The sequence below is a fragment of the Methylobacterium sp. TK26 genome (assembly GCF_055361565.1).
In genome coordinates, this window is sequence record NZ_CM143965.1 from 1,415,594 (window position 1) to 1,527,821 (window position 112,228).

104 protein-coding genes, 1 tRNA gene, 1 pseudogene and 2 riboswitches (2 of these 108 cut by a window edge) are annotated in these 112,228 nt (G+C 68.8%); of the genes and pseudogenes, 56 read left to right on the forward strand and 50 right to left on the reverse strand.

What is annotated here, in order from left to right; genetic code table 11:
• The 3 genes in view from ACXJ1Y_RS06950 to ACXJ1Y_RS06960 are tightly spaced (at most 21 nt apart) and all read right to left on the reverse strand, a layout consistent with a single transcriptional unit that may run on beyond the window.
• Positions 1-499: the 5' portion of an ATP-binding protein gene (locus ACXJ1Y_RS06950; protein WP_463849373.1), read on the reverse strand. It extends 851 nt beyond the left edge of the window; only the first 499 of its 1,350 coding nucleotides appear in the window; the start codon lies at positions 497-499; its stop codon lies beyond the left edge, outside the window.
• Entirely contained in the window at positions 496-1,176 is a 681-nt protein-coding gene (locus tag ACXJ1Y_RS06955) for a response regulator transcription factor (RefSeq protein ID WP_463849374.1), read from the reverse strand. The genes ACXJ1Y_RS06950 and ACXJ1Y_RS06955 overlap by 4 nt, the downstream gene beginning before the upstream one ends.
• A gap of 21 nt (positions 1,177-1,197) precedes the next feature.
• On the reverse strand, positions 1,198-1,506 hold the full coding sequence (locus ACXJ1Y_RS06960; protein WP_463849375.1) for a PepSY domain-containing protein: 309 nt from the start codon (positions 1,504-1,506) through the stop codon (positions 1,198-1,200).
• A gap of 118 nt (positions 1,507-1,624) precedes the next feature.
• On the opposite strand from ACXJ1Y_RS06960, the gene ACXJ1Y_RS06965 reads away from it, so the two are divergent.
• Together ACXJ1Y_RS06965 and ACXJ1Y_RS06970 are read left to right on the forward strand one after the other, a co-directional pair.
• On the forward strand, positions 1,625-2,203 hold the full coding sequence (locus tag ACXJ1Y_RS06965) for a thermonuclease family protein (protein ID WP_463849376.1): 579 nt from the start codon (positions 1,625-1,627) through the stop codon (positions 2,201-2,203).
• A 199-nt stretch (positions 2,204-2,402) separates the two neighbouring features.
• The gene (locus tag ACXJ1Y_RS06970) at positions 2,403-4,082 is read left to right on the forward strand and encodes a methyl-accepting chemotaxis protein (protein WP_463849377.1); all 1,680 of its coding nucleotides are present in this window, start codon (positions 2,403-2,405) and stop codon (positions 4,080-4,082) included.
• An 81-nt stretch (positions 4,083-4,163) separates the two neighbouring features.
• Here ACXJ1Y_RS06970 and ACXJ1Y_RS06975 read toward each other — a convergent pair whose 3' ends face one another.
• Positions 4,164-4,367 carry a CsbD family protein gene (locus ACXJ1Y_RS06975; RefSeq protein WP_463849378.1) on the reverse strand — a complete coding sequence of 68 codons (204 nt, stop codon included), beginning with the start codon at positions 4,365-4,367 and terminating at the stop codon, positions 4,164-4,166.
• A 112-nt stretch (positions 4,368-4,479) separates the two neighbouring features.
• On the reverse strand, positions 4,480-5,064 hold the full coding sequence (locus ACXJ1Y_RS06980; protein WP_463849379.1) for a phospholipase A2 family protein: 585 nt from the start codon (positions 5,062-5,064) through the stop codon (positions 4,480-4,482).
• Positions 5,065-5,991: 927 nt separating this feature from the next.
• Between ACXJ1Y_RS06980 and ACXJ1Y_RS06985 the strand changes: the two genes are divergently transcribed.
• Complete coding sequence (locus tag ACXJ1Y_RS06985) at positions 5,992-6,243, forward strand: hypothetical protein (RefSeq protein WP_463849380.1); 252 nt, start codon at positions 5,992-5,994, stop codon at positions 6,241-6,243.
• A gap of 3 nt (positions 6,244-6,246) precedes the next feature.
• On the opposite strand, the pseudogene ACXJ1Y_RS06990 reads toward ACXJ1Y_RS06985, so the two are convergent.
• A pseudogene (locus ACXJ1Y_RS06990) lies at positions 6,247-6,432 on the reverse strand (VIT1/CCC1 transporter family protein); the annotation flags it as partial.
• Positions 6,433-6,574: 142 nt separating this feature from the next.
• On the opposite strand from ACXJ1Y_RS06990, the gene ACXJ1Y_RS06995 reads away from it, so the two are divergent.
• The 3 genes from ACXJ1Y_RS06995 to ACXJ1Y_RS07005 all read left to right on the forward strand — a co-directional run bounded on the left by ACXJ1Y_RS06995 (position 6,575) and on the right by ACXJ1Y_RS07005 (position 8,435).
• Positions 6,575-6,853 (forward strand): metal/formaldehyde-sensitive transcriptional repressor, encoded by a 279-nt coding sequence (locus ACXJ1Y_RS06995; protein ID WP_243953542.1) that lies wholly within the window; start codon positions 6,575-6,577, stop codon positions 6,851-6,853.
• Positions 6,854-6,867: 14 nt separating this feature from the next.
• Complete coding sequence (locus ACXJ1Y_RS07000) at positions 6,868-7,992, forward strand: nickel/cobalt efflux transporter (RefSeq protein WP_463849381.1); 1,125 nt, start codon at positions 6,868-6,870, stop codon at positions 7,990-7,992.
• A 164-nt stretch (positions 7,993-8,156) separates the two neighbouring features.
• Positions 8,157-8,435, forward strand: a complete 279-nt coding sequence (locus ACXJ1Y_RS07005; protein ID WP_463849382.1) for a hypothetical protein — start codon at positions 8,157-8,159, stop codon at positions 8,433-8,435.
• Between the two features lie 80 nt (positions 8,436-8,515).
• Here the strand turns inward: ACXJ1Y_RS07005 and ACXJ1Y_RS07010 are convergent, their stop codons facing one another.
• The 7 genes from ACXJ1Y_RS07010 to ACXJ1Y_RS07040 all read right to left on the reverse strand — a co-directional run bounded on the left by ACXJ1Y_RS07010 (position 8,516) and on the right by ACXJ1Y_RS07040 (position 21,219).
• Complete coding sequence (locus tag ACXJ1Y_RS07010) at positions 8,516-8,800, reverse strand: hypothetical protein (RefSeq protein WP_463849383.1); 285 nt, start codon at positions 8,798-8,800, stop codon at positions 8,516-8,518.
• Positions 8,801-8,862: 62 nt separating this feature from the next.
• Complete coding sequence (locus ACXJ1Y_RS07015) at positions 8,863-9,204, reverse strand: hypothetical protein (RefSeq protein WP_463849384.1); 342 nt, start codon at positions 9,202-9,204, stop codon at positions 8,863-8,865.
• A gap of 304 nt (positions 9,205-9,508) precedes the next feature.
• Positions 9,509-10,464, reverse strand: a protein-coding gene (locus ACXJ1Y_RS07020) for an IS630 family transposase (RefSeq protein WP_463846574.1) whose coding sequence is annotated in 2 segments (ribosomal slippage) — positions 9,509-10,113 and positions 10,113-10,464 — 957 coding nt in all. Because the reading frame shifts where the segments join, the coding sequence is not laid out codon by codon here.
• 937 nt (positions 10,465-11,401) lie between these two features.
• The gene (locus ACXJ1Y_RS07025) at positions 11,402-13,702 is read right to left on the reverse strand and encodes an nSTAND3 domain-containing NTPase (protein ID WP_463849385.1); all 2,301 of its coding nucleotides are present in this window, start codon (positions 13,700-13,702) and stop codon (positions 11,402-11,404) included.
• 14 nt (positions 13,703-13,716) lie between these two features.
• Positions 13,717-15,744 carry an ATP-dependent nuclease gene (locus ACXJ1Y_RS07030; protein ID WP_463849386.1) on the reverse strand — a complete coding sequence of 676 codons (2,028 nt, stop codon included), beginning with the start codon at positions 15,742-15,744 and terminating at the stop codon, positions 13,717-13,719.
• Between the two features lie 266 nt (positions 15,745-16,010).
• Positions 16,011-19,721, reverse strand: coding sequence for a DEAD/DEAH box helicase (locus tag ACXJ1Y_RS07035; RefSeq protein WP_463849387.1), 3,711 nt, complete (start codon positions 19,719-19,721; stop codon positions 16,011-16,013).
• A 391-nt stretch (positions 19,722-20,112) separates the two neighbouring features.
• Positions 20,113-21,219 (reverse strand): hypothetical protein, encoded by a 1,107-nt coding sequence (locus tag ACXJ1Y_RS07040; RefSeq protein ID WP_463849388.1) that lies wholly within the window; start codon positions 21,217-21,219, stop codon positions 20,113-20,115.
• Between the two features lie 772 nt (positions 21,220-21,991).
• On the opposite strand from ACXJ1Y_RS07040, the gene ACXJ1Y_RS07045 reads away from it, so the two are divergent.
• From ACXJ1Y_RS07045 to ACXJ1Y_RS07055, 3 genes are all read left to right on the forward strand, one after another.
• On the forward strand, positions 21,992-25,093 hold the full coding sequence (locus ACXJ1Y_RS07045) for a MobA/MobL family protein (RefSeq protein WP_463849389.1): 3,102 nt from the start codon (positions 21,992-21,994) through the stop codon (positions 25,091-25,093).
• A 273-nt stretch (positions 25,094-25,366) separates the two neighbouring features.
• On the forward strand, positions 25,367-26,011 hold the full coding sequence (locus ACXJ1Y_RS07050) for an AAA family ATPase (RefSeq protein WP_463849390.1): 645 nt from the start codon (positions 25,367-25,369) through the stop codon (positions 26,009-26,011).
• Positions 26,008-26,358 carry a hypothetical protein gene (locus ACXJ1Y_RS07055; RefSeq protein WP_463849391.1) on the forward strand — a complete coding sequence of 117 codons (351 nt, stop codon included), beginning with the start codon at positions 26,008-26,010 and terminating at the stop codon, positions 26,356-26,358. Before ACXJ1Y_RS07050 ends, ACXJ1Y_RS07055 begins: the two co-directional genes overlap by 4 nt.
• A 272-nt stretch (positions 26,359-26,630) precedes the next feature.
• On the opposite strand, the gene ACXJ1Y_RS07060 is transcribed toward ACXJ1Y_RS07055, so the two are convergent.
• On the reverse strand, positions 26,631-26,774 hold the full coding sequence (locus ACXJ1Y_RS07060; RefSeq protein WP_463849392.1) for a hypothetical protein: 144 nt from the start codon (positions 26,772-26,774) through the stop codon (positions 26,631-26,633).
• Positions 26,775-27,149: 375 nt separating this feature from the next.
• Between ACXJ1Y_RS07060 and ACXJ1Y_RS07065 the strand changes: the two genes are divergently transcribed.
• From ACXJ1Y_RS07065 to ACXJ1Y_RS07075, 3 genes are all read left to right on the forward strand, one after another.
• On the forward strand, positions 27,150-28,088 hold the full coding sequence (locus tag ACXJ1Y_RS07065; protein WP_463849393.1) for a hypothetical protein: 939 nt from the start codon (positions 27,150-27,152) through the stop codon (positions 28,086-28,088).
• Between the two features lie 162 nt (positions 28,089-28,250).
• Positions 28,251-29,582, forward strand: coding sequence for an exodeoxyribonuclease VII large subunit (locus ACXJ1Y_RS07070; RefSeq protein ID WP_463849394.1), 1,332 nt, complete (start codon positions 28,251-28,253; stop codon positions 29,580-29,582).
• Positions 29,583-29,604: 22 nt separating this feature from the next.
• On the forward strand, positions 29,605-29,796 hold the full coding sequence (locus ACXJ1Y_RS07075) for a hypothetical protein (RefSeq protein ID WP_463849395.1): 192 nt from the start codon (positions 29,605-29,607) through the stop codon (positions 29,794-29,796).
• 584 nt (positions 29,797-30,380) lie between these two features.
• Here the strand turns inward: ACXJ1Y_RS07075 and ACXJ1Y_RS07080 are convergent.
• The 4 genes from ACXJ1Y_RS07080 to copM form a co-directional block, all read right to left on the reverse strand.
• The gene (locus ACXJ1Y_RS07080; RefSeq protein WP_463849396.1) at positions 30,381-32,399 is read right to left on the reverse strand and encodes a TonB-dependent receptor; all 2,019 of its coding nucleotides are present in this window, start codon (positions 32,397-32,399) and stop codon (positions 30,381-30,383) included.
• Between the two features lie 246 nt (positions 32,400-32,645).
• The gene (nikR, locus tag ACXJ1Y_RS07085; protein ID WP_463849397.1) at positions 32,646-33,092 is read right to left on the reverse strand and encodes a nickel-responsive transcriptional regulator NikR; all 447 of its coding nucleotides are present in this window, start codon (positions 33,090-33,092) and stop codon (positions 32,646-32,648) included.
• A 351-nt stretch (positions 33,093-33,443) separates the two neighbouring features.
• Positions 33,444-34,880 carry a YncE family protein gene (locus ACXJ1Y_RS07090; RefSeq protein ID WP_007557737.1) on the reverse strand — a complete coding sequence of 479 codons (1,437 nt, stop codon included), beginning with the start codon at positions 34,878-34,880 and terminating at the stop codon, positions 33,444-33,446.
• Positions 34,877-35,329 carry a CopM family metallochaperone gene (copM, locus tag ACXJ1Y_RS07095; RefSeq protein WP_007557739.1) on the reverse strand — a complete coding sequence of 151 codons (453 nt, stop codon included), beginning with the start codon at positions 35,327-35,329 and terminating at the stop codon, positions 34,877-34,879. Before copM ends, ACXJ1Y_RS07090 begins: the two co-directional genes overlap by 4 nt.
• Before the next feature lie 181 nt (positions 35,330-35,510).
• Here copM and ACXJ1Y_RS07100 point away from each other — a divergent pair, with 181 nt between their 5' ends.
• Genes ACXJ1Y_RS07100 through ACXJ1Y_RS07120 form a run of 5 tightly spaced genes read left to right on the forward strand, consistent with a single transcriptional unit; the run spans position 35,511 to position 38,508 of the window.
• Positions 35,511-35,894 carry a COG4315 family predicted lipoprotein gene (locus tag ACXJ1Y_RS07100; RefSeq protein WP_007557741.1) on the forward strand — a complete coding sequence of 128 codons (384 nt, stop codon included), beginning with the start codon at positions 35,511-35,513 and terminating at the stop codon, positions 35,892-35,894.
• Between the two features lie 43 nt (positions 35,895-35,937).
• Complete coding sequence (locus tag ACXJ1Y_RS07105) at positions 35,938-36,447, forward strand: RNA polymerase sigma factor (RefSeq protein WP_007557743.1); 510 nt, start codon at positions 35,938-35,940, stop codon at positions 36,445-36,447.
• On the forward strand, positions 36,444-37,253 hold the full coding sequence (locus ACXJ1Y_RS07110) for an anti-sigma factor family protein (protein WP_007557745.1): 810 nt from the start codon (positions 36,444-36,446) through the stop codon (positions 37,251-37,253). The genes ACXJ1Y_RS07105 and ACXJ1Y_RS07110 overlap by 4 nt, the downstream gene beginning before the upstream one ends.
• Positions 37,250-38,140 (forward strand): LysR family transcriptional regulator, encoded by an 891-nt coding sequence (locus ACXJ1Y_RS07115; RefSeq protein WP_007557747.1) that lies wholly within the window; start codon positions 37,250-37,252, stop codon positions 38,138-38,140. Before ACXJ1Y_RS07110 ends, ACXJ1Y_RS07115 begins: the two co-directional genes overlap by 4 nt.
• The gene (locus tag ACXJ1Y_RS07120) at positions 38,137-38,508 is read left to right on the forward strand and encodes a YidH family protein (protein WP_007557749.1); all 372 of its coding nucleotides are present in this window, start codon (positions 38,137-38,139) and stop codon (positions 38,506-38,508) included. Before ACXJ1Y_RS07115 ends, ACXJ1Y_RS07120 begins: the two co-directional genes overlap by 4 nt.
• Positions 38,509-38,511: 3 nt before the next feature.
• On the opposite strand, the gene ACXJ1Y_RS07125 is transcribed toward ACXJ1Y_RS07120, so the two are convergent.
• From ACXJ1Y_RS07125 to ACXJ1Y_RS07155, 7 genes are all read right to left on the reverse strand, one after another.
• Positions 38,512-39,597, reverse strand: a complete 1,086-nt coding sequence (locus tag ACXJ1Y_RS07125) for a sulfite oxidase (RefSeq protein WP_007557751.1) — start codon at positions 39,595-39,597, stop codon at positions 38,512-38,514.
• 78 nt (positions 39,598-39,675) lie between these two features.
• Positions 39,676-40,659 carry a beta-propeller fold lactonase family protein gene (locus ACXJ1Y_RS07130; protein ID WP_210033460.1) on the reverse strand — a complete coding sequence of 328 codons (984 nt, stop codon included), beginning with the start codon at positions 40,657-40,659 and terminating at the stop codon, positions 39,676-39,678.
• A 183-nt stretch (positions 40,660-40,842) separates the two neighbouring features.
• Positions 40,843-41,181 (reverse strand): c-type cytochrome, encoded by a 339-nt coding sequence (locus ACXJ1Y_RS07135; RefSeq protein WP_007557755.1) that lies wholly within the window; start codon positions 41,179-41,181, stop codon positions 40,843-40,845.
• Between the two features lie 11 nt (positions 41,182-41,192).
• A complete protein-coding gene (locus ACXJ1Y_RS07140) occupies positions 41,193-42,416 on the reverse strand; it encodes a molybdopterin-dependent oxidoreductase (protein ID WP_007557757.1) in 1,224 nt (407 codons plus the stop codon).
• 196 nt (positions 42,417-42,612) lie between these two features.
• On the reverse strand, positions 42,613-43,809 hold the full coding sequence (locus ACXJ1Y_RS07145) for an adenylate/guanylate cyclase domain-containing protein (protein ID WP_243925885.1): 1,197 nt from the start codon (positions 43,807-43,809) through the stop codon (positions 42,613-42,615).
• 44 nt (positions 43,810-43,853) lie between these two features.
• Complete coding sequence (locus ACXJ1Y_RS07150; RefSeq protein WP_047170696.1) at positions 43,854-44,915, reverse strand: YeiH family protein; 1,062 nt, start codon at positions 44,913-44,915, stop codon at positions 43,854-43,856.
• A gap of 183 nt (positions 44,916-45,098) precedes the next feature.
• Positions 45,099-45,713, reverse strand: a complete 615-nt coding sequence (locus ACXJ1Y_RS07155; protein ID WP_193375331.1) for a 2,3-bisphosphoglycerate-dependent phosphoglycerate mutase — start codon at positions 45,711-45,713, stop codon at positions 45,099-45,101.
• Positions 45,714-46,099: 386 nt separating this feature from the next.
• Positions 46,100-46,162: riboswitch (Fluoride riboswitch) on the forward strand.
• A 97-nt stretch (positions 46,163-46,259) separates the two neighbouring features.
• On the opposite strand from ACXJ1Y_RS07155, the gene crcB reads away from it, so the two are divergent.
• The 8 genes from crcB (at position 46,260) to ilvD (ending at position 54,519) form a co-directional block, all read left to right on the forward strand.
• Positions 46,260-46,652: a fluoride efflux transporter CrcB gene (crcB, locus tag ACXJ1Y_RS07160; RefSeq protein ID WP_210033462.1), complete on the forward strand. Its 393-nt coding sequence runs from the start codon at positions 46,260-46,262 to the stop codon at positions 46,650-46,652.
• Positions 46,653-46,727: 75 nt separating this feature from the next.
• A complete protein-coding gene (locus ACXJ1Y_RS07165; RefSeq protein WP_210033464.1) occupies positions 46,728-46,919 on the forward strand; it encodes a hypothetical protein in 192 nt (63 codons plus the stop codon).
• A gap of 24 nt (positions 46,920-46,943) precedes the next feature.
• Positions 46,944-47,495 (forward strand): inorganic diphosphatase, encoded by a 552-nt coding sequence (gene ppa, locus ACXJ1Y_RS07170; RefSeq protein ID WP_210033466.1) that lies wholly within the window; start codon positions 46,944-46,946, stop codon positions 47,493-47,495.
• Entirely contained in the window at positions 47,492-47,929 is a 438-nt protein-coding gene (locus tag ACXJ1Y_RS07175; RefSeq protein WP_210033468.1) for an EamA family transporter, read from the forward strand. The genes ppa and ACXJ1Y_RS07175 overlap by 4 nt, the downstream gene beginning before the upstream one ends.
• A gap of 4 nt (positions 47,930-47,933) precedes the next feature.
• Entirely contained in the window at positions 47,934-48,545 is a 612-nt protein-coding gene (locus ACXJ1Y_RS07180) for a hypothetical protein (RefSeq protein WP_210033473.1), read from the forward strand.
• 90 nt (positions 48,546-48,635) lie between these two features.
• Positions 48,636-48,705: riboswitch (Fluoride riboswitch) on the forward strand.
• A gap of 615 nt (positions 48,706-49,320) precedes the next feature.
• Positions 49,321-51,123, forward strand: a complete 1,803-nt coding sequence (gene xoxF5 / locus ACXJ1Y_RS07185; RefSeq protein WP_210033476.1) for a lanthanide-dependent methanol dehydrogenase XoxF5 — start codon at positions 49,321-49,323, stop codon at positions 51,121-51,123.
• A 67-nt stretch (positions 51,124-51,190) separates the two neighbouring features.
• The gene (gene eno / locus ACXJ1Y_RS07190) at positions 51,191-52,531 is read left to right on the forward strand and encodes a phosphopyruvate hydratase (protein WP_463849398.1); all 1,341 of its coding nucleotides are present in this window, start codon (positions 51,191-51,193) and stop codon (positions 52,529-52,531) included.
• A 158-nt stretch (positions 52,532-52,689) separates the two neighbouring features.
• Positions 52,690-54,519 carry a dihydroxy-acid dehydratase gene (gene ilvD / locus ACXJ1Y_RS07195; RefSeq protein WP_463849399.1) on the forward strand — a complete coding sequence of 610 codons (1,830 nt, stop codon included), beginning with the start codon at positions 52,690-52,692 and terminating at the stop codon, positions 54,517-54,519.
• Between the two features lie 208 nt (positions 54,520-54,727).
• Here the strand turns inward: ilvD and ACXJ1Y_RS07200 are convergent, their stop codons facing one another.
• The 3 genes from ACXJ1Y_RS07200 to ACXJ1Y_RS07210 form a co-directional block, all read right to left on the reverse strand.
• Positions 54,728-56,944, reverse strand: coding sequence for a hypothetical protein (locus tag ACXJ1Y_RS07200; RefSeq protein ID WP_463849400.1), 2,217 nt, complete (start codon positions 56,942-56,944; stop codon positions 54,728-54,730).
• Between the two features lie 321 nt (positions 56,945-57,265).
• Positions 57,266-57,340, reverse strand: a tRNA-Gln gene (locus tag ACXJ1Y_RS07205).
• Between the two features lie 49 nt (positions 57,341-57,389).
• Positions 57,390-58,103, reverse strand: a complete 714-nt coding sequence (locus tag ACXJ1Y_RS07210; protein WP_463849401.1) for an SDR family NAD(P)-dependent oxidoreductase — start codon at positions 58,101-58,103, stop codon at positions 57,390-57,392.
• 75 nt (positions 58,104-58,178) lie between these two features.
• On the opposite strand from ACXJ1Y_RS07210, the gene ACXJ1Y_RS07215 reads away from it, so the two are divergent.
• Positions 58,179-58,400, forward strand: coding sequence for a hypothetical protein (locus ACXJ1Y_RS07215; RefSeq protein WP_463849402.1), 222 nt, complete (start codon positions 58,179-58,181; stop codon positions 58,398-58,400).
• A 10-nt stretch (positions 58,401-58,410) separates the two neighbouring features.
• Here the strand turns inward: ACXJ1Y_RS07215 and ACXJ1Y_RS07220 are convergent, their stop codons facing one another.
• The 3 genes from ACXJ1Y_RS07220 to ACXJ1Y_RS07230 form a co-directional block, all read right to left on the reverse strand.
• The gene (locus ACXJ1Y_RS07220) at positions 58,411-58,839 is read right to left on the reverse strand and encodes a phage holin family protein (RefSeq protein WP_463849403.1); all 429 of its coding nucleotides are present in this window, start codon (positions 58,837-58,839) and stop codon (positions 58,411-58,413) included.
• 51 nt (positions 58,840-58,890) lie between these two features.
• A complete protein-coding gene (locus tag ACXJ1Y_RS07225) occupies positions 58,891-59,694 on the reverse strand; it encodes an ABC transporter permease (RefSeq protein ID WP_463849404.1) in 804 nt (267 codons plus the stop codon).
• A gap of 119 nt (positions 59,695-59,813) precedes the next feature.
• Positions 59,814-59,948, reverse strand: coding sequence for a hypothetical protein (locus tag ACXJ1Y_RS07230; RefSeq protein WP_463849405.1), 135 nt, complete (start codon positions 59,946-59,948; stop codon positions 59,814-59,816).
• Positions 59,949-60,347: 399 nt separating this feature from the next.
• Here ACXJ1Y_RS07230 and ACXJ1Y_RS07235 point away from each other — a divergent pair, with 399 nt between their 5' ends.
• The gene (locus ACXJ1Y_RS07235; protein ID WP_463850055.1) at positions 60,348-61,808 is read left to right on the forward strand and encodes a methyl-accepting chemotaxis protein; all 1,461 of its coding nucleotides are present in this window, start codon (positions 60,348-60,350) and stop codon (positions 61,806-61,808) included.
• A gap of 11 nt (positions 61,809-61,819) precedes the next feature.
• Here ACXJ1Y_RS07235 and ACXJ1Y_RS07240 read toward each other — a convergent pair whose 3' ends face one another.
• Positions 61,820-62,773: a GlxA family transcriptional regulator gene (locus ACXJ1Y_RS07240; protein WP_463849406.1), complete on the reverse strand. Its 954-nt coding sequence runs from the start codon at positions 62,771-62,773 to the stop codon at positions 61,820-61,822.
• 88 nt (positions 62,774-62,861) lie between these two features.
• Here ACXJ1Y_RS07240 and ACXJ1Y_RS07245 point away from each other — a divergent pair, with 88 nt between their 5' ends.
• Entirely contained in the window at positions 62,862-63,365 is a 504-nt protein-coding gene (locus ACXJ1Y_RS07245; RefSeq protein ID WP_463849407.1) for an isochorismatase family protein, read from the forward strand.
• Between the two features lie 70 nt (positions 63,366-63,435).
• Here the strand turns inward: ACXJ1Y_RS07245 and thpR are convergent, their stop codons facing one another.
• Positions 63,436-63,975, reverse strand: coding sequence for an RNA 2',3'-cyclic phosphodiesterase (thpR, locus tag ACXJ1Y_RS07250; RefSeq protein ID WP_463849408.1), 540 nt, complete (start codon positions 63,973-63,975; stop codon positions 63,436-63,438).
• Positions 63,975-64,589, reverse strand: a complete 615-nt coding sequence (locus ACXJ1Y_RS07255; protein ID WP_463849409.1) for an arylesterase — start codon at positions 64,587-64,589, stop codon at positions 63,975-63,977. The genes thpR and ACXJ1Y_RS07255 overlap by 1 nt, the downstream gene beginning before the upstream one ends.
• Positions 64,590-64,733: 144 nt before the next feature.
• Between ACXJ1Y_RS07255 and ACXJ1Y_RS07260 the strand changes: the two genes are divergently transcribed.
• The 4 genes from ACXJ1Y_RS07260 to ACXJ1Y_RS07275 all read left to right on the forward strand — a co-directional run bounded on the left by ACXJ1Y_RS07260 (position 64,734) and on the right by ACXJ1Y_RS07275 (position 70,182).
• Positions 64,734-65,435 (forward strand): ABC transporter ATP-binding protein, encoded by a 702-nt coding sequence (locus ACXJ1Y_RS07260; protein ID WP_463849410.1) that lies wholly within the window; start codon positions 64,734-64,736, stop codon positions 65,433-65,435.
• Between the two features lie 175 nt (positions 65,436-65,610).
• Positions 65,611-68,178: an ABC transporter permease gene (locus ACXJ1Y_RS07265; RefSeq protein WP_463849411.1), complete on the forward strand. Its 2,568-nt coding sequence runs from the start codon at positions 65,611-65,613 to the stop codon at positions 68,176-68,178.
• A 247-nt stretch (positions 68,179-68,425) separates the two neighbouring features.
• Positions 68,426-69,199: a Bax inhibitor-1/YccA family protein gene (locus tag ACXJ1Y_RS07270; protein ID WP_463849412.1), complete on the forward strand. Its 774-nt coding sequence runs from the start codon at positions 68,426-68,428 to the stop codon at positions 69,197-69,199.
• A 92-nt stretch (positions 69,200-69,291) separates the two neighbouring features.
• On the forward strand, positions 69,292-70,182 hold the full coding sequence (locus tag ACXJ1Y_RS07275) for a dihydrodipicolinate synthase family protein (protein ID WP_463849413.1): 891 nt from the start codon (positions 69,292-69,294) through the stop codon (positions 70,180-70,182).
• Here the strand turns inward: ACXJ1Y_RS07275 and ACXJ1Y_RS07280 are convergent.
• Positions 70,145-70,519: a DUF2794 domain-containing protein gene (locus tag ACXJ1Y_RS07280; protein ID WP_463849414.1), complete on the reverse strand. Its 375-nt coding sequence runs from the start codon at positions 70,517-70,519 to the stop codon at positions 70,145-70,147. The two genes, ACXJ1Y_RS07275 and ACXJ1Y_RS07280, sit on opposite strands and share 38 nt — an antisense overlap.
• Positions 70,520-70,886: 367 nt before the next feature.
• Here ACXJ1Y_RS07280 and bluB point away from each other — a divergent pair, with 367 nt between their 5' ends.
• Both bluB and ACXJ1Y_RS07290 read left to right on the forward strand, forming a co-directional pair.
• Positions 70,887-71,531 carry a 5,6-dimethylbenzimidazole synthase gene (bluB, locus tag ACXJ1Y_RS07285; RefSeq protein ID WP_463849415.1) on the forward strand — a complete coding sequence of 215 codons (645 nt, stop codon included), beginning with the start codon at positions 70,887-70,889 and terminating at the stop codon, positions 71,529-71,531.
• A gap of 177 nt (positions 71,532-71,708) precedes the next feature.
• The gene (locus ACXJ1Y_RS07290; RefSeq protein ID WP_243953231.1) at positions 71,709-72,206 is read left to right on the forward strand and encodes a L,D-transpeptidase; all 498 of its coding nucleotides are present in this window, start codon (positions 71,709-71,711) and stop codon (positions 72,204-72,206) included.
• A gap of 144 nt (positions 72,207-72,350) precedes the next feature.
• Here ACXJ1Y_RS07290 and ACXJ1Y_RS07295 read toward each other — a convergent pair whose 3' ends face one another.
• A complete protein-coding gene (locus ACXJ1Y_RS07295; protein WP_463849416.1) occupies positions 72,351-72,659 on the reverse strand; it encodes a cupin domain-containing protein in 309 nt (102 codons plus the stop codon).
• Positions 72,660-72,726: 67 nt separating this feature from the next.
• Positions 72,727-72,945, reverse strand: coding sequence for a DUF1674 domain-containing protein (locus ACXJ1Y_RS07300; RefSeq protein WP_463849417.1), 219 nt, complete (start codon positions 72,943-72,945; stop codon positions 72,727-72,729).
• 56 nt (positions 72,946-73,001) lie between these two features.
• Between ACXJ1Y_RS07300 and ACXJ1Y_RS07305 the strand changes: the two genes are divergently transcribed.
• From ACXJ1Y_RS07305 to ACXJ1Y_RS07330, 6 genes are all read left to right on the forward strand, one after another.
• On the forward strand, positions 73,002-74,345 hold the full coding sequence (locus tag ACXJ1Y_RS07305) for an RsmB/NOP family class I SAM-dependent RNA methyltransferase (RefSeq protein ID WP_463849418.1): 1,344 nt from the start codon (positions 73,002-73,004) through the stop codon (positions 74,343-74,345).
• Between the two features lie 106 nt (positions 74,346-74,451).
• Entirely contained in the window at positions 74,452-76,479 is a 2,028-nt protein-coding gene (thrS, locus tag ACXJ1Y_RS07310; RefSeq protein WP_463849419.1) for a threonine--tRNA ligase, read from the forward strand.
• A 55-nt stretch (positions 76,480-76,534) separates the two neighbouring features.
• Positions 76,535-77,035 carry a pantetheine-phosphate adenylyltransferase gene (gene coaD / locus ACXJ1Y_RS07315; RefSeq protein WP_463849420.1) on the forward strand — a complete coding sequence of 167 codons (501 nt, stop codon included), beginning with the start codon at positions 76,535-76,537 and terminating at the stop codon, positions 77,033-77,035.
• Between the two features lie 33 nt (positions 77,036-77,068).
• Complete coding sequence (locus tag ACXJ1Y_RS07320; RefSeq protein ID WP_463849421.1) at positions 77,069-77,614, forward strand: peptidylprolyl isomerase; 546 nt, start codon at positions 77,069-77,071, stop codon at positions 77,612-77,614.
• Positions 77,611-78,111: a UCP034077 family protein gene (locus tag ACXJ1Y_RS07325; protein ID WP_463849422.1), complete on the forward strand. Its 501-nt coding sequence runs from the start codon at positions 77,611-77,613 to the stop codon at positions 78,109-78,111. The genes ACXJ1Y_RS07320 and ACXJ1Y_RS07325 overlap by 4 nt, the downstream gene beginning before the upstream one ends.
• A 46-nt stretch (positions 78,112-78,157) precedes the next feature.
• Positions 78,158-78,619: a peptidylprolyl isomerase gene (locus ACXJ1Y_RS07330; RefSeq protein ID WP_342165504.1), complete on the forward strand. Its 462-nt coding sequence runs from the start codon at positions 78,158-78,160 to the stop codon at positions 78,617-78,619.
• Positions 78,620-78,661: 42 nt separating this feature from the next.
• Here the strand turns inward: ACXJ1Y_RS07330 and mobA are convergent, their stop codons facing one another.
• Positions 78,662-79,264 (reverse strand): molybdenum cofactor guanylyltransferase MobA, encoded by a 603-nt coding sequence (gene mobA / locus ACXJ1Y_RS07335; RefSeq protein ID WP_463849423.1) that lies wholly within the window; start codon positions 79,262-79,264, stop codon positions 78,662-78,664.
• A 75-nt stretch (positions 79,265-79,339) separates the two neighbouring features.
• Positions 79,340-80,488, reverse strand: coding sequence for an iron-sulfur cluster carrier protein ApbC (gene apbC, locus ACXJ1Y_RS07340; RefSeq protein ID WP_463849424.1), 1,149 nt, complete (start codon positions 80,486-80,488; stop codon positions 79,340-79,342).
• Positions 80,489-80,645: 157 nt separating this feature from the next.
• On the opposite strand from apbC, the gene ACXJ1Y_RS07345 reads away from it, so the two are divergent.
• The 10 genes from ACXJ1Y_RS07345 (at position 80,646) to ACXJ1Y_RS07390 (ending at position 91,631) form a co-directional block, all read left to right on the forward strand.
• Positions 80,646-81,146, forward strand: coding sequence for a pyridoxamine 5'-phosphate oxidase family protein (locus ACXJ1Y_RS07345; protein WP_463849425.1), 501 nt, complete (start codon positions 80,646-80,648; stop codon positions 81,144-81,146).
• Positions 81,147-81,266: 120 nt separating this feature from the next.
• Entirely contained in the window at positions 81,267-82,562 is a 1,296-nt protein-coding gene (locus ACXJ1Y_RS07350; RefSeq protein ID WP_463849426.1) for a nicotinate phosphoribosyltransferase, read from the forward strand.
• 66 nt (positions 82,563-82,628) lie between these two features.
• Complete coding sequence (locus ACXJ1Y_RS07355) at positions 82,629-84,101, forward strand: MmgE/PrpD family protein (protein WP_463849427.1); 1,473 nt, start codon at positions 82,629-82,631, stop codon at positions 84,099-84,101.
• Between the two features lie 56 nt (positions 84,102-84,157).
• Positions 84,158-84,457 (forward strand): hypothetical protein, encoded by a 300-nt coding sequence (locus ACXJ1Y_RS07360; protein WP_463849428.1) that lies wholly within the window; start codon positions 84,158-84,160, stop codon positions 84,455-84,457.
• Positions 84,458-84,512: 55 nt separating this feature from the next.
• The gene (locus ACXJ1Y_RS07365; RefSeq protein WP_463849429.1) at positions 84,513-84,938 is read left to right on the forward strand and encodes a hypothetical protein; all 426 of its coding nucleotides are present in this window, start codon (positions 84,513-84,515) and stop codon (positions 84,936-84,938) included.
• Positions 84,939-85,050: 112 nt separating this feature from the next.
• Positions 85,051-87,081 (forward strand): AI-2E family transporter, encoded by a 2,031-nt coding sequence (locus ACXJ1Y_RS07370; protein WP_463849430.1) that lies wholly within the window; start codon positions 85,051-85,053, stop codon positions 87,079-87,081.
• A gap of 68 nt (positions 87,082-87,149) precedes the next feature.
• Entirely contained in the window at positions 87,150-87,938 is a 789-nt protein-coding gene (gene hisN, locus ACXJ1Y_RS07375) for a histidinol-phosphatase (protein WP_463849431.1), read from the forward strand.
• 19 nt (positions 87,939-87,957) lie between these two features.
• Positions 87,958-89,058, forward strand: coding sequence for a hypothetical protein (locus ACXJ1Y_RS07380; RefSeq protein ID WP_463849432.1), 1,101 nt, complete (start codon positions 87,958-87,960; stop codon positions 89,056-89,058).
• Positions 89,059-89,134: 76 nt separating this feature from the next.
• Entirely contained in the window at positions 89,135-90,586 is a 1,452-nt protein-coding gene (locus ACXJ1Y_RS07385; protein WP_463849433.1) for a YcjX family GTP-binding protein, read from the forward strand.
• Between the two features lie 19 nt (positions 90,587-90,605).
• The gene (locus tag ACXJ1Y_RS07390; RefSeq protein ID WP_463849434.1) at positions 90,606-91,631 is read left to right on the forward strand and encodes a YcjF family protein; all 1,026 of its coding nucleotides are present in this window, start codon (positions 90,606-90,608) and stop codon (positions 91,629-91,631) included.
• 127 nt (positions 91,632-91,758) lie between these two features.
• Here ACXJ1Y_RS07390 and ACXJ1Y_RS07395 read toward each other — a convergent pair whose 3' ends face one another.
• Together ACXJ1Y_RS07395 and ACXJ1Y_RS07400 are read right to left on the reverse strand one after the other, a co-directional pair.
• Complete coding sequence (locus ACXJ1Y_RS07395) at positions 91,759-92,163, reverse strand: PRC-barrel domain-containing protein (RefSeq protein WP_463849435.1); 405 nt, start codon at positions 92,161-92,163, stop codon at positions 91,759-91,761.
• 133 nt (positions 92,164-92,296) lie between these two features.
• Entirely contained in the window at positions 92,297-93,265 is a 969-nt protein-coding gene (locus ACXJ1Y_RS07400; RefSeq protein ID WP_463849436.1) for an RgsD C-terminal domain-containing protein, read from the reverse strand.
• Between the two features lie 131 nt (positions 93,266-93,396).
• Here ACXJ1Y_RS07400 and ACXJ1Y_RS07405 point away from each other — a divergent pair, with 131 nt between their 5' ends.
• From ACXJ1Y_RS07405 to ACXJ1Y_RS07420, 4 genes are all read left to right on the forward strand, one after another.
• Positions 93,397-93,960, forward strand: coding sequence for a nitroreductase family protein (locus tag ACXJ1Y_RS07405; protein ID WP_463849437.1), 564 nt, complete (start codon positions 93,397-93,399; stop codon positions 93,958-93,960).
• Positions 93,961-93,967: 7 nt separating this feature from the next.
• Entirely contained in the window at positions 93,968-94,597 is a 630-nt protein-coding gene (locus tag ACXJ1Y_RS07410) for a flavin reductase family protein (protein WP_463849438.1), read from the forward strand.
• 96 nt (positions 94,598-94,693) lie between these two features.
• Positions 94,694-95,800 carry a lytic transglycosylase domain-containing protein gene (locus ACXJ1Y_RS07415; RefSeq protein WP_463849439.1) on the forward strand — a complete coding sequence of 369 codons (1,107 nt, stop codon included), beginning with the start codon at positions 94,694-94,696 and terminating at the stop codon, positions 95,798-95,800.
• On the forward strand, positions 95,797-97,290 hold the full coding sequence (locus tag ACXJ1Y_RS07420; RefSeq protein WP_463849440.1) for a DUF2336 domain-containing protein: 1,494 nt from the start codon (positions 95,797-95,799) through the stop codon (positions 97,288-97,290). Before ACXJ1Y_RS07415 ends, ACXJ1Y_RS07420 begins: the two co-directional genes overlap by 4 nt.
• A gap of 66 nt (positions 97,291-97,356) precedes the next feature.
• Here ACXJ1Y_RS07420 and ACXJ1Y_RS07425 read toward each other — a convergent pair whose 3' ends face one another.
• The 3 genes from ACXJ1Y_RS07425 to ACXJ1Y_RS07435 all read right to left on the reverse strand — a co-directional run bounded on the left by ACXJ1Y_RS07425 (position 97,357) and on the right by ACXJ1Y_RS07435 (position 102,386).
• Positions 97,357-99,048: a methyl-accepting chemotaxis protein gene (locus ACXJ1Y_RS07425; protein ID WP_463849441.1), complete on the reverse strand. Its 1,692-nt coding sequence runs from the start codon at positions 99,046-99,048 to the stop codon at positions 97,357-97,359.
• Positions 99,049-99,182: 134 nt separating this feature from the next.
• Positions 99,183-101,051, reverse strand: coding sequence for a glycoside hydrolase family 15 protein (locus tag ACXJ1Y_RS07430; protein ID WP_463849442.1), 1,869 nt, complete (start codon positions 101,049-101,051; stop codon positions 99,183-99,185).
• A 108-nt stretch (positions 101,052-101,159) separates the two neighbouring features.
• Positions 101,160-102,386, reverse strand: a complete 1,227-nt coding sequence (locus ACXJ1Y_RS07435; protein WP_463849443.1) for an acyl-CoA dehydrogenase family protein — start codon at positions 102,384-102,386, stop codon at positions 101,160-101,162.
• A gap of 137 nt (positions 102,387-102,523) precedes the next feature.
• Here ACXJ1Y_RS07435 and ACXJ1Y_RS07440 point away from each other — a divergent pair, with 137 nt between their 5' ends.
• Positions 102,524-103,243 (forward strand): response regulator, encoded by a 720-nt coding sequence (locus ACXJ1Y_RS07440; RefSeq protein ID WP_463849444.1) that lies wholly within the window; start codon positions 102,524-102,526, stop codon positions 103,241-103,243.
• Positions 103,240-104,640 (forward strand): ATP-binding protein, encoded by a 1,401-nt coding sequence (locus ACXJ1Y_RS07445; protein ID WP_463849445.1) that lies wholly within the window; start codon positions 103,240-103,242, stop codon positions 104,638-104,640. Before ACXJ1Y_RS07440 ends, ACXJ1Y_RS07445 begins: the two co-directional genes overlap by 4 nt.
• A gap of 237 nt (positions 104,641-104,877) precedes the next feature.
• On the opposite strand, the gene ACXJ1Y_RS07450 is transcribed toward ACXJ1Y_RS07445, so the two are convergent.
• The 6 genes from ACXJ1Y_RS07450 to urtA all read right to left on the reverse strand — a co-directional run.
• Positions 104,878-107,034, reverse strand: a complete 2,157-nt coding sequence (locus ACXJ1Y_RS07450; RefSeq protein WP_463849446.1) for a methyl-accepting chemotaxis protein — start codon at positions 107,032-107,034, stop codon at positions 104,878-104,880.
• A 103-nt stretch (positions 107,035-107,137) separates the two neighbouring features.
• Complete coding sequence (gene urtE, locus ACXJ1Y_RS07455; RefSeq protein WP_463849447.1) at positions 107,138-107,833, reverse strand: urea ABC transporter ATP-binding subunit UrtE; 696 nt, start codon at positions 107,831-107,833, stop codon at positions 107,138-107,140.
• Between the two features lie 184 nt (positions 107,834-108,017).
• Positions 108,018-108,797 carry an urea ABC transporter ATP-binding protein UrtD gene (gene urtD, locus ACXJ1Y_RS07460; protein ID WP_463850056.1) on the reverse strand — a complete coding sequence of 260 codons (780 nt, stop codon included), beginning with the start codon at positions 108,795-108,797 and terminating at the stop codon, positions 108,018-108,020.
• 14 nt (positions 108,798-108,811) lie between these two features.
• On the reverse strand, positions 108,812-109,966 hold the full coding sequence (gene urtC / locus ACXJ1Y_RS07465) for an urea ABC transporter permease subunit UrtC (protein WP_463850057.1): 1,155 nt from the start codon (positions 109,964-109,966) through the stop codon (positions 108,812-108,814).
• Between the two features lie 5 nt (positions 109,967-109,971).
• Positions 109,972-111,546 (reverse strand): urea ABC transporter permease subunit UrtB, encoded by a 1,575-nt coding sequence (urtB, locus tag ACXJ1Y_RS07470; RefSeq protein ID WP_463849448.1) that lies wholly within the window; start codon positions 111,544-111,546, stop codon positions 109,972-109,974.
• A 232-nt stretch (positions 111,547-111,778) separates the two neighbouring features.
• Positions 111,779-112,228, reverse strand: the final stretch of a protein-coding gene (gene urtA, locus ACXJ1Y_RS07475) for an urea ABC transporter substrate-binding protein (protein WP_463849449.1). 852 nt of this gene lie beyond the right edge of the window; only the last 450 of its 1,302 coding nucleotides appear in the window; its start codon lies beyond the right edge, outside the window — the gene reads right to left on this strand; it ends in the stop codon at positions 111,779-111,781.

Sequence of the window (112,228 nt, forward strand, 5' to 3'; positions counted from 1 at the left end):
GCAGGAACGTCGCCCGGCTCGCGGCCAGGCCACGCCGATCCTCGGCCACGGCGACCCGCAGGCGCGTCGCCGTCCCGCCGGCTCCGCCGATCTCGATGGACCGCGAGAGGGCGATCAGCCGCCCTCCGTCCGGACCCGTCGCGTCCGAGACCGTCGGTGCATCCCCGCCGCGATCGTCGGGCAAGTCGAGCTGCTTGTCCCAGAGGGAGCGCGAGCGGAGCAGCTTCCGGTCCGGGGCCTCGATCTGCCAGTAGAGACCGCCATAGGGCGTCGCGAACCGGGGATCGGGGGGCTCGCGCGACAGGGTGGGGGCGCCGTCCGGTGCCAGCCCGACACGCCCTATAAGGAGCTTGGCCGCGCGGTCGAGTTCGTCGGCGGTGCGCGCATCCAGCACGCGGTCGAAGATGATCGTCAGGCCGAAACCCGCCAGCACCAGGGCGAGGCCGATCAACGCGGCGGCGGCGAGCCCGAGCCGCAGGCGCAGGGAATTCCCCCTCACGGTGCCGGCGCCTTCGGGTGATCCGCAGGCACGAGGTACCCCTGGCTGCGCCGGGTTTCGACCACCCCGGAACCGAGCTTGCGCCGCAGGCGCGTCAGCAGGGCTTCGAGGGCGTTGGCTTCGCGGTCGCTGCCCACCCCGTGCAGGTGGTCGAGGAGTTCGCCGGCCGGCACCACCTGTCCCTGGCGGTGCATTAGGAAGCTGAGCAGGCGGTACTCCAGGGCGGTCAGGTCGATCTCGCGGCCGGCGACGCTGACGGCGCGGGTCCGGGTATCGAGTTCGACGGCATGGGCGCGGAGGACCGGCGAGGCATGGCCTGCGGTGCGCCGCAGGATGGCGCGCAGGCGCGCCGTCAGCTCCTCCATCCGGAAGGGCTTGGCGAGGTAATCGTCCGCGCCCGCATCGATACCCTCGACGCGCTCGCGCCAGCCGTCGCGGGCCGTGAGGATCAGGACGGGGATCGCCACGTCGGCCGCGCGCAGGCGGCGCAGGACGCCCAGGCCGTCGAGCCGGGGCAGGCCGAGATCGAGCACCATCGCATCGTAGATCTCCGTGTCGGCGCGGAACCACGCGGCCTCGCCGTCGGCGACCACGTCGGCGACATACCCGGCCCGTTCCAGGCCGTCCTTCACGTCCGCAGCGATGCGGGGCTCGTCCTCGACGATCAGCACCCGCACCGGACGGACTCCCCTGTGAAGTCAGGCATCGTCGTCCTCGTCGAGGATCTTGAGGGTGCGGGCATCGACCTTGACGGTGCGGCGTTTGCCGTCCGCGTCCAGGATGCGCAGCTTGTAAAGCCAGCGCCCGTCGTGGCGCTTCAGGTCCACGGAAACGACATCGCCGGGCACGGCTGTCCGGGCGGCCCGCAGAACCTCTTCGAGGGGCCGGATCTCGCCGCGTTCGAGGGCCCCCCGGGCCCGGTCGGCATCGTCGTCCGCGCGCGTCGGAGCGGCCCCGGCGAAGCCGGAGCACAGGATGGCGACAAGGAGGCTTCGGCGGTTGGTCATGGGTCCAGGCGCTTTGGGACACTGAACCTGACGGGAGGCTGACAGGATCCGTCAGGGTGGTGGGGGCAGCATCCGGCAGAACGCTCCGCAGAAACCTCGCTTGCGGAACTGACCGGCCATGTCCCTCATCCTCGGTATCCTCCTCACCGCCGCCGCCGCGGTCGCCGGCACCCTCCTGTGCCCGTCGCCGCCGCCTTCCTCCTCGAACCGCAACCGGGTTCCCGGCCTCGCGCTGGCCCTGGCCGCCACCCTCGCCCTCGCCGGCAGGCCGGCGGAAGCCGGGGATCTGCTTCAGGGACGCGCCACGGTCGTCGATGGATCGACCCTCGTGGTCGGGGGCGTTTCCGTGACGCTACGCGGGATCGTCGCGCCGGCAACGGAGACGACCTGTTGGGATGCCCACGAGGCCCCCTACACCTGCGGACGCCGAGCCGCCGCCGAACTGACCGCGCATATCGGAACGGAAGGGCTGACCTGCGAGCGGTCGGGGCACCCGGACGATCGATCGGCCGTGGCGGTCTGCCGGATGGGGGCCGAAGACCTCGGCGATTGGATGATCGCCCGTGGCTACGCGATCCCCACCAGCGACGCGCCCGCGTCTTACAGGAAGGCGGCCGATCGCGCCTGGGGACAGCGTGTCGGCCTGTGGGCCGGAATCTTCGAGGATCCGACGAACTGGCGGCAGGCTGCCCGATAGGACCGTACAGCCCTTCCGCCGATGTCAAGTCGAGCCGCAATGGACGCTGGGGCGGATCAAGCAAGGTCGCGTGAATGATCCGCATCGAGAAAGTATAATTCACAGATTCAGCGATATGTGCTCGGCTACACTTAACCCGTCGGCAACGCGTGGTTGTGCTCTTAGGCGCTATCATCTCTCAGTTGCTTACGGACACCCCATGCGCCTCACCCTTGGCCACAAGCTGACCGGCGTCGTGGGCCTGCTCGGCCTCGTCGCCATCGGCATCTCGGCCTTCGCCCTCCGCCAGGCCGAGGGCGAGAGGCGGCAGGCCGTCGCCACCGAGGCCACCTGGAACGCCAGCCTTCAGGCCAAGACGCTGGCGCAGGCGATCGAGCACGCCGTCGTCCAGGCCACCGCCATCTACATCGCCACCGACATCGACGAGGCCAAGACACGGCTCTCCGCGCTTCAGGAGGCCCTGACCGCGGTCGAGCAGGCCCGTGGGCCCTTCCTCGCGGCCATGAACGAGCAAGTGTCGGCCGAGCGGAAGCGCAAGCTCGACCTCGCCGTGAAGGAGTTCATCGCCTACCAGACCGACACCGCCGAGATGGGGCTCACCCTGTCGCCCAAAGCCGCCCTGATCCAGGCCACGGACGAGGCCACGGTGAAGAATCGCGAGCGCATGGTGGCCGAGATCGGCACGCTCGGGCGCGAGACCCTGGCCCGTCTGGACGCCCAGCGCGCCGCAGCCGAGGAGGCCCGCCGCTGGACGACCCTGATGCTGCTCGCCGTGCCGGCCGTGGCGCTGATCCTCGGCCTCCTCGCCGCATTCTGGATCATCTCCACGCAGGTTCGGCGCCCCCTCCATCGCCTCCGGGCGACGATGCTGGCGCTGGGCGCCGGCAGGCTCGATGAGTGCGTGCCGTTCACCGGGCGGCGCGACGAGATCGGCGAGATGGCCCGGGCCATCGAAGGGTTCCGCGCCTCCCTGATCGAGAAGCAAGTGCTCGATGCCGACGCCGTGGCCCGCTCCGGCCGGGACGCGTTCAGGGCGGATGCCCTGGCCCAGGCGACGCGTGCCTTCGAGGTCGAGACCGGACGGACCCTTGCCGACCTCGCCGGCGCGGCCGAGACGATGCAGGGCGCGGCCGACACGGTGTCCGCCACCGCGCGGCGGACGACCGAGGAAGCCGGCAGGGCCACCCTCGCCTCCGGTCAATCCGTCGAGGTCGTCAACAGCATCGCCGGAGCCGCCGAGGAACTGTCCAGCGCGGCCCGGGCGATCGAGGAGCAGGTCCGCTATACCAGCGACATCGCGGGCACCGCCCTCTCGGATGCACAGGCCCTCGAAGGGACGGTGGCCGGACTGGCGAGGGCGGCCATGGAGATCGAGGCCGTGGTCTCCCTCATCCGCAGCGTCGCGGAGCAGACCAACCTCCTCGCCCTGAACGCGACGATCGAGGCGGCGCGGGCCGGATCGGCCGGCAAGGGGTTCGCCGTCGTCGCCGCCGAGGTCAAGGCGCTCGCGGGGCAGACCGCCTCGGCGACGGATCGCATCACCGCGCAGGTGGCGGCGATCCAGGCCGCCGCCGACGGGACGGTCGAGGGCATCGGGGCGATCGGGCAGACCATCGCGAAGATGAGCGACGCCGCCTCCACCGTGGCCGCCGCCGCCGAGCAGCAGGGCCAAGCCAGCCAGGAAATCGCCCAGGCGATCGCGAACGCGGCGGTCGAGGCCCGCACAATCTCGGGCAGCATCGCCAGCGTTCGCGAGGCGGCAGCCTCGAACGAGACGCAGGCCGGGACGGTGTGGGATGGGGCCAATCACGTCGCGGCCAGCGCAAACACCATGCAGGCCGCGATCGAGACTTTTCTCCACCGCGTCCATGCGGCGTGAGGCGGTGCGGGGGGGCGTCGGCGGCGCGGCGCCCCTGCCGGATCGGGGCGAGACGGTCAGATCATCTCACCCCGACGCGGATCAGGCCTTGCCGGTGATCTTGTCGGCGACGTGCTTGGCGCCGTCCTTGACGTCGCCGGTCGTCTTCTGGGCGTCGCCCTTGAGTTCCTGGGCCTTGCCTTCGGCCTTGAGCTTGTCGTTGCTGGTCGCGTTGCCGATGCCCTGCTTCACGTTGCCGACGGCCTCGTTGGCGAGGCCCTTGATCTTGTCGGTGGTGCTGCTCATGGCGGTTCTCCATACCTGGGACCGGGACCGGTCGAGGTGCGCAGGAACGGCGGGGGGATCGCTCTCGTTCCGGCGGCGGCATCACGGGCTCGCGAGATGCCGCGACTGACCGTCAGGGCGTTCGGCACTCCATCGCATCGGACGCCTCGATCACGCTCAGTGCCCTGCGACGGACCTCCAGGGACACGCGCGGACTATCCGAGACCACGGAGGCTTCCCGCTTGAGCGTGGCGTCACAGGCGCATGAACTGTACCCGGCCGCGTCGTAGCAGGCATCGTGGTGCATGCAGGCGGCGTCGAGGTCGTCCGTCGGCGGCAATCCCTCGCCCCGCTGGCCCTTCCCGCAATAATTGCCGTGGAACAGTTCCTTCCCGGCGATGACCCGACCGAGGTCGCCCTTCGGCGGCGTGGGCGCCTCCGCGCTGCCGCCGGGGTTGAGTTCGTTCGCCGGCCCGCCGGCCCTGGAGCCGGAGGCGCGCAGGGCCTTCGGGATGCCGGAGTCTTCGCCGGGTTCGTTGAGGGCCTCGCCCGCCCGTCCGTTCGGGTCCGAGATGTCGGGCAGCGGGGGCGGGGGGCCCGGGCGGGGCTCCTCCACCTCGACGGTCGCGGCGGGCGCCTCCTGGATGGCCTGCGCCAGGGAAGGATGCGGACAGGCCAGGACCAGCATACCCAGCGTTGCGAGAGCGAACGGTCTCAAGGGCAGCCCCCGATTCAGAGGCCCCTAAACTCGAAGCTGGGCTTTCGCGTTCCTGATCCCTCCCGCCACGGTTACCGGGAACCTGGGGCCGAGGGGCGCCGTCGGAAAAGCCCCCGCAGGATTCGGAACGGCAGTAACACGAGCTTCAGAACGGCCCGGACGAGCAGGACCGCCAGCACTGCGAGGATGGCCAGCGCCGTGTTGAGCATCGGGGCGTTCCCTGCCGGGGTTGATCGCCCGAGGTGGACCTGGACCGACGGCAACGCCCTCTACGCCACGAACACGGCGATACGGAGGACGATCGGTCGACCTTCTCGACGCGGCCGCCATCGGCATGCGGGGGATGCCATCGCCCGATGACCCATCGACAGAGCGAAGGAACGGTCAAGCATGCGACAGGTGAAGGTCAGGCTGATCGAGCCGGGATTGCGAACCCGGCGGACGCGCCTGGAAATCCCCGGCTGGGCCGGCCGTCCCGAGCCACGCGTGGACGGCTTGAGCAGGTCGGCGTAGCTCCCTGCGTGCACGGCCGCCTCCAGCCCGGTCGGGGCGGGCATCGCGGCCTGCGCCGGATCGGCGACTGCGAGCAGGCTGACGGCCCCAATCAGGCCAGCGACTGTCTTGCTCCATCGACGGGATCTATCCTTGAACGGCGCATCCCGTCCCCGAAAAAGCGCGGACGGAAGCGCCGCCGGAAACACTACCCGCCGGAAAGCCGTTCCGGTTCAAGCGTGGCTGGTCAATCTCATCTCCGGTATGATCTGCGGAGTGCTTCGCGATATTTAGGACGGCGGGTGCGATATCCAGAATGAAACGGATTTTAGTTGAATTCCAGGCATCCGCGTTCCTTGCATGAGGCGGAAGAGTCAGCGGCTCCGATGCAACGGTGTCATGCCGGGCATGGCGCTGACGGCCGAGGAGTGGGACGTGGCCGGTCGATGGCGCTGGGCTGTGCTGATCCAACTGGCGGCCATGCCCGCAGCCGGGGCCCAGCAACCCGCCGCATCGCCGGACGCACCGCCGACCTTCATCGAGCCGACCGACGCCGCCCACCTGCACTGCTCCGGCGCCTGCCTGAAGTCCGGTGCCCTGCAATGGTTCTGCCGACCGGACCAGACCTGCTCGCTGGATTGCGGGACGGCCCCGCCGAAGATGCACTGCCACGACCCGAGGCGGTGATCGCACGGCCTTGCCGACCAAGCTCCCGGTGCCGGCCGTGACGGCCATGGCCAGCACGCCCCAGAAGGTCACGCGCGCCGTGGCCCACGCGATGGGCGCGCCGCCCACCTTGGCGCTGAGCGCCCCGAGCACGGCCAGGAAGACCAGAGAGGCCCCGGACACCGTGTTGACGGCGAGGTTTCCCGGCGACCTGCAGGGCGAGGGTGCCCCGATCATCGGTCGATCCGTCCCGCCTTCATGATAGGGGGCCTCCCTGGCCCGGAACGCAACCGAGGGCTCGACAGCAGATAGGGTACCCCCCTATACATTCAGCGGAAGGATGAACCGTCCGATGGCCCATACGATCAAGGACAAGACCAAGCTCCTGGCGCGGGTGCGCCGGATCAAGGGACAGGCGGAAGCCGTCGAGCGCGCCTTGGAGGCGGAGATCGGCTGCTCCGACGTCCTGATGCTGGTCGCCTCGATGCGCGGGGCCATCAACGGCCTGACCGCCGAACTGATGGAAGACCACATCCGCCACCACGTCGTGAACCCGGACGCCGAACCGGACGCCGAGCGCGCCCGGGGAGCCGCCGAGTTGATCGAGGTGGTGCGGACCTACCTCAAATAACGCAGGCCGCACCCATGACCTCACTGCCCGACCTGCTCCGGGAGGGGACCGCGCACGCGTGGCTTTTCGTGCCGACCGCCATCCTCCTCGGTGCCCTCCACGGCATGGAGCCCGGCCACTCCAAGACGATGATGGCCGCCTTCATCATCGCCGTGCGGGGGACCGTGAAACAGGCGGTCCTGCTCGGGCTCGCGGCCACGCTCTCGCACACGGCGGTGGTGTGGGTCGTCGCCCTGGGCGGCCAGTACCTCGGGCAGGAATGGGGGACGGAGGCGACGGAACCGTACTTCCAGCTCGCCTCCGCAGTGATCATCGTCGGCATCGCCCTCTGGATGGCATGGCGGACGTGGCGCGAGCAGCACCACAAGCACGATCATGACCACCATCAGCACGACGAGGCGCGCCGCATCGCGACGCGGGACGGGACCCTAACGCTGGACGTGTTCGAGGACGGCGTTCCGCCCCGTTGGCGCGTGCGCGGCGAGCGCGGACCGCTGCCGGCCGCCTCGGCGCTGACCGTGGAGACCCTGCGCCCGGACGGCGCCCGGCAGACCTTCGGGTTCGCGCGCAACGGCGACCATCTGGAAAGCCTCGACGAGATCCCGGAGCCGCATGCCTTCACGGCGAGGCTTTGCATCGACGCCCCGGGCGGGACGGAATCGCACGAGATCGCGTTCGAGGAGCACGACCACGCTCATATGAACCTTGGCGATGAGGACGACGCGCATGCCCGCGCCCATGCCGCCGATATCCGGCGACGCTTCGCAGGCCGCAGCGTCACCACGGGCCAGATCGTCATGTTCGGCCTGACCGGCGGGCTCATCCCGTGCCCGGCCGCGATCACCGTGCTGCTGCTCTGCATCCAGCTGAAGCAGCTGAGCCTCGGCTTCGCACTGGTGGTGTGCTTCAGCATCGGCCTCGCGCTGACGATGGTCTCGGCGGGCGTGCTGGCGGCCCTTAGCGTCAAGCACGTCGCCTCCCGCTGGTCTGGGTTCGGCGCCTTCGCCCGGCGGGCCCCCTATGCCTCGGCCGCGCTGATCGTGGTGGTCGGCGTCTATACCGGCTGGCTGGGCTGGCAGGGCATCGACCGGCAACGGGCCGATCATGCCGCCGGTGCGGCCCCGTTTCGGCAAGGCTGAGCGCCGGCCCCCGGCGATGGGTCCGACACTGGGGTCGCGGCACCGGACGGACTGGTGAGGAGGACAACGGACCCCACGGAACGGGCATCGAAGCTGAGCCGTTCCCCGATCCCGGCCGAGATCAAATCCAATTTCCCGCCGGCCATAACGATGTGAGGACGCTCTTGAGGAAGTCTCTGTTCGCCGCCGCCATCCTGGCGACCCTGGGTGCCGCCTCGGTCGCCCCCGCATCTGCCGCCCCGGGCATGGTCGGCGCGGTCGAGGCACCGACCGCCGTGACCGAGGTTCGGATGGACGGCATGCACGGCCATCGCGGCCATCACATGATGGGCCACCGTCACAGGCGCGGTCACATGATGCGCCACCATCGCGGCCACCACATGATGGGCCGTCACCACATGCGCGGCCACATGATGGGCCACCACCGCGGTCATCGCATGTGATCTTCGTACCGCCGGGACGCACGAACCCGGCGGCGAGGTCCGGAAAGGGTGGGACGCCCATGCGTCCCACCCTGAGAAGGCTAGCGGCGCGCTTCGAGGGAGGCCACGGCGTCGCCGTTCCAGACGATGCCGAACCCGGCCTGTTCGACGGCCTCCGTCACGACGGCCTTCCAGTCCTCGAGCGGGCGGTCCGCGGCCCTGGCGAAGACGAGCTCGCAGATCCGGGTGACGCTCCCGACCGAGGCGGCGCCCCGCTCTTCCCAATGCCGGTTCAGGGGCACCAGGGCGGCATCGTAGAGATGCGCCCGTTCGTCCATGGCCAGGAGGTCGAGGCGCATGTCCTCAATTTCGGCGGGACCGATCATCTCACGCTTCCTTCGTGCTTGTGCTAGCCGGTCCGCGCGCGAGCCGCCCGGCGAACGAGACGCTACGGGAGGGCGCCGATCATGCCCTTGGCCACGGTCATGGTGTTCTCGCAGGCCCTTTGGTCGCCCCGGCTATCCTCCGCGACCGCCCGGGCGATCAGGGTCCGTGCGGCAGCGACGTGGACGGCAGTGGAGACCGTATCGGGGTCGCTCGGCGCGTCCAGGCGGACCGTGGTCACGCCGCGGGGCGAGCCCGTCCGCAGGGTATGCCCCGCCTGCAGGCCTGTGACCTGGACGGCGCCCGCGCTGTCGAGGCGGCGTTCGATGGTTCCGATCTGCTCGGCGCAGGAGGATGCCATGGCGGGGATCGGAAGGGCGGCGAGCCCCAGGGCGGCCAGACTCATTGCGAGGCGCATCGTGTCGCTTTCGGAGGATGGCAGCGCCGCGGCCCCGTCCGACGAACGGGCGACCCGGTGCCGTCCCTCACGCGGCGATGCGAGGGTAGCAATCAGACAACAGCTGGCTGCCGCGAATGTTGCATTGCAACAAATCATGGGTTGGGGAGTGACCGGGCGAGGATTTTGGCCACGGCGCGAGCCAGTGTCTGCTGCTTCACTGCAGTTGGGGTTCGAGGCAAAGAGTGAGCCGCTGAAGCACTCAACGCTTCTTCATGGGATAGGACCAACCGCCGATTAGGGCTGTTGTCGTTTAGGTTGGGTCATAAGCGTCGTATCCGGCGGCGGCGATGTAGTTGCGGCATTCCGCTGGGGTGAAGGCTGCGAAGGCCCGGGCGATGGCTGCCCAAAGGTCTGGGACGGTTCGGGCAGCGGCGGTGCGCAGCAGCGCCTTGAGCTTTGAGAAGGCCTGCTCGATCGGGTTGAAGTCGGGCGAGTAGGCCGGGAGGTAGAGGAGCCGCGCGCCGGCCGCCTCGATGGCTTCGCGCACGCCGACGACCTTGTGGGATTGCAGGTTGTCGAGGATGACGGTGTCACCCGGCTTCAGCACCGGGACCAGGGTGTCGGTGACGTAGGCGCGGAAGCGCGCGCCGTTGGTGGCCCCGTCGAACAGGGTGGTGGCGACCAAGCCGCTGGTGCGCAGGGCGGCGGTGACGGTGGTGGTCTTGTAATGGCCCTGGGGCACGAGGAGCCGGCAACGCTCGCCGCGTGGAGCCCGACCATAGGTGCGGGCCATGTTCGTGGCGGTCGCCGTCTCATCGATGAAGACGAGGGTGTCGGGATCGAAGTCGAGTTGGCCCTCGAACCACGCCTCCCGTGCGGCTCTCACGTCCGGACGCTCCTGCTCGGCCGCGTAGACAGCCCCTTTTTACGGGTGATCCGATGCCGGGCGAAGAACCGCCACAGCCCGCTGACGCTCGTGCGGACACCCTGCTCGGCCAGGATATCACGCACCTCGTGCAGGAAGGCCTGCGGCTGCTCCCGATCGACCTGAAGGATCCGCTCAGCGTGCGCTTCGAGGGCCGGTGCGGGTCGCTGCCCGCACGAGGGCCGGGGCGCGATCGCGCCCTCCGCCTGGAAGCGTTCATGCCAGCGGATCGCGCTGGATGGGCCGACCCCGAAGCGCTTGGCCGCCTGTCGGCGCGAAGCTCCCGCCTCGATCGCCGCGATCACGCGTTCTCGCAGATCCATCGATAGCGCTGACGGCATCCCGACCTCCTCGGAAAGCCCAACATCGAATCAGATCCGCAGACTGCCCGCTACCCCCAACGATTCAACCCAGCCGGACACGGCTCTAGGGGATCGCGCGCTCCGCTCCCGGTCGACCTAAGCGCGGAGGTGATTGCGGATTTGAGGCATCGTTCGCGGGGCGGGGGCATCCCAGACGCGGAGGCTTTCCGCGTTAAGCCCCCAGCCGAGTGCGCGCGCCTGCTGGGTCGGTGGCGACCAGGCCCGAAGCGACCGTAGTGGACGTTCCCCGCACAGTAGCAGTGGGCAGTCGAATCCGCTCATCGCAACGGAATCGTCTTCGCTACCAGTATGCCGCTCGACGAGGGTAGACGTTAACACAAGTCATCAACGGCCTGCCCCTGTGGGTAAGTACGCGCAACCAACCCCACCGTTCAAGCAGCCCCGGGACAGGTTGAATAAATCAATGACTTAGTAAGGGTTTGGCTGGGGCGCCAGGATTCTCACCCAGGTCCAACTCAGCAAAGCGTTTGACTTAAGTCATTGTTTTTACACGCGCCTCAGCTTCGTGCGTACAAGCAGTTGATACGATCCCGCGCTCAATGCCAATGCTGAATTTTGGTGCTCCACAAGGGATTGCCGCAGGCAGAATACCAGGGTTTTAGACTGGCACTCCGAGCCCCACGAAATCACGAAAGTGTCGTCGGCAAAGCGCCATAAGCAGACCTTGCCAACCGCACGTCTGGACTTCCGGTATGGGCGCGATTGCGGACTGGCAGTGCCAGGAAGATACTAGCGACGCGGACTTCCAACGATGCATTGCCGGGCGCAAACGAGCCGTTATACAGCCAATGCAATCTGGCCGATTGCGTTTTGTTGGGTTCAGAAGTCCGGAAGTAGATTGCGGACGCTTACTCAGAGGGCCGTGCGTCAACTGGGCATTTAGAATCAGTCGATTTCATTTGTCGATGTCGTCGAATATCGATCGCGTCGCCGTGGGCGCAAGCGCCACTGACGCCTCTTCCTTCTTCTGCGTCACAATGTGAGTCCAGTCCGTGGCGCTTTCGTCCTCTTTATCCCGCTCGCGTTTGCGCTCTTCAATCGCCTCGACCGAGTGCCGGACCTGATCACGTGCTTCGTCGATCAAAGCAGCGGCGTCGGCGTCGACGCCAATCGCCTCTATCCGATCCAGAACGTCGAGCAGTTTTTCAAAATGGCTTTCGGGCTCCTCGTCGAGATCGGCATCCGCCGCAATCTCTTCGATCCGATCTCCGAGGGAAGGCAAGACTGTGGTCCGCAATCCCATGCCCATGCCAACCAAGCGTAACGGCGATAATATCCCGAGCATGTCCTCTTGCTCGAAGAAAGAAGCGTCGAGCGCATTGTGCGCCGCCGATTCAAGCCTGTCCGCTGCTTCCAGGCGCAGATCGTCGCGCAGGAGGCCAAGGCGATTTGCCCGACCGTAGGTAGCAAGCTGCGGGTCATTCCTAACGGGATCCGTCCGCCAACATGATCGCCGCAATAAATCCGGGTGTTGCCGAACCACCTTCGAGAAGACTACCTCGCTGGCGCGATAGGATAGAAACTGGAATAGCATCCAATTGCGATGGCTTTCGTCAGGCGTACGGCCGAGACGGGCGACCAAAGCGTCATCCAGTGTGTCCGGTATGACCAGCGCGTCCCGGATGAGCGGAGATCCCTCACACGTGAAGCTTCCGAGAATCGTATCGATAGGCGCGCCGCGGATCAACGCTGCCATCATATGCGGCTTTTGCCTCATGATTTCTGTCAGAGCGTCCGAGATCGTCGGATGTGCGAAGGTCCACCTTGGTCCAGAGAGCTTCAAGAACGAGCCCTTCAACTCAGCAAAGCAGTCCTGAATTTTGGCAATGGAATAGCCGGTCAGTTCTGCAACCGCCTGCGCTGCCAACGGATCGTGGTCGCTTGGATCGAAGCCGACTTGATGGACATAGACCAGCATGAGCGCCGCCTGTAGCTGATCGTCCAATGCATTGACGGTATCGATAAGGTGCTCGGTTGGCTCTTCCATAAAGCGGACGAGCGAGGGTTTGCGCGGCGCCAGCCCTTTGGTGAAGTTAGGATCCCCAAGCCGTTCGGCGATACCGGGAAGAAACTCCTCTACGGCGGCTACGGCCGCAAGGTGAGGCTTCACGCTCGACCGCCAACTCTGACTCTGCTCGCCGAAATTGACGTGGTTGTAGAGTATCTGGGCTTTCTCCTCGAAGGTCAGATCGCCCACGTCAACCACGGCGCTTCCGTCCGTGAATTGCGTGAGATTGCGCTGGCCGAGCCGCCGCCGCGCTCCCTCATAGATGTGCTTGCGCGACGTCAGCAGGAAGCGATTACCGTGATTGATCGCTGCACGCAGCTTTGAAAAGGCAGAGGCCCAGTCCTGGACATAGTCATCGCGTAGCACGTTCGAACCGAAGGCGTCGTCGATCCAGAAAAACCGCCCGGGATCGTTTGGATTCCATCCCGCCTCGAAATCGCGTGGGCTTGTAAGAGCAAGGACGGTGTTATCCGGGTTCTCCGATGCGATCGTCGAGACGATGGCGCCGATCGCTGATTTGCCACTCGACGGATTGCCGAGCAGAAGCACAACACCATGATCCGAGATCGCGTTAACGGCGTCTCGATGGGCCTTGGTAGGAACATAAGTCCGCAGCTTCGGAATCCAGCTGTCGAGGAGCGCCCGGCTCTGTTCGCTGAGCCGCTCGTCGACAATCGAGGTCAAGTCACCGAGACCATAGACCTGTGGCACGAGTGCGCGCAGGCGGGCGCTACTCCTGATCACCCGAACGATGTACTGGCGACCTAATATATGCGGTTTACGCACGCCGAGCGCCCGCAATCGCGCGCGCATCGCGGCAGCGACAAGCGCATCGACGCTCATGTTAGTCATGAAGACATAACTGTCAGCCAGACCGGCCTTAACCAGTTCCCCAACGTTTTGGATCTCGCCCGATAGGTCGCCCGCCTTCAGCGCCTTACCCGCCTCCGAGGTATGCTTGCACTGGATTGTGCCAATGGAAGGCGCATCCGATCCCGACGGAACGAGAAAGACAGCGTCTTGCCCGCCATCCTGCGCTTCGCGGAAAATCTCGACCGGACGGCCAAGCACGACCTCGCAAACCTGCGAACAGAGATCCTGGAATGCACGCCAACCGATCGTATGAAGTGCTAGGTCGCTCCACGGACCGTGCGCGCGGCGCTCTCGGACCGGCACAATCTCACTCAAGTCATGACCGACCTTCACGGGATGGCCACTGGCGCTTGCGCCTGTGGCGGGTCAGGCAGATCCTCGTCGCGAAAAAAGCGCCACACTGCGCGGATCACATTCTTCAACATATCGCTCTCGCGACCGTGCTCCTTGGCGCGCAGCAAGGTCTGATAAACGACCTCGGGGATTTTTTGAGTGTCGTTGCTTGGGTGCGCGCCGAATAGTTCGCAAGCAGAAGCAAGGCACGCGGCGTGAATGTCCGGGGTGACATCCTCTTTGAGACGATGTTCCAATGTTTTTCCGAAATGCGCGTAACAATCGCAGACAAGGTCATCAGTCGGGGCGCCATTGAACACCTCGTTTGGCTTAGCGAGTCTGCTCAAGGCAAGATCTGTTGTGGGCGAACGCTTAGAGTCGGGCAGATGTTGATCACAATCCCAGAGCAGGAAGGTCGGAATGCCCAGTTCACGGAAAATAACATAGGGACGGTCGAGGTTAGCCTTGCCCTCGGCCGAAAGGATAGCGATCCCGGCCGCCTCAAAATTAACGCCGAGCATCCGTCCGGCCGCCGCGAGCGCTGCTTTGTCGCTGCGCCCCTCGACTAGGATCACCCCCTTCGCGAAGAAGCCCTCGGCCAGTTCTGCTCCAAGGATATGGAGCCGCGGCGTCAAGGTCTGGGCGCTGTAGGAGCCGGGGGGCTTATCCCAGCCGCGCTCAAGCTTCTGCGCCACGATACCTAGATCGAGGGCTTGCAAGCTGCACTGCTTGAACGGGCTGTCGGGGCAGGTTGAGCGGCGGGTGAGCCGGATCTCATCGGCTTTGCCCATCGAAATAAACATCGGCGAATGCGAGCCGAAGATGATCTGAGTGTGCCCCTCGACGCCCGGAAGCGTGCCACTGCTCAGCCCGCGGAGCACCTCGGCGAAATGTCGCTGCTTGGTGGGATGCTGGTAAAGCTCGGGCTCCTCGATCGCGAGGATCAGTGTTGGTGCCTGGGCGACCACCGCCGAACCGTCTGGAGCGCCGCCACCCGCATCCCCGGCACCTGTATTATCAGGTTCCGGGACCACTGTGCGCGCCAGATGTTGGAGCAGTGTGAAGATGAACGCTCGTTGCAGGCCGTGTCCCTGTCTATCGACCGGGCCGCCGAAACCGTCGTCCTTGAGATACACGTCCGCCATCGGCAACGGGACCGGCATTTCTCCGATCTCACGCCAGTTCAGGGCTACCTCCGCATCCTGGTACAGGCCGCGCAGGTCGGCGGTGAGTGTTCCCGCCAATGTGCCAAGCTCGGGCATGTTTTCCGCCGACACCAGTGCCTGATAGGCTTCCGTCATCTGCGCCTTGAAGGCCTGGACGTCTGGTCGCTGCAAGATCTGGCTACGCACCAGCAACTCGAGCAGCTTGCCGATAACGCTCGTCTTGCCATCGGCCGCATCGGCCGAGGCCTCGCGCACGGCCGGGATGAAGACGAAGCTTGTATGCCTTTGTAACTTGCCGCGGCTATTGTTCTGAAAACCGAAGAACTGCCCGTCGTCGGGCAACAGGACCAGTTGCGCCGGATGGGCTGCCTCCCAGTCCAGCAGCGCCTGATCAACCGCAGCGGCGCTGCCGGCGTTGGGTAGATCCGCGTAGAGTGGATTGTTTTCGCGCAGGGCATTGTAGGCCGCGCGTTTCGGCGTCGCGGCGGATTGCGATCGAATCGCAGCGAAATCGGGGATCTGTGGAACGACACCGTGATAGCGACCGCTTGAAGGGCCTCCATCGAAGACTCGGGTGACAACAAGCTTTCCGTCGCGAATGCGGTCCTCGAAAGATGCCGCTTCCTGATCGCTCAGCTGATGAAAAGTGAGTTCTATCTCGATCGGTTGCTCTTGTTCGCGCGCGAAGAAATCGTCGGCGTCGCAGTTTTTCGATGCCGAATAAAATTTCTCGAGCGCTTTCAATATCGACGACTTGCCTGCGCCGTTGCCACCGATGAACGCCGTATGCGAGCCAAAACTGACTTCGATATCTCGAAGCGATCTGAAATTTTTGATCCTCGCGCGCTCGAGCTGCATTGCCCCCCCCCCGTTACCCCTACGTTTCTGTTTCGATCTGTCCGAATACAAGGGCAATCACAACCATTCGGACAGGTATTTCGCAATGCGGCGTGAACGAACGTCAGCCTCCAGTTTCAATGCAGAGGCACGATAACGACGACAATAGGGCGCGAAGCTGACTTTCGTAACGGTCTGTCCGGAAGTCCGCTTCGGGTGAGAAGCCAACATGCAGTGCCTAACCGGGATTGAGCCATCGAGGCTGGCTCACTCACGCCCGCTTCCAACTACAAAGTCATATCATCTGCCGACCAGCCGGTAGTACCCCGCTTTCCCATCGCTACACGACCCAGGATCTGGTTGGTGGACGGCTCGTAGACGAACCCTGCTTGGCGCGACTTCAGGCCTAATAGCGTGCGGACCTCCGACGCCATGGCAACGCGTAGACCGTTCGGTGACGCGACACCGGCTTCGACCCGGCATTTTCCTTTGCGAAGGACCGCTGCTTGCTGAGCTGCTGCCAAGGTCCAGGCATCTTGCCGATCAGTGGCACGGTTGACGCCGTCGAGCAGGGCAACAAGTGGGGCGAGGCGCGGCGGAGCAGCATTCGTTGCGAACGTGTAGTGGATCCCGATTCCGGTAAGCGCGCAGATTCTGAAATCCTCTGGGTGTACGGATTGTCCACTCCAGCCGCACGGTTGGGCTTCGGCAGGTAGACAATACACGCCATGGGCAGCGCGCACGGCTTTTTCCTCAAGCATCAGGGCCCCGGAAACGCTGCTCGGCACGAGGAGGCGCTTCAACACCCGGCTTCCGGTAACGACGCAGCGGCCAAGCTCCGATGGGAGGGAGCGAGTTCCCGTGGCTGCGCAGGGCTCTAGGATACCGGAGCGAACCAGATGTCCCGTCACGCTGCACCGTTCGCCCTCGCTCGGGGCGAGGAGGCCTCGCGTCTCGTGGCAGGCCACGAATTCGTCCTGATGGCCAATGCGCCCGGATACGGCCGACGTCGCGGCCCGATCCTCCCGGAACAGCTTGCCTGACAGATCACTCGTCCGCAGCTCACTTCGCAACGCTTCGTCGCCCGAGAAGACGCAGCGCCCAAAATAGTTGGCCTCTGCATGCTTGCCGCTGACTGCTGATGTTTTGAGCTGGTCCCGTCCTACGAGTTTGCCGGACATGGCCGACCGCTCGACCTCATCGGTCAGGAGACAACGATTTGTCAGCGCACACCGGACCACGTACTCGGGCAGCGCTCGACGGCCATTAAGTTCCGACGCCACTAAGCGATGCCGCAGTTCCCGCTGCCCGCTGATCGCGCATGCATCAAGGCAGGTCTCTGGTACGGTCCGCTGATTAGTGCCGCATGATACCAGTGCCGGCGCCGCTAAAACGTGGCTAGAGGAGGGGACGATCGTCAGCTCATCCGCGTAGCCGCCGTCGCCGACCCGATAGCTGACCCGCAGCTGCACGTCCCGGCGAACAGAGCCTTCCGCGCCTGCCAGCACGAACGACAGACGCGGTGTGAAGTCCTCCTCCATCTTGGCACGCTTCCGGGCGTCCTGGCCCGCCGAGGCCATCTCCTGTCCGCGCCGTTCCAGGTAGAAGCGCGTGAACTCCGCGATGCCCGGGTCCTGACGGGCCGCATCCATGACTTGGTCGACGCTAAGCCCCAACGCATCCGAGGCTGCATCGAGAACCAGAGGGAGCGGAGCTAAAGCATCACGGATGAAAGGAAACTCTGCCCGATTACGCGGGGCACAACGCACCTCGATAAGCCGCTCGTAGGCGTCGTGCGCAACGATCGCCCGTACGCGAACCAGGATAACCCCTTCGAACCAGCGGCGCGCGGCAGCGCTTTCCGTGCCGACCAGAGTCCCCCCGAAGCTTTCGACCCATTGCCTCGCCGCTGAATCTGCCCCACGCCGTGGATCCTCGTCGAGGTCACGGACCGCATAGCGGCCGCTGATCACCATCCGCTGTACCATCCGGCTGAAAGCAGGCGACCCCGGCTGGTAAAGCGAGGACCGCAGCCCGCTCATCGCCTCGCGCTCGAAGCGGATCACTTCTTGGCCGCCATCATCCTCAATCGCGAACAGACGGTTGGCCAATGGCGTTACCCGCGCGCCGAGCTGAGCCAGAGCGCCAAGAGCAAAGGGCTGGTACTCCATCGAACGCGTCTGCGGCGGCAGACTCGGTGCCCGCGGCCCGACATAGCCCTGGCCGTCCGTGTCCCCTAGCATCGCATCGATGCGCTTTTCTTCCTCAAGGAGCGCTTGCTTGGCCGCCGCGATGCTTTGCTCGGCCATCGCCACGCTTGCTTTGACGTCCGCACCCTTGAGCGCTGCCACCACAAGTTCGCGGATCCGTTCTTCGAAGCCCGCGGCGCCATCCTCGCCCCCCACGGAGCCTTCCAGCAGAGATTCGATGTCGCCTATGGCGCTCGTCGACATTTGCAGCTTCTCCATGAGCCGCCCGACGATGTACTCCTCGAAAGTTCCCTGCAGCGTGACATTCAGAATGCTGACATGGGCGTGCTGGGACGCGAGACGTTGGACCCGGCCGATGCGTTGTTCCACGATCATCGGATTCCAGGGTAGGTCGTAGTTCACCAGCACGTTGGCGACTTGCAGATTCACGCCCTCTGACCCAGCCTCGGTCGAGACGATGACGCGATAGCCGGGCGGATTGGCGCGGAAACGTCCGATTGTCTCCTGGTTGCGCGCACCAGACGTGCCGTTGATAATCCCCACCGTCAGGCCGTGCCCCTCCAAAAACTCCTGAATGGTGGTCTGAGTCTCCCGCCGCCCCGTAAAGACGACGAGCCGCCAGCTGTCCGGATTCTCGTGCTTCAGTTGGGTGATCAATCGTCCGAGGCCATCCAGCTTTGCGCTCGTCGTCATGCCCCGCACGACTGCCCGCACCGCGCCCGCGAAATCGGGCGCAATCGTGCCGTTGCGCTCCATGTTATCGAGTTGGGCGCTGAGCGCGTGCGGGCTACTTGTCAGCGCCTGGAGGATGCCGATCTGCGCCAGACGATTAAGCTTCTCGATACCCTTGGCGACGATTGCGATCAGTTCGAGCTCGGCTGGTGTCGGCTGCACCCGGTGCAGCTGCACCTTGCGGTCGGGGAAATGGAGCTTGGCGTCGCCGCGACGCACCCGAGACATGTAACCATAGACGATCGACCGGAACGCCTCGGCCGCCTCCGGCTTCAGCTGGCGTGCCTGCTCTCGGTCACCTGCGATGAAGCGCCGGGCAAACTGGCCTTCGTTGCCGAACGGGTTCTCGTGTCCCCTCGCCACGGTGAGCAGATCGACTAGCGAATAGAGGTCCCAAAGCCGATTCTGGATCGGCGTGGCCGTCAGCATCAGCACGAACCGGAACCGCCGCGCCGCTAAGGCACTCCGAATGACCTGCGCCACTTTGGGCGGCTCCAGTGTACCGTAGAGATTTCGTAGCTTGTGCGCCTCGTCGAGGATCAGCATCTCGAAGCGATCGGCAGGAAGTTTCTCCAGGTAGAGCCGCGCTGAATTGTACGTTGTGATGATCGCGCCGACGCCGTCTGGGTTCGCGTTCAGAAGGTCGCGACCCGTTGCGACCTCGGCCGCAATATCGAACTTCGTCTCCAGCTCTTCCTTCCACTGTGGTCCAAGAAGTTTGGGGCAGACGATCAGGGCCCGCGACAGCCGTGAACGCGTGATGAGCTCGCTCATCACTAGGCCCGCACTGATCGTCTTGCCGAGCCCAACATCGTCCGCGAGCAGCGTTACAGGCAAGCGGCGGCAAAAAGTAATCAGATTGCTGACTTGATGGTGGAACGGCTCGACCCGGTCACGCCACTGCGCTTCCGATTTAACGTCCTTGCGTGACTCAATCACGATCGGATCGGTCAGGTCCCATTCGAGGGCTGCCTTGTAGATCCGGTATTCCTCAGGCGAGCGCACCGCGCGAAGAAGCTTCGTCTGCCATTCAGAATCAGCGGTTATGTGCTGCAAGGGATTTTCCTTTTCGAAGCTCCTAATGCCGGGACCAGGGGCGCTCACTCAAGATTGCAGGGAGCTTGTTTCTCGTCCGATGGCAGTCATCAACATACTCGCGCGCCGGGGCAGCGCAGGGTGCGATGTCATTATAAATTTAGCTCGCCTCAACCCTCGACTTCGTCGTCATCCTGTTGGACAGTGTAGCCATTGCTAGCGTCTCCGGGCATGTCGTAGAGGTCGGCCTCAGGGATCTCCACTCGTACGGCTAAATGCCGGACGTCGAATTATCACCTCTCGTCGGGGTCGGACCGGCCAGAGGTATGTATCCAGTGGACCGATGGTCGACTCGGCTCCGTTGCTGGCTTTGCAACGGAGCCGCCACAGATGCTCGACGAGCTCATCGGCCTCAGGTCGACCCCGCGTCCCTGGGATCGTCGTCCTCGTAGGCGGAGGCGTCGCTGCCGTCGCCTTCGGGCACCGCTTGCAGCCCGGCGCCCGACGTGAGCCAAGGACGCCTCGGAAGGAGCATCACGAGTTCGTCCCAGACCGGATGCAAAACGGGGTCAATGGGAATGCAACACCAGTCTTTGTAGTAAGCAAATTTCTCCTCAGCCTCCTCAAGCGTCTTAATTCCGCCGGGGCCGCCCGGCGCGATTGCCAGAATCAACCCATACAATTCGAGGAGATCGGGCCAGACGTGGCGTCGCGCCTGCTCGCGCCAGATCGCCTGCTGGACCGGCTCTCGGTAGCCAGCTCCCTCACCGGACAAGAGCCAAGTCAGCACCTCATCCTCAGCGGCTGGCAGCGCAGACGAAGGGATGTCGCCGATCTCCGGGAGCAGCGGTAAGAGCTCACCAATATTGAGAGGGCTTAGCTTCCATTGGTTACCAAGGCGCATCCCGCAGAGCGGGAACCGCGCCCTGACGCAGGGCGGCGGCGCGTCGACATCCAGCCAACCGGGCGTCGATGCCGCGACCAGCGCGTACAGCCCCTGCAGATCCAAGCGAGGTTCCTCCTCGTCCAGCTCGTCGGCGCGATCCATGATGGCAGCAAGACTGGGAACGTCGTCGGGGCTGTCATAGTCGTCCTGTTCCCAAGGGTCCTCCTCAGGGTCCGGATCGTCCCAGGCTCCCCATTCGGAATGGCATCCGGATAGCGAAAGATGCTCCGCCGAACCTGCGGATTGCGCCGATCGCATCCTGCGACCCCCGCGGCGAGCACGCTCCCCGTTCATGATTGATGTGAAGGTCTCGACCTCGGCGAGTTTGACCGCGTAGGAGATCTGCTTGTGCATCAGGGCCTGAGAACGCTCGAGGAACTCCCGTTTAAGAGCCTCGACCTTCGCGTTCGTCTCCGCGATGCCTTTCTTCAGTGTGGCCCGGCGAGCGCCGACCTTCTGCTGGCCCCACGGGTGAGGGTCGTCGGGCTGAAGCGTGCGTGATTTCAAGCCAAGTTCGATCCGAACGGCCGCAAACGCCGTCCCGATCATCTGGGTGTACGACAGGGGTTCCACGGGTCTCCAACCTCATCGATCGCCTCATGCGTGAAGGCGACAAGAGGACGAGCGAACGGTCAAGCCTCATGCCGGACCGCGCGTGCTCCGGTTCGGCCCGCTGACCAGCCACGGCGGGTAGCCTGAACAGCCGTTAAAACCCCGGAAGGGAACCCCGGAAGACGGCCGCCCCGACGGGCGGCGGCCGGGTTTTGCCGTTCGCTCGGGCGCGCGAACCAAAGCCCGGCCAGGACCCCGGAAGGACAGCGATCCCGGGAAGGACGATCCCAAAAAGACGTTCCGGTTCGCCTCGCGTGTCCGAGCCGAACCGGAACAGGGCTCAGCTCCCCTAATCCGGAGCAGCCCGGTGGCGGCTCCGGATTAAGCGGCTCCTGCAAGCCGGCTTCGAGTTCCCAAACGGAGATAGTGTGACTGGGCCGTCATCCCGAACAATGAGGCACGGCCGGCGGCTCGGCAGCGGGCCGATTTGGACTGTCCGACGAGGATCCACGACCTTCCGCAGAAGACCTGCCGCCGGGCGGTCCGCGCGCGTCCGGCGGCTCGCAAAAACGGTGGGTGCGGCAGAACTACGCAGGTAGTTTGAACCCCGTCTAAACCGGACTTCCAGGTTACGACGGTTAGCAATTCGTTACGTTTGTCTTGTCATTTGTTAAGATGATGGCCTCGATTCGCTCTTGCGAGCCGCGATACTGGACGTCTGTTGCTCGAATCGAACACACCTGCCTAAGCTTGGCTTCCATCACGAGGCGTTGCTTCCCGGTAGCCACCAAACATGTTCGATCACGCCCACACGCACCCGTTCGTGCGGCGAACCCTCGCGTCCGTTTGCGGCGTCGCGACCGATCGCGGAGCACCCGACCTCCGTCTCGACCGCCCTCGCGCGCTCGAGACGGCTCTGGGCTTCCATAAGCAGCCGGGCATCCGGTTCGCCGCGCGCGAGAACCGCGAGCGCCCGCTGTCGCGCGACGGGGCCGTGACGTGCCACTTTGCTCAAACCTCGATCTCCAAGACCTCGCCGATCCTGGCGATGATCCGGGCCGCCAGTACGGGCCGGCGCTACAGCGGATCTGGGGCGTGTGCGTACGAGGGCTACATCGAGCGGCCGGGCGCTGCCGAGCGGCTTGCCCTGCCACAGGGCCGGCCTGTTAGCGGGCGCGACGGACTTCAGCAGCAGGCCTATCTTGAGCGGGACGGGGCGGTCGAGGCGGACCCAGGCGACAGCCTCGCGCTGGCCTCGTTCGGCACCATCGGTGACACGTTCGAGGCACGCACGCACTTCTGGGATCTCGTCGAAGCAACCGAACGCTCGCCACAGGGCGATCGCATCACGATCGAACCGGCGCAGAATCCGGACTGGTGGGCGAAAGCCCGGGGCGCGATCGACGAAGCACCGGAGACGGCCCGGACCCAGCTGCGGGCGGCGGCCGCGGGGGCTTCAGCTCTCCTGGAGCTGACGTTGTCGACGGAGGACGCGTTGGCGCTGTGGCGCTGGGCGGAGGGCGTAGGTACCGGGGCGCCGATCAAGATCGTGCCGGGACGCGGCGGCCGCACGCAGACCCGGATCATCGCCGAACTGCCGCACGAGGTCGACGGCCACGCACGCCTGGCCATCGTGAAAGCGTTCACGGGCAAACTTGCAGCCCGGGGCTTTCCCTACTGGGCCGTGGTGCACGCGCCCGACGCCAACAACGACCGGCGCAACTTCCACCTCCACGTCGTGTACTACGACCGCCCCGCCCGGCGCATGCTGCACCCGGAGACCGGCGTCGCCACTTGGGACTTCGCGATCACGCAGGAAAAGCGGCGCGCGAACCGCACCAAGGTTTTGAAGCGGCCCTACCGGCAACCCAAGGACCGGGCGAGCCATGATCGCGCCTGGATCAAGGAACTGCGCACGCACTGGGGCAGGTGCTGCAACGCGGTGCTGTCGGAAGCCGGGATCGGCAAGCGCTACGATCTGCGCAGTTACGCCACGATCGGCATCGATCAGGCTCCGGGCGTCCACATCCCGGCACGCCAGTACAACAAGGAGCGCAAGGGCAGCCTGACAAAGGCGGGATCCGATCTCGCTCGGCGCCAGTGGCAGGCCGAGGCGGACCGGATCCTCGACGACCGGGCACGGATAACCGGGGAAAAGCTCAGCCTGCTGCTGGTGCAAGGCCGGCATGCCGAGCTTACCGCGTTCGATCGCGGAGGGACGGCGGACCGCAAGGGGGACACCTTGGTCGGGCCTGTGCGCGGCTTGATCCGGCGTGGCCTCGCCCTCGTCGAGGAGATCGGCCGGGTGGAACTCGCACGGGATCTGGCGGCACTGGTTCTCACGCGGACCCTCTCCCGGCCCCGCCTGCTCCTCGCAGCCGGAGCGGCGCTCGTGCGCGGTCCCCATGCGACCATCGATTCCGGCCATCCCGCACCGGAGGATCCTGCGGTACCGGGGGGCGGGCTCTCCGGTGACGCTGACCGCAGCGACCTCGTTCGGTTCTGCGACGACCTCGAGAAGGGTGCCGCTCAGCTCGCAACGGCCTACGACGCGCTGATCGCCGAGCAGCGCGGGCGACTGAAACGCATTCGGACCGACCTCGCCGGGCCAGAGCCAACGACCGGCTCGGTTCGGGGCTCGGCTTCGAGCTTTGATCGGACCGCTCCGGCTCTGACGGCGGACGGCGATCCTGCTTCGGGTGCCGATCCTGCGACGTCACGTGTTTCGATCGATCCGGTCCCAGAGACATTGTTCGCCGCTCGCGTGCGGGCGAGCCTCGATCCCGGCACCGCCGCGCTCTGGGCGCGGTTCGCCGCGGTCGAGCCGGAGGTGACCGAAACGGTCGCCGTGACGCCGTCGCCGTCGACCATCTTTCGCCCGCCAACGCCCATGTTCGCCCCCGCGGCAGGTCTTCCGCCCAACCGTTTTCCGGTCGAACGCGCCGCCTCGCACGCCCCATCCTGGTCCAATGCCGTCGACCGCGCGGCCGAACGGAACGCCGCGCGTTCGAAGCCCGCAGGACCGGGTGCCGGCGAACCGGCCTTGCGCAAGCGTCCACAGCCACCGTTCGATTTCACTCTCGGGCTCGGGCAGGCTGGCCGTTCCAACGGTGCGCCGCTGATCCCGCCCGGCCGTCCCGCCACCGCTGGTGTCGCGCCCCGCCCTGCTGGGAATGCCCGAGGCGACCTGCCGATCGCTCCACAGACCGAGGCTCCTCGTCCAGCTTCGCTCCCGGCATTAGACGTAAATCCAGCCGCCGCAGCGGCTGCGACGGAGAGCACGGCGAGGATGGCCTCGGCCTCGATGCCCGCAAGCGCAACCCGACGGATGACCGCTGCATCGACGGACGCGGCGATCGCGCCACCGCCGATCGTGCATGCACTGCCACGGCAGACGGTCGAAATCGCGTCCGTCGAGCCGGCTCCGGTCGCCGCCGCCGTCGAGCAGGTCGCATCGGAACTGCCGACTGCGCGGAACATCGCTGACCGAATGCCCGCGCCCGCAATGTCCGATCCGGTCTCGCTCCCGCCGACCCATAAACCAGTGATCGAGATCGAGCTGCATCTCTCGACCTCCACGTCGGAAGGCGGATTGGACTCTCAAATGGAGACGCCGATGGCACCTCGCGAACCTATCGCGGTCCAGGTGCCCATCGAGATGGTGGAGCGCAACGACGAAGGCGATGCCCCCTGGCCATTTCCGCCGCGGGTCGAGGCGGCCCCTCCTGCCGTTCGGGTGACGCCTCCGACCCCACCGCCGACTGAGGCTTTGCGACGGTGCGTGCCGTTCTCGGCCGTCCACCAAACGGAACAGTCTGCCTCACGGACCAAGAACCGTACGGGCGTCCGGCGGCGCTCGACACGATCACGAAACGGACGCGAGATCGGAGATTGAGATGAACACACCTCATCCCCTTCGAGCCGAATCTCGCCTTCGCGCAGTGCGCGCGGCGAGCGGCAGGTGCTGGTCGTTGACGCCAAGCAGAAAAGCGCTGCCGCGTTACGGCATCATGGCGCAACGGCGTCGTGACGCTCCGATGCCATGGCGCCTTGATGCCGTGAGGCCAAGGCGTCGGAGCGCAAGGGTGGCATGGAATGGTGATGCCGCAGCGCTGAACTGCCGTGAGGTGGCATCTTGGAGCTGTCTCTCGCGCGAGGGGATCGCGTGATGGACGTGCTCGCGATTGCGACCCAAAAGGGCGGTACCGGCAAGACCACAGTCAGCGTCAACCTTGCGGTCGCCGCCGCCGAGGTAGGACGGCGCGTCGCCGCCCTCGATCTCGACCCGCAGGCCTCGCTCGCCGGCTGGGCCGCCCGACGCGAGGCCGACGATCCGGCCGTCGACCATCTCGGGTTGGAGCGGATCGGGCAGTTGCCCAAGATTTTCGCCGCACTCGAGCGGCAGGGTTACGACCTAGTCGTCCTCGACAGCGCCGGTGCCTTGAACCCCACAGCGTACTTCGCCCTGCGCGCGGCCAGCCTCGTCCTGATCCCCGCCCGGCCCACCCTGCTCGATCTGCTCGCGACCGAGCCGACACTTCGCGCGCTCGCTGAGATCGGCCTCGCCGACCGCGTGGCCCTGCTGCTGAACCAGTGCCCGACGCAAGGTCAGGCACGCGCGGCGACCTATGCCGAGCGACTTCGCCGCTGGGGGCATCTCGCCGAGCCACCGCTGACCCAGCGCGTGGATTACCAGGACGCGCTGCTCGGCGGGCAGGGCGTCACCGAGTTCGCTCCAGCCGGCAAGGCGGCCGGGGAGATCCGCGCCCTGTGGGCTTGGATAGAGCAGCGCCTAAAGGAATCCTGCCCATGAGCGAGACGACCCGCCGCCCCCTGAAGCGCCTCGGCCTGCTCAGCGGCCTCGATCTGTCTGAGCCGCAACCCGACCTAGGCGTGGCAGACACTCTGGCCGATCACTCCACCACTACGGATGACCGTGCTACGGCAGAGCCTCCTCGCGAGGTCCGGACCCCGAGCGGCCGCCCCTCGGACACGATGCGGCGAACCTCGGTTTATCTGTCTGCCGCGATGCTGCGACGGCTGAAGGAACTCGCGATCGCTCGCGACTGCAAAGTGAACGACCTCCTGGTCGAAGGGGCAGCGTCCGTAATTCGGGAGAGCGGTCACACGCCGACTACGACCTCTCGCGACGTGCGCTGAACCCGTCGATGCCTTCGCGCTGGCGCCACGGCGCCAGGGCATCACCGGCCTCCGACGTCGTGATGCTCCGGGATCATAGCGCTCCAGCATCACGGCGTTCCAGCGCGGGAGCGCTGCGGATGCTCGATCCCCATCCCGGGAGCTCTGCATCCGGCACGGCGGGGATGCATTCGTTGCACCGAACAGGCGCGCGGCCTGATCAAGCAGATTGTCGAATGCCATGACAGGACCGGCGGCGTCGAGACACGCCAGAACTGCCTGAGATGACGCTCCTAGTAGGCGGTGAGCACAGCCTCGAACAGCTTCGCCTTCGATCCGAACGCCGCAATCAGGCTCTGGGGATGTGGAACGGCCATTGTCGACAGCAGCGCCTTATACGAGGCGCCGCCGTAGCCGCACTCCCAGAACAGCAGCATCGCCTGTTCCAGGGCCCGCTCCCGATCGAAGCGCCAAGAGCGTCCGCGCGCTATCGCAACCTCAATATCCTGAGTGGTCGCTCATTAGATGGATAGAGGGCGACGCCGGTCCAGGCAACGGAGGGTGATCGAGCACTCAGATGAGCGGTCACTCAGACAGCCAACAGACATGACGAAAGAATGGAAGACGACGCGCTCCCGGGCCTCTGCGGCCGCGGGAGCGGAGGGATGAGGTCAAGCGACACGGATTTGGCGAAGGCCCTGCGCCCCAAAAGCCCATGGAGGACGGGGACGGCAGAACGCGGCGCTCGGACAGCGCTCGCGGGACGGTCGGTGAGGCGCCTTCGCCCCTTCCCCTGATGATGGACACCACAAATGACGGATACAGATCATGACGCGCCCGCCGGCGCGAACGAGCCCGGTCGCCCGCACGAGCCGTCGGGCTTGCAGGTGCGCGCACGGGTCGAGCGCCCGCGCCGGAACAAGGACGGCCTCGTCCTCGAACTCCAGCCCGTCGATCCCGACCGCGCCGGGCGGCTTCACGCCTTCCTCTCCGGCGACCTCATCCGCCAGATCCAGGACGCGACCGGGATCCTGCTCGATGCCGGTGCCATCGTCGGCGACCACGATGTGACACTGACCTTCGTGGCCGAGCTGCCGGGCAACCTCACTGCAGGGGTCGCCGGCTTCGTGCGCGACGCCTTCCTGACGGGATGGGCCGAGCAGGACGCTGCGGTCCGAGATGGCCTGGAAGCCGATTATCTCTGGGTTCGGCAGCACGACCTGCCAATCCCGCGCCGGCTCCGGCGGGTGTTCCTGATCGAGCCAGATGACGGCGCACCGCATCCGCTCGTCGATGCCCTCGCCCATTGGTGGGATCAGGGCGCCATCGAGCTGATCCGACATCCGATCGCGTTCGAGCAGCTGGGCTCGGTTACTGCGCTCCGCCACGCGTTCGATTGCGCCATCGATCAGTACGAGTGGGGCTCGCTCGACGTGGTGGTCGTGGATCCTGGCTCCGGGTTCGCGTTCCGCGAACTCTCGGAGGAAGGGCTGATGCGTCAGGTCGCCGTGCTGCCGGTGCCGGTGATCACGCGCCGCGCTTCGTCGCCGACGCTGCTCGACGGCTTGGCCCACCGGTGCTTCGATCACCCGGACGAGATCTTGGCCTTCCTCGCCGGCATCCTTCGGCAGGAGCTGCGGCTGGCCGACCGGGCGCGGCTCGATGCGATCGCCGAGCTGATCGAGGCGATCCCCAAGCCCAAGCGCAAGGCGAAGACGCCGCGCGGCAAGCAGGGGCCGCTGTTCGACTGACGCCACCCTCGACGATCCGGCCGCCGGCACGCTGGCCGGCGGATCACCTCCAGCTTGAATTATGCGAATGACACTATGCGACACCACAAATTCTTCCATACGACCCATGGGGGGGCTGTACCCTCGGCTCGCCCGGGCAATGTCCGTCCTCCTCCCGTCCTGATGGACAACAGGGAGCCGGACCGGCCCGCCGAAGAGATCCGCGAGTTGCGCGATCTGCTCGGCTGGCTGCGCCAGCGCCTGCGCGGCGAGCACACGGTGCGGGCAAGCGTCCTGACCGTCGAGCCCCTCGGGTCCGACGGCTCTCTGCTGCTGCTCGGCGAAGCCGATCCAAGCAGTAGCCTCGAGCCGCCCCGGCTCAAGGTTCGGCTCGCCGCCGCCGACCTCGCCGCCTTCCGGGATGCGATCGGCGAAGCCCTCGATCCAGTAGCCTTGGTAAACAGGCGGATCGTGGTCAGGCTGCAGACCAGCTTGCGCCAGCGCTTCGGGCGCGGGGCCGGGGTGCAGGCCCGGGTCACCGCCGTCATCTCGGTCGACGCGGTGTCGATCGAGGGCGAGATCGAGCGGGAGCAGACGCTGCAGCGCCTACGGCGCGAGGGGCGCTGCTTCGGCCCCGGGACTTGGGTGGAGCCGGAGGATCCGCGCCACATCGCGCTGATCGCTGCCGAGTTCGGCGATGCCCTTCGAGACGTCGAGCACGTCCTGTGTCCGTTAGAGGACAGCGGCCTGATCCGGCTCCACCGGATCTACGCGATGTTCGAGGGACCGTCGGCGGAGCGTTCGTTGCGCGAGGCGTTCGCCCGAGCGGGCGAGCTGCACCGCGAGCATGGCCTGTCGGCGACCCTGGTGTGCCGGGGCGGCGGTCCGGTCGGGGGGTTCCAGGCCCTCAACGCCTACGCGACGGTGCGCGCGGCCACCGAGGCTCCGAACATCATCGCCGGGCTCGGCCATGCCGGGACGCCGCTCACCGCCCTGGATGCGGTCGCGGCGCGATCGGAACCGACACCAACGGCCGCGGCGATGCTGGTGCGCCAGCTTCTCGAAAACACCGGCGTCCGGGCCGAGCGCGCGCTCATGGCCTACGACGCCGCCGTCGCGGAGGATCTAGAGGCGGCCGGGCGCATCGCCCTGGCCTGGGCCTCGCATGGCTTCGACCAGGGCCTGCGCGATCTCGCAGACCTCGCCGAACGGCGGCTGCGCCAGCTGGATCGGGGCGTCGAGCGCAGCCTGCTGACCGGCCTCGCTGCGGCGTCGGGCATGGCGACCGGCGCGACGATCGAGATTGAGCCTCACGCCGCACCTGTCGAGGTGCTCGACTTCGGCGACGGCGATGACCCGGCTTGGGAACCGGGTTGGGCGCTGGTGACGTCGGCCGACACTGGCCTTGTCATCGAGCGCTACGACGAACTCACGTCGAACATGCCGCTGTTCCTGCACTTCCGCGACGGGACGATCTTCGTCCGGATCATTCCGACCTTCGTCACTTACAACTGATTACACAACCAGGAGATTGACCATGACTCAAACCCGCACACCCGAGACCCCGACTTTCCTGACCGCAGTTCGGCGCATTGAGGCGCTGACCCAGGAAATTCAGAAGGGCGGTTTGGCCGCCTTCGAGAAGGCCGAGGCCGCTTATGTCGAGGTGCAGGAGCTGCGCGCCGTGCTGAACGCACGGATATCGGATCTGCGCCGCCGGGCAGCATAAGACGGCAATTCACATCACCGCCAATGCCAAAGCGTCGGCGGTGATCACTGCAGGAATGCGCCCGCGACACTCGTTGCAGAAGCAGCCTCAGCAGAGGCGTGCGTACTGATCCAAACCCCAAAAGGGCCGATTTACCTCTACCGTGGACAAAGCCGTAGCTGTGGTCGGATCGGGCGCCTGAAGTCGCCATTCCGTACATGCTCTCTCTGGAGCAGATTACGACGGTCGAACGCCGCCGTTCGGCTTGGAAACGATCTGTTGCAGAAGCGGACGGTCTGCTTGCGACCCAACTTGGACGCATAGGCAGCTGTCTGCGCTACCGGAAAGCAGACAGTTTCCACTTCGGCCGCCGACCTTGCTCAGGCGGCCCGACGACCAAGCGGCTTGCCACGACGGGATACGCCGAGCCCCTTGCGGGCATCGCATTTCAATCCGTGACTATGCCAGCCGTCAGACTGACCATGCTGCCAGCCGCGATGACATCCGTGGGCGGAGGCGGAGCCTACCCACGAGGCGGCCAACAGTCCGACCACGATAGCGAGTGCACGCATCAGGATGTCCCTTCCGATCCAAGAAACACAGCGTCAGAAGCGGCCCGCCAGCGTCAGGCGAACGGCGGTCGGTTCGACAGGATGGAAATGGCGGTCGGCCACCCCATCAGCGCCCTCACCCAGCAGGCGGGACACGTAGTAGTAGGTGATCTGATCGGCCTTGGCGTTTGTCAGGTTCAGTACGTCGAGCGAGAGGCTTATCCCGTTGTCGAAGTTGTAGCCGATCCGCCCATTCAGGAGTGCGGTGGGCTTGGAACGCACGGAGTTGTCCTCGATCAACGGGCGCGGACCGAAGTAACGGAACCGCAGACTGCCAAACCAGCCTAGACCTTCGCCAAAGGTGATGCCCGCCGATGCAATGGTAGTAGGGGCCTCCGGCACGCGTTGGCCAACCGGGTCGCGGTCAGAGAAGCGGGCATTGGTGACAGTCAGGTCGCCTTCCAGCGCCAGCCATGGCGTCACCGCGTAGTGGTTGCTCCACTCGATGCCGAAGCGGCGGGTTGGCCGGCTCGGCTCCGTGGTGCCGGTGTCGCCCTGGAACAGGTTCTCGGAGGCGAAATCCAGCCGGAACAAGGCCAGTGAGGTTTCCAGTCCGGCGATGCTGCGGTTGCGGATGCCGACCTCGTAGCCGGTCGACGGGACGAGGAACGGCGAGCGCGCGACGTTGAACAACGGGCTGACTGGATCGACCGTCGCGGTCACACCCCTGGCATCGTTCGAATGGAAGCCGCCGCCGTAGTTCAAGTACAGCTCGGTATCAAGCCACGGCCCGAACACGGCGCCGAGCTTCGGGTTGACGATCCCGTCCCGGGCCTTGCCCGAGTTGGCCGGCGTGTCTGAACGGACATCGGCGTAGTAGCCGTCCGCCCGGAAGCCGACGCTGGTGCGGAACCAGTCGGTCCAGCGCATCCGGTTCTCGTAGTAGACCGCCGCGCTCGCCTCAAGCACCCGGTCATCCAGCACCGTTGAGCGAAACTGCCGGTTCGTCGTGTTGAACAGCCCGACGCGGATGGCATCGGTGCGCGTCTGGAACCCGATCTCGTTTTCCATCGGCAACCCGAACAGATCGCCGAGGAACACCCGTGAGACCTCGCCGCCGCCGAGCACGCGGCTGTCGCGCTGGCGGAACTGATCGCCGTTGACGGGGTCGTTCAGGAAATAGGTGAAGTTGTTCCAGAGGTTCATCTGGTAGCGGATCAGGTAGGCCGAGGCCCTCGTGACACCTCCCGCGTCCGATTGGCTCCACCGCCCCGATAGTGAGAAGCGGCCTGTGTCACCACCATCGGTCGGGTCGAGAGTGCCATAGCGGCCGATGATCCCCTCACTGACCCCTCGTTCCGCGATCTGGTTGGTCGCGTTCCACTTGGCCCAGTAGGCCATGCCGGTGACGGCGAAGCCGTCGAGGGATGTTCCCTGGCTGTATCGGACCACGCCATTGAGCTTGCGCAGGGCGTCGGGCACCACCCAGGGGCCGTCATAGGTCTGCGCCTCGCCGGCCACGAGCAGATTGCCCTCTCCGAGAGGCACCGACGCGGCGGAGAGCGCTCGCTTGAGGCCGAAGCTGCCAAAGGTGGTAAGCGCGATGTTGCGGTTGAGCTTGTCCAGATAGTCGATCTGCACCGAACCGGCCGAGGCGAAGTCGCCGTCGCGTACGAAGTAGGGACCCTTGTGAAATTCGACCGCGCTGACAAGCTCGGGGATCAGGAAGTTGAGGTCGGCATAGCCCTGACCGTGGGCATGGGTGCGCATGTTCACCGGCATGCCATCGACATGGATCGCGATGTCGGTGCCGTGGTCGAGGTTGAAGCCCCGCAGGAAATACTGGTTGGCTTTGCCTTCGCCGGAGTGCTGCGTGATGATCAGCCCCGGCACCTCTTCCAGCACCTCGCCGGGGCGGGTGACCGGGCGGCTGTTGATCTGGGCTCCGGTGATGATGCCCGCACTCGCGGCATCGACCGGGCGTAGGCCGCCGCCAATACCCGTGACCCCGCCGACATAGGCGGCGCTGGCATTGGGGGTCGCTGTGAACGTAGCGGCCGGCGCTTCCGCCACCACTGAAATCTCTGAGAGGGCAATGGTGCCAGCGGCCTCGGTCGCCGCTGGGGCAGCCCAGGCTTGGGACACCACCGCTAGAGCGCAGGCGGAACTGAGCAGGATCCGTTGATGCGCACGGAGAGAGGGCGACGGGGTAGAGCGGGACAACGGCGTTCCAGAAGCAGGACCAGGACGCACTCCTCGCACGTCCTGCGTATGCAAAACATACGCAAAGTTCACACCGTGGGCTGTGGCCGGCAGTCCTCAGGGCTCTGCGTTTTCGCCGTGGCCATGGGTGGGAACGACCGAACTGCCGTTCTCGGGGAGGAGATGCAGGTGACCGTAGCGCACCCCGCGCTGGGTAATGACGCTATCGGCATAGGCCCGCATCGCAGTGACCGGCCCGCGGAGTACAGCGACTTCGAGGCAATCGTCGCCATTCAAATGCACATGCATGCTGGCGATGGAAACTCTGTGATGGTGACCCTCGTCGGTCAGGCGGCGTGCCAAGTCGCGGATGCTGTGGTTGTAGACGTAGCTCAACGCCCCGTAGCAAGGAGCCGACCCGGCAGCCTCTGCCCGCTGGGGAGCAACTGCATCACGGACAAGGTCCCGGACAGCCTCGGACCGACTGCCATAGCCGCGTTGAACGCAGAGGCGATCAATGGCGAGCAGCAACTCGTCGTCAATCGTGATCGTGATGCGCTGCATGCCGGTCTCGTTGGCTGATCGCTGCCTTTGGTAAGGGCACGAAGAAGCGGTGGAAAGCCAAAGGGCCTACATCGTGACGTCCGGTGGTGTGCCCACACCGTTTGGAAGCAGACCAGCCGAAAACCACGCATCTGAGACGCCCTGAGGGTTATCGGCGCCGACGGCACATGGCCGAAAACGGAATGACCGCTTTGGAGTAGGCCCGCTGGAAAAGCGGACAGCCTCCTATCGACCCAACTGCGCCGTAGAAGCAGTCCGACGTCGTTCTCGAAAGCAGACATCGAAACTGGGCTCGCGCCGCCAAGGTACTCTTATGAGTGTTCGCCTTCCGAACTAGCGCCCCCCACTCGATCAATCCACAGTCTGCATCTGGACGACACTGCCGAGTTCACCGGGCTTGCCCGAGACCACCACGAGGTAGCGCCGGCTAGCGCCGGCATCCGTGCGGGTGACCTGTCGGATCGGGCCGATCGCGTTGACGATGGCCGCGCCGGCCGGGTTGGTCATGAAGGCGGCGAGCGGCTCCAGGCCGGTCGCTCCCTTCGGATTGGCGGCGAGCGCCAGCACGAAGGGCATTTTCGCGGGCAGTCCTGTGACCGCGGCCTGTAGCGTTTGCAGCACGCCTTGGTCGAACAGGGTGACCTGCGTCGCCGGCTTGTCATCGGAACCGGTGAGCGTCAGCGCGCTGGTCTTGCCGGCAGCACCCAGCGGCTGGAGGTTCTGCTTTCCGTCGCCCTCCGGCACGGCGTTCGGGACGTAGGCGACGCCCTGCGGACCCTGCCCGATCGGCACCTCAGCGATCACCGTGTTCGACGCCGTGTCGATCACCGCCGCCATGTCGGCGTTCTCCAGGCCGACATAGACGCGGCTGCCGTCGCCCGAGGGCCAGAGCCCGTGCGGCAGGGCGCCGGTCGCGATGGTGGCGACCTGAGAGAAGTCGTCGGTGCGGAACACCTTGAGCTGGTTCAGGCCGCCGATCGTCACGTAGGCGAACTGGCCGGCCTTGGTCGAGACGATGTTGACGTGGTTGGTGATCGGCCCGGTCTCGATCGTCTTCAGCGGCGCGAAGGGCGGACGCGCCGAAAACACTTGGGTGCGGCCGACATCCTTAAGGGTGAACCACACCTGCTTGCCGTCCGGCGTCGCGGCGATGTCGGGGCAGAACGGGCTCTCTTGCTTCACGCGGCCGACGATGGTGTGGGTCTTGGTGTCGATGACGACGGTCTCGGGGCTGAAGCTGGAGCAGACGTAGCCGTAGGCGCCGTCCGGCGAGAAGATCGTCATGCCGGGCCCGTTCGGTACGGTGATCCGGCGGGTCTCCTTGGCGGTGGCGGCATCGAGCACCGCGATATGGTCCTCGCCGCGCACGCTCACCCAAACCTCTCGGCCGTCCGGCGTGAAGAAGGCTTCGTGCGGCGAGCGGCCGACATAGGCGGTGTGGCGGACCGCGTTGGTCGCCGTGTCTATGAAGCTCACGGAGTTCGAACCGATCGAGACCGCGAGCAGGGTCCTGTGGTCCGGCGAGAAGCCCATGCCGTGAACCAGAAGCTGCCCGCGATAGAGCGGGCTCAGGTTCATCGGCGTCGGGTCGCCGAGCCGGATCACCCCGAGCAGGGTGTTGGCGGCGGGATCGACCACCGAGACCGTGTTGGAGAACTGGTCGGAGGTGTAGAACCGATCCTTGCCGCTAACCGGCACGTCCGGGGCGGAAGCTGCGCCCGGGGCCTGCCCGGCGAGCGCCGGGCCGGAGAGCAGCGCGAGGGCGAGGATAGTCAGGGCGGTCTTCATCGGCGGGTCTCCGAGGGCATGGCGGCGGGGGCTGCACTGTGGTCGTGGGAATGGGCCGCACCAGTCGATGGCTGCGGCGCTTTAGGAAGACTGGCGAGCGCACGGCGCATCACATCGATCTCCTGGCCCTGCTCGACGACGATTCCTTGCGCGAGGCGACGCAGGACCGGATCCTTGCCGTAGAGCAGCTCCGCCTTGGCCATCGCGATCGCGCCCTCGTGGTGGGGGATCATCATCGCGGCGAAATCGCGGTCGGGATCGCCCGAGGGCGGGACCATCATGTCGGCGTGCATCCGCGTCATCGACTGCGCCATCATCGCGTCGAACGACGTTGACGACGCGGCCGGAGGCTCGCTGGCGGCCAGCGTCGGGCGCATCATCATCCGGCCGCCGACGAGGCCGCTCGCCATCAGCGCCGACGTCACGGCAAATCCCAGTGCTCCGCGCATGCGGCCTCCTCGCGATCCGGTATCAATGGAAGGGATGCCAGAGGACCGCCTTTATTCCGCGGCGGGGCCGAAAAAGCGTTCGCGCCGATGGGATCGCCTTTTTTCGTGTGTCAGCGGAATAAAGGCGCCCGTTTCGCATCCCTCCCGATGCGGTCATGCTCGACCGCGGGAGACTTCACCCATGCGCAATCTGCTGATCCGCACCGCCTTCGCGGCTATCGCCTTCTCCGCCGTGGCCGCCCAGGCCGCCGCGCCCGCCATGACGGCCGAGACCGCCAAGGGGCCGGCGCTCGTGGATGCCAAGAGCATGACCCTCTACACCTTTGACAAGGACATGGGCGGCAAGTCGATGTGCAACGGCCCCTGCGCCGCCAACTGGCCGGCCCTGACGGCTGCCTCCGGATCGGCGGCCTCCGGCGATTGGACGACGGTGACCCGGGACGACGGCACGATGCAGTGGGCCTACAAGGGCAAGCCGCTCTACACCTTCGCCAAGGACACCAAGCCGGGCGACACCACCGGTGACGGCTTCCTCAACGGTGCGTGGCACATCGCAAAGCCCTGATCGGTGAATGCCCGGATCGGCTCCCTCTGATTGGGACACGTCGTTGGACGAGATCGCCCCCCTGATCGAACCGCAGATCCCGGCCCTGCGGCGCTACGCGGTCGCGCTTCTTCGGGATCGCGAAGCGGCGGACGACCTCGTCCAGGACACCCTGGAGCGGGCATTGTCCGCCTGGTCCGGGCGTCGCCGCGACGGCGACCTGCGGGCGTGGTTGTTCACGATCGAGCGCAACCTGTTCCTCGCCGCCGTCCGACGCCGGGGCCGGCGCGGCGCCGATCTCGGCGCGGAAGCGTTGGAGCAGGTGCCCGATCCGAGCGCCGACCCGGGGGCAGCTTTGGGAGCCCGTGACGTACTCGCAGGGCTCGACACCCTGCCCGAGGAGCAGCGCTCGGTGTTGCTCCTCGTGGCGGTGGAGGACCTGTCCTATGCCGAAGCGGCACAGGTGCTCGGGGTGCCGCTCGGCACGGTGATGTCACGATTGAGCCGGGCGCGCACGCGGATGCGCGGATTTGTGGAGACGGGCCGGACAGGCCTGCTGAGGAGGGTTAAATGAGCGGGGATCCGCGCCCGGTCGGCGAGGACGATCTGCACGGCCTGATCGACGGCCGCCTTGAACCGGAGCGGCAGGCGCTGGTCGAGGCGTGGCTCGTGGGGAACCCCGCGCGTGCGGCTGAAGTCTCGACGGACCGAGTTCTGCGCGAGCGCCTGCGCGCCCGCCTCGCGCCGATCGCCGAGGAGGCGATCCCGGCGCGACTGCGGGTGGCCAACATCCGCTCGCGACACCTGTACCCTGGCGCACGCTGGTTCCCCATGGCGGCTGCGGCCGTGCTCTGCCTCGCGCTCGGCAGTGCCGGCGGCTGGGTTGGCCATGCCCTGCACGGTGTGCCCGCGGCGGCGGCGGTGGCGGAGGCACCGGCGACGCAGGACGCGGTCGCAGCCTTCCGCACCTTCGTGGTCGAGGCGGTGCATCCGGTGGAGGTGCGCGCCGACGAGAAGCCCCACCTCGTGACGTGGCTCTCGAAGCGTCTCGGTCACGCGGTCGCGGCCCCCGACCTCTCGGCGCAGGGCTTCCGGCTGATGGGCGGGCGCCTGTTGCCGGCCGGCACCGAGCCCGCGGCGATGTTGATGTACGACGACGACCGCGGCACCCGGCTGACGCTCTACAGCCGCGTCGGTGACGGCGACGGCCGCACGCTCTTCCGCTTCGCCCGCGAGGGCGACATCGCTGCCTTCTCCTGGGTCGATGGTGGCATGTCATACGTCGTCACCGGCCGCACCGACGAGGCCCGGCTGCTCTCCGTCGCGCAGGCGGTCGATGCGCACGTCCGCGGCCTCGCGCCGGATCGTCGGCAGCCATGACCCTCGATCAGCTTCGCATCTTCGTGGCGGTGGCCGAGCGACAGCACGTGACGCGGGCCGCCGAGGCGCTGAACCTCGTCCAGTCGGCGGTCAGCACGGCGATCGCCAACATCGAGGGGCGGCACGCGACGAAGCTGTTTCACCGGGTTGGCCGCGGGATCGAGCTGACCGAAGCAGGGCGCGTGTTCCTCGTCGAGGCCCGCGCCGTGCTCGCCCGGGCCGAGGCCGCCGAACTTGTGCTCGCCGACCTCAGCGGCCTACGACGCGGGACGCTGGCGCTTTTTGCCAGCCAGACCATCGCCAGCGACTGGCTGCCTCGCCACCTCGTCGCCTTCCGCCGGGCCTACCCTGAGATCGCTATCCGGTTGGCGGTGGGCAACACCACCGACGCCGCCGACGCGGTGCGCGCGGGGCAGGCCGAACTCGGCTTCGTCGAGGGGGCGCTGGACGACCCGACGCTCGCAAGCACGACCATCGCCCAGGACAAACTCGTCCTCGTGGTCGCCCCAAACCATCCCTTCGCCGGGGCGGCTGCACTCGCACCCGAAGACCTCGCCGGGGCCGACTGGGTGCTGCGCGAAGCGGGATCGGGAACCCGCTCGGCCTTCGAGGCGACCCTGGGTGCGGCCGGCCTTGCCGCGGCCCAGCTCCGGGTCATGCTCGAACTGCCCTCGAACGAGGCAGTGCGCGCCGCCGTCGAGGCCGGGGGCGGGGCCGCCGTCCTGTCCGAGACCGTGGTCGCCGCAGCGCTTCGAACCGGGACCCTGGTGCGGGCGGCGTTCGACTTACCGAGCCGGCCGTTCCGGGTGCTGCGCCACAAGGAGCGCTACCGCAGCCGGGCCGCCGACGCGCTTCTCGACCTGATCGCGACGGCGAACATCAAATGAGCGAGCCCGCGAAACCAGTGCCCCCCGACGACCCGCGGGTGAGGCTCGCCGAGGACCGGACGGTGCTGGCAGCCGAGCGTACGTTCGTGGCGTGGCTTCGAACCGGGCTCGCCTTTCTGGGCGTCGGCTTGGCCGCGCAGCGCTTCCTGCGGGAGGTGCTGGCGGTCTGGCCGCTGAAGGTGCTGTCGCTCACGTTGATCGGCTGCGCGCTTGCCTCGTTCGCCGGCGCCGCATGGCGGGACCGGGCGATCCGGGCGCGTCTCGCCCATGCCGAGATCCCGATGATGCCGCGCATCCTCACCATCGGGATCGCGGCCTTGCTGATCGCGATCTCGGGCCTCGCGGCCACCGCCTTGCTCTGGGCGTGATGATCAGGCCACGGTGACCCGCACCCGGTGCCATGCGGCGCTAAGGTAGCCCTTGTAGTTCCAGGTGTCGTCGGGGGCGGCCGGCTGGGTCTGGCCGGCGGAGTCCCAGGCCCGCACCGCAAGTTCGTGCTCGCCGGCCGTCAGCTCGCGCTCGATCTCCCAGAATGTCCACGCGTAGGGCGCGTCGGCATCGCGGTCGATCCGGGCCTGCGCCCAGCTGCGGCCGCCATCCGTCGAGACGTCGACGCGGGCGACCGCGCGGTCGCTGGCGATGGCATAGCCGCGGATCGCGTGCCGGCCGGCCTTCAACGCCGCGCCGCGGGCGGGCTCGCAGATCGCGCTGTTGAGCGGCATCGCCTCGATGGTGATGCCGTGGGCGGGGTCCGCGGTCTCGGCCGTCACGTCGGGCGGAAACAGCTTGTAGTCGTCGGCCTGCATCGGGTTGTCGGAGGGCCGGTCCTGCACCGTGATCCGGGCGAGCCATTTCGGGCTGCGGATGCCGGCAAATCCCGGCACCACCACGCGCAACGGATGGCCGTGCTCGGGGGCGAGAGGCTCGCCGTTCATCGCGAAGGCAAGCAGCGTCTCGGGCGCCAGCGCCTTGGCGAGCGGGATCGAGGCGCCGAAGCGCGTGTCCGTGTCCGCGATCCGGTCGTGGCTCTCGAAGGCGACGTAGCGCTCTTCATCTGCATCGATGCCGGCCGCGCGCAGCACCTCGGCGAGCCGCACGCCGGTCCATTCCGCGTTGCCGATGGCACCGGGCGCCCACGGGTCACCGGAGACCGGCGCCACCGCCAGCATGTCGGCCCGTCTGTTGCCGGCGCATTGCATCACCGCCGTGACGGTGGCGTGCGCAAAGCGCGCCTTGAGTTCCGCGAGGGAGAGTTCGAGCGGCATGGTGACCATGCCATCTACCGTCAGGCGGTAGCTGTCGGCGTCGAGGTCCGGGATGTCGCCGTGGCTGCGGACGTAGAAGTCGGCCTGTTCGGTGAGGAACGCCGCCCGCAGGCGATCGAGCGGCGGCTCGGCGTTGTAGGGCGCCTTTCCGTGGACGATGAGGCGGTCCTTGCGCTGGAACAGGCGGAGCATGGGGTCTTTGTCCTGCGTACTTGACATGTCGACGACGAGAACGCGCCGGGGGCGATAAGGCCCCCGGCGCGCGTCGCCTCAGGGCTTCATTGTCGAGACCACCGCATTCTTCGCGCGATCGACCACGGCGACGCTGAGATCGCGGTTGAGGACGTAGGCGCGGGCGTTGTCGGCCGAGAACGCGATCGCCTGGCGCGGCTCGTTCAGGCCGGTCACCGTGGCGACAACCTTGAGGGTGCCGGTGTCGATCACTGAGAGTGAGTTGTCCTTGAGGTTGCCGGAATAGACGAAGCGACCGTCCGGTGTCAGTGCGGCTCCGTAGGGGTCCTTGCCCACCTCCACCTCGGAGGTGACTTTGCGGGCGGCGATATCGACCACTCCGATGGTATTGCGGCCGCTGTTGGCGGCAAACAGCGTCTTGCCGTCCTTGGTGATCGAGATGGCGCGCAGCTTGTCGAACCCAGCGATCTCGCCGGTGATCTTGTTGGTGGCGGTATCGACCAACGTGATTTTGTCGCCGAGGAAGTTCGTCACGAACACGGTCTTGCCGTCGGGCGACAGCTTCACGCCCTGGCGCGGCTGCGCGAAGCCGGGAATCACGGCATCTGCCAGCATAGTCTTGGTGTCGAACACGGTCAGCGTGCTCGCGGCCTCGTTGTTGACGTAGAGCTTGCCCCCGTCGGCCGAGAGCACGGTGCCGAAGACCCCGGGCCCGGCGGCGAGAACGCCGGCTTCCTTGCCGGTGCCGGTCTCGTAGACCGTGATCCGGCCGGTGCCGCTGTCGGAGACGTAGAAGCGGGCGCCGTCCGGCGCGAACACGATGTTGCGCGGCGTGACGAAGCCGTCGAGGCGGCGCAGCACCGTGCCCTTGGCGACGTCGTAGACGACGACGGCGCTCTCCTCGCTGTTCGATACAGCGGCGACGGTCCCGGCAGCGTTCAGCGCCAAGGCGTTGTTCTTGATCGCGCCGTCGAAACCAGCGGCGGACCCGGGCTGGCCCTGGGCGAGAAGCAAGGCAGCTCCGGCGAGGAAGGCGCGGAGACTGGTGCGGATATGGGTCATGAAGCGGGTCTCTTGGGCATGCGCGCTCGTTCGGCGGCCGGGGCCAGCCGTGCGGGCGGGTTCGAAATCGGATTGCGTCGTGCGGGACCGGTCCGGCCATGCATCGCCTTAAGGAGATGCCAGCGAGGGCGGTCTATTCCCCGAGGCCGGCGAAAAAACGCGGCGGCCTCGGGATTCGGGAGTTCAGGGGGTCGGCTTCAACGCCGTGAGGTAGTCGACGATGGTCTGCACGTCGGCCTGATCGACCGGAGCCTTGTAGATGTGGACCATCTTGTTCACGGTCTCGGTCCACTGCGCCTTCGTGAGCTTGGGCTGGGTCAACACCATCCCGGCCGAATGGCAGGCGAGGCAGTTGTTGTTGACCGCCTCGGCCCCGGGCCCGTCGGGGAAGATCCGGTCGGAGGTCGGCATCTCGATCGATTGCGAGGTGAAGCGCATCGGCTCGGGAGCCGGGGCGGCGAGCGCCACCAGGGGAGACAGTATGAGCGCGACGCTGAGGGCTGCAGAGCGGATCGGGGTCATGGCTGTTCTCCTCAAGCGGCCTGGAAGGACACGGTTTCTATACCGTTCTGCATGAAGCCGGCCCCGTTCCAGACCCGGTCCGTGGGCTGCGCGACGCCGTTGGTGTTGGTGCAGCGGACCTTCACCGTGTGGGTGCCGGCGGCCAACGCCGGCAGGCTGCCCTCGAAGCGGCGGAAGCTGTAGGGGCCCTCGTCCGCGCCGAGCTGTGCTGGAAACCACGTCGCGCCGCCGTCGCCGGAGAAGTCGACCGCCTTCACCCCGCAATCGCCGCCGAAAGCGATGCCGCGCAACGCCACCGGCGCGCCGGCCGTCACCTTGGCGCCATCCTGCAGGTTGGTGACGAACGAGCGCGGTACCATCTTGTTGATCGGCACCGTCTTGAAGCCGGTCTGGCCGGGCTTGATGTTGGCGCCCGGCACGTCCGGGATGCGGTAGGCGGTCTTCATCCAGTACTGGTCGTCGGGCTTGTCCAGCACCTCGATCTCCGACAACATCTTGACCCAGTAGGTCGAGTACCAGCCCGGCACCACGAGGCGAAGCGGGAAGCCGTTGAGAAGCGGCAATTGCTCGCCGTTCATCGCGTAGGCGATCATCACCTCACCGTCGTTGGCGTGGTCGAGATCGAGCGACTTCTTGAAGTCCGGCGCGTCGTCCACGACCGGCTCATCGAGGCCGCTGAAGCGCACCTGCACGGCACCGGCCTTCACCCCGGCCTTTTCGAGCACGTCCTTGAGGCGCACCCCGGTCCAGCGGGCGTTTCCCATCGAGCCGTTGGCCCATTGCGCGCCGGGAACCCGCGGCTCGAACAGCCCGCGGGAGTTGCCCGAGCACTGGTTGACCGCGGCGATCTCGAAGCGCGGCAGGCCGGCGATGGCATCGAGGGAGAGCGAGAGCTCCTTCTCGACATGACCGTGGACCTTGAGACGGAAGGTGCCGGCATCAACCTCGGTTGGGATCGAGGCCCAGTGCCAGCGCACGTAGAAGCGGTCGTTGGGGGTGAACACGCCCTCATCGAACACCGCAAACGGCGTCTCCAGCAGCGGCGGATGGGTACGCTGGAGGATCATCTCGCCCTTGCCGGGAAAGGCCGTCGTGAGATCCCGCACATCCGGGCCGCCGGGTAGCGGCAGCTTCACCGAGCCCGCGGCCCAGGCCGGCATCGCGGCGGCAAGGCTGCCGAGCCCGAGCCCGCCCAACAGGAGGCGGCGGTTCGTCGGTCTTTCCAATCCGTGCATGGTCTCTCCCTTCAAAGTTCGTCGGCGTCGATGCGTTCGAGGGCACCGGACCCGTGGCGATTCCTTGCGACTAGGGAGATGCTACGGGATGCGTTTAATTCCCACCAACGGTCTTTCGCGATGCGAACGATCTCCCAATGCGATGATTTGAGAATTTTGGATCTCCGCGCCGGTGGTGCCAGATATCGTCTCGACGTCAGACCGCCGGTGCTTCGACAGGCGCGGTCCTGCGACACCCGAACAAGGCGTGACGCTCGGCGAAACCGCGAAGGGCGACAATGCCGAGCGGTTCGAGGGCATGCGCCAGGCCGTGGAGGAAGGTGTCGGTGGCGATCAGCGGCGTGTCGTAGGTCTTGCACAGGCGCTCGACGCGAGCGAGCACGTTGAGATCGCGGCCGATCGCCGTGAAGTCGACCCGGTCGCCGCCGCCGATATTGCCGTAGGCGACCTCCCCAACATGAAGTGCGACGCCGACCTCAAAGGCAGCCCTGTCACCGTCGCGCAGGGTCGCAAGCGCATCGAGTGCGGCCTCGGCGGCACGCAAGGCGGCACGGCGCGCCTCGGCCTCGTCGCGATCGGCATCGAACACGGCCAGCAGCCCGTCACCAATATACTTTAGCACCTCGCCGCCTTCCGCCTCGACGGCCGGCACGATGGCATCGAACATCCGGTTGAGGGCGGCCACGACATGGTCGGGGCTTTGCCGGTCGGACAGTTCACCGAACCCGCGCAGATCGGTCAGCATCATCGCGGCCCGCATGAGGCGTACGTCGCCGCGCCGCACTGTGCCGGCCAGGATTTGCCGCGCCGGGTCGCGCCCGACATAGGCGCTCAGGACCGCGCCAAGCATGTCGTCGAGCGCCTTGATTTCGAACAGCAGCGAGAACGGCTCGACCAGCGCTAGCAACGTCTCGATCTCGATCGGCGTGAAGCCGCCCGGTCTCGCCGTGGCCCAGGAGGCGGCACCCATGCGTCCACGCGCGGCATGCAGCGGCGCGATGAGGTAGTCGGTCAGACCCTCGTTGCGAAGCTCGCCAAGCACGGGAAACGGCAGCGGCCCATCCCCGTCGAGACGGCATTGGAGTGGGGTCCGCGTCTCGACCACGTGCTCGACGGTGTTGCCGTGGAAGGTCGGCGTGCCCTCGATGCCGTGGCGGCGACGCAGGGCTAGGCTCGACGTTCCTGGATGCCAGACGCGCATCACCCACCGGAACGACGGATGCAGGGTCGGCGCGTGGGTGGTGGCGCGGGCCAGCGGCAGGCCAAGCCCCGAGAGGCACGCACTGAACCCATCGAGAAGGGCTGCCGCGTCCACCGCTTCGCGACCCGGCCCCATCAACCATCCCGTCGCCTGCGCGACTGCCTCGGATGAAGATTGGGACGAACGTGTCACGGCAATTCTTCCATCAAGGGGTCGGATCGATGCCATAGCGTGGATCAGACGAGGCCGAGCACATGGATCAGGCCGAGGCTGACGGCGCCGAGGGCAAGGAGCGAGGCGACCACAGCGAGGGTCACCCGCGCCCCGGCCTTGGCGACGCTGCGCACGTCGACCCCGAGGCCGAGTGCCGCCATCGAGACTACGGTCAGCACGTTGGCGGTCTCCGACATCGGCGCGAGCGCGACTTGCGGGATCAGCCCGGCCGAGCGGAGTCCCGCGAGCGCCAGGAAGGCGAGGATGAACCACGGCACCAGGCGGTGGATCGCGAGGCCGCCGGGGGCCGGGCGGTCGCCGGTTGTGACGCCGGGGGCGGCCTCGTCGGTCTCCTCGCGCAGCCGGCTCGCGCCGAGGGAGAGCATCAGAACGACCGGCCCGAGCATCAGCACCCGGACGAGCTTCACCAGGGTTCCGACCTGGACGCTGAGCGCCGCGACCGGCGCGGTGGCGGCGAGGACCTGCGGCACGGCGTAGACGGTGAGGCCGGCGAGCACGCCGTACTGCATCGGCGACAGGCCGAGCAGCGGCACCAGCAGCGGCAGGCCGAGCACCACCAGCACGCCCAGCACCGCGGTGAAGGCGATGGAGGCGGCGACGTCCTCGCCGTCGGCGCCGATCACCGGGGCGGTGGCGGCGATCGCCGAGTTGCCGCAGATCGAGTTGCCGCAGGCGACGAGGATCGCCATGCGCGAATGCAGTCCGAGCGCCCGGCCGATGCCGTAGCTCGACAGGATCGCGACCACGACGACGCCCGCGATGCCGAAGAGCAGGCCCGGGCCGGCGGCGAGGATCGTCGCGAGGCTGAGCGACGCGCCTAGCATTACGACCGCGATCTCCAGCACGGTCTTGGCCCCGAAGGCGATGCCGGGAAAGAAACGCTGCGACGGGGTCCAGGCGGTGCGGATCGCGCTCCCGAGGAGGATCGCCAGCACCAGGGCTTCGAGCCAAGCGCGACCGAACAGGTGCGTCTCGACGGCTTCGAAGCCGACCGCTGCGGCGGTAACTGCCACGCAGAGGCCCAGTCCTGGAAGGATGGCTCTCGTGCCGGCCAGGGCACGCATCGATCGAGGGTGGGAGACAAGTCTGGGGGCGGACATGGGTGGCTCCGATGTGATGCCGGAGAATCCCACTTCCCTTTCATTCACTCCAACGGAATGATTAGATAATTCCAATCACTTAATTAGATCAAATGGGGATCCCCTCGAAGCGTGAGGCGACCCATTCTTGGGGGCCTACAGGCGGATTCAACCGTCGATCCAGCGGGCCTCGATCGTCGTGTCCGCAGCAAACTCATAGATCCTGACGGAGCCCGTCGCGAGTTCGAGTTGCTCGACCTCCGCCGGGCTGAGGTCGTCGAGCGCCATAACGAGCGCCCGCAGGCAATTACCGTGGGCGACGACGAGCACGTCCCCGCCCATGACCGCCGGTAGGATGGATCGGAGGTAGCATGGCACGATGCGGGCGACGGTATCGCGCAGGCTCTCACCGTTCGGCGGCGCCTCGGCGTAGGAGCGCCGCCAGGTCTCGATCCGCTCCGCCCCCCAGCGCGCATCGGCGGCGGTCTTGTCGAGCCCGCTGAGGTCGCCGTAGTCTCGCTCGTCGAGCGCGGCGAAGCGTTGAGGGATTAATCCGGGTTGCCCGAGCGTATCGAGGATAAGCCGGCCGCTCACGACGGCCCGCGTCAGCGTCGAGGTGAAGGCATCGGAAAAGCGCCAGCTGCGCTCGGCCAAACGCCGCCCGGCTGCCACGGCTTCTATCCGACCCTGCTCGGTCAAGGGCGAGTCCAGCAATCCCGTGAACAGACCGGATCGGTTGGCTACGCTCTGGCCATGCCGGACCAGCACGAGACGTCGCGTGATTGGGGCTTTGCGATCGTGAATCACTCTGTCTCCCAAGGCAACGCACTTTCGCGTCGGTCGCATCGCCTCTGATGAAAACGGCATCCGGCTTTAACGAACTTCGACCCTGAGATGGGTTGGACCGTCCATCCGGAGACGGCGATTCATCCTAGGTCCGCTTTAGAACGTCTTGCGACCGAAAGCAGCCAAGCTGCTTCCCACCCACCCCAGTCATCCCGATCGCCTAACGGCGAGGCCGAAGCTGGCCGAAAGCCGCTTGTCCGTTTGAGCAGAGGCAGGGGGAAAGCGGCCGCTCGTGCGGACTGGATGAGCAGTGTTGGATGCTGGGATTTCGAACCGCGACCGAAAGTCATTGACCCTTCGCATCGCCCGCTGTTAAAGGGCTAGCGTGTGATGGGAATGGAGCTTCCCGACAACCGCCCGTGAGGGCTGATGGCTCCTGCTGCGAGGGCACCGCGTGCCCGCTCGCGGCGGGAGCGTTTCCGACGCAACCCGCCGCAAGGCGGGTTTTTTGTTGCCCTCGCTCGATGTGACGAGAGGCGACCTGTGAACTTCTTGATCGTATTCCTGGGTGCGGGTGTCGGCGGAGCCATCCGCCACGGAATCAACCTCGCCACGTCGCGCCTCTTGCCCGGCGTCACGTTCCCCGTCGCCACGCTGTTCATCAACGTCCTTGGCTCGTTCCTGATGGGCATCATCGCCGAGAGCTTCGTGCTCCGCGGCTCCGGCGGGCATCCCCTGCGCCTGCTGCTGACCACCGGGGTGCTCGGCGGCTTCACGACCTTTTCGACCTTCTCGCTCGACGCGATCACGCTTTACGAGCGGGGCCAGACCGGGGCGGCCTTCGCCTACGTCCTCGCTTCCGTGATCGCGGCACTGCTCGGCCTCCTGGCGGCCCTGGCGCTGGTGCGCGGCCTCCTGGGCATGGGGCCGACGTGAGCCCGGCCGGTACGCCGGCAACACCCCGTCCGCCGCCTCCGGCGAGGCGTGGACAATCCGGCAAGGGAGGCCGCGATGACCAATCGACCCGAGAGCAACGACCCAGACCCCGAACTGAGCGACGTCGACGCGCTGCGGCGCGCCGAGCGGGAGCGCAAGCGATCGAGCGCACGCGTGCGTCACGGCAGCACCGCCCTGATCGTGTTCGCGGTCGCCGTCCTGCTGATCCTGGCGCTCGCCTCCGTCTGGATCGTCACCCAACCCTGAACCGGCCCAGAAGGAGTTTTTAACGTGAAGCTTGAAGCCATCGCAGTCGGCGATCCGACCTTCCACGAGGTCAACGTACTGGTCGAGGTGCCGGTCGGCGGAGAGCCGGTCAAATACGAGCTCGACAAAGCCGCCGGCGCGCTCGTGGTCGACCGATTCCTGCACACGCCGATGCGCTACCCGGGCAATTACGGCTTCATTCCGAACACCCTTTCGGAGGACGGCGATCCCTGCGACGTGCTGGTGGCTAACACCCGCGGGGTTCTGCCCGGTGCGGTATTGCGGGTCCGGCCCGTCGGCGTGCTGCTGATGGAAGACGAGCACGGTCCGGATGAGAAGATCGTCGCGGTCCCGGCGCAACGCCTGACGCGCCGCTACGACGCCATCCACGAGCATACCGACCTGCCGGAAATTACCCGCAGCCAGATCCACCACTTCTTTGAGCACTACAAGGACTTGGAGCCCGGCAAGTGGGTCCGAATCACCGGCTGGGACACGGCGGCCGCGGCGCGGGCGATGATCGCGGCGGCCGTGGAACGCCACCGGGCGGCCGGCCCCGAGCCGATAACGCCGTGAGGGGCCTGCTGCAGTCCTGGCAGGCCTGGGCCCTGCTCTCGGCCGGCTTCGCGGCGCTGACGGCGATCTTCGCCAAGGTCGGCATCGAGGCGGTGGGCTCGGACTTCGCCACCTTCGTCCGTACCGCCGTGATCCTGCTCGTCCTCGGCGGCATCTTGATTGCGACCGGCCAGTGGGAGCCGCTCTCGTCGGTCTCCCGCCGGACCTACCTGTTCCTAGTCCTGTCCGGCTTGGCCACCGGGGGCTCCTGGCTGTGCTACTTCCGGGCGCTCAAGCTAGGCGATGCGGCGCGGGTCGCACCCATCGACAAGCTCAGCGTCGTGCTCGTCGCCGTGTTCGGGGTCGTGTTCCTGGGGGAGCGGCTGTCCGGACCCAATTGGCTCGGCGTCGGCCTGATCGCAGCCGGCGCGATCCTCGTCGCTTTCCGGGGGTGAGCGCATGGGCGACGTCTCCTGGTTCGGCGTGGTCATCACCTTCCAGGTCACCTTCACCGAACTGTTCATCGCGGCCACGGTCCTGATCGCGGGAGCCTACCGCTTCGGTTGGCGGAGCCTCCTATTGGGCGGCGTCCTCGGCGGAACCGCCGTCGCCGTGCTGGCTTGGGTGTTACAGGCTGCGGCCTACCGGTTCGCGCTGCATCTCCTCGACGCCATCGCCGCCGCGCTGCTGCTGGCGTTCGGGATCTACCTGCTCTGGGAGTTCCTCCAGGGTCTTAGTCAGTGGGACGGGACCAGCCCGAAACCGCCTGTATTCTCCGGCAACTGGCCGCGTCCACTCAACTTGGCCGGCATCGGCGTCGGGTTCTGGGCGCTGGTCACGGAAGGGCTGGAAGTCCTGGTCGTCTGGCTTGGCGTCGCACTGCGTGAGGGGGCCGCGACCGCGACGCTCGGGGTCGCGCTCGGCGTCGCGATCATCGGCGCGTTGGCGGCGACGTTGGGCCGAACGGGGGTTTTCCGAAGCGTACCGCCATTCCTTTTGGATGGCGCCGCTGCCTTCATGGTCGTCGCCTACGGCTCCTATTTCCTCGCGTCGGCGCTCACGGACGGCTGACCGGGCGGCGCGAAAGGCGGACTGGCGCCGTCACGGCCTTGTCACCTGCGTCAGAATTGACGGCCGCCGTGGATTAAGCCACTCTCCCGGACGTGGGATGGGGATGGAGCTCCCCGACAACTGCCGGGCCCTACGCCCGGACGATAGCTCCTACCGTGCGCTTCCGGGCGCGGGTAGGGCTGTGCCTGTCCCCACATCCGGCCGCGCACCTCCCGTAACCCGATCCCTTCACCGGGATCCTGCGTGAGCCGTGTGCCGATGCGATCCCACCAACCGCCGCTCTGAGCCTGACCCACGCGCGCGATTTCGCGCGCGTTTCGTCGTGCTCGAACGAAAAAAAACGGCGAGGTCCGAAGACCCCGCCGCACCCAGCGAACTTCCCGAGCGGTAACTTAAGTCGTTCGCTAGATCTCAGTCTTACTTGTCGGAGAGGTCAGGATAGCTAGAACAAGCTTCGAGTCAACGGTAACAGGCCGATAATCGAAGAAAATTGGCATCTTAGATCTTTTTAAAAGCCGGTTTTACTTGGTCCTGGAAAGCGCATCGCTTGCCGGGTAGATTATCCATGCCTTAACAAGTAAATGTGCTGACGGCACAAGAAAAACTGTCGCACTTAGAAGAATCTTATTGTAATCTCTAATGGTCTTGATAGACCTGCATTGCTCGCTTTCGACCTGAACGGAGGAAATTCAGGGATAGAAAAGTGGCGATAACGCGTGACATGACGCGTGGCCACGCCGAATTCTGGCCGCGGCGTCTGAACGGAGGAACGCTCATGAAAAAGATCGCCCTCGCGGCGTCAGTTGCCTATGCCGCCACCCTGCTGCCGGCCTCGGCCAACGACGACCTGATGAAGATGATGGAGAACCCCAACGACTGGGCGTTCCCGGGGCTGAACTATTCGAACACCCGCTTCTCGAAGCTCGACCAGATCAACACGAAGAACGTCAAGGATCTCCAGGTCGCCTGGACCTTCTCGACCGGCGTCCTGCGCGGCCACGAAGGCGCGCCGCTCGTCATCGGCTCGGTGATGTACGTGCACACGCCGTTCCCGAACATCGTCTACGCGCTCGACCTTGAGCATGAGCAGAAGATCCTGTGGAAGTACGAGCCGAAGCAGGATCCGTCCGTGATCCCGGTCATGTGCTGTGACACGGTCAACCGCGGCCTTGCCTACGCCGACGGCGCCCTCATCCTGCACCAGGCCGACACCACCGTCGTGTCGCTAGACGCCAAGACCGGCAAGGTGAACTGGTCGGTGAAGAACGGCGACCCGGGCAAGGGCGCGACCAACACCGCCACCGTCCTCCCCGTGAAGGACAAGGTCCTCGTCGGCATCTCCGGCGGCGAGTTCGGCGTGCAGTGCTCCATCACCGCCTACGACCTGAAGACCGGCAAGCGCGTGTGGCGCGGCTACTCGGAAGGCCCGGACGACCAGCTCCTGGTCGACCCGGAGAAGACCACCTCGCTCGGAAAGCCCATCGGCAAGGACTCCTCGCTGAAGACCTGGGAAGGCGATCAGTGGAAGACCGGCGGCGGCTGCACCTGGGGCTGGTACTCCTACGACCCCAAGCTGAACCTCGTGTACTACGGCTCGGGCAACCCCTCGACCTGGAACCCGAAGCAGCGTCCGGGCGACAACAAGTGGTCGATGACCATTTGGGCGCGTAACCCGGACACCGGCATGGCCAAGTGGGTCTACCAGATGACCCCGCACGATGAGTGGGACTACGACGGCATCAACGAGATGATCCTCACGGATCAAAAGGTCGACGGCAAGGAGACCCCGCTCCTGACCCACTTCGACCGTAACGGCTTCGGCTACACGCTGAACCGCGACACGGGCGAGCTGCTGGTGGCCGAAAAGTTCGACCCGGCCGTCAATTGGGCGTCCAAGGTCGACATGGACAAGGGCTCCAAGAACTATGGCCGCCCGCTCGTCCAGGCGAAATACTCGACCGAGCAGAACGGCGAGGACGTGAACTCCAAGGGCATCTGCCCGGCGGCCCTCGGGTCGAAGGACGAGCAGCCCGCGGCCTTCTCCCCGAAGACCAACCTGTTCTACGTCCCCACCAACCACGTCTGCATGGACTACGAGCCGTTCCGGGTGACCTACACCCCGGGCCAGCCCTACGTCGGTGCGACTCTGTCGATGTACCCGGCCCCGAACTCGCACGGCGGCATGGGCAACTTCATCGCCTGGGACGGCGTGAAGGGTAAGATCGTCTGGTCCGACCCGGAGCAGTTCTCGGTGTGGTCGGGCGCGCTCGCCACCGCCGGCGACGTAGTGTTCTACGGAACCCTGGAAGGCTACATCAAGGCTGTCGACGACAAGACGGGCAAGGAACTCTGGAAGTTCAAGACCCCGTCGGGCATCATCGGCAACGTGATGACCTACTCGATCAAGGGCAAGCAGCACATCGCCGTCCTCTCGGGCGTCGGCGGCTGGGCGGGCATCGGCCTTGCGGCCGGCCTGACCGACCCGAACGCCGGCCTCGGCGCGGTGGGTGGCTACGCGGCCCTGTCGCAGTACACCAACCTCGGTGGCACGCTGACCGACTTCGCCCTGCCGAACTAAGCAGCGGCACGTCGCTGACGACATGAGGGTGCCGGTGCGGGTTCCGCGCCGGCACCCTTCTCCATGCTTGGCCACCGCCAAGAACCTTCATCAACCGATGGAATACCCGATGCGTACGGACACGAAGATCCGCGCCCTCGAAGCCCTGGAAATCCTGGACTCCCGCGGCCGCCCGACCCTGGAGGTCCGCGTCACGCTGGAGGGCGGCGTCAGTGCCAAGGCCGGCGTCCCCTCGGGCGCCTCGACCGGCGTAAACGAGGCGGTCGAGAGGCGCGACAATGACCCGGCACGTTACGGGGGCAAGGGCGTGCTGAGGGCCGCTGAGGCCGTTCGAGGCGAGATCGCCGAGGCGCTCCGGGGATGGGACGCATCCGACCAGCAAGGCGTCGACCGGACGCTCGTCGAGCTCGACGGATCGCCGAATAAGTCCAGGCTTGGCGCGAACGCGATGCTTGGTGTCTCAATGGCGGCGGCGCGTGCGGCCGCGCGCGCGACGGGCCATCCCCTCTACGCCCATCTCGGCGGCGAGGCCGCCATCCTTCTCCCAATGCCGTGCCTCAACGTCCTCAACGGAGGCCAGCACGCCGACAGCTCGCTCGACGTCCAGGAATTCATGCTCGTGCCCGTCGGCGCGTCGAGCCTGGCCGAGGCGATGCACGTCGCGGCCGAGACCTACGCGGCTATCCGGGAGATTCTTCACGAACGGGGGCTAGCCACGGCCGTAGGGGACGAGGGCGGCTTCGCACCCAACCTGCCCGACAACGAGGCGGCCTTGGCGTTGATCGTGGAGGCAACGGAGAGGGCCGGCTACACGCCGGGCGCCGACGTCGCCATCGCCCTGGACCCCGCGGCCTCTTCGTTCGCGGCGGCGGACGGTTACGATCTCGCCCGTTCGCGGACCGGCCTCCTGAACAGCGCGCAGCTCCTGGAGCTCTACGGCCGTTGGGTCGAGCGCTGGCCCATCGTCTCCATTGAGGACGGGTTCGGGGAGGAGGACTGGGCCGGGTTCGTGGCCCAGACGGCCGCGCAGGGCGAGCGGATACAGGTCGTCGGCGACGACCTGCTGGTGACCAATCCTCGCTTCATCGCGAAGGCCATCGACGAAAGGGCCTGTACCGCCGCGCTGATCAAGCTCAACCAGATCGGCACCGTGTCCGAGACGGTCGAGGCCATCACCCTGTGCCGGAAGGCGGGGTGGGCGACGATGGTTTCCCATCGCTCCGGGGAGACCACGGACACGTTCATCGCCGACTTCGCGGTCGCCATGGGCAGCGGGCAGATCAAGGCGGGTGCGCCCTGCCGGGGCGAGCGGCTAGCCAAGTACAACCGCCTGCTGGCCATCGAGGCCGAACTCGGCGCCCGCGCGCGCTTCGAGAACCCGTTCGCGCGCTACGGACGCACTCGGTAGCGCCGAGCCAAGGTCGGCGCCCGCTCGGTTCCCGTCACCGATGCCGGCGGGAGCGTGGACGGGACGCCAACAGCCAAGGTGCATGACAGCACCGAGCCGAACCCGCTTGTTCGCCGACGCCTATCCGGCAGAACGCGCATGACACCAACGAGACGCACATGCCCGCCTATCGCTCCCGCACCACCACCCACGGCCGCAACATGGCCGGTGCCCGCGGCCTGTGGCGCGCCACCGGCATGAAGGATGCCGATTTCGGCAAGCCGATCATCGCGGTGGTGAATTCCTTCACGCAGTTCGTGCCGGGCCACGTCCACCTGAAGGACCTCGGCCAGCTCGTCGCGCGTGAGATCGAGGCGGCCGGCGGCGTCGCCAAGGAGTTTAACACGATCGCCGTGGATGACGGCATCGCCATGGGCCACGACGGGATGCTGTACTCGCTCCCGTCCCGCGAGCTGATCGCCGATTCCGTCGAGTACATGGTCAACGCCCACTGCGCCGACGCGATGGTGTGCATCTCGAATTGCGACAAGATCACCCCCGGCATGCTGATGGCAACGCTCCGCCTCAACATCCCGACCGTCTTCGTGTCAGGTGGCCCGATGGAGGCCGGCAAGGTCCAGCTGCCGGGCATCGCTAAAAAGGTCGATCTCGTCGACGCGATGATCGCGGCCGCCGACGACCGCATCTCCGACGAGGACGTCGCCGTCATCGAGCGCTCAGCCTGCCCGACCTGCGGCTCGTGCTCGGGCATGTTCACGGCAAACTCGATGAACTGCCTCACCGAGGCGCTGGGGCTGGCGCTGCCGGGCAACGGCTCGGTGCTCGCCACGCACGCCGACCGCAAGCGGCTGTTCGTCGAGGCCGGCCACCTGATCGTGGATCTCGCCCGCCGCCACTACGAGCAGGACGACGCCAGCGTGCTGCCCCGCGCGGTCGCGAGCTTCAAAGCCTTCGAGAACGCCATGACGCTCGACATCGCCATGGGCGGCTCAACCAATACAGTGCTGCACCTGCTGGCAGCCGCCCACGAGGGCGAGGTGCCCTTCACCATGGCCGACATCGACCGGCTGTCCCGGCGGGTGCCGGTGCTGTGCAAGGTCGCTCCGGCAGTGGCCAACGTCCACATGGAGGACGTCCACCGGGCCGGCGGCATCATGGGCATCCTTGGCGAGCTCGACCGGGCCGGCCTGATCGACACCGGCGTCGGCAACGTCTCGGCCGGGACGCTCAGCGCGGCGCTCGCCCGCTGGGACGTGCGCGGCGAACCGTCCACCTCGGTCCAGGACTTCTATCGCGCGGCCCCCGGCGGCGTGCCGACCCAGGTCGCGTTCAGCCAGGAATCCCGCTTCGACGAACTCGACCTCGATAGGGAGGGCGGCGTGATCCGCGACGCGGCCCACGCCTACTCGCAGGATGGCGGCCTCGCCGTGCTCTACGGGAACCTGGCCGAGCAGGGCTGCATCGTGAAGACCGCGGGCGTCGACGCCGCGATCCTGACCTTCACGGGCACCGCCCGCGTGTTCGAGAGCCAGGACGCGGCCGTCGACGGCATCCTCAACGGCAAGGTCACGGCCGGCGAGGTCGTGCTGATCCGCTACGAGGGACCGCGGGGGGGCCCCGGCATGCAGGAGATGCTCTACCCGACGAGCTACCTCAAATCGAAGGGGCTGGGTAAGGCGTGCGCCCTCGTCACCGACGGGCGGTTCTCCGGCGGGTCGTCGGGCCTGTCCATCGGGCACGTCTCCCCCGAGGCGGCCGAGGGCGGCCTGATCGGCCTCGTGCGCGACGGCGACCGGATCGCCATCGACATCCCGAACCGCAGCATCCACCTCGACGTGGACAAGGCAGAGCTCGACCGGCGGCGGGTCGCCCAGGAGGCAGCGGGTTGGCAGCCGGCGAAGCCGCGCAAGCGGAAGGTGAGCGCGGCCCTGCGCGCCTACGCGATGCTCACGACCAGCGCCGCCCACGGCGCGGTCCGGCGAGTCTGATCCCGTTGAGCGATCTTTAAATTCCTGAGGGGGTCAAGAGGGGCACGACCGCAGAGGTATCCGCACGGTTCTCCTTGGCTAAGCCGTTGCCCGCCATATCGTCTGCTTCGGGATGACCCACCAACTCGGCTGGATGGCCGCAAAGGGCGCAAAGCCGAATGTCCGCTCCGGACAAAGGACACACTGAGCGGACGCGATCCATAGTCGGTTAGGTCGTGTTTTTCAGTTTGCGGCGTGGTTCTGAGCGGGGTTCGACAGAACGTGGCGAACGTTCAGGCACGATGATGCGATCCTTGCCTGAAGCATGCCGGGGTGATCCGCTGGATGTCGGACGTCGCGCCCCACAAGGTCGTGCTGCTCTTGATTTCGGCGCGTCTTCCATGAGCGCCTTCTCCATCAGCGACCAGTCGTACGCGATCAAGCTCCGCGTGACCTCCGGTATGGCAGCGATAGCAGTTTGAAGCTTCTCGGGCTTGAGTGTCTTTTTATAGTGGCGCGAATTCACTGTGGCGCCCTCGTGACCCATCATCGACTCGCGTATCGGATCGAGGACAAGGGCCAAGATCATTTCCATGTTGCCGAAGTGCCGGAAGGAATGAAACGTTTTTCCTTCTTCCCGTGCCGACGGCACGGCTTCGTCCAGGACGACGCTCCAGCGCTTATCAAACAAGTTCGACAGTGGGGTGTTTTCACCAAGCTGTTCAATCTCCGAAAAAATCAGGTCCGTTCGTTTTCCCGACCGTCTCTGCACAAAATCGAGGAAGCCGAGCCGAATAAGTTCGGGATGGATCGGCAGAGTTCGCTGTGACACCGCATTCTTGAGACGCCGTCTGCGGGTTGGCCTGATCCTTAGAGTGCCCCGCGTTACATCAACGTCGTCGATCTCGAGATAGGTCAATTCCGACAAGCGTGCGCAGGTGTAGTAGCCGAGAAGCGGCAGCCAATAGACGGCCGCGAAAATCTGCTGTCGGCTGGCGATCTGCTGCATATCCACCTCGGACGTCGTCGACGTCCAGACGGGATGCGCGAAGAGCCGCTCGACATCTTCAACCTCGAAGGCAGGTCGCTTGTCGCAATCCCGTTGGGGGTCGATCAGGCGAAAGTCGCGTAAGAGCTCCACTTCTCCGATCGGACGCTGATTGGCGCGGCAGTATTTCAAAATGGTCGAAAGCTGTGTGATATGCCGGTTGACCGTCGCAGGACTGAGCCCGACTTTCTCGGCCTGTCCAGAAGCCCGTAACCTCTGCCCACGTTCGAGAAGATCCGCGATCGAGAGTTCCGCATCTCGTTGGCTTTTGCCGTAAGACTTCGGCAAGTTCGAGAGATTCTGGACATAGGCGACGCAATGGGCGTGTTTGATCTCTCCCAGATCGTCAGTGCCCGCGATAGCGACCAGCATCTTGGAGACGGCCCGATGCTGACGCTGGGTCTTCTCGTCCCACGTCTTACCTTTGTGGCCGATGAGCTCTTCGACGATTTCTATGAGAGAATTTGTCTTTTCGGCAGAGGTCGTCTCAGTTTGATTGTCGTTACAATTTGAGCTTTCTTGGTTGAGAACCTCGGTGCCGATGGTGGCGTTCTCAACCGGGTTCCGACCTTCATTCACTGACGTAGTGCCAAGGGTTTCTGAGGCCTGCTCAGGCGCAGCGCTATCCGTTTGATGAGGAGGCGTCGGCGCGGCGGAGGTCTGGTCTCGCCTGCTAGGCACAGCATCTTGTTCGGAAGTCCGAAAGGATGCAGGCTCGGTTTGGCGAGCGTTAGATCTCTCATCATCGTCCATCGCCTGCTGCGACGGGGTAGGGACGTCGACTTCGAAGTTGCCCCATTCGAAGCTGTCGGCGCCGTCGAAGTCCGACTTGGCCCAGCCCAATGTGTCGCGGGGTACTTCGCCCTTTGCACGCATCGCTGAGAGATTGGCCCAGGCTTCCCGTGGATCTGCACGCGCCTCGGCATAGGTTGAGGCGAACTCGCGTGAAACATGGCTGGAGAGCGCCGCGAGGCCACGGAGGCAGCGATTGAGGCCAGCTTCCGTCAAAGGCTCGTTCATGCTGGTCAGCATCGTCTGTAGATAAGAGCGCGGTGGCGTGAGCCGACCAGTCTCGTCCGGGCGACCGAGATCGCGCAGGTAACCGTTCTCGATGCGCCGTCGGATGGCTCCGCGCTCCGTCAGGCTAAAGCCTTCCCGCTTCAGGCGGGCATCGAGTTTGCTGTCGTACCCCGCTTCGAAGCCTTCCTCGGCCGCTAGTGCCTGAAGGCGTCCAAAGATCCGATACTCCCGTTCCCGTTTCACCATGAGCGAGGACCAGTCGCCGATGAGAGGCGCGCGCGGTGGATTGAGGTCACGCTGCAAGCGTGCAATCCGCGCGCTTCGCTCCCGATCGACGAAGGCGCGGAGGTGGTCGCGGATTTGAGTCGCTGTTTGCATGGCGGGGTCATCCCGGACGCGGAGGCTTTCCGCGTTGAGCCCCCAGCCAAGTGTGCGAGCACCTGCCGGGTCGGTAGTGCCTAGGCTCAGAGCGACCGTGGTGGACTTCCCCCTAAACGGGGCACCAGAGGGTCGTGTCCGCTCATCGCAACGGAATCGCCTTCGCCACCAGTATACCGCCCCGCGGCGGAACACGTTAGAACAAATCGTCAACGGCCTGCCCCTGTGGACAAGCGCGTGCAACAGCTCTGCGTACAATCGGTATGGCCGCCGAAGCGGCCGAGAGCCGAATGCAATCAGATCAATGACTTAGCGGAGGTTTGGCTGGGGCGCCAGGATTCGAACCTGGGAATGGCGGTACCAAAAACCGCTGCCTTACCACTTGGCGACGCCCCAAGGACCGGCGATCCTCTAGACGGCCATCCCCGCTCTGGCAAGCCTTCTCTCAAGGCGGAACCGGCCGACCGTTCCAGGCGAAGATCCTCCCGCTCTCGGCCGGTGTCAGGCCATCAAGAACGGCGAGAAGATGCGCCGCTGCGGCCTCCGGTGTCACTGTGTCGGGACTGTCGGCATCGGGGCGGAATGGATGCGAGAGCGCCGTACGCACCGTGCCCGGATGCAGGCCCGCCACGATCGCCTCCGGGTGGGTGCGGGCCATTTCGATCGCGAGCGTGCGCAGGATCTGATTGAGCGCCGCTTTCGAGGCGCGGTAGCCGTACCAGCCACCCAGCCGGTTGTCGCCAATGGAGCCGACCCGCGCCGAAAGCGCCGCGAAGACGCTGCGGCCCGTGCGAGGCATCAGCGGCACAATGTGCTTGGCCACCAGGGCCGGGCCGGTCGTGTTCACCGCGAAAAGCTGGGCCAGCGCAGCCGGGTCGAGGGCTTTCAACGCCTTTTCTGGTGTGACACCGGGGCCATGCAGGAGGCCGGTCGCGACGAGGGTGAGGCTCACCGGACTGCTCTCGGCCACACGGCCCGCCGCCGCCCGGATGCTCTCCTCGTCGGTCACGTCGATTTGGCCCGCAACCGCGCCGCCTCCGACGTCCGCTCCCGATCGCGACAGGGCGAAGACCGGCTGATGGGCGCCGGCCGCGACGATGCGCTCGACCAGCGCGCGGCCGATCCCGCCGGAGGCTCCCACGATGACCGCGCTCGTCATGCCGTCCCTGTCGGACGACGCATTAACCTTTCGTCAACCATCGTGGACCCAGGCTTCCCGTGGAGGTTCGAGAGCATGGTCAAACATCGGAACTTCGACGCGCTGAGCGAAGCGCAATTGGCCGTCGGGCGCATCTCGCCGCGCCGTGTCGCGGGGCTCGCTTGCTTCCGGCCCATGGAGGCGCGCCCCGTCGCGGAACTGCTTGACGCGATCCAGCACGTCGCCGAGGCGGCGACCGGAGAGCGGAGCTTCCTCCACCTCGCGAAATCCGCCGCCAAGGACGACCCGTCGCACTGATCTGGGCCGTTCATGCGGCCGGGCGCGCACGCGCCGGGGATGAGGGACGGCCCGTTTGGCGCCACGTGCGCCAGGGTTCGAGGTTCGACAGGGCCATCCGTCGTGCGCCGAGGCGCACGAGCACGAGGGCGACGCCGATGAAGGGCGACGCCACGATCAGAGCGGAAATCAACGGCGCGCCGCTCAAGGCGGCGATGATCTTCACCAGCGCGTCCAGCCCGAGGAAGAAGATCGCGATCGCGAGGATCGGGATCGTTCCGACGATCCCCGCCAGCCGGAGCCAAGTCCGCAGGGTCGCGTCGGTCTCGATTCGCGCAAGCCGCAGCAGCTGACCGACATGATCCGCGCTGTCGCGCAGGGCCGAGGCCAGGAGGTGCTGCAGCGGAACGGTCTGACGCATCGGGGCCCTCGGCCAGCCCGACAGGATGCCGCCGGGCACGGCGCCAACGGCATCCGCGCCCGGTGGTTCCGCGCGCCAAGGAATGCCGCCTCAGCTCCGCTTGCTGATGACGTGCTTCAGGATCAGCAGGCCCAACACCATGCAGGTGAGGGCGAACATGATCACGTAGAGATAATCGACCTGCAGGCCTACCGAGGGGTAATAGGCCGACCTCATCCACTCGGCGAGCTGAAGCGCCGGATTGTATTTCATCCAGTAATAGATCTTCTCGGGCAAGAAGCTCGGCATGAACATCACCCCACTGGCGACGTACATGAGGATGTTGAACAGCGCGTAGCCGACCAGCCATCCGGGAAAGAATCCCACGATCGCAACGTTGACCACGCCAACGCCGATCCCCAACAAGATGGATGCGAGATAGGCAAAGACTGCAATGGAACTGTTTACCGGGCGGGGGTCGGTGCCCAAGGCGGTCAACACGGCGACAATAACCAGAAGGCCGAGGAAGCCCGTGACGATCTCCACGAGCACACGCGCCAGGATCAGGTCGAAAAGCTTCACCTGCGGGTAGTAGGTGAGGGGCCTGTTGACCATTGTCGCCTTCATCACCTCGCGGGAGATGTATTGGAAGATCAGGACGGGGACCGCGCCCGTGGCGAAGAACAGTGGCGCACTACTGCCGACGGGCGCCGGCAAATGCTGGAACGTGTAGATGCCGATCAGCATGAAGACGTGGACGCAGGGCCACATCACCACGATGCCGTAGCCCCACAGGGTGCCCCCGAAGCGGGTGCGCATGTCGCGCAGCATCAGGGCGTGGAGGACGTGCAGGTAGGATTCCAGCGGGCTGAGCCGGTCTCCCTCGCGCACGCTCGTCGTCAGGCCTATCGCCATCGCCCTCAGGGTCCCGTCTCTCGGCCGCTGACCCAGCGCGGCCGGTGCGGGAGGACATGGCGGGGGAAAGCGACGAAACTACGTCGCCGTCGCGCTCCGGGTCCGAGGGGGGAGGGGGCTCAGAGCATCCCGCCGAAGCCGGTGCGCTCGACCTGGCTGCGCTGCTCGGCGTAACGCTGGGCGACCGAGCGGGTGAGGGCGCGGCCGATCCGGCCCGCGAGGCCGCAGGCGACGGTCTTGGCGATCTGGGTCATGAGAACCTCCGGCGGCGGGCCCTGTCGGCCCGTGATGGTGCGTTGCAGCATCATGGCGGAATAGGGTGGCGGCCAGGAGCGCAAATTCAATCTATCCGCCCCGCGCTGCCTGCATTGGCGGGGGGTTGAATAAGGGTGCGGCGCAACACCAGCCGGTCAGGACGCTGGCTGTCGCTTGGAATGTCTGCGTCGTATTAGCCATACGGGTGGATCAATTGGTATAATATTGCTCCACAAATTTTGTAATCGCCGCCTCAAATTGCCGAAATAAATTATTTTATGAGCGGTTTTGCGGCATGAACTGCAGCAAATCGCCTGAAGGCTCGGGGAGCCGGGATCTGGAATTTTAAGTTTTATGCCTCAAGGATAAATCAACCAGGAGTAGGGGGCGGTCCGGTGATATTTAGACGCGCAAAGTCCAATGATTCACAATCGGTGATGGATGCTCTCGATCGCTCGATGGCCGTCATCGAATTCGGGATGGACGGCACGATCCTAACGGCGAATGCCAACTTCCTGCGCGTGGTCGGCTACGATCTCACCGAGCTGAAGGGCCGCCACCACCGCGTCTTCATGGAAGAGAGCGTGGCCGCCTCGCCCGACTACGAGACGTTCTGGGTGAAGCTCCGCGCGGGCGAGTTCGTCTCCGGCGAATTCATGCGTCTCGACAAGATGAAGCGCCGGGTCTGGCTGGAGGCGAGCTACAACCCCGTCCTCGATCAGGACGGCAAACCGTTCAAGGTCATCAAGGTCGCGGCCGACATCACGGCCAAGAAGAACGAGGTCAGCCGCCTGCTGACCATGATCGACGACATGCCGGTGGCGGTGATGACCGCCGACATCAACGACGAGTTCAAGATCAACTACCTCAACCGGACGTCCACCAAGACCCTCGGCACCATCGAGCAGCATCTGCCGGTGAAGGTCGCCGACATGATCGGCCGGTCCTTCGACATCTTCCACAAGAACCCGCACCACCAGCGCAACATGCTGGCCGATGCGAGCCGCCTGCCGCACCGGACGCGGATCCGGGTCGGGCCGGAAACCCTCGATCTGCAGGTCTCGGCGATCAAGGATCCCGAGGGAAGATACCTCGGCCCGATGCTGACCTGGGCGGTCGTGACGGCGCAGGTCGCCATGGCGTCCGAGGTGACGCGGGTGGTCGAGGCCCTGGGCCGGGCCATCGACGAGATGCGCCAGTCGGTCGAGGGGCTGAACCATTCCGCCGACGAGGCGAGCGGGCTCGCCGCCACGGTGGCCGCCAGTTCGGAGGAGATGGCCAGCACCGTCAAGGAGATCTCCGGCCAGGTCGGGCGGGTCTCGGAGCGGGCGAACCAGATCGCCGATCAGGCGGGCGCCACCGACAGGACCGTGCGGGCGCTGGCGGAGACGACCGGCAAGGTCGATTCCGTGGTGGCGATGATCAAGTCGATCGCCGACCAGACGAACCTGCTGGCCCTTAACGCGACCATCGAGGCGGCGCGGGCGGGCGAGGCCGGGCGCGGCTTCGCCGTGGTGGCCGCCGAGGTGAAGGAACTCGCGGGCCAGACGGCGCGGGCCACCGACGACATCACCCAGCAGATCCACGCCATCCAGTCGGCCACCGGCGAGGCGGTCTCGGCCATCGGCACGATCACCGGGGCCGTGGAGGAATTGTCGCGGCTCACCCTGGCCATCGCGGGCGCGGTGGAGCAGCAGGCGGCCTCGACCCAGGAGATGACCGTGAACATCTCGGGCGTCTCGACGGCGGCCGAGGGGACGGGGTCGCTGGCCGAGAAGGTCCGGGAGATCTCCGAGCGCCTTGCCGAGCATTCGGGCAGCCTCGGCGCCAGCATGCAGACCTTCCTGAAGGCGAGCTGAGGGGCGGGCGCTCAGCGGAGCCGCCGCGCCGCCCAATCGGCCCTCTGCCGCGCCTGCCATTGCGTCGGCGTCAGGCCGAGTTCCACCCGGAACGCCGCTCGGAGGGCGTGGGCATCGGGGAAGCCGGAGCGCGGCGCGATGTCATCGAGCCCCCGCGCCCCGTCCGCGAGCAGATCCTGCGCGCGGGCGAGGCGGGCGCGCCGAAGCCAATCCCCGAGGCTTCCACCCGTCCGTGCCCGGATGTGGCGCGTGAGGCTGCGGCGGCTCAAGCCGACGCCTGCGGCGAGTTCGTCCAGCGGGGCCGGCGCGCATGGGTCTGCCCAGAGGGCTTCCAGGAGCGCGCTCACCCGGCGATCCGCCGAGGTGCCGGGGCTCGGCCGGGCGATCACCTGTGGTTGGGGGCCCGCCCGTAGGGGAGCGACGACGAGATGGCGGGCGACGCGGTTCGCCTCGCCCGCTCCGGAGAGCCGGGCCAGCAGGTGCAGGCAGCAATCGAGGCCGGAGGCAATCCCGGCGGAGGTGAGCACCGCTCCCTGGTCCACGAACAGGGCGTCCGGATCGACCGCGACCCGGGGAAAGCGGGCCGCGAACGTGTCGGCGTGAGCCCAATGCGTCGTCGCCCGCCGCCCGTCGAGCAGCCCGGCCTCCGCGACGCCGAAGGCCCCGAGGCAGAGGCCGACGACCACGGCGCCCCGCCGATGCGCGGTGCGTAGCGTATCGACCAGGTCGACGGTCACCGGCTCCCTGGCGTCTCGCCAACCGGGCAGGATCACGACATCCGCCTCGGCAGCGGCCCGGAGCGGGGAGGGCGCCTCGACAGTAAGGATCCCGGCGCTGAAGCGCGGCGTCGCCGCGCAGACCTCCACCCGGTTGCCGCCGGTGAGGAAGGGTTCTCCGAACACCGCCAGCGGCGTCGAGAGCATGAAGGGGCTGATTCCCTCGAAGGCGAGGACGGCCAAACGCATTGGCCCGATCTATACGAACAATGTCCATCGGGCCAATCGCGGCATCGCCGGACGACGGGCAATGAGGGGGGCGACCCGGAGAACCCCGATGACCCGCACGCTCCTCGTGATCGATGTTCAGAACGACTATTTCGACGGGGGCGTCGTGCCCCTCTGGCAGGCGCTGGAGACAGAGGCGCGCATCCGCGACGGGATCGGCCGGGCACGGGCCCATGGGGACCGGATCGTCCTCGTCCGCCACGTTTCCGCAACCGCGACGGGCCTCTTCGCCCCGGATTCGGAGGGCGCCGCGATCCGCCCGTCCATCCTCGCCGCCGCCGGCGACGCGCCCGTGGTGGTGAAGCACCACGCCGACGCCTTCCAGGAGACCGGTCTCGCCGCCCATCTGGCAGGTACGGACACGCTCCTGGTCTGCGGGATGATGACCCAGAACTGCGTGGTGTTCACGGCCCTGTCGCCGTCGGCCGGCGGCTTGCGGGTGCGCGTGGTCGGCGACCTCTGCACGGCGCCGTCCGAGGCTGTCCACCGCTTCGCCGTTTCGGCATTGCGCTCGAAGGGGCTGCTCACGGATCTGGAAGAGGTCTGGGGGTGATCCGGCGCTCCTCGAAGTCTGGCCGGAAAGGTCCGTGCCCTTCGGTCGCGGAGCGGGTGTCGGCCGCCCCTCAGGCGAAGGGGAACGCGGCCTCCGCGAGATACGGCCCGCCGCCGGTCGATTCGCGGGCCGAGTAGACCGTCACCCGGTCGGCGGTGAAGGTCAGGGGCGTGAAGACCGGGGCTTGCGACAGGTACATCGCCACGGCCTCGGGGCTCGCCTCCCGCCGCAGCCGGGCGAGGGTGACGTGCGGGGTGAACTTGCGCGTCTCCGGCGCGAGGCCCGCCCGGCGGGCGAAACGCTCCTGCTCGGCCTGCAGGTCGGCGAGGTCAGCGGTGGGGTGGATCGCGGCGTAGAGCGCGCGGGGCTTCCCCCCGCCGAAGGCCCCGAGCCCGTCGAGGGTCACGGTGAGCGGCCCGCGCACCCGCGTTTCGGCGAGACAATCCAGGAAATCCTCCGCGACCGGGCGCTCGACATCGCCGAGGAAGCGCAACGTCACGTGGAAGTCGGCGGGCTCGACCCAGCGGGCGCCTGGGAGCCCGCCCCGGTAGACGGCAAGCGCCTCGGCGATCTCCGGCGGCACGGCCAGCGCGGTGAACAGGCGCGGCATCAGCGGGTCGCCTCGGCCGGCAGGCTGTCGAGGAAGCGCTCGACGGTCGGCAGCATCCGCGCGGCGATGGCCTCGACGCCCTTCACGTTCGGATGCAGCCCGTCATCGAGGTGCAGGCCGGCATCGCCGACGATCCCGTCGAGGAAGAACGGGTAGAGCATCACGCCGTATTGCCGGGCGAGGTCGGGGAAGATCGCGTCGAACTTCCCCCGGTAATCGGGGCCGAGATTGGGCGCCGCCTGCATCCCGGCCAGCAGCACGGGGATGTGGCGGGCCTTCAGGGCGTCGAGCATCGCCGTCAGGTTGCGCCTGGCGACGGCGGGGTCGGTGCCGCGCAGCATGTCGTTGGCGCCGAGTTCGAGGATCACCCCGTCCGTGCCGTCCGGCACCGACCAGTCGAGCCGGTCGAGCCCGCCCGTCGTGGTGTCGCCGGAGACGCCCGCGTTGGCGATTTTCACGTCCCGGCCCTGGGCCTTCAGCATCCGTTCCAGCACGGCGGGGAAGGCGGCGTCGGCCGGCAGCCGGTAGCCGGCGGTGAGGCTGTCGCCGAAGGCCACCAGCTTGAGCGGGCGGGGGGCGGCGTGGGCGGGGGCGGCGGCGAAGATCAGGCTCATCAGTGCGGCAATCGCGGCGAAGACGGGGAATCGGCGGCGCCTGTCATGGCGGAGCCGCAATGCATCACCCATATCGCGCCGCAACCCAATCCGGCGCGGAGCCGTGCGTGTCATGCTCGTCATCGCCCACAGATCGGACACACCATGAGCGACGGCAAGGCACCCGCCCCTCCGGCGATCAGCCTCGACGGCATCGATCTCAGTCTCGGGCGGGGGCCCGCCCGCGTCCATGTGCTGCGGGGCATCTCCCTGTCGGTGGGGCGGGGCGAGGCGGTGGGGCTCGTCGGGCCGTCGGGCTCGGGCAAGTCGACGCTGCTCATGGTGATGGCCGGGCTGGAACGGCCGGATTCCGGCCGGGTGCTGGTGGAGGACACCGACCTCGTGCGCCTCGATGAGGATGCGCTCGCCCGCTTCCGGGGGCGGCGGATCGGCATCGTGTTCCAATCCTTCCACCTCGTGCCGACCATGACGGCCCTGGAGAACGTGGCCCTCCCGCTGGAACTCGCCGACCGGCCCGGCGCCCACGAGCGCGCCCGCGCCGAATTGGAGGCGGTCGGCCTCGGGCACCGGCTGCACCATTACCCGGCGCAACTCTCGGGCGGCGAGCAGCAGCGCGTCGCCATCGCCCGCGCGGTGGCGCCCGATCCGGCGATCCTGGTCGCCGACGAGCCCACCGGTAACCTCGACGAGACGACCGGCCGGCAGATCGTGGACCTGCTGTTCCGCCTCAAGCGCGACCGGGGGGCGACCCTGGTCCTCGTGACCCACGACAACGGCCTCGCCCGCCTCTGCGACCGCACGGTGCGCCTGCGCTCGGGGGTGGTCGAGGAGGCGGTGGCGGCGTGAGGCTATCGGACCAACCCCTCCGTCATCCCGGGGCCGCGCAGCGGAGCCCGGGATCCAGAGCCGCCGACATCGCCGGACCTTGCGCCTTCGGCGTGTCTGGATCCCGGGCTCGCCTGCGGCGCCCCGGGATGACGGCGGAGGCCGAAGATGGGGTGCGAATGACTGGTCGGACATCATGCACGGCACCCTGACCCACCCCGATCCCGCCCCCCGCCGCAGCCCCCTCATCCTGCGCCTCGCGCTGCGCGAATTGCGTGGCGGGCTGTCCGGCTTCGGCGTGTTCCTCGCCTGCATCGCGCTGGGCGTCGCGGCCATCGCGGGCATCGCCTCGGTGTCGCGCTCCCTGTCGGACGGGCTCGGGCGCGAGGGCCGGCGGATCATCGGCGGCGATCTCAGCTATAGCCTCATCAACCGCGAGGCGACGGAGGCGGAGCGGGCCACCCTCGCCCGCGAGGGTACGCTCGACGTCGTGGCGGCGCTCCGCGCCATGGCGGTGGCACCGGGCGGCGACGCGACCCTGGTGGAACTCAAGGCCGTCGACCCCGCGACCTACCCGGCCGCCGGAGACCTCGTCACCGAGCCCTCAGGCAAGCTGGCGGACCTCCTCGCCGACAGGGACGGCGTGCCCGGAGCCCTCGCCGACCCCGCGCTCCTCACCCGCCTCGACCTCAAGCCCGGCGACCGGATCACCCTGGCCGGCCACCCGCTGGTGCTGCGCGGGACGATCCTCTCCGAGCCCGACAAGATCGCGGGCGGCATCGGCTTCGGGCCCCGGCTGATCGTGTCGCAGGCGGCGCTCCGCGGCACCGGCCTCGTCCAGCCCGGCAGCCTCAGCCGGTGGAGCTACCGGGTGCAATTGCCGCCGGGCGCCGCCCTCGATCCGGTGGAGGCGCGGGTGCGCCAGGCGGCGCCGGAGGCCGGCTGGCAGGTCCGCAGCCGCGCCAACGCCGATCCCCGCTTCGCCCAGAGCATTGAGCGCTTCACGCAGTTCCTGACGCTCGTCGGCCTCACCGCGCTGATCGTCGGCGGGGTCGGGGTGGCCAACGCCGTCCACGCCTTCGTGGAGCGCAAGAGCGGCTCCATCGCCACGCTGAAGAGCATCGGTGCGCCGGGCTCCACCGTGGTCGGCCTGTACCTGACGCAGGTCATGCTCATCGCCGGCCTCGGCACGCTGATCGGCCTCGCCGCCGGGGCGAGCCTGCCCTTCCTCGTGGACGCGCTGTTTTCCGACAGCCTGCCCCTGCCCCTGAACCCGTCGCTCGCCCCCGGCGAGTTGGCGCTCGCCGCCGCCTACGGCCTCCTGACCGCCTTCGCCTTCGCGATCACGCCGCTCGGCCGCGCCCACGACGTGCCGGTCTCGGGCCTGTTCCGCGACACGGTGGATCGCGCCCGCGTCGCCCCCCGGCGGCGCTACCGGATCTGGCTCGGCGCGGCGCTGGCGCTCCTCGTCGGCCTCTCGTTGGCGAGCGCCTTCGACCGGCGGGTGGCGCTGATCTTCATCGCGGCCGCCGGCATCGCCTTCGGGCTGCTGCACCTCGTCGCCCTCGGGCTGATGGCCGGCGCCAAGCGCCTGCCGCACCCGAAGCGGGCCGCGCCCCGGATGGCGCTGGCGAACCTGTACCGGCCGGGCGCCCTGACGCCGACCATCGTGCTGTCGCTGGGGCTGGGCGTGACGCTCCTCGTGGCGCTGAGCCTCATCGACGCCAATGTCAGCCGCACGATCAGCGCGACGCTGCCCGCCAAGGCGCCGAACCTGTTCTTCCTCGACATCCCCTCCCGCGAGGCCGCCCGGTTCCGGGACTATCTCCACGCGGAGGCCCCCGCCGCGAAGATCGAGGACGTGCCGATGATGCGCGGGCGCATCGTCGCCCTGAACGGCGTGCCGGTGCGCCAGATCCGCCCGCCGGAGGACGCCGCCTGGGTGCTCGACGGGGATCGCGGCCTCACCTACGCCGATTCGGTGCCGGAGGGCACGAAGGTGGAGGAGGGGCGCTGGTGGGACGCCGGGGAGGGCGCCGGCCACCTCGTCTCCTTCGAGGGCGACCTCGCCCGGCTGCTCGGCCTCAAGGTCGGCGACAGCGTCACCGTCAACGTGCTGGGCCGCGACGTCACCGCGACGATCTTCAACCTGCGCAAGGTCGAGTGGCGCAACCTCGGCATCAACTTCGTGATGGTCTTCTCGCCCGGCACCTTCAAGGGCGCGCCGCATTCGGACCTCGCCACCCTCAGCCTGCCCGGCGGCACCGACGCGGGTCTCGAGAACCGCATCCTGCGCGGCGTCGCCAAGGAGTTCCCCTCCGTCACCTCCGTGCGGGTGAAGGACGCCCTCGACGCGGTGGGCGACCTCGTGGGGCGCCTCGTCCTGGCGATCCGGGGGGCGAGCGGCGTGGCGATCCTCGCGAGCCTCCTCGTCCTCGGCGGGGCGGTGGCGGCGGGCCACCGGGCGCGGCTCTACGACGCCGTGGTGCTGAAGGTGCTCGGCGCCAGCCGGACGCGGCTGCTCTCGGCCTATGCCCTTGAATACGCGGCGCTCGGCCTCGCCACGGCCGTGTTCGGGCTGATCGCCGGGAGCCTCGCCGGCTGGGTCATCGTCGCCAAGGTGATGCACCTCGACTTCCGCCTCGACCTCTCGGGGGCGCTGCTCGCGGCCGGGGCGGCGGTGCTGCTGGCGGTGCTCCTCGGGCTCGCCGGCACCGCGCGGATCCTTGGCCAGAAGCCCGCACCGTACCTGCGCGAGTTATAAGGATCGCGTGAACCGCTCTACCAGTCGTCTTGCGGTCGATCTGATCGACCACGGGTTTTAATCCCCGGCGACATGGACAAATTTACATGCGTGCGGTGCCGAAAACCGCTTCCGAAACCTCGGCCGGGCCTTGTGCGCCGGGGCGTCCCGCAACATATTCTGGGACGAGGCGCCATCCGGCGCCAGAGGTCCTGCGTGGGCCTCGCCCGAAACACCACGCTGAGAGAGCCTCCGCAAGGAAACTCCCATGGCATTCGAAAACAGCCCCTTCCGGTACGGCCAGCAGCAACAGCCGGCCGGCTATGCGGGGACCCAGGTCGAAGTCGACCAGGGCCTGCGCTCCTTCATGCTCGGCGTCTACAACAACATGATCGTGGGGCTCGGGATTTCCGGCCTCGTGGCGCTGGGTCTCAACATGGCGTCTGTCGCGGCCTACCAGGGCACGCGGCCGGTGCTCACGCCCTTCGGCGCGATGCTCTACACCAGCCCCCTCAAGTGGCTGCTGATGCTGGCGCCGCTGGCCTTCATCTTCGTCTTCTCGTTCCGCATGGACCGCATGTCGGCCTCCTCGGCGCGGACGATGTTCTTCGCCTTCGCGGCGGTGATGGGCGCCTCGATGTCCACCCTCCTCCTCGTGTTCACGGGGGCGAGCGTGGTGCAGGTGTTCTTCATCACGGCGGCGGCCTTCGGCGGCCTGAGCCTCTACGGCTACACGACCAGCCGTAGCCTGTCGGGCATGGGATCGTTCCTGATGATGGGCCTCATCGGCATCATCATCGCCTCGCTGGTGAACATCTTCCTCGCCTCGTCGGCGATGCAGTTCGCGATCTCGGTGCTCGGCGTGCTGATCTTCGCGGGTCTGACCGCCTACGACACCCAGAAGCTCAAGGAGATGTATCTCTACGGCGGCTTCGACGGTGAGATGGCGGCCAAGATGTCGGTGAACGGCGCCCTGACGCTCTACCTCGACTTCATCAACATGTTCCAGTTCCTGCTCTCGCTGGTCGGCGACCGCCGCTAAGCGAACGGACGGAACGAAGAGGCCCCGGCGGGAGACCGCCGGGGCCTCTTCGTTTAAGCTCGGCGCCTGGGATTCTCCGACCGAGCGAGATCATGGGTGCGTTCACCGGCCTCTCCGCCTTCCCGATCACCCCCTGCGATGCCGAGGGGCGGCTCGATGCCGGGCACCTGCGCCGGCTCCTCGCGCCGCTGGTCGAGGCGGGGGTCGATTCGATCGGGCTTCTCGGGAGCACCGGCACCTACGCCTACCTCACCCGCGAGGAACGCCGCCGCACCGTGACCGTGGCCGCCGAGGCGGTGGCCGGGCGCGTGCCGCTTCTCGTGGGGATCGGGGCCCTGCGCACCGACGAGGCGATCCGCCTCGCCCGCGATGCCAAGGCGGCCGGCGCCCATGCGGGGCTGCTCGCCCCCGTCTCCTACACGCCGCTCACCGAGGACGAGGTCTTCGCCCATTTCGCCGCCGTGGCGGAGGAAGGGGGGCTGCCGCTGGTCATCTACGACAACCCCGCCACCACCCATTTCCGCTTCACGCCGGCCCTGATCGGCCGCCTCGCCCGCCTGCCGGGGGTGGTGGCCGCCAAGTGCCCCGGCCCCCCGCCGGAGGAGGCCGCGCAGACGCTCGCGCGCCTGCGGGAGGCCGTGCCGGAGGGCTTCCCCCTCGGCTTCAGCGGCGATTGGAACGCGACGGAGGCGCTGATCGCGGGCGGGGGCGCGTGGTACAGCGTCGCCGCCGGCCTGTATCCGGAGCCCTGCCTCGCCATCGTCCGCGCCGTTCAGGCCGGGGACGCGGCCCGCGCCCGTGCCCTCGACAAGGCGATGGCGCCCCTCTGGGACCTGTTCAAGGCCCACTCGTCCCTGCGGATCGTGCACGCGCTCGCCGGGGCGGTGCCGCCGCGCCCGATCCTGCCCCTGCCGGAGGAGGTGAGAGCGCGGGCGCTGGCGGCCGTCACACCGCCCGAGGGCCGGGCTCCAGCACCGCGATGACGCGGGCGAGGTCGGTGCCCCGCTTGAGCACCCGCCCGTCGGCGGCGATCACCGCGTAGGCGCCCTGACGGCGGGCGAGCTTCGGATCCTTCTCGATCCGGTAGAGGGGCATCTCCGAGGCGCGGCGGTAGATCGAGAACACCGCCTTGTCCCGCCGGAAGTCGAGGGCGTAATCGCGCCACTCGCCCTGGGCGACCTGCCGGCCGTACAGGTTGAAGATCACCCGCAATTCGTCGCGCTGGAAGGCGATCTGCGGGGGCTCCGCACGGGACGGGAAGGGGATGACATGCCCTGCCGGCTCGTCGGGCCGCGACCCGGCACCTGTCCATTCGCTCATCGTCGCTCCTGGCGCGCTGTCCTTAGCCGGGATGATGGTCCCCGCACGGGCCGCCCGCAAGGGGAGGCAGCGCAGGCCCGGCGCTGACAGACGCGTGATGCGCGAGACACATCCAAGCGACAATTTCCACGCTTTCGCCCCATTGGCGCCTTTCGCGGGCCGTGTTGCAGCCCGACAACATGCTTCGAACCTCGCCGGGTCCTGCCCGGCCGTCTGCCGAACCCGTGCTCCCCAGCCTCGGCCGACGTCCATTACGGTGTGAGCCGGCACTCCGAGGTTTCGAGACCCAAGGGACTTGAGGCCGCCCCTCGCGGGCGGCCTCTTTTTGCTTTTGCCGTCCGCGCCTCCGACAGGATATGCCCCTGGCGTGACCACGGACCCGCCCGCCTTCGACGATGCCTTCGCGCATCGCCTCGACACCCTCTTCGCGTGGCGCCGGGACGTGCGCCGCTTCCGCCCCGATCCGCTGGACGAGGCGGCCCTGCGCGCCTGCGTCGCGGCGGCCCACCGGGCGCCCTCCGTGGGCAACAGCCGGCCCTGGCGCTTCGTGCGCGTCTCGGACCCGGCCCGGCGGGCGGCGGTGGCGGAGAGCTTCGGCCGCTGCAACGCGCAGGCCGCCGCCGCCTACGGCGACGAGCGCGCCGCCCGCTACCGGGCGCTCAAGCTCGCCGGGCTGAACGAGGCCCCGGTCCACCTCGCCGTCTTCTGCGACGGCGAGACCGGCGCGGGCCTCGGCCTGGGGCGGGCGACGATGCCCGAGACGCTGGCCTATTCGGTGGTGGGCGCGGTGCAATGCCTGTGGCTCGCCGCCCGCGCCCGGGGCATCGGCCTCGGCTGGGTCTCGATCCTCGATCCCTGTGCGGTGACGGGGATCCTCGACGTGCCGCCCGGCTGGCATCTCGTCGCCTATCTCTGCCTCGGCCTGCCGCAGGAGGAGCATCCCGACCCGGAGCTCGAACGCCACGGCTGGCAGGAGGAGGACCGCAGGGGCGCGGAACTCTACGAGCGGTGAGCGTGAATCGTCCCTCTGCGTAATACTCCGCATTTACGATGAGTTTTCACCGATCTTCTTTACCGTCGCCTCGACTTTCAGTGGTTCCGGCCGGATCAACCATAGCTTTTGCTGGAACGGCGCCGCGTAGCCGTGAATTGATCGCCCGCATACACTCACGCTTGAGAGGTCGCGTTCATGTCGGGTCGGGTGTCGGTTGTGATGGGATTGGCCGCCCTGCTCGCGGCGGGGTCGGCCTCGGCGCGGGAGGTGGTGCCCTTCGGCGAGGGCTCGGCGGGCACGATCGTGATCAGCGTGTCGCAGCGCAAGCTCTACCTCGTGAACGGGGACGGCACGGCGATCCGCTACCCCGTGGCGGTGGGCAAGCCGGGCAAGCAATGGTTCGGCACGGCGCAGATCGACGGCAAGTACGTCGCCCCGGCGTGGTCGCCCCCGTGGGAGGTGAAGCGCGACAACCCCCGCCTGCCGAACGTCATCGCCGGAGGCTCGCCGCACAATCCGATGGGCGCCGCCGCGATGACCCTGGCCGGCGGCCAATACGCGATCCACGGCACGAACCGCCCGAGCTCCATCGGCACCTGGGCGTCCTATGGCTGCATCCGCATGTACAATCAGGACGTGGTCGACCTGTACCAGCGGGTCGATGTCGGCACGCCGGTGCTCATGACGCACTGACAGGCGTCCGGGCGTCGGTCCCAGTCTGTCTATGTCCCCCGGCCGCGATGAACGTCGGCGAGCCCGTCTTGGGGACGAGGCTCGCCGTCAGCGCATGGGTGGGGCTCCGCGTCGCCGGAGCCCGGCGCTTCGCGTGAGGCGCGCCTACTTCGCCGGGGGTGAGGTCGCCTCGACGGCGGTGAAGGTCTCGAGGATGCGGTAGGTGTGCTCCGCCCCGGCCGGGACGAGGTAGGAATCGCCGGGGGCCAGCGTCACCGTCTCGCCGCCGACGATCAATTCGGCGCGGCCGCTCACCACGTAGCCCACCGTCTCGTGCTCCGAGCGGGTCATGGGCTTGTCGGCGTTCGGCTCCTCGTTGCGCCACATCCGCATGCCGATGCGCTCGCCCTGGGCGAGGCCGATCTCCCCGTGCGGACCCGTCACCGCCTGCTTTGCCGAAACCGTCGTGACCATGGTTGCTCTCCCGTGAATGGCGGGGCAACCGGGGGTGATGCGGCCCTGTTCCGCGCGGGGGCCCGCGTCAGAAATCCACCGCCAGACCCTTCACCTCCCAATCCTCGTAGCGCACCGGCTCCAGGCCGCCCCGGCCCTGGCGCTCGGGGCGCGCCTGGATCGCGGCGGCGCGGGCGTCGATGGCGGCGCGGCGCTCGGCCGCCTCGGCCAAGGCGCGCTCGGCGGCGGGGGCAAGGACGCGCGGCGGGGCCGGCTCGGGGGTGGAATCGTCGCGACGGTCTTGCATCGAACTCGCTCGGGTGTGAGGTCGTGTCGGGATCGACAGGGTTTTCAAGGCTAGACGTGGCATCTCGGGGCAAGGTCCGCAACGCGGCGGAGAGTGAAACGGGTCAGGACGCGGCGGGGCTCGGCGCAAGGCGGGCGGCGGCGCTGGCCGTGGCCGACCTGATCGGGCAGGAGCGCCCCCCCGCCCTCGATGAGGCGCTGGCCGCCGCCCTGCGCGCCGAACGCCTCGAATCGGGCGACGCCGCCCTCGCGCGGGCCATCGCCCTAGCGACCTTCCGCCGCCTCGGCCAGATCCGCCGGGTGCTGGCCGACCGCCTCGACAAGGGCCTGCCCGTGGGCAAGCCGCGCCTGTTCTCGCTGCTGGCCACCGGCACGGCCCAGATCCTCGACCTCGCCGTGCCGGACCACGCCGCCGTCGACCTCGCGGTGCGCCTCGCCAAGGCCGACCACCGCACCGCCGGCTTCGCGGGCATGGTCAACGCGGTGCTGCGCCGGGTGGCGCGGGAGCGCGAGGCGATCCTCGCGGCGACCGAACCGCTGCGCGACAACACCCCCGACTGGCTCGCCCGCCGCTGGGTCTCGGCCTACGGGCCGGAGCGGGCCGCCGAGATCGCCCGCGCCCATCTCTCCAGCGCGCCCATCGACCTCACCCTGCGGAACGAGGGGGAGGGACAGGCCTGGGCGGAACGCCTCGGCGCCACCCTGCTGCCGACGGGCTCCCTGCGGATGCCGCCGGACGGGGCGGCGATCCCCGACCTGCCGGGCTTCGGCGAGGCCGCGTGGTGGGTGCAGGACGCCGCCGCCGCGATCCCCGCGCGCCTGCTCGGGGTCGGGGAGGGCGAGCGCGTGCTCGACCTCTGCGCCGCGCCGGGCGGCAAGACGATGCAGCTCGCGAGCCGGGGCGCGACCGTGACGGCGCTGGACCGCTCGGCCCCCCGCCTGGAGCGCCTTCGCGACAACCTCGCGCGCCTGGGCCTCACGGCTGAGATCGCCGTGGGCGATGCGACCGCCTACCAGGCCGAGCCCTTCGACGCGGTGCTCCTCGATGCGCCCTGCTCGGCCACGGGCACGATCCGCCGCCACCCCGACGTCGCCTGGACCAAGGACGAATCCGACATCGTCCGCCTCGCGCAGTTGCAGACCCGGCTCCTCGACCGGGCGGCGACGCTGGTGCGGCCGGGCGGGCGGCTCGTCTACTGCACCTGCTCCCTGGAGCGGGCCGAGGGCGAGGCGCAGATCGCCGCCTTCCTCGCCCGCAACACGCGATTCGCCCGCGTGCCGCTCCGGCCGGAGGAGGTCGGCGGCCGGGCCGACCTGATCGACGGGGAGGGCGACCTGCGCACCCTGCCGAGCCAGGGCCTCGACGGCTTCTTCGCGGGCCGGCTGGTCCACCAGGGCTGACCCGCATTCCCTCACGCCGCGAAACGGTCTAAACGGCCGGCCTCGCCGCGACACCCGACCACCCGCTTACCTGCCCCGTTCGCAGGAGTGAGCCAGGAGACAGACCATGCCCGTCCTGACCTTTCCCGATGGCAACACACGAGAGGTCGCCGCCGGCACCACCGGCCGCAGCGTGGTCGAGGGCATCGCGAAGTCGCTCGCCAAGCGCACCGTGGCCATGGCCCTCGACGGCACCGTCCGCGATCTCGATGACGGGATCGACCGGGACGCCCGGATCGAGTTCCTCGACCGCGCCGACCCCCGCGCCCTGGAACTGATCCGGCACGATTGCGCCCACGTGCTCGCCGAGGCGGTGCAGTCGCTTTGGCCGGAGACGCAGGTGACGATCGGCCCGGTCATCGAGAACGGCTTCTATTACGACTTCCACCGCGAGGCCCCGTTCACGCCGGAGGACTTTCCGGCGATCGAGGCGAAGATGCGCGAGATCATCGCGAAGGATGCTCCTTTCACCCGGGAGGTCTGGACTCGCGACGACGTCCGCAACCTGTTCGCCGGGAAGAAGGAAGGCTTCAAGGTCGAGTTGGTCGACGCCATCCCGCCGGGGGAGGATCTGAAGATCTACCGCCAGGGCGAGTGGTTCGACCTCTGCCGCGGCCCGCACATGACCTCGACGGGCAAGGTCGGCACGGCGTTCAAGCTGATGAAGGTCGCGGGCGCCTATTGGCGGGGCGATTCGAACAACCCGATGCTCACCCGCATCTACGGCACCGCCTGGGCCACGAAGGAAGACCTCGACGCCTACATCCACCGCCTGGAGGAGGCCGAGCGCCGCGACCACCGCCGGCTCGGCCGGGAGATGGACCTGTTCCACTTCCAGGAGGAGGGGCCGGGCGTCGTGTTCTGGCACGCCAAGGGCTGGACGATCTTCCAGGAGCTGATCGCCTACATGCGCCGCCGCCTGCGGGGCGACTATGCCGAGGTGAACGCGCCGCAGATCCTCGACAAGGCCCTGTGGGAGACCTCCGGCCACTGGGGCTGGTACCGCGAGAACATGTTCGCCGCGCAATCGGCGGGCGACGAGGCCGAGGACAAGCGCTGGTTCGCCCTCAAGCCGATGAACTGCCCCGGCCACGTCCAGATCTTCAAGCATGGGCTGAAGAGCTACCGCGATCTGCCTCTGCGGATGGCGGAATTCGGCGTGGTGCACCGCTACGAGCCGTCGGGCGCCATGCACGGGCTGATGCGGGTGCGCGGCTTCACCCAGGACGACGCGCACATCTTCTGCACCGAGGACCAGCTCGCCGACGAGTGCCTGAAGATCAACGACCTGATCCTCTCGACCTATGCCGATTTCGGCTTCGGCGAGATCGTCGTGAAGCTCTCGACCCGGCCGGAGAAGCGCGTCGGCTCGGACGCCCTGTGGGACCACGCCGAGGGCGTGATGACGCAGGTTCTGGCGCAGATCGAGGAGCAGTCGGGCGGGCGGATCAAGACCGCCGTGAACCCCGGCGAGGGCGCCTTCTACGGGCCGAAATTCGAATACGTCCTGCGCGACGCCATCGGCCGCGACTGGCAATGCGGGACGACGCAGGTGGACTTCAACCTGCCCGAGCGGTTCGGCGCGTTCTACGTCGATGCGGACGGGCAGAAGAAGCCGCCGGTCATGGTCCACCGGGCGATCTGCGGCTCGATGGAGCGGTTCACAGGCATCCTGATCGAGCATTTCGCGGGGCATTTCCCGCTCTGGCTCGCCCCGGTGCAGGTGGTGGTCGCCACCATCACCGGCGAGGCCGACGCCTACGCCGCCAAGGTCGTGCGGGCGCTGGAGAAGGCGGGCCTGCGGGTCGATGCGGACCTGAGAAACGAAAAAATCAACTACAAGGTCCGCGAGCATTCCCTGGCGAAGGTGCCGGTGCTGCTGGCGCTGGGCAAGCGCGAGGCGGAGGAGGGCACGGTCTCGATCCGCCGGCTCGGCAGCCAGCAGACTCGGACCCTGCCGCTCGGCGAGGCCGTGGCGAGCTTCGTGGAGGAGGCCACCAGCCCCGACCGGCGCCGCGCCGACGCGGTGGCCGAGACCGTCCTGAGCAGCGAAACGGTGCTCGATTCGCACCACGGGGAGGCTCCGGTCCCTTGAGGCCGGGCCACCCTAAGGTTCCGTCCTGCCCCAAAACAGGCTAGGGCAACCGGCGATGACCCGTATAGCCCTCTATGCCGGCTCGTTCGATCCGGTCACGAACGGCCATCTCGACGTCGTGCGCCAGGCCTGCCGCCTGGTGGACCGGCTCGTGATCGCAATCGGCGTGCATCCCGGCAAGGCGCCGCTCTTCTCCGCCGAGGAGCGGGCCGAGTTGCTGCAGATCACCTGCGGGCCGGTGGCGGGCGCCGAGGGGGCGGCCCTCGACGTCGTGACCTTCGACGACCTCGCCGTCTCGGCGGCGCGGCGTTGCGGCGCCACGGTGTTCATCCGGGGCCTGCGCGACGGCACCGATCTCGACTACGAGATGCAGCTCGCCGGCATGAACGGCGCCATGGCGCCGGAGGTCCAGACCGTGTTCCTCCCGGCCTCGACCAGCGCGCGGCCCATCACCGCGACCCTGGTGCGGCAGATCGCCGGCATGGGGGGCGACGTCTCGCCCTTCGTGCCCGCCGAGGTCGCCGCCCGGCTCAAGGCGCGCTTCGCGCCGGCCTGACATCCGACAGACCAGAAGGATCCGACACGAGCCATGAAACGCCGCACGCTCCTCGCGCTCGCCCTCTCCCTCGGGCTCACCGCGCCGGCCTTCGCCGCCGATTCGAACACCGTCTACCTGCAGACCAAGGACGGCCGCATCACCATCGAACTGCGCCCCGACCTCGCGCCCAAGCACGTCAAGCAGATCAAGACGCTGGTCGCGCGCGGCTTCTACGATGGCCTGAAGTTCCACCGGGTGATCGACGGCTTCATGGCCCAGACCGGTGACCCGAAGGGCAACGGCACCGGCGGCTCGGACCTGCCCGACATCCCGGCCGAGTTCTCGCAGAGCGCCCAGTTCAAGCGCGGCACGGTGGGCATGGCCCGCTCGCAGAGCCCGAACTCGGCGAACTCGCAGTTCTTCATCTGCCTCGGCGACGCGCCGTTCCTGAACGGCCAGTACACGGTCGTCGGCAACGTCACGGACGGGCTCGACGTCCTCGACAAGATCAAGAAGGCGGCCCCCGGCGCCCCCGGCGGCGCGGTGCAGGATCCCGACAAGATCGTGCGCATGACGCTGGCCGGGAAGGCTCAGTGAGGCGGGCCTTCCGGCCCGTCCTCTGGGGCGCCCTCGTCCTCGGCGCGGCGCTGCCGGCGCGCGCCTATGACGGCGGGCATCTCTTCTCGGGCTATGTCTACGAACCCGGCGGGGGCTATTCCCTGGCCCTGCCGGAGACCCTGGCGGCGACGATCGCCGTGCCGATGGCGGACCGGCCTCCGGGCGCGGCGGACACGCTGCGGCAGCTCTTCCCGGCGCTGGCCGCCTGCTGGAGCCCGCCCCACTTCGCCGCCACCCCGCAGGGGCCGGACGTGCAGGTGACGGCGCGGTTCTCGCTGCGGCGCGACGGCAGCGTGATCGGCACCCCGCGCATCACCTACGCGGCGGGCGTCTCGGGCGGGGACCGCACCACGCTCACCCGCGCCACCCTCGCGGCCCTCGGGCGCTGCACCCCGGCGCACCTCACCCCCGGCCTCGGCCGGGCCATCGCCGGCCGCCCGCTGGCCCTGCGCTTCGTCTACCATCCCCCGGCCTGACCGGCCGGCGACCCCCATCCCCCACCCGACCAACGGAGAACCGATCATGGCGGACAACGAAACCATCGTCCTCGAGACCACCAAGGGCCGCGTCGTCATCGGCCTGCGCCCCGACCTCGCGCCGAACCACGTCGAGCGGATCAAGGCGCTCGCCTCCCAGGGCTTCTACGACGGCGTGCTGTTCCACCGCGTCATCGACGGCTTCATGGCCCAGACCGGCGACCCGACCGGCACCGGCTCGGGCGGCTCCGACCTCCCCGACCTGAAGGCCGAGTTCAACGCCGAGCCGCACGTGCGCGGCACCTGCTCCATGGCCCGCACGAACTTCCCGCACTCGGCGAACTCGCAGTTCTTCATCTGCTTCGAGGACGCCCGCTTCCTCGACAAGCAGTACACCGTGTGGGGCAAGGTCGTGGAAGGCATGGACGTGGTCGACACGATCAACAAGGGCGAGCCGCCGCGCTCGCCGGACAAGATCGTGAAGGCCACCGTCGGCGCCGCCGCGTAAGGCTTCCGGCTCCTCCCCCCGCCCGGCGGGGGGAGGGACCCCTCAGGCCCCGAGCCAGGCCTCCGCCCGGGAGACATCCTCCGGCGCGTTGAGGTTGAGGAACGGATCGACCGGCGCGACCGGCCATTCCACCACGCGCGCCCCCTGGCGGGCGATGAAGCCGCCGACCCGGCGCTCGCCGGACGCAAGCCATGCCCGCAGGTCGTCCCGCAGGGCGACGGGCCAGAGCGCCGCCGTGTAATGCTCCCGCCCGCCCGAGGCCGCCACCGCGATGGGCCCGGCGCCGGGGGACGCGGCGAGCCGCGCCACGAGATCCTCCGGCAGGAACGGGGCATCGCCGGGCACGCTCAGCACATGCGTCACGCCGGGCAGGCCCGCGCCGTGGTCCAGCCCGGCCAGGATGCCCGCCAGCGGCCCCACGGCGCCCGGCACGGGATCGGGCAGGACCGGCCCGTCGAACACCCCCACGAACCGCCCCGGATCGCCGTTGGCGCTGAGCGCCAGCCCGGCGGGGCATTGCGGCGCCACGCGCTCCGCGATCCGCGCCAGGAGGGGCCGTCCCCCGAGGGGCAGCAGGGTCTTGTCGACCCCGCCCATCCGCCGCCCGAGGCCGCCCGCGAGGATCAGGCCGAGGATCAGCGCCACCGGGAGGCCACATCGCGCATCCCCTCTCCCCGCAGGCGGGGAGAGGGGAAGGCACGGGCCGGATCGTGCCAACACCTACTCGAAGACGATCTTCGGCGCCGAGCGGGCGGGGCCCGCGCCGGAGAGGTTCGCCCAGAGCGCCGCGGCGATCTCGCGGTAGACCTTGGCCTGCGGGCCGTCGGGATCGGTCGCCACCACCGGGCGGCCGGCATCCGAGGTCTCGCGGATCGTCATGTTGAGCGGCACCTCGCCGAGGAACGGCACGCCGAGGCGCTGGGCCTCGTTGCGCGCGCCGCCATGCCCGAAGATGTGCGAGGCATGGCCGCAATTCGGGCAGACGAAGGTCGCCATGTTCTCCACGATGCCGAGGATCGGCACCGCGACCTTCTTGAACATCGTCACCCCGCGCCGGGCGTCGATGAGCGCGAGGTCCTGCGGCGTCGAGACGATCACCGCGCCCGAGAGCGGGGTCGCCTGCGCCATGGTGAGCTGCGCGTCGCCCGTGCCGGGGGGCATGTCCACGAGGAGCACGTCGAGTTCGCCCCAGAGCACGTCGCGCAGCATCTGCGTGATCGCCGACTGGACCATCGGGCCGCGCCAGATCATCGCCGCCTCGGGCTCGATCAGGAAGCCGATCGACATGACCTTCAGGCCGTAGCCGACCATCGGCTCCATCGCCTTGTTGTCGACCACGGTGGGCTTGCCGGTGAGACCGAACAGCTTCGGCACCGAGGGGCCGTAGATGTCGGCGTCGAGGAGGCCGACCTTCAGCCCCTGCGCCTGGAGGGCGAGGGCGAGGTTGCAGGCGGTGGTGGACTTGCCGACGCCGCCCTTGCCGGAGGCGACCGCCACGATGTGGCGCACGCCCGGCAGCTTCGGCCCCTGCTGCGGCGGGGCGCCGGGCCGGGGCGGCGCGACGGGGGGCGGGCTCACCGGGCGCGGGGCGGCGCTGCTCTGGGCCGGATGGCTCCCGTCGCGCTCGGAGGTGAGGCTCGCGAACACGCCGGAGACGCCCGGCATCTGCAGGACGCGGCCCTCCGCCTGACGCCGCACCGGCTCGAACTTCTCGGCCTCGGAGGCGTCCACGAGGATCGAGAACATGACCCGGTTGGTCGGATCGACCACGACCTGGGAGAGGCGGCCGGAGCCGGGCAGGGTGGTGCCGGCGGCGTCGATCGTCACCGATTGCAGGGCGCGCAGCACGTCGTCGCGGGTGATGGCCAAGGTCAGGGGCTCCGAAACTCGTTTGTCTCCATCTATACGCGCCCGAGCGAAACACCACCCTGGCGCGTGGCCTGAACCAACCCGGGCCTCGCCCGTTGAAGACGCGAATCCGGGCCGGCCCCATCAGGCCGGCCCCCGTCCAGGCAGGAGTGACGCCGTGCACCAGAACCATCGCGACCACGAGGGCGCCAAGAAGCTGTTCGAACTCATCAAGGACGTGAAGGTCGCGATGATGACCACCGTCGACACCGACGGCACGCTGAACAGCCGGCCGATGTGGAACAACGACATCGACGCCAATGGCGACCTGTGGTTCTTCACCAAGCTCCACTCGCCGAAGACGGCCGAGATCAGCCGCGACGACCAGGTGAACCTCGCCTACTCGGACCCGTCGAGCCAGAACTACGTGTCGGTCGCCGGCAAGGCCGAGGTGATCCGCGATCAGGCGCTCATCGACGAGAAGTGGAATGCCAGCCTGAAGACGTGGTTTCCCAACGGCAAGGACGACCCCGAGGTCGCCCTGATCCGCGTCTGCCCCGAGAAGGGCGAGTACTGGGACAGCCCGAACGCCACGATGCTGCACCTCTACGGCACCGTGAAGGCCGCCCTCACCGGCGAGAGCCCGAAGACCGAGACCAAGAAGGTCGGCCTGTCGTAAAGCCCGTCCGTGTCTCCCCTCCCGTCAGGCGGGAGGGGAGAAGTCCGCCGCCGCCATTGACGCGGGGCGCGAAACCATGCGCCCTCCCTCTCCCCCGGCGCGACCCGAAGTCTCCCAAAAATGCTCGATCTGGCGAAGCGGGTGTACGACCACAGCTTCCGCATCGATCCGATCGTGCGGTCGCTGCTGGATACGGATTTCTACAAGCTCCTGATGGCGCAGACGATCCTGCGCCGGCACCCGCAGGTGGAGACGACCTTCGGCATCGCCAACCGCACCGCGCGGGTGCGCATCGCCGACGAGGTCGATGAGGGGCTGCTGCGGGAGCAACTGGACCATGCCCGCTCCCTGCGCCTCTCGAAGGGCGAGGTGACGTGGCTGCGGGGCAACGTGTTCCGGGGCCAGGGCCGCATCCTCGAACCCGATTTCGTGGCGTGGTTCGAGACTTTCCGCCTGCCGGAATACGAACTCGCCACCCGCGACGGGCAATACGAACTGACCTTTCACGGCCCCTGGGTCGAGACCACGATGTGGGAGGTGCCGGCGCTGGCGATCCTCAACGAGTTGAGGGCGCGCTCGGTGCTGCGCGGGCTCGGCAAGCTGACCTTGCAGGTGCTCTATGCCCGCGCGATGACGCGGGTCTGGGAGAAGATCGAGCGGCTGCAGCGCCTGCCCGACCTCTCCATCGCCGATTTCGGCACGCGGCGGCGCCACGGCTTCCTGTGGCAGGATTGGTGCGTGCAGGCCATGGCCGAGGGATTGGGCGAGCCGCGCTTCCTCGGCACCTCGAACTGCCTCATCGCCGCCAAGCGCGAGGTCGAGCCGGTGGGCACGAACGCCCACGAATTGCCGATGGTCTACGCGGCGCTCGCCCCCGACGACGCCGCGCTGGCGGCGGCGCCCTACGCGGTGCTCGCCGACTGGCAGGAGGATTACGCGGGCAACCTGCGCATCGTCCTGCCCGACACCTACGGCACCACCGGCTTCCTCGCCAACGCCCCCGACTGGGTGGCGGACTGGACCGGCATCCGCATCGATTCCAAGGACCCGATCGAGGGCGGGGAGGAGGCGATCCGCTTCTGGCAGGAGCACGGGCGCGACCCCCGCGACAAGCTCGCGATCTTCTCGGACGGGCTCGACATCGCCGAGATCGAGCGCATCCATGCCCGCTTCCACGGGCGGATGCGCATCGGCTACGGCTGGGGCACCCTGCTCACCAACGATTTCCGGGGCCTGATGCCGGACGGGCGGCTCGATCCGATCTCCGTCGTCTGCAAAGTCATCGACGCGAACGGCAATCCCACGGTGAAGCTCTCCGACAACCCGACCAAGGCGCAGGGCCCTGCCGACGAGGTCGCCCGCTACCGCCGCGTGTTCGGGGTGGGCGAGCAGGCCGCCCTTCCCGTTCTGGTCTGAGCGCGCGCAGCGGGTATAAGGTCGACCACGACGGGCCCGAGACGGCCCGCGCGGGAGGACAATCTGATGGGTATGAACCGCCGCTCGCTCCTCGGCGCCGCCGGCCTCGCGCTGGGCGCGCCCGCCCTGACCGCGGCCCAGGCGGCCGAGACGCCGGCCCCTGCGGTCAAGGTCCCGGCGGCCAAGGCTCCGCCGCCTCCGCCCGTGACGAAGATCCTCGCGGAGTTCATCCGCGGCTCCACCTATGACGGCCTGCCGGAGACCGTCCGCCGGGAGGGCGTGCGCAGCTTCCTGAACTGGGTGGGCGTCGCCATCGGCGGCTCGCACCACGAGACCCTGGACATCGCGGTCTCGGCGCTGCAGCCCTTCTCCGGGCCGCCGCAGGCGAGCCTGTTCGGCCGCACCGAGCGGTTCGACATCATGAACGCCGCCTTCCTCAACGGCGTGTCGAGCCACATCTTCGACTTCGACGACACCCACCTGAAGACGATCATCCATCCGGCCGGGCCGGTCGCCTCGGCGATCCTGGCCTATGCGGAGATGAAGCCCGTCTCCGGCAAGGACTTCCTCGACGCGCTGGTGGTGGGCATCGAGGTCGAGTGCCGCATCGGCAACATGGTCTATCCGAACCATTACGATGCCGGCTGGCACATCACCGGCACCTGCGGCGTGTTCGGCTCCGCCGCCGCCTCCGCAAAGCTGATGGGGCTCACGCAGGAGCAGACGATCTACGCGCTCGGCCTCGCCGCCTCGCAGCCGGTGGGCCTGCGCGAGTCGTTCGGCTCCATGAACAAGAGCTTCAACCCCGGCCGCGCCGCCGCCAACGGGCTGTTCGCGGCGATCCTGGCCGCGAAGGGCTTCACCTCCTCGGACAGGATGATCGAGGTCCGCCGGGGCTGGGCGCAGACCATCTCCACCAAGCAGGATTGGTCGCAGATCACCGACGGGCTCGGGAGCCGCTACGAGAGCGCGCTCAACACCTACAAGCCCTTCGCCTGCGGCATCGTCATGCATCCGGCGATCGACGCGGCGATCCAGATCCGCGACGAGGACCACGTGAAGCCGGAGGACATCAAGTCCGTGGACCTCAAGGTCCATCCGCTGGTGCTGGAGCTCACGGGCAAGACCGCGCCGAAGACGGGGCTGGAGGGCAAGTTCAGCATCTACCACGCGGTGGCGGTGGCCCTCGTGGAGGGCGCGGGCGGCGAGAAGCAGTTCAGCGACCGGGCGGTGAACGACCCGCGCGTGGTAGCGCTGCGGGGCAAGGTGAACCCGGTGGTCACGCCGGGCGTCGACCCGGCGCAGGTGGACATGATCGTCACCCTGAACGACGGGCGCACGATCCACCGCCACATCGACCACGCCATCGGCAGCGTCGAGAAGCCGATGACCGACGCCCAGCTCGACGCGAAGTTCAAGGACCTCGCGGACGGCATCCTCCCCGCCGCGCAGGCGAACCGCGTGCTCGCCCTGTGTCGCTCCCTGCCCGACCTGAAGGACGCGGGCGAGGTCGCGCGGGCGGGAGTGCAGGGGGTCTGATCCCCACCCGTTAAACGTGTGTTGACCGGTCTCGGGCCGGTTGGCACTCTCCCGGCATGGGTGAATTCGATCCGGCGAAGGTTCGCGAGATCAGCCTCGATTCGGTCCACCGCGTCGCGGGCCGCTCGGCCGGCGACGCGAAGGCCGAACTCGGCCTGGATTGGATGCAGGATCTCGTCTGGCACATCACGATCGTTCAGGAGGACGAGGATCCGCCCCTCAATCCGGCCGCGAAGAGCCGGATCCGGCGGACCATTCGCGATGTCCTCGTGAATGGCGGGGACGAGCATTACCCCTTCGTCCGCTTCCTCTCCCGAAGCGACGTGACCGCCGACCTCCGTGCTCGACCCCTCTGAGCTGTTGGCGCTCGCGCGCGATCTGGCCGGGCGTGGTTCGGCCCGGGACGGCGAATTGAGGCGGTCGATCTCGACCGCGTATTACGCCCTGTTCCATGCGACCCTGAAGGCGGCGGCGGAACGGTTTGTGGGGCGGGCCGGCCGCGCGAGCCCGGCCTATGGACTGCTCTACCGGGGATTCTCCCACGGGCGGATGAGGGAAATCTGCATCGCCATCGAGCGGCCGACCCTCTCCCGCCGGTATCGGGAAATCCTCGGGCGCGACGTGGCATCTGAGGCGGCGAGGGAATTCGCGGAGAACTTCCAACGCCTCCAGGCGCTCAGGCATGCCGCCGATTACGATCCGCAGGCCGTCTTCAGGCCGGCGGACGCGCAGGATGTCTGCGACTCGGCGGATCGCGCGATGCAGGCGCTCGCCCGGATCGACGCGCTCGAAGCCACCGACCTGCTCGCCCTCCTACTGGTCGATTCGCGCGCCTGACGGCTGGGGGTCTCGCGGCCGGGATCGTTTTCGCGTCCCGGTCGGTTCCTCAGCCGGCGCCCCGGCCCCGGTCGGCGCCGCGTGTGGCGTCGTGGGGGCTCGTGGGTCGTCGATGGTGAACAGGAGCAGCGTGGGGCTCGGCATGGATGGTCCGTCGATCCGGCCCCGTCCGACCCGCGTCACAGCCGCCGAGCGGCCCAAGGCGGCGCTCGCCTCGCCCCTCATCGTCGGGGCGATCCTCGTGGCCGGGCTGTATTTCGGCCGCGAGATCTTCATCCCCATCGCCATCGCGCTGCTGCTGTCCTTCGTCCTCGGGCCGCTGGTGAACTACCTGCGCCGCTGCCGCCTGCCGCGCCTCGTCGCCGTGGGGCTCGCCGTCCTGATGACCCTCGGGATCGTCGGGGCGCTGGGCACGCTGATCGGCATTCAGGTCGCCGACCTCGCCGGAGACGTGCCGCGCTACCGCGCCACGATCGAGCGCAAGCTCGAAAGCCTGCGCGACAGTCCCGCCGGGCGCATGACCGATTACGTCGCCAATATCGGCCGGGCGATCCACAACGCCGGCAACGCCGAGACGCAGCCGAAGCCCGCCGCCTCGCCCCCGCCGCCGGCCGCGAAGGGGGAGCCCCCGCCCGAGCGCAAGCCGATGCTGGTGGAGATGACGGCGGCGCCGCCGAGCCCGCTGGAGACCGCGAGCACGCTGCTCTCGCCGATCATGCAGCCCCTGGCGACCCTCGGCATCGTCTTCGTGGTGCTGCTCTTCGTGCTGATGCAGCGGGAGGACCTGCGCGACCGGCTGATCCGGCTGGCGGGCTCCCGCGACCTCCACCGCACCACGGTGGCGATGGACGACGCCGCCAAGCGGCTCTCGCGCTACTTCGTGGCGCAGCTCGCCCTCAACACCGCCTTCGGCGTGGTGATCGGCGTCGGCCTCTACCTGATCGGCGTGCCGAACCCGGTCCTGTGCGGGATCGTCTCGGCGCTGATGCGCTTCGTGCCCTATCTCGGCGCCTTCCTCTCGGCCCTGCTGCCGATGCTCCTGGCGGCGGCGATCGAGCCGGGCTGGAACATGACCATCGCCACGGCGATCCTGTTCCTGATCCTCGAACCCCTGGCCGGGCAGGTGATCGAGCCGATCTTCTACGGCCAGTCGACCGGCCTCTCGCCCACCGCCGTGCTGGTTTCGGCCCTGTTCTGGACATGGCTGTGGGGGCCGGTGGGCCTGCTGCTCTCGACGCCGCTCACCGCCTGCCTCGTGGTGCTCGGGCGCCATGCCGACCATCTCGAGTTCCTCGACGTTCTGTTCGGCGACAGGCCCGCTCTGACACCCGTGCAGAACTTCTACCAGCGCATCCTCGCGGGCGATTCCGAGGAGGTGCTGGGCCATGCCGAGCTGATCCTCCAGCATTGCTCGCTCTCCTCGTATTATGAGGACGTGGTGCTGAAGGCGCTCGAACTGGCGGCCGGGGACGCGGCGCGCGGCGTGCTCACCCCCGCCCAGAAGAGCGCCATGCGCGGCACGCTCTCCGAACTCATCGACGACCTCGCCGACCGGGCGGACGGCCCCGTCGAGGGCGGGCACAGGGACAAGCCGGCCGCCGACGCCTGCGAGGCCGAAGGCGCCTGCAGCCCCCTGCCGGTGCATCCGATTCCCGGCGACCTGCCGGAGGGCTGGACCCGTGAGGGCGCGGTGCTCTGCGTCTCCGGCCGGGGCTTCCTCGATGCCGCCGCCGTGGCGATCCTGGCGCAGATCCTCGCCAAGCGGGGCATCGGCGCGCGGACGGTGCCCTTCTCCGACACCGCCTCGGCCCGGCTCGCCCGGCTCGATCCGGGGGCGGCGCGGATCGCTTGCGTCGTCTCCATCGCCCATGGCGGCGAGCCGCAGCACCTGAACCGGCTCATCGCCCGCCTGCGGCAGCGCATGCCCGCCGTGCCGGTGCTCGCCGGGCTGTGGCTCGCCGGGCAGGAGGAGCGGCGCCCGACCTTCACCCTCGACGCGGACATCACCGCCGGCTCCCTGCACGAGGCGGTGGAGGCGGTGCTCGCCGCCGCCGGGGCGGACGCGACGGCCGCCCCGCGGCCCCGGCCGGAGGCGCCCGAGCCGGCGGCTCTGGCCCCCGACGTCGTAGGGCAGGGGGCTTGACGCCGGGGCCCCGCGCCAGCCTTCGTCTGACCGTCGGCGGGCCGCCGGCCCGTCGGAGCACTCCCCGCATGAGCGTCGTCGAACTCGGCCGGTTCATGGAAGACCTCGCCCACGCCTCGGGCAAGGCGATCCTGCCGTTCTTCCGGGCGCAATTCGCCCTCGAGGACAAGGCGCGCGGCGGCGCGCCGTTCGATCCGGTGACGGAGGCCGACCGGGCGGCGGAGGTCGTCCTGCGGACGCTGATCGGCAAGGCCTTCCCCGGCCACGGCATCCTCGGCGAGGAGTTCGGCACCGAGCGGGAGGATGCGGAATGCGTCTGGGTGCTCGATCCCATCGACGGCACCCGCGCCTTCATCGCCGGCCTGCCGACCTGGGGCACGCTGATCGGCCTCACCCGCCACGGGGTGCCGGTGCGCGGGCTGATGCACCAGCCCTACCTGAACGAGATCTTCACGGGCGACGGCCGCACGGCGCGGCTGCGCGGCCCGGCCGGGGAGCGCACCCTGCGCACCCGCCGCTGCGGCGACCTCGCCCAGGCGCTCCTCGCCACCACCGACCCGCGCCTGTTCGCCGAGGGCGAGGAGGCGACGCGCTTCCGTTCCCTGGAGGGGCGGGTGCGCCTCTCCCGCTACGGCACCGATTGCTACGCCTATTGCATGCTCGCGGCGGGGCAGGTCGACCTCGTGGTCGAGGCCGGGCTGAAGCCCTACGACATCTGCGCGCTGATCCCGATCATCGAGGGCGCGGGCGGGCGCGTCACCGCCTGGGACGGCGGCTCCGCCGCCAAGGGGGGGAGGGTGGTCGCGGCGGGCGATCCCCGGCTGCACGAGGCGGCCCTCAAGGTGCTGAACCCGTGAGGGGCACGATGGACGGTCCGTGCTGCTGAGCCTCCTCCTCGCCACCGCGAGCCTGTGGGGCAGCCTGCACGCCGCCCTGCCGTCGCGCCCCCTCCTGCCCCCGGCGAGCCCCGCCCCGGCCGAGGCGCCGCGCTTCGATCCGGCGACGCGGGCGGTGTCGAACTGGCACGCGCAGACGGCCGAGGCCCTGCGGCCCCGGGCGCTGGCCCTCACGGCGAGCCTCAGCAAGGACCCGCCCTACGTCGCCCGCTGCGTGCGGCTCAACAACGGCTGGTGCATCAAGTCGGCCCGCTGGCCCGGCGAGATCGGCGCGGACGGGGAGGGGCACACGGCCTTCGCCACCCTGGCCGACGGGGCGGACGCCGCCGCGCGGCTCCTGCGCCGCTACTACCGCGATTACGAGCGCCGCAGCGCCCTCGCCATCGTGCGCCGCTGGGCGCCCTCCGAATGCCGCAGCGCCGCCCCGAGCGCGGGCCGGGCCTCCGTCGCGACGCCCGCCATCTCGGCGGCGCTGGCGCCGAGGGGGCTCGGCAAGACCCTGCGCGCCCGCTTCCTCGCCCGCCACCGGCCGGGCGGCGCCCCCCGCGTCGCGGCGGCGCGGCGCGCGCCTGCGGGCGCCCTGCGGGTCCAGCCCTGGTCGCCCCTCGCCCGCCTCGGCGGCCGCCCCCGCGCCCGGATCGCCGCGCCCCGTCCGGTGGCCGACATCGCCTCCGGCATCGGGACGACGGCGACGCCCGCCCCGCGCCCGGTCGCGGACCCCTCCGCGCTGCTGTCGGGCAGCCGGGTGCCGAGCCCGGACAGGATGGTGGCGGAATCGGCGCTGCTGCCGGCCATCGCCGCCGGTCTTCCGGTGCTCGACCTGCGCCTGCCGGCCCCCCTCTGCTCCGGCGACGAGGTGCGCATCAATGCCTACGCCGCGCGGATCGCGGGCAGCGTCGGCGTGAAGCCGGGCGACGACCTGCACCTGTTCGCCCCCGACGGATCGCCCCTACCGAACCTCGCCGCCGTGATGCTCGTCATGTCGGCGGTGGAACTCGGCACGCTCCGCGCCGGGCCGGACCTCGTCGCCGGAGCCATCGGCCGGCTCACGCAGGAACAATCGGCCTCGGCGCAGCAATAGGCGGGCGCGCCCTTGCGACGGCGCCCCGGCCGCGCCACCTCACGCCCGCGATCCCTCCCCCCGAGCTTGTCGGCCCTTGGCCCCTCCCACACACACTCTCGCCTCCCGCGCCGGCTCGGCCCTGCGCGCCTTCGCCGAGGCGTCCCAGGACCTCCTCGTCCAGCCGACGCTCCGCCTCGGCGTCACCGGCCTCGCCCGCTCGGGCAAGACGGTGTTCACCACAGCGCTGATCCACCATCTCGTCGAGACGCACGCCCTGCCGGCCTTCGCCGTCGCGCAGGAGGGCCGCCTGCGCCGCGCCCGGCTCGTGCCGCAGCCCGACGACGACGTGCCGCGCTTCCCCTTCGAGGAGCATTTCGCGACCCTCACCGAGGCCCGCGCGTGGCCGCGCTCCACCGACCGGATCAGCCAGTTCCGTTTGGAGATCGCCTATGAGCGCGCCGCCGGCTGGCGCTCCGGCCCGGCGACGCTGATGCTCGACGTGGTCGATTACCCCGGCGAATGGCTCCTCGACCTCGCCCTCATCGAGACCGATTACGTGGCGTGGTCGCGCTCGACCATCGCCGGAACCCGCCGGCCGGGCCGCGCCGCCATCGCCGCCCCGTGGCTCGCCGCCCTCCAGGGGTTCGATCCGGCCTCGCCCCTGGACGAGGTCGCCGCCGAGAGGGCGAGCGACGCGTTCAAGACCTACCTCTCGGCGCTGCGGGCCGGGCCAGAGGCGGTCGCCACCACCCCGCCGGGGCGGTTCCTGATGCCGGGCGACCTCGCGGGCTCCCCGGCGCTGACCTTCGCCCCCCTCGACCGGCTGCCCGACACGATCGACCCGGACAGCCTCGCCGGGCTGATGCAGCGCCGGTTCGAGGCCTACAAGTCCAAGGTCGTGACGCCCTTCTTCCGCGACCATTTCCAGCGGGTCGACCGGCAGATCGTGCTGGTGGACGTCCTCTCGGCGGTGGATGCCGGGCCGACCGCGCTCGCCGAGCTGGAAGAGGCCATCGACGCGGTTCTGCTCAGCCTCAACATCGGCCGCAACTCGATCCTGTCGCGCCTCTTCGCCCCCCGCGCCGACCGGGTGCTGTTCGCCGCCACCAAGGCCGACCATCTCCACCAGACGAGCCACGACCGCCTCGACGCCCTGCTGCGCCTCCTCGTCTCCCGCGCCATGCGCCGGACGGAAGCCGCGGGCGCCCGCGTCGGCACGGTGGCGCTGGCCTCCGTGCGGGCGACCCGCGAGACCACCGTCCACGACGACGGCGAGGTGCTGCGCGCGGTGGCGGGCACGCCCGAGGCCGGGGAGGTGGTCGGCGACGAGACCTTCGACGGCCAGAGCGAGGCGGCGATCTTCCCCGGCGAATTGCCCGCCCGGCCGGAGGCGGTGCTGGAGGGCGCCGTCGAGCCCGGCTCCCTGCGCTTCCCGCGCTTCCGCCCGCCGCTCGTCCGGCCGGACGCCCTCGGTCGCCCCGGCCACCTGCCGCAGATCCGCCTCGACCGGGCGATGCAGTTCCTGATCGGCGACCGGCTCGCCTGACCCTCTCGGATCCCTCGCGATGACCTCAGGCCAGAAACCCCGCGCCTTCCGCCTCTCCCCCGAGCCGCCGCCCGGCCCCGGCGTCGCGCCGCCGCCGGAGCGCGCCGCCCCCGCCCCGGTGATCGTGGAGGAGCCCTTCGAGATCGTGGACGCCGCCGACGGCGTGCCCGTGCCCGTGGCGCCGAAGAGCGGCTCCCCCTGGGGGGCGCTGTTCTGGTCGGCGGCGGGCGGCCTCGTCTCCCTCGGGATCGGCCTCTCCCTCGAGCGGATGATCGCCGACCTGTTCCAGGCGGCGCCCTGGCTCGGCTGGGTGGCGCTCGCCCTGCTCGGCCTCGCGCTGCTGGCGCTCGCCGTCATCCTCGGGCGGGAACTCGCGGGCTTGCGGCGGGAGAAGCGGATCGAGCGCCTGCGCCAAACGGCCATCGACGCCATCGCCACCCGCGACCATTCCGGCGCGCTGGCGGTGGTGAAGGAGGTCTCCGCCCTCTATGCCGGCCGCGAGCGGCTGAGTTCCGCCCGCGCCCGCCTCGACGCCTCGGCGGATGCGATCCTCGACGTGGACGACCGGATCGGCCTCGCGGAGCGGGAATTGCTGACCGATCTCGACCGGCAGGCGCGCAACGCCATCGCGGCGACGGCCAAGCAGGTCTCGGCGGTGACGGCGCTCAGCCCCCGCGCCATCGTGGACGTCGCCTTCGTGCTGTTCGCGGGCGTGCGGCTCCTGCGCCGGATCGCGACGATCTACGGCGGACGGCCGGGCTTCCTCGGCTTCCTGCGGCTCGCGCGCTCGGCGCTGGCGCATCTCACCGTGACCGGCGGCATGGCGGTCGGCGAGAGCATGATGCAGCAGGTGCTGGGGCTCGGCCTCGCGGCCCGCGTCTCGGCCAAGCTCGGGGAGGGGGTGATGAACGGGCTGATGACCGCTCGGTTCGGCCTCGCGGCCCTGGCGGTCTGCCGCCCGCTGCCCTTCGTGCGGATCGAGCCGCCGCGCCTCACCGACGTCGCCGGGGAATTGCTGCGTGGGGACGGGGCGAATAGCGAATAGGGAGTAGCAGGGGTTTGGTTGGCAGGGCGCCGCGCGTCCCGCCTCACACTATTCGCTATTCGCTATTCGCTATTCACCCGCCGGGCGGGTCTCGAAAGGCCGGAGCCCTGCGAGACCCTTCAGCCACTTACCGCTTGAACTTGCCGTCGTACTTGAACTCCGGCGCGGACTTCAGCTGGTCCTTGCTGGCGCCGATGATCGCCTTCCACTTCTTGGCGTCGGCATCGTAGCCCAGCGCCACGGAATCGGGGGCCACGACCACGTAGCGCTCGCCCATGCCGAGGAAGCCGCCGACGGACAGGATGTAGCCCGACAGCTTCTGGCTCTCGATCACGAGGTCCTTGATCTCGCCGACGGTGTTGTTCTGCGCGTCGGTGACGTTCAGGCCGATCAGGTTGTAGCTGAGCACCGCGTCCTGCGGGACGTTGACGAACTTCGGCGCCACGGTCGGCGGGGTGGCATTGTGTTCGGCGGCCAGGGCGGGACCGGCGAGCAGCACGGCGGCGAGCGAGGCAAGGACGAGACGGCGCATGGAATTCTCCAACCACCCGGAACGGGCGGCATAGAATGGCCCGTTCGCGCTGATCGTTCCGCCGTCTGACGGAAATGTTAATGGCCGGAACATGGAACCGGACCGGGCGTCGCCGGGGGGCTGACGCGGACGCTCAGTTCGCCGGGGCGGGCTCCGGCTTCGGCTCCGACTTCGGCTCCGACTTCGCCTGCACCTCGATGTCCCGGTCGAGGCCGCTCTCCACCTTGAACTCGCGGGTGAAGACCTGCCCGTCGTGGCGGGCGATGAGGACGTAGTCGCCCTCGGCCAGCGTCACCTGCGGGAAGGCGCCGATCGCCTCGCGGATCGTGTCGCCGCCCGGCGTCAGCACGGAGAAGGCGGTGCCCGCGAAGGCCTCGGCGCCGGGGGTGGCCACGAGCTTCAGGGTGACGGTCGCCGCCCGGTGGTTGAGGGTCGCCTCCGTGACCTTGCCGTTCTCGACCTTGAGGTCGGCGCGCTGGATCGCGTTCGATTCCCCGTAGGTCGAGACCACGTGGTAGGTGCCCTCGGGCAGGCGCAGCAACTCGCCCGTGTGGATGCCCGAGCGCACGAGGCGCCCTTCCGAGTTGGTCCCCACCGGCACGAAGACCGAGAAGCTCAGCTGGTCCGGCGGGATCTTGGTGTCGCCCACCGCGCCGGAGAGCTTCAGCGCCCCGGCCGCGATCCGCAGCGTGTCGCTGGCGGCCTGCCCGCCGAGGACGATGCGCTTCGAGGCGCTGGCGAAGCCGTAGGTGACGGTGGCGACGTAGGCCCCCGGCGGCAGGGTGAAATGCGGCTCGGCCTCGGTGGAGCGGGCGACGATCGCCGGCCGCGCGCCCTCGCCCCGGTCATCGAAGATCCGCCAGGCGAGGCCGTCGCGCAGGGGCGTGCCGCTGCCGGTGAAGATCGCCGACAGGGTGAGCTGCGCGTCGGGCTCGGCCGGGGGGAGGGAGGGCGGCAGCGCGGGGCTGGTGATCGAGGGCGTCAGCAGCGGCGTGCCCGTGCCGGGCACGAGGCTCTGCTGCGCGGGGGCCGGGGCGGGCGCGAGCGCCATCGCCAGAGCCGCCGGCAGAATGCCCCGCCTCGTCCGCCGTCCCGCGCCCATGCCGTCCGTCCTCTCGCCCGCCGCCGCCCCTGTGCCGCGCGACCATGGCGGCGGCAAGGCCGCACCTTTCGCCCGGCGGCGCCCCGTGCGACACCCGCCGGATACGCCGCGACCTCCTTCGGACGGGAGCCATGACCGCAACGCTCGACCTCCTGCGCACCCGCCGCTCGGTGCCGCCACCCCTCCTCGACGGGCCGGGCCCCACCGTGGACGAGATGCAGACCCTGCTCACCCTCGCCGCGCGGGTGCCGGACCACGGCAAGCTCGCCCCCTGGCGGTTCATCGTCATCGCGGGCGAGGCGCGGGCGCGGGTCGGCGAGATCATCGCCGCCGCCTTCGCCGCCGACAACCCCGAGGCCGGGCCGGACCGGCTCGACCAGGAGCGCCGCCGCCTGCAGCACGCGCCGGTCGTCGTCGCCGTCGTGTCGCGGGCCGGGCCGCATGTGAAGATCCCGGAATGGGAGCAGGTGCTCTCGGCCGGGGCGGTCTCGATGAACCTCGTCGTCGCCGCCAACGCCATGGGCTACGCCACCTCCTGGCTCACCGAATGGCACGCCTACGACCGGCGGGTGCTCGACGCGCTGGGCCTCGCGCCGCAGGAACGTCTCGCGGGCTACGTGCATATCGGGAAGGGGCGGGAGATCCCCTCGGACCGGCCCCGGCCGGCGCTCGCCGACATCGTCACCACCCTGTGAGGTCTTCGTGCATTACGATTTCGACCTGCCCCGCGACGCCCGCAGCCTGCCGCACAACCCGCTGAAGGCCATCGTCGCGCCCCGGCCCATCGGCTGGATCAGCGCCATGGACAGGCAGGGCCGCCTGAACCTCGCGCCCTACTCGTTCTTCAACGCGGTGGGCGATGCCATGGTGGCCTTCTCCTCGACGGGGCGGAAGGATGCCCTGACCTTCGCGGAGGAGGGGGGCGAGTTCGTGTGCAGCCTCGCCACCTGGGACCTGCGCGACGGGATGAACGATTCCTCCGCGCCCCTGCCCCGCGGGGAGAGCGAGTTCGCCTTCGCCAAGCTGGAGACCGCGCCCTCGCAGAAGGTCCGCCCGCCGCGCGTGGCTGCCTCGCCCGCCGCCCTCGAATGCCGCTGGCTGCAGACCGTGCCGCTGGTGCCCCTCGGCGGCGGCGAGGCCGAGAACTTCCTCGTGATCGGGCAGGTGGTCTCGATCTACGTCGAGGACCGCTTCGTCACGGACGGCATGGTCGATACCGGCGCGATGCATCCGATCATGCGCGGAGGCTATTTCGATTACTTCCACGCCACCGCCGAAACCCGCTTCACCATGCGCCGACCCAAGGGAGCGGCGGAGTTTACCGAGCGTTAGCGGCGCAAGCGCCCGTTAAGTCCCCGTCATCCTTGAGGCTTTGTTTACCATAACGGGGGCAGGGTCGGCCGGTCCCACCAGACTGGCCGACGCCGGATGTTCCTGTTCACCACCACGGCCAGCCCCCCGGAGATCCCGACGCCCCCGGCCCTCGTGCGCCCGGCGCCGGCCCCGGTCGTGCAGGCGATCCGCGACGGGGCGAGCGCCACGGGGGTCGGGTTCGACTACCTCCTCGCCACGGCGCGGCGCGAATCGGCCCTCGACCCCTCCGCCAAGGCGCCGACCTCCTCGGCCACGGGGCTGTTCCAGTTCATCGAGCAGACCTGGCTCGGGACGATGAAGAACGCCGGCCCGCAGCTCGGCCTGCAGGCCGAGGCGGATGCCATCTCCCGCCAGTCCGACGGCACCTACGCCGTCGCCGACCCCGGCCAGAAGCAGGCGATCCTCGACCTGCGGCGCGACCCGAAGGTCGCCGCCGTCCTGGCCGGCGCCCTCACCCAGAAGAACGCGCAGGCGCTCCAGGCGGCCATGGGCCACGAGCCGACGCCGGGGGACCTCTACGCCGCCCACGTCCTCGGGGCGAAGGGCGCGGCGAGCCTCATCGGCACCGCCAAGACCTTCCCGGAGCGCGCCGCCGCCCTCGACCTGCCCGAGGCCGCCGCCGCCAACCGCGCCCTGTTCTACGACCGCACCGGCCGCCCGCGCACGGCCGCCGAACTCTATGCCAGCCTCTCGGCCGCCGCCCAGGGTGCCGCGCAAGGGGCCCCGCAAGGCGCGAATCCCGTTGTGGTCCTGTCCCGCCCCGAGGGGGGCGAGGTGCCCGCCTCCGCCACCGCCTACGCCATGACGGCGACCGCCTTCGGCGGCGGATCGGACCTGCGCAGCCTGTTCCAGACCGACCGCCGCGTCACCGCCACCGACGCCGCCGCCAAGCTCTGGCAGGGGCGCAGTTCCGGCACCGCCACGGCGCGGCCGGCGCCCTCCTACTTCCCGCGTTCCGACGAAGGCCCGAGCGCCCCCCCGGCGGCGATGCTGGCCTCGGCCGATCCCGAGGACATCCCGGCGACGACGGGCAGCCTCGCGGACAGGCCGGTGCCGCCCGGCCCGGCCCTCGTCCACGCGCCCCTGCCGCCCCGCCGCCCGGCGGAGTTCGGCGCGGCGCCCCTTCCCAATTCCCTGTTCGCGCCCCGGAGAGGCCCATGATCAAGAAGTCCATGATCATCCGCCAATTCCTGGCCCTGACCCTGAACGCCCCGGCCGACCGCCGGGCGCAGGGCGGGGCGGCGCTGGCGCGGGCCTATCTCTACGGCGACCTCGACGCCGACGCCCTCTGGGAGGCCAAGACGGCGCTGCTCAGCCTCCTCGACGACCCGGCCCCCTCGGTGCGCCGGGCGCTCGCGGAGGTCTGCGCCGATTCCGCCCGCAGCCCGCGCCCCATCGTGGTCGCCCTGTCCTGCGATGCGTTCGCCGTGGCCGAGCCGATCCTGGCGCGCTCCCCCGTCCTCACCGAGGCGGACCTCGTGGAGGCGGCGGCGCTCGGCGACGAGGACGCGCGGGCCGCCATCGCCCGGCGCCATCACCTCACCCCCGCCGTCTCGGGGGCGCTCGCCGAGATCGCCGACCTGCCGACCCTCGTGGCGCTCGCGGGCAACCCGACCGCCCGGATCACCGGGGGGCGGCTCCTGCGGATGATCGAGCGCTTCGGCCACGAGGCCGACCTGCGCGAGGCGCTGCTCGCCCGCCACGACCTGCCGCCGGAGGCGCGCCACGCCGTGGCCGTCGCCCTGGCCCGCAGCCTGTCGGCCTTCGCCACCGAGCGCGGCTGGCTCGGGGAGGCGCGCTGCGAGCGCATCAACCGCGAGGTCGCGGAGCGGACGGCCCTCGACCTCAGCGCCGGGGCCGGCGCGGCGGCGACCTCCCGCCTCGTGAGCTACCTGCGCGCGAGCCACCAGCTCAATGCCGGGCTGATCCTGCGGGCGATCCTGTCCGGCCGGATCGAGTTCGCCCAGACCGCCTTCGCCGACCTGTCGGGCCTCGACCATGCGAGCGTCGCCCGCGCCATGCGCGATCCCCGCGCCGTCGCGGACCTGCACGAGAAGGCGGGCCTGCCCGCGCCGCTCCTGCCGGCGATGCACGCGGTGCTCGCGGCGTGGCGGGAGACCGCCCGCGCGGCGCCGGGCGGCGGCGCGAAAGGCGCTGGCCTGTCCCGGCGGATGATCGAGCACGCCATCGCGGCCTGCGAGGGCTGGGAGAGCCCGGAGATCCGCAGCGTCGTCGCCCTGCTCACCCGCTTCGAGGCCGAGGCCGCCCGTGACGAGGCACGCGAGACGACCCGCGCCATCCTCGCCCAGGCGACGGCCCGCGAGGCCGCCGAGCGCCGCCGGATCGCCGCCGACGCCGCGTGGCGCGAGGCGCTGGAGGCCCATCGCCGGGCCGAATCCGGCACCGAGGCCCCGGCGGTGGAGCCGCCCGCCGCGGGGGAGGGCCGCACCGACCCGGTGGGCGCGATCCTCGAAACCCTGCCCGAACAGATCCTGGAATGGTTCCGCAGCGGCCGGGACCGGACGGCCGCCCAGGCGGTGCCGGACGCGGTCCTCGCCGACCTCGATGCCGCGCTCATCGCGGAGTTCCGCGCGAGCCGCATCGCCCCGGTGAAGGACGATGCGAAGGACGGCATCGCCATCGCCGCCTGAAGCAGCGTCCCCGAAACGACGAAAGCCCCCCGCCCGGTCAGGGCGGGGGGCTTTCTCGTCTCTCGTTCACGCCGCGCGGACGTTGTTGAGGAAGCGCGCGACTTCGGCCGTCAGGTGCTCGGACTGGCGGGACAATTCGCCGGACGCCGACAGGACCTGCTCCGCCGCCGCGCCGGTATCCTCCGAGGCTCGCGCCACGCCCACGATGTTGCTCGTCACCTCCGTGGTGCCGGCCGACGCCTGGGCCACGTTGCGCACGATCTCCTGCGTCGCCGCCCCCTGCTGTTCCACGGCCGCCGCGATGGACGTCGCCACGCTGTTGATCTCGCGGATCCGGCCGGTGATCGCGCCGATGGCCGTCACCGCCTGATCCGTCACACCCTGGATCTCGCCGATCTGGCTGCCGATCTCCTCCGTCGCCTTGGCGGTCTGGTTGGCCAGTTCCTTCACCTCCGCCGCGACCACGGCGAAGCCGCGGCCCGCCTCGCCGGCGCGGGCGGCCTCGATGGTGGCGTTGAGCGCCAGCAGGTTGGTCTGCGAAGCGATGTTCGAGATCAGCCCGACCATGTCGCCGATCCGCGCCGAGGTCTGGCGCAGGGCCTGGACCAGGGCGGCGGTCTGGTCGGCCTCGCCCACGGCGGCCTGGGCCAGCGTCGCCGAGCCGTGCACCTGCCGGCCGATCTCCTGCACGGAGGTGCCGAGTTCCTCCGCCGCCGCCGCGACGGTGCCGACGTTCGACGCCGCTTCCTCGGCGGCGGCGGCGACGGTGGTGGATTGCGCGGCGGTCTCTCCGGCGGCCGAGCTCATCTGCTGGGCGGTGGCCTGCAACTCGGTGGCCGAGGAGGAGACCATGCCGACGATGCCGCCGACCGCCGCCTCGAAGCCGTCGGCCAACTCGACCATGGTGCGCTTGCGCTCGCGGGCGGCCGCCTCGTCGGCGATGCGCTTGATCTCGGCCTGCTCGGCGGCCTTCTGGGCGACCATCGCCTTGATGCCCTCGACCGCCCTGCCGACGGCGCCGATCTCGTCGCCGCGCTTCGCCTCCGGGATCTGCGCGTCGATTTCGCCCTTCGCCATCCGCTGCAGCACCGTGACGAGGCTGCCGAGGGGGCGGGTGATGCCGTAGGAGGCCACGAGGAACGCGACCAGGAACCCGACCATGATGCCGAGGCCGCTGAAGACCATCAGGCTGTAGCGGGTGGCGTTGGTCTGGGCGGTGAGTTGGCCCGAACCGCTGCGCATGCCGTCGCGGATGGCATCGCCGAGCTTGTTGCCCTCATCGACCATGGCGTTGAAGTTCGGGTCGATGACCCGGTGGACGAAAGCGATGGCGTCGGCGTTCTGGTTGGACATGCCGAGGCGGCGGACCTCGCTGGCGTCCTGGACGAAGCGCTCGATGCGCGCGGCCTGGGCCTCGATCCGGTCCGCGAAGGCCGGCGCCTTGTGCCGGAACTCGGCGAGCGCCTCCTTCATGTTCGGCACGGCCGCGTCGAAGCCCCGGTTGGCGGCCTGCATCTGGCCGTCCTCGGTCTCCGCGATGACCCGGTAGATCCAATAGTTCAATTCGAAGATCAGCCGGTTGGTGCGGCGCGACAGCATGGCGGCTTCCGCCTCCTGGTCGATGAAGGTGCTGTAGGCGTCGTCGATCTGGGTCATGCGGCCCTGCGCGTACCAGACGCATCCCCCGACGATCACCGAGATCAACCCGATCACACCCGCGATCTTCGTCAGAACCTTGAGATCCGCTAGACGTAACATTGCCTGTCTCCAATCGATGCCGCCAAGCTGGTCGGCAAAAATTAAAGACATGATGTCGTCGAATTAAGAAGATCGTCTCCGGTGAGTGGAATTAGATCATTCCGATAGCGGATCACGGCCAGTTGATGACGGACCTATTCGGCCGCGCGCCGCTCCGGTTCGGCCGCGCCGTCGCCGGGCAGGCCGAACTTCGCGATGGACGCATCGAGCCGCAGGGCGGCGTTGATGAGCGCCATGTGGGAGAAGCCCTGCGGGGTGTTGCCCCGCTGCTCGCCGGTGGCGGGATCGATCTCCTCCGCGAACAGGCCGACATCGTTGCCCCGGGCGACCAGCCGCTCGAAGGCGGCCTTGGCCTCCCCCGTCCGGCCGTCGAGGGCGAGGCAGCCGACCCGCCAGAAGGCGCAGGCGGTGAAGGCGCCCTCGTCGCCCTCGAACCCGTCCTCCATCCGGTAGCGGTAGATCAGGTCGCCGACGCCGAGTTCCCGCTCGACCGCCGCCAGGGTGGAGCGCAGGCGGGGGTCGGAGGGGTCGATGGCCCCGAACAGGGCGACGCGCAGCACGGCGGCATCGAGATGGTGCGATCCGTAGGCGCCCGTGAAGGCGCCGCGCTCCTCGCTCCAGCCCTTCTCCAGATACTCGGCGCGGATCTCGGCGGCGGCCTGCTCCCAGGCGGCGATCTTGTCCTCCGGCACGCCCCGGATGTGGCGGCCGATCCGGGCGGCGTCGGTCAGCGCCACCCAGAGCATCGCCTTGGTGTGGAGCTGCTGGCGCGGCCCGGTGCGCAATTCCCAGATGCCGTTGTCGGCGTCGTGCCGGTGGCGGATCGCCCGGTCGGTGAGGTTGTCGAGCACCTTCGGCAGGCGGTCGTGGACCTTCTCGGGCGGGTCGTAATCCACCGCTTCGAGGAAGACGCAGAGGGCGCGCAGCAACTCGCCGTAGATGTCGTGCTGGTCCTGCCCCTCGGCGGCGTTGCCGATGAGCACGGGCCCGATCCCGTTCCAGCCGGAGAGATGGGTCAGCGCCTCCTCGGGCGGGATCGTGTCGCAGACGCCGTACATGAGCCGCGTGTCGCGGCCGTAGGTGTCGTCGCGCTCGCGCAGGAAGCGCAGGAATTCCGAGGCTTCGCGGACGTAGCCAAGCATCACGAAGGCCGTCACCGTGAAGGCGGCGTCGCGCATCCACGTGAACCGGTAGTCGAAGTTGCGGTTGCCGGGCACCGCCTCGGGCAGGCCGGCGGTCGCCGCCGCGACGATGCCGCCGGAGGGCGAATAGGTGAGGAGCTTCAGGCAGAGCGCCGAGCGCAGCACCGTCTCCCGGTAGGGGCCGCGATAGGTGCAGCGGGCGCTCCAGCGGCGCCAGTATTCCTCCGTGGTCGCGATCCGCCGGTCGGCGCCGGCCAGATCCTCGATGGCGGCGCCCTCGTCGTCCTCGCCATGGGTGAGGACGAGGTAGGCGGTCTCGCCCGCGCTCAGGCGGAACGTCACGAGGGCGCTCCCGTCCGCGATGCGCGGGCCGGGCGAGGCGTTGACCCGCAGCCGCCAATCCCCCGCCTCGAACAGCACCGAACCCCTGTCCTCCATCGGCTCGCAGGGCCGGCGGGCGTAATCGAAGGTCGGGCGCACGGTGAAGCGGCCCTCGATCACGCCCTCCTCGCAGGTGAGGCGGCGGATCAGCCGGCTCTCGCCCTCGCCGTCCGGGCCCTCCTCGGGCTCGGGGGCGGGCGGGTTCACCGGCATCACGTCGGTGAGGACGGCGCGGCCGGTGCGCGTCTCGAAGGTCGTCTCGAGGATGTTGGTCTCGGGCCGGTAGCGCCGATGGGTCCGGTCGAGCCCGTCGAGGGCGAGGGCGCAGGAGCCGCCCTTCTCGTCGTCGAGGAGTTTGAGGAACAGGGCGGGGGAATCGTGGCGCGGCCAGCACAGCCAGTCGACCGAGCCGTCGCGGGCGATCAACGCACAGGAATGGGTATCGCCGACGAGGGCGTAATCGCTGATGGGCTTGGACACTGGCATACCGGTTGGGCCGCTGCACGGGCAGCGGATGACATCCCCCGCTGCTCAGGTAGCCGGCAACGGGGGAGGGGGGAGTCCGGCTCGACGATTCGCCGCACGGGCTCAGGGGCGCGGCAGCATCCTGTCGCTGACGATCCGGCGCTGGATCTCGCTGGTGCCCTCGAAGATCGTGGTGAGCCGCGCGTCGCGCCAATAGCGCTCCACCCGGCGCTCGGTGGTGTAGCCGTTGCCGCCGTGAAGCTGCATCGCTTGGTTCGTCACCTTCACCGCCATCTCGGTGCAGGTGAGCTTCACCATCGCGGATTCGGATTCCGCCGGCTCGCCGAGGTCGAGGAGATGGGCCACCTGCTGCCAGAAGGCGCGGGCCTGCGTCACCTCGGCGGCCATGTCGGCGAGGGCGAAGCGCAAGGCCTGGAAGTCGCCGATCGGGTGGCCGAACTGCTCCCGCTCCTGCAGGTAGAGCTGGCAATCCTCCACAGCGGCCCGCGCCACGCCCACCGCCCGCGCGGCGGTGTGGACCCGGGCGATGTTGAGGCCCCGCTGCACGGCGGCGAACCCGCCGGAATCGGCATCCGCCCCCTGGTCGCCGTAAAGGCCGGTGAGGCGGTCGCTCTCCGGCACCCGCACGCCGTCGAGGTCGAGCTCGAAGGTCTCGAAACCGTGGTAGCCGATCTTGTCGATCACCCGGCCGGTCATGTTTGCGGGGAAGGTGCCGGGCTCCTTCACCACGAGGAAGGGCTCCAGCCCCGCCGAGCGCGATTCGGACGGGCCCGGCTCGCGGGTCCGGGCCAGCACCTCGATGAAATGCGCGCCCTTGGCGAAGCCCGCCCAGCGCTTGCGGCCGGTGAGCACCCAGGTGTCGCCCTCGCGCACGGCCTTCGTCGTCACGCCCGCGAGGTCCGAGCCGGCATTGGGCTCGGACAGGGAGATCGAGCCGATCCACTCGCCCCGCGCCGAGCGGCGCATCAGGTCGGCGCGGCGTTCCGGGTCGAGGGTCTGGGTGCCGAGCCCCTGGCCCCGCGCCAGGATTGAGCCCACCGACAGCCAGGACCGGGCCAACTCCTCGGAGACGAGGCAATATTCGAACACCCCGAGCCCCATCCCGCCATGGTCCTCAGGGATGGTGATGCCGAACCAGCCCCGGTCGGCCATCGCCGCGATCAGGGACGGGGGCATCTCGGCCTTGTGCCGGTCGAGTTCGTCGGCCAGCGGCAGAACGGTGTCGCGGGCGAAGGCGCGGGCCTCCGCCTGGAGGGCGGCGCGGGCCTCCGTCCGCCACGGAGAGGCCAGTTCCGGCGGTCGCGGTTCGATGCGTGCGGTCCCTGTCATGGACGGTCCCCGATTGATCTCGCGGGGTCGGAAACACCGGTTTACAAAATGGTTCCCTCCGCGATCTTCGAATATCGGCGCGGGCGGTCCATAATCGGGGCATGACGCTCGCCGATCCACTCCTAGAATCCCGCGCGATGACCGCTCCCGCCACGCCCCACATCCTTGTGGTGGAGGATGACCGCGAGATCTCGGCCCTCGTGGCGCGCTACCTGCGCGGCAACGACTGCCGCGTGACGCTGGCCGGCGACGGCCGCGAGATGGAGCGGGCGCTCGCCGAGGCGCGGATCGACCTCATCGTCCTCGACCTGATGCTCCCCGGCGAGGACGGGTTCAGCCTGTGCCGGCGCCTGCGCGAGACCTCGCAGATCCCGATCCTGATGCTCACCGCCAAGTCGGAGGAGGTCGACCGCATCCTCGGCCTCGAACTCGGGGCGGACGATTACCTCGCCAAGCCGTTCAACCCGCGCGAACTGCTCGCCCGCATCCGGGCGATCCTGCGCCGGGTCTCGGCCGAGGCGCCGGAGCAGGACGAGCGCAAGCGCCTGCACTTCGCCGGCTGGACGCTCGACGTCTCCCTGCGCCAACTCCTCAGCCCCGAGGGGGCGCGGGTCTCGATCACCGGCGCCGAGTTCGACCTGCTCCACGCCCTCTGCCTGCGGCCGGGGCGGGTGCTCTCCCGCGACCAGCTCCTCGACCTGACGCAGGGGCGGGCGGCGGGCCCGTTCGAGCGCAGCATCGACGTGCTGGTCTCGCGCATCCGCCAGAAGATCGAGGTCGATACGCGCAACCCCGAATACATCCGCACCATCCGCTCCGGGGGCTACCTGTTCACCCCCGAGGTCACGCGCTCATGACCCTGGCCGGTCTGCGCGCCCGCCTCCGCCCGCGCAGCATCGCGGGGCAGATCGCCCTCCTCGTGGTGGCCGGCATCGCGGTGGCGCATGTGGTCGCCACCGCCTCGTTCTTCCTGCTCCACGAGCCGCAGAACCCCGACGCCCTGCCCGGCGTGGCGGCGGCGCGGGTCGGCGTCCTGGCCCGCCTCCTCGACGTGGCCGAACCCTCGGTCCGCCCCGCGCTGATCGCGGCGGGGGCGCGCTCCCTGCCCCTCGTCGAGGTCGAGCCCTGGGACGGGGTGGCGCCGCAGGGGGCCGAGCCGGCGCCCGACCGGGCGGTGATCCGCCGCCTGCGCGCCGCCGCCGGGCGCCCGGTGACGGTGACGAGCCTCAGGCCCACCGGGGACGGCGAGTACCTGCATGTCGGCATCGCCACCGGCAACGGCGCGATGTTCCGCGCGACGCTCGCCGACGATCCCCTGCGCCCGCCCCGCCAGGGCGCGCTGATCTTCACGGGCGTGTTCCTGGCGCTGACGCTGGCCCTGCTCTGCGTCTGGGCCACGCGGGCGCTCACGGCGCCGCTCGCCCGGCTCGCCAGCGCGGCCGAGGGCTTCGGCGCGCGGGACGACCACGTCGCCCTGCCGCAGGCCGGGCCGCAGGAGGTGCTGGCCGTGTCGAGCGCGCTCGACCGGATGCGCTCCCGCGTGCGCCGCCTCATCGACGACCGCACGCAGATGCTCGCCGCCATCAGCCACGACCTGCGCACGCCGATCACCCGGCTGCGCCTGCGCGCCGAGTTCATCGAGGACGAGGGCGCGCGGGCCGCGACCCTGCGCGACCTCGACCAGATGAACGGCCTCGTGGAGGCGGCCCTGTCCTTCGTCCGCGACGGGCAGCAGCGGGATGCGGGGAGCCACAGCCTCGTGGACCTCGCCTCGGTGGTGCAGACCGTCTGCGACGGCTTCGCGGATATCGGCGCCCCGGTGGCCGTGGAGCGGAGCCGCCACGTCCTCGTGCGCGGGCAGCCCGACGAGCTGGAGCGGGCGATCACCAACCTCGTGGACAACGCCGTGAAGTACGGCGGGCAGGCCCGCCTCGTCATGGAGGGCTCGGATCGCGGGGTGCGGGTCTGCGTGATCGATGCGGGACCGGGCATCCCCGACGCGGAGCGCGAGACGATGCTCCAGCCCTTCGTGCGCGGCGACCGGGCGCGCAACCTCAACGCGGCGAGCGGCTTCGGCCTCGGCCTGTCCATCGTCCAGGCCATCGTCGAGGCCCATGACGGGCGCCTGATCCTGGAGAACCGCCCCGAGGGCGGCCTCTGCGCGGCCCTCGAACTGCCCCTGGCCGCGCGGGACTTCTCCGGCGGCAAGCCGGCGGAGCCGGCGCGGGAAGCGCTGGCCGCGCGGGCGGCGTAGCCGTTTTCCCGATCCTACCCTCGTCCTCACCCTGAGAGTCTGGCCGAGAAGTCGGCGGTTTTTCCACGCCCAACCTCATCCTGAGGTGCCGGAGCGCAGCGGAGGCCTCGAAGGAGGGCTCCAGGGATCGCAGCGCCTTCTGGAGCCCTCCTTCGAGGCCCGCCGAGGCGGGCACCTCAGGATGAGGTGGAGGGTGGGTGCGGACAGAGGGGCGATCCGCCCCTTCAGCCATGGCCCTCAGGCCGCCCGGACGTTCTGCAGGAAGTGCGCGACCTCGGCCCGCAGCCGCTCCGATTGCGCGGAGAGCTGCCCCGTCGCGGCGGCCACCGAGGAGGCCGCGCGGCCCGCCTCGTCGGCGACGCGGGCGACCTCGGCGATGTCGGAGGTCATGGCGCTGGTGCCCTGCGACGCCTGGCCCATGTTGCGCACGATCTCCTGCGTCGTCGCCCCCTGCTGCTCCACCGCCGCGGCGATGCCGGTGGTGGTGCGGTTCATGGCCTCGATCTGCGCCGCGATGGAGTGGATCGCCTCCGAGGCGCCGCCGGTCGCGGTCTGGATCGAGGCGATCTGCTGGCCGATCTCGTCCGTGGCGCGGGACGTCTGCGCGGCGAGTTCCTTCACCTCGTTCGCCACCACGGCGAAGCCGCGCCCGGCCTCGCCCGCGCGGGCGGCCTCGATGGTGGCGTTGAGCGCCAGCAGGTTGGTCTGCCCGGCGATGGCCGAGACGATCCGCACCACGTCGCCGATGCGGGTGGCGGCGGCGGAGAGGTCCGCCACCGTCTGCCCGGCGCGCTGCGCCTCGTGCACCGCCGCGTCCGACATGCCGGCCGCCTGCTCGACCTGACGGCTGATCTCGGCGACCGTGGCGCCAAGCTCCTCCGCCGCCGCCGCCACGGTGTTGACGCTGGCGGCGGTCTGGTGCGCGGCGCTCGCCACGTTGGCCGACCGGCTCGACGTCTCCCCGACCGCGTTGCGCATGGTGCCGGAGGTGCCCTCCAGGCTCGACACCGCCCCCGTCACCTCGCCGACGATGCCCACCACCGATTGCTCGAAGCGGTCCGCGAGGTCGGTGAGCATCGCCCGGCGGGCCTGCTCCTCCCGCAGGCGGGCGGCCTCGGTGGTCTTCAGTTGCTGCGCGGCCTCCTCCAGCGTCATGTCGCGGATGGTCACGACGGCGCGGGCGATGTCGCCGATCTCGTCGGCCCGGCGGCTGCCCGGCACCTCGGCGAGGTCCTCGCGGGCGGCGAGCGCCTTCAGGGCGCGGGTGAGGGCGCCCAGCGGGCGCACGATGGAGCGGGCGAGCCACAGGCCGAGCCCGGCCGTCGCCGCCAGCACGATCAGGCCGATCATCACCAGGGTGCGAGAGAGCGCCCGCGCGTCCTCGATGGCTTCGGCCTGGGATTGCTCCGCGATCACGGTCCAGGGCGCCCCCAGCACCGAGACCGTGGCGGCGGCGCCCATCTGCGGGCCGTTGGCGGCCTCGTAGGTGAAGCCCTCGCGGCCCGAGATGTCGGCGACCGTGAGGCCGAGCGCCGAGATGGGCGAGCCGGCCTTCGCCTGCGGGGCGAGGGGCGGATTGCTGCGCAGGGCGCCGTCCGGCCCGGTGGCGAGCACCTGCCCGGTCTCGCCGAGCCCGGTGCGCTTGGCGAGCACCTGATCGAACAGCGCGGGGGTCACGCGCATCACGACGAAGCCGATCCGCTCCACCGCCTGCGAGGTGCCCATGGCGACGTTGGCGCGCTTCGACATCGCCCGGCCGATGAAGGCCGAGGGGCCGGAGCCCACGGGGTAGGGGGCGAAATCCTCGTACAGGACCGCGTTCGGCTCGGCGGCCTTCAGGCGCTCCACGAGGCGGGCGAGGCCCGTGGCCTTCAGCGGGCCGTCCGCGACGGTGGCGGCGAAATCCTCGCCCTTCGTGGTCGTGTAGGCGACGTGGCCCGCCTCATCGAGGAACATCAGGTCGCCATAGCCCGGCTGGGCCACGATCTTGCGGGCGATCTCCTGCACCTTGCCGTGGCGGCGCCCGTACATCCCCGTCGCGGGGCCTCCGTCGAGGGCGATCCGCTCCGCGACGCTCTTCGGCGCGCGGAAGGCATCCACGATGCCGGCGGTCTCGGGCTTGGCGGGATCGAGGGTCTCGATCAGGTCGGGGAAGTTCGAGACGATCTGCGGATGCGCCGCCACCCCGACGAAATCCGCCTGCATCCGGTCGGCGGTGAGTTCGATGCTGTCCTGCCGGGCCGAGGCGGCGAGGTGAAGCCGCTCGCCCGCCGCCTTCAGCAGGCTCGTCCGCGCCGAGTACCAGCTGATGCCCCCCATGGTCGCGGCGCTCATGAGGGCCAAGCCGATCGTCATGGCCGGAAGGCGCGCACTCAGCCGCGAAGACAGTAGCATGATAGATCCCTGCAAATCCTGATTGCGAGGGACGCTACCAGCTCGGCCTTGAAAGGAGATTTAAGAACCGCGCTTTCTCACGAATGTAGTGCCCGGTTTTCCGTCACACCGACATCCAGCGCAGCACGTCGGCCTCGTTCATCCCGGAACGGGGGCCCGACAGCACGACCTGGCCGCGATCCATCACGGCGTAGCTGTCGCAGAGGTCGCGCGCCCATTCGAAATACTGCTCGACCAGCACGATCGCCATCTCACCCTTGCCGCGCAGGTAGGTGATGGCCCGGCCGATATCCTTGATGATCGAGGGCTGGATGCCCTCCGTCGGCTCGTCGAGGACGAGGAGCTTCGGGCGGGTGACGAGGGCGCGGCCGATGGCGAGCTGCTGCTGCTGCCCGCCGGAGAGGTCGCCGCCGCGCCTGTGCAGCATGTCCTTCAGGACCGGGAACAGGTCGTAGATCTCGGCGGGGACGTGCCGGTCCCGCCGCTTCAGGGGACTGAACCCGGTCTCCAGGTTCTCCTTGACCGTCAGGAGCGGAAAGATCTCCCGGCCCTGGGGCACGAAGGCGATGCCCGCCCGCGCCCGGTCGTAGGGGGCGAGCCCCTGGATCTCCCGGCCGTCGAGGCGGATCGCCCCGCCCTTGACCGGCTGCTGCCCGACGATGGCCCGGAGCAGGGAGGTCTTGCCGACGCCGTTGCGCCCGAGCACGGTCGTGACCTGCCCGGCCTCGGCCTTGAGCGAGACGCCGCGCAGGGCCTGCGCCGCGCCGTAATACAGGTCGATGCCCTCGACGCTCAGCATGATGGTGTCGTCCCGGCTGCGAATGACCTGCGTCTCCCCTCCACGACCTCATCCTGAGGTGCGGCGTCCGCCGCCTCGAAGGAGACTTCCAGGGATCGCGGCGGGCTCTGGAGCCCTCCTTCGAGGCCGTCGCGGCGCGACGGCACCTCAGGATGAGGGGGGAGGCAGGGGAGGAACGCGTTCATCACCGCCCCAGATACACTTCAACCACCTTCGGGTCGGCCGAGACCGCGTCGATGGAGCCCTCGGCCAGCACCGCGCCCTCGTGCAGGCAGGTGACGCGGCATTGGAGCGCCCGCACGAAATGCATGTCGTGCTCCACCACCACCACGGCGTGGTCCCCCGCGATCCGCCGCAGCAGCTCGGCGGTCTGGGCGGTCTCGGCGTCGGTCATGCCCGCCACCGGCTCGTCCACGAGGAGGAGCTTCGGGTCCTGCGCCAGCAGCATCCCGATCTCCAGCCATTGCTTCTGCCCGTGGCTGAGGTCCGCCGCCGGCCGGGCCCGGTGGGCGATGAGGCCGACCGTGGTGAGGATCGCGTCGATGCGCTCGCCCGCCACGCGGTTGCGCCAGCCGAACAGCGAGGCGGCCGCCGCGCGGGGGCCCTTCAGCGCCAGCAGGACGTTGTCGGCCACCGTGTGGCTCTCGAAGACGGTGGGCTTCTGGAACTTGCGGCCGATGCCGAGGTCGGCGATGGCCGGCTCGTCGAGGGCGAGGAGGTCGTGCGCGCCGTCGAACAGGGCGATGCCGCTGTCGGGCTTCGTCTTGCCGGTGATGCAATCCATCATCGTGGTCTTGCCGGCGCCGTTCGGGCCGATGATCGCCCGCATCTCCCCCGGCAGCAGCGTCAGCGACAGGCCGCGTAGGGCCTTGTAGCCGTCGAAGGTGACGCGCAGGTCATCGACGTAGAGCAGCGCCCCCGTCACCTTCGTCTTGTTGGCCGGGCCGGCGGCGGGCCGGTCCATCACGGCGGTGGCGCTCACGAGCCTCGTCCCTCTTCCGCGAGCTTCGGGGCGATCTCGGGCTCCGGCGGGAGCTTCGCCGCCGCCCGGCGGCTGCCGAACTTCTCCATGAGCGTCCCGACGATGCCCCGCGGCATGAACAGCGTCACGATGACGAACAGGGCGCCGAGCGCGAAGAGCCACGCATCGGGCATCGCGCCGGTCAGGATGGTCTTGGCATAGTTGACGATCACGGCGCCGAGCGCCGCGCCGACCAGGGTGCCGCGTCCGCCGACGGCGACCCAGATCACCGCCTCGATGGAATTGCCCGGCGCGAACTCGCCGGGGTTGATGATGCCGACCTGCGGCACGTAGAGGGCGCCGGCCACGCCCGCCATCATCGCCGAGACGGTGAAGGCGAGCGTCTTGAAGTGCTCCGGCCGGTAGCCGAGGAACCGGGTGCGGCTCTCGGCGTCGCGCACGGCGATCAGGATCTTGCCGTAGGCCGAGACGGTCATCACGCGGGCGATCAGGTAGCCGAGCGCCAGGGCGATGCCGGTGGCGACGAAGATGCCGACGCGGAAGCCCTGGGACTGGACGTTGAATCCCAAAAGATCCTTGAAGTCGGTGAGGCCGTTGTTGCCCCCGAGCCCCATGTCGTTGCGGAAGAAGGCGAGCATCAGGGCGTAGGTCATCGCCTGGGTGATGATCGACAGGTAGACCCCCGTCACCCGCGAGCGGAAGGCGAGCCAGCCGAACAGGAAGGCCAGCAGCCCCGGCACGAGGAGCACCATCAGCGCGGCGAACGCGAAATGGTCGAACCCGTACCAATACCAGGGCAGGCTCTTGTAGTTCAGGAACACCATGAAGTCGGGCAGGAGCGGATTGCCGTAGACGCCCCGGCTGCCGATCTGGCGCATCAGGTACATGCCCATCGCGTAGCCGCCGAGCGCGAAGAACGCCCCGTGGCCGAGCGAGAGGATGCCGCAATAGCCCCAGACGAGGTCGAGGCTGACGGCCAGCAGCGCATAGGCGAGGTACTTGCCGAACAGCGAGACGAGGTAGGTCGGCAGGTGCAGCCCGGAGCCCTCCGGCACGGCGAGGTTCAGCACCGGCACGGCGAGGCAGAAGGCCGCCAGCACAGCGAGGAAGATCCAGCCCTTCAGGTCGATGAGGCGGGTGCGGGGGGGCATGGCGCTCACGATTCCACCGCCCGGCCCTTGAGCGCGAACAGCCCGCGCGGGCGCTTCTGGATGAACAGGATGATGAAGATCAAAAGCCCGATCTTGGCGAGCACCGCGCCGATATACGGCTCGGCAAGCTTGTTCACGACGCCGAGCGTCAGGGCCGCGACCAGCGTGCCCCAGAGGTTCCCGACGCCGCCGAACACCACCACGAGGAACGAGTCGATGATGTAGCCCTGGCCGAGGTTCGGCGAGACGTTGTCGATCTGCGACAGGGCCACCCCCGCGATCCCGGCGATGCCGGAGCCGAGCCCGAAGGTGAGGGCATCGACGTAAGGCGTGCGGATGCCCATCGCGGCGGCCATCCGCCGGTTCTGGGTGACGGCGCGGGTCTTCAGGCCGAACGAGGTCTTCCGCAGGACGAACAGCAGGCCGAGGAACACCGCCAGGGAGAACAGGATGATCCACATCCGGCCCCAGGTGACGGACAGGCCGTAGAAATCGAAGGCACCGCTCATGAAGGCCGGGGCGCCGACCTCGCGGTTGGTCGGCCCGAAGAGCGAGCGCACCGCCTGCTGGAGCACGAGGCTGACACCGAAGGTGGCGAGCAGGGTCTCCAGCGGCCGCCCGTAGAGGAAGCGGATGATGAACCGCTCGATCAGCACCCCGACCAGCCCCGCCACGAGGAAGGCGCAGGGGATGCTGATGGCCAGCGACCACGGGAACAGGGCCGGCGCCTTGGTGCGGATCGCCTCCTGCACGAGGTAGGTCGTGTAGGCCCCGAGCATCACCATCTCGCCGTGGGCCATGTTGATGATGCCCATCACGCCGAAGGTGATGGCCAGCCCGATCGCCGCCAGCAGCAGCACCGAGCCGAGCGAAATCCCGTACCAGACGTTCTGCAGCGCCCCGAGGATCGCGAGGCGCGTCTCGATGGCCGCGATGCCCCGTCCGGCGGCGGCGCGCACCGCCTCGCTCGGATCGCCGCCGAGGCCGCGCAGGATGCCCATCGCGTCGCCGTCGCCCCGCGCCTGGATGGCGGGTAGAGCCGCGAGTTTTTCGGATTCGGACGTGCCGGGTTTGGCCAGGAGGACGGCGGCGCGGGCCTCGCTCATCACCTGCTTGACGCCCGCATCTTTCTCCCGCGCGAGCGCGGTGTCGAGGGCGGGGAGGGCGGCGGCGTCCCGAGCCTTGAACACGGCATCCGCCGCCTCCCGGCGCTTGGCCGGATCGGGGCTCACGAGGTTCAATTGGCCCTGCGCCGCCTCGATGCCGCGACGGACGCGGTTGTTGGCGCGAACGGCCTTGAGCGCGGGATCGTCGGGCGCGGCGGCGCCGGTCTTCGCGTCGGTGAGCGCGCTGCCCTGGCGGATGAAGAGGGCCTTGTCCGAGGGCCGCGCCAGGAGGCGCCCCTCCGACAGGGCCGAGAGCACGGCCCCCGCCCGCGGATCGCCGCTCGCGGCGAGCCCCGCCACGCCGGCCTCGATCTCGGCATAGCTCTCGCCGGCAAGCTGCGCGTAGGGGTCGGGCCCCTGGGCGAGCGCCGGGCCGGCGAGGAGCAGGAACAGGAGGGTGAGGAGGCGGATCATGCAAGGGGATCGCGTGGAGTGGCGCGGGTACCCCTCTCCCCGCTGGCGGGGAGAGGCCCACGGACACCTTGGCGTGTCCGTGGGAAGCGGAGGCGAAGCCGAAGCGAAGGTGAGGGGGCTTACCGGATGAGTCTCGGTCGGCACGCCTCCTCACCCCCGGCTGCCGCCTCGCTTCGCCCCCGACAAGGGGGGCTCAGCCCTCTCCCCGCAGGACGGGGAGAGGGGACTCACGTCACGCCCCGCCGCACTTCTTGGTCTTGGTGTTGTAGTTGCCGCAATTGAGCTTCACCCAATCGGCTTCGAGGTCCTTCGAGCCGTCGAGCTGCTTCGACCACGCCTCGCCGGGGATCAGCTTGTCGGTCTTCCACACCACGTCGAACTGACCGTTGCCTTCGATCTCGCCGATGAAGACCGGCTTGGTGATGTGGTGGTTCGGCAGCATCTGGGCGGTGCCGCCGGTGAGGTTCTTCTGCTCGATGCCCGGCAGGGCGGCGATGACCTTGTCCGGGTCCGTCGTGCCGGCCTTCTCGACCGCCTTCACCCACATGTTGAAGCCGATGTAATGGGCCTCCATCGGGTCGTTGGTGGTGGCCTTGGGGTTCTTCTTGAACGCCTGCCACTTCTTGATGAACTCCTCGTTCTCCGGCGTCTTGATCGACTCGAAGTAGTTCCAGGCCGCGAG

What these genes read in the sequence shown, in the direction of transcription:
- ACXJ1Y_RS06960 (WP_463849375.1), bottom strand. Translation starts at nt 1,506, where the DNA reads ATGACCAACCGCCGAAGCCTCCTTGTCGCCATCCTGTGCTCCGGCTTC.
- ACXJ1Y_RS06965 (WP_463849376.1), top strand. Translation starts at nt 1,625, where the DNA reads ATGTCCCTCATCCTCGGTATCCTCCTCACCGCCGCCGCCGCGGTCGCC.
- ACXJ1Y_RS06970 (WP_463849377.1), top strand. Translation starts at nt 2,403, where the DNA reads ATGCGCCTCACCCTTGGCCACAAGCTGACCGGCGTCGTGGGCCTGCTC.
- ACXJ1Y_RS06975 (WP_463849378.1), bottom strand. Translation starts at nt 4,367, where the DNA reads ATGAGCAGCACCACCGACAAGATCAAGGGCCTCGCCAACGAGGCCGTC.
- ACXJ1Y_RS06995 (WP_243953542.1), top strand. Translation starts at nt 6,575, where the DNA reads ATGGCCCATACGATCAAGGACAAGACCAAGCTCCTGGCGCGGGTGCGC.
- ACXJ1Y_RS07000 (WP_463849381.1), top strand. Translation starts at nt 6,868, where the DNA reads ATGACCTCACTGCCCGACCTGCTCCGGGAGGGGACCGCGCACGCGTGG.
- ACXJ1Y_RS07010 (WP_463849383.1), bottom strand. Translation starts at nt 8,800, where the DNA reads ATGATCGGTCCCGCCGAAATTGAGGACATGCGCCTCGACCTCCTGGCC.
- ACXJ1Y_RS07015 (WP_463849384.1), bottom strand. Translation starts at nt 9,204, where the DNA reads ATGAGTCTGGCCGCCCTGGGGCTCGCCGCCCTTCCGATCCCCGCCATG.
- ACXJ1Y_RS07030 (WP_463849386.1), bottom strand. Translation starts at nt 15,744, where the DNA reads ATGCAGCTCGAGCGCGCGAGGATCAAAAATTTCAGATCGCTTCGAGAT.
- ACXJ1Y_RS07045 (WP_463849389.1), top strand. Translation starts at nt 21,992, where the DNA reads ATGTTCGATCACGCCCACACGCACCCGTTCGTGCGGCGAACCCTCGCG.
- ACXJ1Y_RS07050 (WP_463849390.1), top strand. Translation starts at nt 25,367, where the DNA reads ATGGACGTGCTCGCGATTGCGACCCAAAAGGGCGGTACCGGCAAGACC.
- ACXJ1Y_RS07055 (WP_463849391.1), top strand. Translation starts at nt 26,008, where the DNA reads ATGAGCGAGACGACCCGCCGCCCCCTGAAGCGCCTCGGCCTGCTCAGC.
- ACXJ1Y_RS07060 (WP_463849392.1), bottom strand. Translation starts at nt 26,774, where the DNA reads ATGCTGCTGTTCTGGGAGTGCGGCTACGGCGGCGCCTCGTATAAGGCG.
- ACXJ1Y_RS07065 (WP_463849393.1), top strand. Translation starts at nt 27,150, where the DNA reads ATGACGGATACAGATCATGACGCGCCCGCCGGCGCGAACGAGCCCGGT.
- ACXJ1Y_RS07070 (WP_463849394.1), top strand. Translation starts at nt 28,251, where the DNA reads ATGGACAACAGGGAGCCGGACCGGCCCGCCGAAGAGATCCGCGAGTTG.
- ACXJ1Y_RS07075 (WP_463849395.1), top strand. Translation starts at nt 29,605, where the DNA reads ATGACTCAAACCCGCACACCCGAGACCCCGACTTTCCTGACCGCAGTT.
- nikR (WP_463849397.1), bottom strand. Translation starts at nt 33,092, where the DNA reads ATGCAGCGCATCACGATCACGATTGACGACGAGTTGCTGCTCGCCATT.
- ACXJ1Y_RS07090 (WP_007557737.1), bottom strand. Translation starts at nt 34,880, where the DNA reads ATGAAGACCGCCCTGACTATCCTCGCCCTCGCGCTGCTCTCCGGCCCG.
- copM (WP_007557739.1), bottom strand. Translation starts at nt 35,329, where the DNA reads ATGCGCGGAGCACTGGGATTTGCCGTGACGTCGGCGCTGATGGCGAGC.
- ACXJ1Y_RS07100 (WP_007557741.1), top strand. Translation starts at nt 35,511, where the DNA reads ATGCGCAATCTGCTGATCCGCACCGCCTTCGCGGCTATCGCCTTCTCC.
- ACXJ1Y_RS07110 (WP_007557745.1), top strand. Translation starts at nt 36,444, where the DNA reads ATGAGCGGGGATCCGCGCCCGGTCGGCGAGGACGATCTGCACGGCCTG.
- ACXJ1Y_RS07115 (WP_007557747.1), top strand. Translation starts at nt 37,250, where the DNA reads ATGACCCTCGATCAGCTTCGCATCTTCGTGGCGGTGGCCGAGCGACAG.
- ACXJ1Y_RS07120 (WP_007557749.1), top strand. Translation starts at nt 38,137, where the DNA reads ATGAGCGAGCCCGCGAAACCAGTGCCCCCCGACGACCCGCGGGTGAGG.
- ACXJ1Y_RS07125 (WP_007557751.1), bottom strand. Translation starts at nt 39,597, where the DNA reads ATGCTCCGCCTGTTCCAGCGCAAGGACCGCCTCATCGTCCACGGAAAG.
- ACXJ1Y_RS07130 (WP_210033460.1), bottom strand. Translation starts at nt 40,659, where the DNA reads ATGACCCATATCCGCACCAGTCTCCGCGCCTTCCTCGCCGGAGCTGCC.
- ACXJ1Y_RS07135 (WP_007557755.1), bottom strand. Translation starts at nt 41,181, where the DNA reads ATGACCCCGATCCGCTCTGCAGCCCTCAGCGTCGCGCTCATACTGTCT.
- ACXJ1Y_RS07140 (WP_007557757.1), bottom strand. Translation starts at nt 42,416, where the DNA reads ATGCACGGATTGGAAAGACCGACGAACCGCCGCCTCCTGTTGGGCGGG.
- ACXJ1Y_RS07150 (WP_047170696.1), bottom strand. Translation starts at nt 44,915, where the DNA reads ATGCGTGCCCTGGCCGGCACGAGAGCCATCCTTCCAGGACTGGGCCTC.
- ACXJ1Y_RS07165 (WP_210033464.1), top strand. Translation starts at nt 46,728, where the DNA reads ATGACCAATCGACCCGAGAGCAACGACCCAGACCCCGAACTGAGCGAC.
- ACXJ1Y_RS07180 (WP_210033473.1), top strand. Translation starts at nt 47,934, where the DNA reads ATGGGCGACGTCTCCTGGTTCGGCGTGGTCATCACCTTCCAGGTCACC.
- xoxF5 (WP_210033476.1), top strand. Translation starts at nt 49,321, where the DNA reads ATGAAAAAGATCGCCCTCGCGGCGTCAGTTGCCTATGCCGCCACCCTG.
- ilvD (WP_463849399.1), top strand. Translation starts at nt 52,690, where the DNA reads ATGCCCGCCTATCGCTCCCGCACCACCACCCACGGCCGCAACATGGCC.
- ACXJ1Y_RS07200 (WP_463849400.1), bottom strand. Translation starts at nt 56,944, where the DNA reads ATGCAAACAGCGACTCAAATCCGCGACCACCTCCGCGCCTTCGTCGAT.
- ACXJ1Y_RS07210 (WP_463849401.1), bottom strand. Translation starts at nt 58,103, where the DNA reads ATGACGAGCGCGGTCATCGTGGGAGCCTCCGGCGGGATCGGCCGCGCG.
- ACXJ1Y_RS07215 (WP_463849402.1), top strand. Translation starts at nt 58,179, where the DNA reads ATGGTCAAACATCGGAACTTCGACGCGCTGAGCGAAGCGCAATTGGCC.
- ACXJ1Y_RS07225 (WP_463849404.1), bottom strand. Translation starts at nt 59,694, where the DNA reads ATGGCGATAGGCCTGACGACGAGCGTGCGCGAGGGAGACCGGCTCAGC.
- ACXJ1Y_RS07230 (WP_463849405.1), bottom strand. Translation starts at nt 59,948, where the DNA reads ATGACCCAGATCGCCAAGACCGTCGCCTGCGGCCTCGCGGGCCGGATC.
- ACXJ1Y_RS07240 (WP_463849406.1), bottom strand. Translation starts at nt 62,773, where the DNA reads ATGCGTTTGGCCGTCCTCGCCTTCGAGGGAATCAGCCCCTTCATGCTC.
- ACXJ1Y_RS07245 (WP_463849407.1), top strand. Translation starts at nt 62,862, where the DNA reads ATGACCCGCACGCTCCTCGTGATCGATGTTCAGAACGACTATTTCGAC.
- thpR (WP_463849408.1), bottom strand. Translation starts at nt 63,975, where the DNA reads ATGCCGCGCCTGTTCACCGCGCTGGCCGTGCCGCCGGAGATCGCCGAG.
- ACXJ1Y_RS07255 (WP_463849409.1), bottom strand. Translation starts at nt 64,589, where the DNA reads ATGAGCCTGATCTTCGCCGCCGCCCCCGCCCACGCCGCCCCCCGCCCG.
- ACXJ1Y_RS07260 (WP_463849410.1), top strand. Translation starts at nt 64,734, where the DNA reads ATGAGCGACGGCAAGGCACCCGCCCCTCCGGCGATCAGCCTCGACGGC.
- ACXJ1Y_RS07265 (WP_463849411.1), top strand. Translation starts at nt 65,611, where the DNA reads ATGCACGGCACCCTGACCCACCCCGATCCCGCCCCCCGCCGCAGCCCC.
- ACXJ1Y_RS07270 (WP_463849412.1), top strand. Translation starts at nt 68,426, where the DNA reads ATGGCATTCGAAAACAGCCCCTTCCGGTACGGCCAGCAGCAACAGCCG.
- ACXJ1Y_RS07275 (WP_463849413.1), top strand. Translation starts at nt 69,292, where the DNA reads ATGGGTGCGTTCACCGGCCTCTCCGCCTTCCCGATCACCCCCTGCGAT.
- ACXJ1Y_RS07280 (WP_463849414.1), bottom strand. Translation starts at nt 70,519, where the DNA reads ATGAGCGAATGGACAGGTGCCGGGTCGCGGCCCGACGAGCCGGCAGGG.
- ACXJ1Y_RS07290 (WP_243953231.1), top strand. Translation starts at nt 71,709, where the DNA reads ATGTCGGGTCGGGTGTCGGTTGTGATGGGATTGGCCGCCCTGCTCGCG.
- ACXJ1Y_RS07295 (WP_463849416.1), bottom strand. Translation starts at nt 72,659, where the DNA reads ATGGTCACGACGGTTTCGGCAAAGCAGGCGGTGACGGGTCCGCACGGG.
- ACXJ1Y_RS07300 (WP_463849417.1), bottom strand. Translation starts at nt 72,945, where the DNA reads ATGCAAGACCGTCGCGACGATTCCACCCCCGAGCCGGCCCCGCCGCGC.
- thrS (WP_463849419.1), top strand. Translation starts at nt 74,452, where the DNA reads ATGCCCGTCCTGACCTTTCCCGATGGCAACACACGAGAGGTCGCCGCC.
- coaD (WP_463849420.1), top strand. Translation starts at nt 76,535, where the DNA reads ATGACCCGTATAGCCCTCTATGCCGGCTCGTTCGATCCGGTCACGAAC.
- ACXJ1Y_RS07320 (WP_463849421.1), top strand. Translation starts at nt 77,069, where the DNA reads ATGAAACGCCGCACGCTCCTCGCGCTCGCCCTCTCCCTCGGGCTCACC.
- ACXJ1Y_RS07330 (WP_342165504.1), top strand. Translation starts at nt 78,158, where the DNA reads ATGGCGGACAACGAAACCATCGTCCTCGAGACCACCAAGGGCCGCGTC.
- ACXJ1Y_RS07350 (WP_463849426.1), top strand. Translation starts at nt 81,267, where the DNA reads ATGCTCGATCTGGCGAAGCGGGTGTACGACCACAGCTTCCGCATCGAT.
- ACXJ1Y_RS07355 (WP_463849427.1), top strand. Translation starts at nt 82,629, where the DNA reads ATGGGTATGAACCGCCGCTCGCTCCTCGGCGCCGCCGGCCTCGCGCTG.
- ACXJ1Y_RS07360 (WP_463849428.1), top strand. Translation starts at nt 84,158, where the DNA reads ATGGGTGAATTCGATCCGGCGAAGGTTCGCGAGATCAGCCTCGATTCG.
- ACXJ1Y_RS07370 (WP_463849430.1), top strand. Translation starts at nt 85,051, where the DNA reads ATGGTGAACAGGAGCAGCGTGGGGCTCGGCATGGATGGTCCGTCGATC.
- hisN (WP_463849431.1), top strand. Translation starts at nt 87,150, where the DNA reads ATGAGCGTCGTCGAACTCGGCCGGTTCATGGAAGACCTCGCCCACGCC.
- ACXJ1Y_RS07390 (WP_463849434.1), top strand. Translation starts at nt 90,606, where the DNA reads ATGACCTCAGGCCAGAAACCCCGCGCCTTCCGCCTCTCCCCCGAGCCG.
- ACXJ1Y_RS07395 (WP_463849435.1), bottom strand. Translation starts at nt 92,163, where the DNA reads ATGCGCCGTCTCGTCCTTGCCTCGCTCGCCGCCGTGCTGCTCGCCGGT.
- ACXJ1Y_RS07400 (WP_463849436.1), bottom strand. Translation starts at nt 93,265, where the DNA reads ATGGGCGCGGGACGGCGGACGAGGCGGGGCATTCTGCCGGCGGCTCTG.
- ACXJ1Y_RS07405 (WP_463849437.1), top strand. Translation starts at nt 93,397, where the DNA reads ATGACCGCAACGCTCGACCTCCTGCGCACCCGCCGCTCGGTGCCGCCA.
- ACXJ1Y_RS07415 (WP_463849439.1), top strand. Translation starts at nt 94,694, where the DNA reads ATGTTCCTGTTCACCACCACGGCCAGCCCCCCGGAGATCCCGACGCCC.
- ACXJ1Y_RS07420 (WP_463849440.1), top strand. Translation starts at nt 95,797, where the DNA reads ATGATCAAGAAGTCCATGATCATCCGCCAATTCCTGGCCCTGACCCTG.
- ACXJ1Y_RS07425 (WP_463849441.1), bottom strand. Translation starts at nt 99,048, where the DNA reads ATGTTACGTCTAGCGGATCTCAAGGTTCTGACGAAGATCGCGGGTGTG.
- ACXJ1Y_RS07435 (WP_463849443.1), bottom strand. Translation starts at nt 102,386, where the DNA reads ATGACAGGGACCGCACGCATCGAACCGCGACCGCCGGAACTGGCCTCT.
- ACXJ1Y_RS07440 (WP_463849444.1), top strand. Translation starts at nt 102,524, where the DNA reads ATGACCGCTCCCGCCACGCCCCACATCCTTGTGGTGGAGGATGACCGC.
- ACXJ1Y_RS07445 (WP_463849445.1), top strand. Translation starts at nt 103,240, where the DNA reads ATGACCCTGGCCGGTCTGCGCGCCCGCCTCCGCCCGCGCAGCATCGCG.
- ACXJ1Y_RS07450 (WP_463849446.1), bottom strand. Translation starts at nt 107,034, where the DNA reads ATGCTACTGTCTTCGCGGCTGAGTGCGCGCCTTCCGGCCATGACGATC.
- urtE (WP_463849447.1), bottom strand. Translation starts at nt 107,833, where the DNA reads ATGCTGAGCGTCGAGGGCATCGACCTGTATTACGGCGCGGCGCAGGCC.
- urtD (WP_463850056.1), bottom strand. Translation starts at nt 108,797, where the DNA reads ATGGACCGGCCCGCCGCCGGCCCGGCCAACAAGACGAAGGTGACGGGG.
- urtC (WP_463850057.1), bottom strand. Translation starts at nt 109,966, where the DNA reads ATGCCCCCCCGCACCCGCCTCATCGACCTGAAGGGCTGGATCTTCCTC.
- urtB (WP_463849448.1), bottom strand. Translation starts at nt 111,546, where the DNA reads ATGATCCGCCTCCTCACCCTCCTGTTCCTGCTCCTCGCCGGCCCGGCG.